The following is a 114642-nucleotide window of genomic DNA, read 5'->3' as shown; positions in this document are numbered from 1 at the left end:
CTTTCGCTGTTCTGACCTTGCCACTGTCCTCAGACAGCCTGGAGCGCGCCCGGATTGGAGCCCTGCTGGCGCAGGTTCAGCTTGTTGAGGGCGGAGACATAGGCCCGGGCGGAGGCCACGAGCGTATCTGTATCGGCGCCCTTGCCGGTGGAAATGCGGCCGCCAGCTTCCAGACGGACGGAGACTTCTGCCTGTGCGTCGGTGCCTTCGGTCACGGCGTGCACCTGATAGAGCGACAGCTTCGCGTCGTGGGGCACGATGGACTTGATGGCGTTGAAGGTGGCATCCACCGGGCCGTCGCCGGTGGCTTCCTTGGTGATGTGCTGGCCACCGACATCCATGGTCAGGATTGCCTTCTGCGGGCCGCCCGTACCGGCAATCACCGTCAGGGCGATGACGCGGGTCTGATCGCTGGCGATGGAGATTTCGTCTTCCACCAGCGCTTCGATGTCTTCGTCATAGACGTGCTTCTTGCGGTCGGCCAGATCCTTGAACCGGCGGAAGGCTTCCTGCAGGGCGTTGTCGCCCAGTTCGTAGCCCAATTCCTTCAGCTTGTCCTTGAACGCATGGCGGCCGGAATGCTTGCCCATAACCAGGGAGGTCGCGCGGACCCCAACGTCTTCCGGACGCATGATTTCGTAAGTTTCGGCGTTCTTCAGCATGCCATCCTGATGGATGCCGCTCTCGTGGGCAAAAGCGTTCTTGCCGACGATGGCCTTGTTGTACTGAACCGCGAAACCGGAAGCACCGGCGACCAGCTTGGACGCGCGGGTCATGAACTTCGGGTCGACACCACAGGCATAAGGCAGAACGTCGCCGCGGGTGCGGATCGCCATGACGATTTCTTCCAGCGCCGCGTTGCCTGCGCGCTCACCAAGACCGTTGATGGTGCATTCGATCTGGCGCGCGCCGCCGGCAACGCCTGCCAGCGAGTTGGCAACTGCCAGCCCCAGGTCATCATGGCAGTGAACGGAGAAGACCGCCTTGTCGGCATTCGGAACCCGGTTGCGGATGTCCATGAACATCTGCTTGTACTCGTCCGGGGTGGCGTAGCCGACGGTGTCCGGCAGGTTGATGGTTGTCGCGCCTGCCGCAATAGCGGCCTCTACCGTGCGGCAGAGATAGTCGATCGGCGTGCGGGTCGCGTCCATGGCCGACCATTCAATGTCGTCGATCAGGTTGCGGGCGCGGGTGACCGTGTCGGTGATGATGTCGAGCACCTGCTCTTCGGTCTTGTTCATCTGATACTTCAGATGGATCGGCGAGGTGGAGACGAAGGTGTGTATGCGGCCGCGGCCGGCATGCTTCACGGCTTCACCGCAACGGTCGATGTCGGCGTGGATCGCGCGGGCCAGACCTGCGATGACAGAGCGCTTGGCGTTCTTGGCGATTTCGGCCACGGCTTCAAAGTCACCGTTGGAGGCGATCGGGAAACCGGCTTCGATGATATCGACGCCCATGTCGTCGAGGATTTCCGCAATCTGCAGCTTTTCTTCGAGGGTCATGGAAGCGCCGGGCGACTGTTCGCCGTCGCGCAAGGTGGTGTCGAAGATGAAGACCTTGTCTTTTTCGCTGCCGTTCTGAGCTGCGGTCATGGGGTGTTTCCTTCCGGTGGATCGGCGGGCAGGGCGGTGTCTGTTGCAGGCCCGGGAAGCCTCTGTCCGATCAGTGTCTTGAACTGGTGGCTTTTCTTTATCTCCCCTAAGTGCCCGTCCGCAAGATACGGATCAGCCAGCGCTCAGGGGCAGCTAAGCAGAAGAAGGTCAGCAAGAAGAAGGCCGCCGCGCGAAAGCTGCGCGTCGTTGAAAGAACCGGAGGTGTCGCGCGGCGCGATCATCGGTGTTTCAGGGCCTTTTGCGGATGCTCATCAATGTGCCAAGGCTGGCAAAAAGACATGAGCGAAGAGTTACCGGGACTTCTTTTAGAGGACAGAAATTCGGGATGCAACCGTTTTGGCGGGTTCCAGATGACAATGGGTCCCTTGCGGTGAAGCCAGGGACCCTGTTTTTCCATTCTGTTCAGAAGAGGTTACTCGCCGATGGCGATTCCCTCGCGGCGCGGGTCGGCACCGCCTTCCAGACCATCCGGCCCAATCGCAATGGCCTGAAGTCCCGAAGTCATGGTGCTGGCCTTGACCTTGAAGCCCATCGCCTCCAGCGGAGCTGCAAGGTCTGTGGCAGCGGTGCCTTCCTCAATGTCGTAGGTGCCGAAGCGGTTGATCAGGTGCGGCTGGGAAACGGCCTCCTGCACATCAAGCCCCCAGTCCAGGTGGGCGATCAAGGCCTGCGCCACGTAACCGATGATCTGGCTGCCGCCGGGGCTGCCAACCACGAGAGCCGGCTTGCCGTCCTTCAGTACGATTGTCGGTGACATGGAGGAGCGGGGGCGCTTGCCCGGCTCGACCCGGTTGGCAATCGGAACGCCATCTTCCTGGGTCTTGAACGAGAAGTCCGTCAGCTCGTTGTTGAGCAGGAAACCGCGCACGAACAGGCGGGAGCCGAAGCCGTTCTCGATGGTGGTGGTCATCGAAAGAGCGTTGCCTTCGCCATCAACGATCGAGATGTGAGAGGTTGATGGCAGCTCAATGGCCATATCGTCTGCGTAGAGCTGCGCATGGTCCCAGGGCGGGTTGCCAGCGCTGACTTCCGGCAGAGAATCGTCGCCGCTCAGGAGATTGGCTCGGGACTTGAGATAGGCCGGATCGAGCAGGCCCTTGGTGGGCATGGGCACAAAGTCACTATCGGCCATGTAGCGGCCACGGTCTGCGAAGGCGAGACGGGACGCATCGCCAATCAGCCGCCAGCTGTCCGCGCTTGCCGGGCCGAGGCTGGCAAGGTCGTAAGGCTCCAGCATGCCGAGGATCTGGCCGACGGTGAGCGCGCCCGAGGAGGGTGGTCCCATGCCGCAGACTTCATAGCCACGGTATTCCGCACAGGCGGGCTTGCGTTCCTTCACCTGATAGAAATCGAAATCGGCCTGGGACAGAACGCCCGGGTTGCCCGCTGCCGACTGAACGGTCTTTACGATATCCTTGGCGATATCGCCCTGATAGAAGGCCTTGGCTCCGTCCTTGGCGAGAGCCTTGAGGGTTTCGGCGTAGTCCGGGTTCTTCAGAAGGGCTCCCGCCTGCAGGGGCGTGCCACCCGGATAGAAATAGGCTTTTGTGGCATCGAACCGGGCGAGGCGGTCTTCTGGCTCTCCCGCAACCAGCGACGCCAGGCGCGGTGAGACCTTGAAGCCGCCTTCGGCCAGCGAAATGGCCTCGGAGAACAGGCCCGGCCATTCCAGCTTGCCCCAGCGCTTGTGGGCTTCTTCCAGCAGCATAGGCGTTCCGGGCGTTCCGACCGAACGCCCACCGACCACTGCGTCGTAGAATTTGAGCGGCTCGCCTTCCTCTGTCTGGAAAAGCCTTGGCGTTGTGGCCATGGGAGCGGTTTCGCGGGCGTCCAGCGTGGTCAGTTTGCCGGAGGCTGCATCGTACCAGACCAGGAAGGCCCCGCCGCCAAGGCCGGAGGATTGGGGCTCGACAAGGCCAAGCACGGTCTGCACGGCGACCATGGCGTCGGCTGCACTGCCTCCGGCGCGCAGAATCTTCGCACCGGCTTCTGTTGCCAGCGGATTGGCAGCGGCGATCATCCAGTGCTTGGCGGAAACAGGTTTTCCCTGTTCCTTGAGAGCAAGCGCTGCCTTGGCCGCATCGCTAAGGCCTTCAAAGGCGCTCGTCTGGGAGGCTGTTTCCGGAGCGACCGTATCTGCTGCTTGCTGTGCGTAGGCCGGAAAGGCGGCCAGACTGGCCAGAAGGGCAAGCTTCAAGGAAAGAGTGCGGACAGACATTGCTTCGCGGTTCTCCATCTGAGGTGGTGATCGGGCGGTCATCCCGTCCCGAGCGTAGCGGCTCTCAGCGGCAAGGCAAAGACTGAATCTTGAAAAGAGGGCAGGAAGTTAGGGGAGCTCTTGCGGTCCGTGGTCACTAAATAGGGATGGGGACCTATTTGAAATTATCGGGTGACCACGGACCGCAAGCCGGACGGCGCGTGCGGGGCTGGGAGGGAGTGTCCGCAGCCCCGCAACCGGTTAGCCGTCCTTGTAGTAATAGGAGTAACCGTTCAGGGCCGGTGCGCCGCCGAGGTGCGCATAAAGGACCTTCGAGCCCTTCGGGAAGAAGCCCTTCTTCACCAGGTCGATCATGCCCTGCATGGACTTACCCTCATAGACCGGGTCGGTCATCATGGCTTCGGTGCGGGCAGCAAGTCGGATCGCGTCGTTGGTCTCGTCGCTCGGAACGCCATAAGCCGGGTAGGCGTAGTCCGGGTTGATGACGATTTCCTCGTCGCTCACCTTCCGGCCGAGCTTCACCAGTTCGGCGGTGTTGTCGACGATGCGGCGCACCTGGGCGCGGGTCTGTTCCGGGGTGCCGGAGGCATCGATGCCGATGACGCGGTCGGCGCGGCCGTCCTTGGCAAAGCCCACGATCATGCCGCCCTGGGTGGAGCCGGTCACGACGCAAACGACGATGTAGTCGAACTTGAAGCCGAGCTCGGCTTCCTGCTCACGGACTTCCTCGGCAAAGCCGACATAACCCAGACCGCCGTATTTGTGCTCGGAAGCGCCAGCCGGAATGCCATAGGGCTTGCCGCCCTTGTCGCGCACGGACTGAAGCGCGTCTTCCCAGCTCTTGCGGATGCCGATGTCGAAACCGTCTTCAACGAGGCGGCTGTCTGCGCCCATGAGACGGGTCAGGAGAATGTTGCCGACGCGGTCATAGACGGCATCGTAATGGGGCACCCACTTTTCCTGCACCACAACGCATTTCATGCCGATCTTGGCAGCGGTCGCTGCGACCATGCGGGTGTGGTTGGACTGAACACCGCCGATGGACACCAGCGTGTCGGCGCCGGACTTGATTGCGTCCGGAACAATGTATTCAAGCTTGCGCAGCTTGTTGCCGCCGAAGGCCAGACCGGAATTGCAGTCGTCACGCTTGGCGTAGATTTCAACTTCACCGCCGAGAGCTTCCGTCAGGCGCGGCAGATGCTCGATCGGCGTCGGGCCGTAGGTGAGGGGGTATTTCTCAAACTCTTCCAGCATGGGGATCTCCAGTTTCTAGCTAAAAACAGGCTAACAAGCACTTGGAGGAAGGTGCTTTCAAAATTCGGGTCTTGATTGATTAAAAATCCATCCGTTCTTCAATATGTTTTGCTATTCTTCCGTTTGAAGGATTAATTTCGGAAGAAATCATCATGGACGAACTTGACCGCGTTGACCGGCGGATTCTGAAGCTTCTGCAGGAAGATGGAAGACTGACCAATGCGGAGCTGGCATCGCGCGTCAATGTCAGTCCGGCGACATGTCACAGGCGGACCCAGCGTCTTTTTGATGAGGGATATATCAAGTCCGTCAGGGCGCAGATCGCTCCCGAGCGCGTCGGACTTGGGGCGCTTGTCATGGTCGGGGTCGTTCTGGACCGGTCAACCCCGGAAAGTTTCGGCACCTTTGAAGCCGCTGTATCGAAAATGCCTGTGGTTCTCGACTGCAATCTGGTCGCGGGTGACTTCGACTATCTGCTGAAAATCAGGGTCAAGGACATGCCGGATTTCAACCGGCTTCATGCAAGGGAGCTGATCACCCTGCCGGGCGTGCGCCAGACGCGCACCTTTTTCGTCATGAAGGAAGTGACGGACAACGCGCCTCTCGACTTTTGAGCGGCGCGCCGTCTTCCGTGATCACACGAACAGCTCGCCCCGGGCGACAAGAGCGGCCTGTCCGCCAATGCGGACGGCGTGCAGCTTGCGTGAGGCTATGTCGATCTCAAGATCGATCAGCGATGGGCGTCCCATCTGGAAGCCCTGTTCAATGCGGATGAAATGGGTGCCGTTCGGAAGCGCGTCATAGAATTGGACGACACCGGCAAAAGCAGCGGCTGCGGACCCCGTCGCCGGATCTTCCATGATCCCCATTTCGGGTGCGAAGAGGCGGGCCTGGAAGGCGCTGTCCTGGGAACGGGTTTCCCGGCAATAGACATAGGCATCATTGTGGTCGTCGTGACCGAATGCTTTCTGCCAGCGGGACATGTCCGGTTTCGCCCGCGCAAGGGCCTCAAGGTCGCGCACCGGAACATAGTTGAATGCGGGCCCAACCTTGAAACGGGACGGCGCATGATTCTCAAAGCCGATCTCGGAAGGATCGAGGCTCAGCGCTTCTGCGATCAGGTCCTTGCTGACCGTTGGGCCCGCCGGTTCCGGCAGGCGGGGCACATCGAATTCGGCAAAGGCGGCCGCATTTTCCTTGAGAACCACAGCACAGCGCACGGTTCCGATGCCTTGCTTCAGCACGACCATGGCGTCCTGTTCGCCGGAGATGTCGCCAAAGCGCTCCATGGCCATCAGAACGGCGGTGCCAACTGTCGGATGACCGGCGAAGGGAAGTTCCACCTTGGGGGTGAAAATGCGCATGGTTGCGGAATGGCCTGGGTTCTCAGGAGGCAGGACAAAGACTGTCTCGGAGAGATTAAACTCACCGGCAATTGCCTGCATCTGAGCATCTGAAAGCCCTTCCGCGTCCAGCACCACGGCCAGCGGATTGCCGGTCAATGGCTTGTTGGTGAAGACGTCCAGAATGGCATAACGACGGCCCATGAGTGCAGTCTCCCGATGCAGTTGTAGCAGCGCAGTTGTCTTAGCAGCCGGAGAGTGGCACGGAAAGAGGGGGCTTCGCCAGCCGATAAGTGTTTGACTTGGTTAAGCCCCTGTTACTGGTGCCGCTCGGGCAGCAGTTTCCGGGCAAGGGCGCGGGCGTAGGTCGTTGTTTTCGGCGATTGGCCGTCGCTGGAGGTCCGCAGGATCCTGACATCAGACAATTCCTGCTCTTCCGAGGCGAGGGAATGGGCCAGAATGCGGGTTCTTAGCTCTTCCGCCGGCTCGTCGATATTCATGACGCGGCCAATACAAAGACGAGGCCCGTCAAAGACGGCGAACAGCGGTCCTTCGATCACCTGGTCCGGTGTGAGGCCGGTTTCCTCGACAAGCTCCCTGTAGAGAGAGCCAAGCACGTTGACACGGCCATCCTCCCTGACGTCCGCCATATCGATGTTGCCACCGGGCGGATAGATCTGCCCCGGGTTCGCGGTCCACTCGGACATGACGCCATAAAGCAGGAAACCCTCCCGGCTGCGGATAAGGGCTGAGCCGAAGAGGTTCCGGGTGGTCCGGTCCGGTGCGCCCCAGTCGCGCCAGGCGAGAAAGGCGGCAAACGACGTCTCGTGGCAGATGCCGGTGAGAATGCCGTCATCGAAAACGTGGCTCGTCAGCTTCAGCACGCGGCCGTTCCACAGATGCGGATTCCGGTCGAGTGCCTTCGACCAATGGGCGTTGATGGCGTCGCGGTTGCTTTCCTCAAAGGGCCAGCAGCTTGTCCGGTCCAACCGGATGTCCAGGCTCTTCAGCTCCTGAACCATTGGAGACAGGTCTTTTTCCATGACAGGAATTTTACCTGACGGGGCCATCTGGCTGGACAGGGTGCTCACCCGTTTGAAGCCGCGCGCCAGGTAGAACGCCTCGGCATAGGCGTCGCTCTCCAGCCTAAGCCGCTGGGCGCTGAGCGTGGAGGCCAGATCACTGATCCGTTCCAGAAGAAGCCGCCCGATGCCTCGCCCGGCTGTTTCCGGCAGGACGAAAAGATAATCGATCAGGTAATGATCGGGTTGAAGGCAACCGGCCGCAAAGCCCACAGGCTTTCCATCCAGTTCTGCCACGATGACATCCATGTTTTCCAGGAGGGCGTCATCAATCCGGAATTGAGACCTGAAACCGTCCATCTGTTCCAGCGTATAGCCTCTCGACCCCTTGGCCTCGTACAGGATTGCGGTCAGGTCTTTGGTATCACTGGAGCAGGCGGAGCGGATCTTGAGGGTCATGGCGTCCTGGAGAAAAAGTCTGTGAGGACTGAGCCGTATCCTTGATAATTGTGACAGGCAAGAGGCGGAGAAAAGAAGAAGCCCCTGGACTTCATGTCAAAGAGCAGGGGCTTCGTTGTGGTTCAGCGGATAAAGGTGCCGGAGCGCAGCTCGTTGAAAGCCTGGTGCAGTTCGGCCCGTGTGTTCATGACGATTGGTCCGTGCCAGGCCACGGGTTCCTTGATCGGAGCGCCGGAGACCAGCAGGAAGCGGATGCCGTGATCCCCGGCCTGCACGACGATCTCATCGCCGCTGCCGAAGATGACCAGCGTACGGTCGCCGGACTGGTCCCGGATGTGCAGCTCCTCACCGCCGAATTCTTTTTCGGTCAGGACACCGAAGGGATCGGAGGCCCCTTCAAACCGCCCGGAGCCTTCGAAGATATAGGCGAAGGTCTGCTTGTAAGTGTCGACCTTCAACCGTTTCCGCTTGCCCGCGGGGACGAAGACATCGAGATACTGCGGTTCGGCGGCAATACCGTCGACTGGACCGGACTTGCCCCAGAAGTTGCCGCAGATGACACGCACGGAGGTGCCGTCGTCATCAGTGATTACCGGTATCTCGCCGGACTTCACATCCTGATAGCGCGGCTCGGTCATCTTCAGGGACGAGGGCAGGTTGGCCCAGAGCTGGAAGCCATGCATCCGGCCCTTCTGGTCTCCCTTTGGCATCTCCTGGTGCATGATGCCGCGTCCGGCGGTCATCCACTGCACGTCACCAGCGCCAAGCGAACCGGTGTTGCCGAGGCTGTCGCCATGCTCGACGGTACCGGCCAGAACATAGGTGATGGTCTCGATGCCCCGGTGCGGATGCCAGGGAAAGCCAGCCAGATAGTCCTGCGGGCGTTCATTGCGGAAATCGTCAAGCAGCAGGAACGGGTCCAGCATCTCCGGATCCTGAAATCCGAAGACGCGCTCCAGCTTAACGCCCGCCCCTTCAAGGGTGGGTTGTGTGGAGCCGATGTGAGTGACGGGACGGATGGACATATTGGTGTCTCCTTTATCGGAGTTGCGTTGCCCCTAATGTAATTCACCGTGAGAAGAGCGCGATAAGCGGAGTTTCGACAGAGTGTTCAACAAATGGAAACGGCCGTTAGAAAATCAGCGGCGCCGTCGTCACTTGCCGCCAACTGTCCGGAAAACGCCGGAGAGGTCTTTTCTTTGGTCCGGTCCTCTGGCAGTTTTCCGCCTCTGGCCCATATGACCTGGATCAAGTGCGGACTTTTCGGCGCTTTTCTTGTCAGATCTCTTCCATCACAGGCTTTTCATGTCCCCGATCATTTCCGTTCAGGCTCTGGACAAGACATATGAGGGCGGGTTTCAGGCTCTGAAATCCGTGTCGCTTGATATTCACGAGGGCGAGGTGTTTGCGCTTCTCGGTCCCAATGGCGCAGGCAAGACCACTCTCATCAGCACGATTTGCGGCCTGGTGATCCCGACCAGCGGCAGCATCTCCATCGGCGGTTTTGATACACAGAAGGATTACCGGGCCGCCCGCAGGCTTGTCGGTCTGGTGCCGCAGGAAATGCCGACGGCCCCGTTCGAGAAGGTGATCGACACGGTGTCCTTTACCCGTGGCTTGTTCGGCTTGAAGAAGAAGCCGGAGCTGATCGAGGAAATTCTCAAGGATCTCAGTCTCTGGGACAAGCGCAACAATCCGATCATGACCCTTTCAGGCGGCATGAAACGGCGTGTTCTGGTCGCCAAGGCGCTGGCTCATGAGCCGAAGGTGCTCTTTCTGGACGAGCCGACCGCAGGCGTGGATGTGGAGCTGCGCCGGGACATGTGGCGCCTGGTGGGAGAGTTGAAGCAGCGCGGCGTCACGATCATTCTGACCACCCATTACATCGAGGAGGCCGAGGAAATGGCCGACCGGGTCGGGGTGATCAACAAGGGCGAGATCATTCTGGTCGATGAAAAAACGGCTTTGATGCAGAAGCTGGGGCGCAAGGAACTGACCATCGAACTGGTCGAGCCTCTTGCAGCTTTGCCGGAGGGCCTGGATGGCCAGGCGATCACGCTTTCCGAGGACCGCCGCCTCATCACCTACAGCTACGATGCGCAGGCGGAGCGGACCGGAGTGACGAAGCTCGTTACGGTCCTGTCCCAGTCAGGTGTGCGGTTCCATGACCTCAACACCCGCCAGAGTTCCCTTGAAGACATTTTCGTTGATCTCGTGAAGGCCAAGTCATGAATTTCCAAGCCATCAAGGCCATCTATTTCTTCGAGATGGCGCGGACGATGCGCACGCTGATGCAGTCCATCGTTTCTCCCGTGATTTCAACATCGCTCTATTTTGTGGTCTTCGGCGCTGCTATCGGCTCTAGGATCTCCGAGGTGGACGGCGTGTCCTACGGCGCCTTCATCGTTCCGGGGCTGATCATGCTGTCCCTTATGACCCAGAGCCTCTCCAACGCCTCGTTCGGGATCTATTTCCCGCAGTTCACCGGCACAATTTTCGAAATTCTGTCGGCGCCTGTGTCTTTCCTGGAAATCACCGTTGCCTTTGTAGGCGCGGCTGCGACGAAATCGGCAATGGTCGGGGCGATTATCCTTCTGACTGCGGCGGCCTTCGTGGACCTCGAGATCCAGCATCCCTTCTGGATGCTGACGTTCTTCGTCCTCACATCCGTCACTTTTGCGCTTCTGGGCTTCATCATAGGTATCTGGGCAGACAGCTTCGAGAAGCTGCAGTTCGTTCCGTTGCTGATCGTGACACCGCTCGCATTCCTCGGGGGCAGCTTCTATTCGATCTCCATGCTGCCGCCGGTGTGGCAGACGGTGACCCTGTTCAATCCGGTCGTTTATCTCATCTCCGGCTTCCGATGGAGCTTCTATGGTCAGGCGGATGTGAGCCTGTGGGTGTCCCTGTTGATGACCGGCGTCTTCCTGGCAATCTGCCTGGCTGTCATTGGCTGGATCTTCAGGACAGGATACAAGCTCAAGGCCTGATAGCCGGGGCCGCCTTGCAGGCCTGGCCTTGAGCCAGGTATGCCGGGCACTGACGATCATCGATCAAGAGACTTCCAAATGCTTCACAGTTCTTCCCGCTGGCGGCCGGTCCGCGTTGCAATCTCTATTGGCCTAGTTGCTCTTCTGGCCGCCTGTCAGACTGCAACTCAAAAGCCGGGAAGCAGGCAGATCGCGGCTCAGGCAAGTCTCTCCACTCCGGTTCAGTCGGCCCCCTTGGTTGCGGATGTTCAGCCCGCTCCGGTGGAGCCAGTCGCCTATGCACCTCCCGCCGTTCAGGTTCGCGGGCATTCCGAGTTTGTGATGGATATGGCGAGTGGCGCGGAACTGTCATCGGAAAATGCGGATCAGCCGCGCTATCCGGCGTCCCTCACCAAGATGATGACGCTTTATCTGCTGTTTGAGGAGCTGGAGGCGGGCAGGATGAACCTGTCTTCACCGCTGAAGGTTTCCGCTCATGCAGCCTCAAAGCCGCCGGCGCGCCTCGGGCTGAAGGCCGGATCGACGATCACGGTTGATGACGCCGTTCATGCCCTTGCAGTGAAGTCCGCCAACGATGTGGCTGTCACTATCGCGGAGAACATCTCCGGCACGGAAACAGCTTTCGCCCGGAAGATGACCGCGAAGGCGCGGGCGCTGGGCCTGACGCGGACCCACTATGTCAACGCCAGCGGTCTTTATGATCCAGGCCAGGTGACGACTGCGCGGGACATGGCCAAGCTGGGCCGTGCCCTGAAGCTGCGGTTTCCGCAATATGCCCGCTTCTTCAAGCTGCAGAGCTTCACCTACAACGGGCGGACCTATCCTTCGACCAATAATCTGCTCGGCAAGGTGGCAGGGGTTGACGGTCTGAAGACCGGCTACATCAGCCAGTCCGGCTACAATCTTGTGGCAACCGCAAACCGGGGCGGCCGCCAGCGGCTGGTGGTGGTTATGGGCGGCAAGACCGAAGGCGCCCGTGACAAGGAAGTGACCCAGCTTCTGGAAAGCAGCTTTTAATCAGATCGTTTCTATTCAACGCTTTAGGTAAGTCAGAATGCTGCCACAGTAAATTGGCCGCGGGCCTGATGAAATTTTGGGCTAATGAAATCTAAAAGTGCTGGTCAGGAAAATCTGACAACGGCAAAGCCGGTCATGCAGCTTGAACGACCGACACCCGGTTCCGACCTGAGTTCTTTGAAGAATAAAGGCGCTCGTCCGCCTGACGGAGAACGTCTGTTGGCGTCAGACCATTGCCGGTGCCGTGATAAAGCCCTGCTGAAACGGTGAGACTGGTGCCCTCGGCGGTGAAGGGCAGGGGCATTTTCTCAATGGCAATTCTGATCCGCTCTGCAAGATTATATGCCTCTTCGTATGTCGCTTGGGGCATCAGAACAGCGAACTCCTCACCACCGATCCGGGCCAGACAGTGTCCGCTGCCCATGCTTTCCTGCATCGTGGCCGTGGTAAGCTGCAGCACCTGGTCGCCGGTGCTATGACCGAGTTTGTCGTTGATCTGCTTGAAATGGTCGAGATCGAGCAGGATGACCGCGAAAGACCCGGAAGCCTTGTTTCCCAACAAAGTGTGAAGACGGGCAAAGAACTCCCGCCGGTTATAAACGCCGGTAAGCGGGTCTCTGGAGGCTGCCGACTTGTGGTCCGCTGCTATGCGCTCATAAATCAGCGCAAGAGAGAACGCTCCGTTGGCCGATACAAAAATCAGAACCAGTCCGAGATGCAAGGACATCATCCATGTGTCGATTGCCGGCGGCACAAGACCGAACTCGCCTGCGAGATTCAAGGAGAGCCGGAGGGCGAAGGACAGGAACAAAAGGCTGAAACTGAAGATTAGCCCCCAACGGGAGCGCAAGCCATCGTTCCGTCCTTGAATGTAGAACAGCAGCGTTTCTCCCGATAAGGCCAGTGCGGCGATATTGAAGATGACGTAGCTCTGAGAGGGGGGGAGACCGATGTGGATCGACAGCGTTGCCAGAACCACCAGAGCAAGCCCCCAGTAGGATCTGACAGTGCTCGGGCTGATGTTGTGAAAGGCCGCCGCACCGTTTCTGAGAAGGCAAAGTCCCGCGATCAGTGTGGTATTGACCAGAAGGTAGAACAAGGGGAGGGTGATTATCCTTCCTAAGAGGATAAACCCTATCCCCACCGCGAGGATCATGTTCGCACCAGCCCAGCAGGCGCAGGAAGACAATTCCCTTTTGTTCCAGGCCATCAGCAGGAATGTGATCGAGAACACGGCCAGTATGATGAACTGAGCTGCGAGGATAGAAAAACTGTCCAAGGGTGCGTGTCCCGGTAAGTTGAATAGGATTTGAGTAAAATTTCAAGGAAGCTGTCTGGCTCAAGTTAGATCCCGGCAGCTTTCCGTGCTCTTGCCAAATCCTGTAAAATTTTAATGTTCCAAAATGCTGCCGCAAGGAGAGACGCAGCCGCCTTCCCGGGCTAAGTGACCGATAACAGTTGCGAATTTATGTACGCATTAATTCTGATGCGAGTTTCCCCAGGGGAGTGCCGTCTACAAAACCGGGCAAATGCCTGATCATTTTCGGGAATTAATTGCCATTTTCCACAGGTTGCCAAAATAAATAAAAGGCCCGCGCGAGGCGGGCCTCTCAGAAAAGTTGTTTGCCGTCAGGTCCTCCGGCCATCTGACCTAAGGGAATGGACTTAGGTCTTGGCCTTGTCGACCAGTGCGTTGGACTTGATCCCCCGCGACCGCCTTTGGCGGGCGCAGAGGTTTGATGCTTTGGATCAAGTCCTTTGGCAGAGCTTAGTTCTTGGCCTTGTCGACCAGTGCGTTGGACTTGATCCCCCGCGACCGCCTTTGGCGGGCGCAGAGATTTGATGCTTTGGATCAAGTCCTTTGGTAGAACTTAGTTCTTGGACTTGTCGACCAGTGCGTTGGACTTGATCCAGGGCATCATGCCGCGGAGCTTTTCGCCAACTTCTTCGATCTGGTGAGCGTCGTTCAGGCGGCGGGTTGCCTTGAACTTTGCTGCGCCAGCACGGTATTCCTGCATCCAATCGGAGGTGAACTTGCCGGTCTGGATGTCGGTCAGGACGCGCTTCATTTCAGCCTTGGTTTCGGCAGTCACGATGCGCGGGCCGGTGACGTACTCGCCCCACTCAGCGGTGTTGGAGATCGAGTAGTTCATGTTGGCGATGCCGCCTTCGTAGATCAGGTCCACGATCAGCTTCACTTCGTGCAGACACTCGAAATAGGCCATTTCCGGAGCGTAACCGGCTTCGACCAGGGTTTCGAAACCAGCGCGGATCAGTTCGACGAGACCGCCGCACAGAACGGCCTGTTCGCCGAAGAGGTCGGTTTCACACTCTTCCTTGAAGGTGGTTTCGATGATGCCCGAACGGCCGCCGCCAACGCCACAAGCGTAGGACAGGCCGAGGTCATGGGCGTTGCCCGAAGCGTCCTGGTGGACTGCGATGAGGCACGGCACGCCGCCGCCCTTGACGTATTCGCCGCGAACGGTGTGGCCCGGGCCCTTCGGCGCGACCATCAGAACGTCAACGGTGGACTTGGCTTCGATCAGGCCGAAGTGAACGTTCAGGCCGTGAGCAAAGGCAATCGCTGCGCCGTCACGGATGTTGGCTGCGATGTGGTCCTTATAGATGTCAGCCTGGAGCTCGTCCGGGGTTGCCATCATCATCAGGTCTGCCCAGGCAGCTGCTTCAGCGACGTTCATGACCTTGAAGCCATCGGCTTCAGCCTTGAGGGCGGTGGTGGACCCTTCACGCAGGGCAACGGCGATCTCGGTGCAGCCGGAGTCCTTCAGGTTCATTGCATGGGCGCGGCCCTGGGAACCGTAACCGATGATGGCGACCTTCTTGGACTTGATCAGGTTCAGATCGGCATCGCGATCGTAATAAACACGCATGGGTTTTCCTTTCTCCCGTTTGCCGGTGACCGGGTCTTGCTGCCGGTTCCGGATATTCCAGAATTTGAGTGTGCCCGGCGTCAGGCGCCGAACAGCTTGTAGAAGCGGTCGACTGCGGTTGCCGCCTGCCCCTTCAGATCCCGTTCTTCCGCTTTCGCCTGGTCGCCAAGCAAAAGCCGGATATGGACGTCACGTACGGCGAGGCCGTAGAGCACCTGATAGGCCTCCTCGGCATCGTCGAACTTCAGGTAACCGCGGTGCCGACCGGCTTCGAGAAGCGCACGGGCCTTGGCGGAAATCATCTGTTTTCCGCGCACGCGCAGCAGGCGGCCGAGCCGGTTGTCGTCCCGGTTGGACTGGCCGATGGAGAGCCGGTTGAGGGCGACGGAAGTCTCGCCGAACAGAACGGCGAGCAGCTCGGTGGCAAAAGCGGTCAGGTGGGTCCGGAAGGTCGCTGCGTCCGCTGTGGCGCCACTTTCCGGCGGGAAGTGAACCTTGCTGGCCTGATAGGCAACCACAGCGGCCAGAAGACCATCCCGGTCACCAAACCACTTATAGAGGCTTTCCTTGGAGCAATTTGCCGTGCGGGCCAGACCCGCCGTGGTCAGCGCTTTCTCGCCGCCCTCGACCAGCAGGCTCAGCGCATGCTCAAGCACGGCTTCCTGACGGGCGGTGAAGGCGGTGTCTTCGAAATCGGTGTCCGCTGGGGCGGAGGAGAGGGGCATGACAGACCTGTATTCCGGCTTTGTACCGTACGGTACGGTTCGGGGAGTGTTATCCGGTTTTGCCGGGCGAGCGTCAAGAGGGAATTGTCCGGGGCCTCGTTTTTCTGCAAGCCTCTTTTAAAGTCAGCCAGCAGTTCGTATTTATGAGTTTAAATATCAGGTATTGAAGGTGTCCCATGCAGCGTCCCGTCCGTCCAGCTCCCCGTATTCTGACCGTGAAATCGGCCCGTTATCTGACGCCCCACATGATCCGCGTCACTTTGACCGGGGACAGCCTCTCCGATTTTCCTCCGGGTCAGGAAGGGGCGCATTGCAAACTGGCCTTTCCGCGGGCAGGGGAGGACAAGGACGGTTTCGCCAGTCATTATGCCGAGGGGCGTCCCAAGGAACGGCTGCATCCGGTGCGCACCTATACGGTCCGCGCTTTCCGGCAGGCGGAGCCCGAGATGGACATCGATTTCGTGGCCCATGGAGATTCGGGTCCCGGAACTCTCTGGGCCCAGAATGCGGTGGAGGGTTCGTTTCTCGCCTTCATGGGCCCTGGCCCGGTCAAGATGACCCATTTCCAAGCCGACTGGTATCTGGTGGCAGCCGACATGTCGGCGCTGCCGGTGGCAGCTGCCTCTATTGAGGCAATGCCGCGCAATGCAAAAGGGCTGGCGATATTCGAGATACTTTCTGAAGAGGACAAACAGACAGATATCCGGATTCCTGAGGGGATCGAGGTTCACTGGCTGGTTCAGCCGGATCCGCATGTGGCCACCAGCGTTCAGATCGATTTCCTGCGTTCAATACCGTGGCCCGAAGGCCGCGTGCAAACCTGTATCGCAGGCGAAAGCTCGGCAATCCGGTCTATCCGGGAGTATGTGCTCAAGGAGAAGGGGGTTGGCAAGGCTGATGCGTATATCTCCGGCTACTGGAAGGTGGGCCTGGTCGAGGATCAGCATCAGGAAATGAAGCGGCTGGAAACGGCGTGAACCCTTGCTGCTGGGGTTCTGTTAGGGGCACAAAGGACGGCCCTTCCCGCATTCGTGGAGTTGCACAAGCCGATCGCGGCATCGATGGCTAAAATAATGCATAAATTAGCCAGATTTCTGCCATGTCGGTTTGTGCTGGACTTTGCTTAACTTTCTCCAGCGGTCTGCACATCCATGGGACACGCTCTTTTGTCGCCCGGAACGGTTTGCGCCTTACCCCCTAGCTAGTTGGCGCGCCCTTCCTTCTTGACCCCCGCCCTGCCAAGCCAGGGCGGTTTTTTTTGGCAAGTTTGCATTGAGTTGGCAGCGCCGGCGCTGTGGCCGTGCCCGTGCCCGTCATTACAGATTTGTCATGACAAGGATTTAACTGTTTCCCGTTCCCCGCCCGGCGTAATCGGGAGGTGCCCCCAGAAGACGCGGTGCGAGATGCTGCGCCGGGGAGACACGGAGATTTCATGAAATTCCGCCTCTTTGCCACAGCTGTTAGTGCCGTCGTGATGACCACTTCAGCGTTTGCCGCGAGCTCTCCGCATTGGAGCTACAAGGGAGAGGAAGGCCCCGCGCATTGGGGGGCGCTTGCAAAGAATTTCGCCGCCTGCGAGACCGGCCATGAGCAATCGCCTGTGGACCTTGCCCACGCGGTCAAGGCTGAGCCAGCCGCCATCGCCTTCCATTGGAATCCCAAAGCCAAGTGGACCGAAGTCAACAACGGCCACAGCATTCAGGACAACACGGAAGACGGCGGAACAATTGATCTGGACGGCAAGACCTACAAGCTGGTCCAGTTTCACTTCCATTCGCCTTCCGAACACGCGATTGACGGCAAGAAGGCGCCCATGGAGGCGCATTTTGTTCATGTTGCCGATGACGGGACGATTGCCGTTCTGGGGGCAATGATTGAACCCGGCGGCAAGAACCCGCTCTTTAAGACAATCATGGACGCTGCGCCGGAGAAGGTTGGTGCTGAAAAAACGATTGGCGAAGCGGATGCTGCAAAGCTTCTGCCTGCAACTCAACACTTCTACCGGTACGAAGGGTCTCTGACGACGCCTCCCTGTTCCGAAACCGTAGTCTGGACGGTGCTCAAGGAGCCAATCAAGGTCTCGGAAGAGAGCATCAAAGAGTTCCAGAAACTTTATGACGCCAATGCCCGTCCGCTGCAGAAGCTGGACCGGCGTTATATTCTGGAAAACTGAGTTTGAAGCAGATTTGACCGGAAGATTATGGCAGCGCCCGGCTCGATGAGCCGGGCGCTTTTGCATGCGCGGGTCAAGGCCTCAAAGGACGACCTGCGTCCCGATTTCCACCACACGCCCCGTGGGCAGACGGAAGAAGCTGGTGGGGTCCGCGGCAAAGCGGGTCAGGCGGATGAAGCTCCGCGTCATCAGGCTCTTGAGCAGTCCCGAAGAAGCCGGAACCAGCATGCGGCGTGACAGGAAGAACGAGGTCGACATGATGTCAAACTTGATTCCCTTCTTGCGCAGTTCCTTCAAGGCGCCAGGAATATTCGGGTCCTCCATGTAGCCATAAGAAACGGTCAGCTTTGTGAAGCTGTCGTCCACCGCGGTGATCGTTAGCCGGTCCTCGTCTTCGACAAAGGGAACCGGCAGGGTCTTGATCGTCATGATCAGGTTCTGCTCATGCAGCACCTTGTAGTGCTTCAGGCTGTGCATGAGCGAGGTGGGCGCACTGTCCTGATCCCCGGTCATGAAGATGGCTGTGCCAGGCACCTGGTGCGGCATGTTCTTCCTCAAGGACGTGATCAGCGTGGTCAGCGGGATCTCATGCTTGCGGGTCTTGTCGAAGAGCCGCTTGCTGCCCCTGGTCCACACCACCATGATGGTCAGCAGCGCCGAGGACATGAAGACCGAGACCCAGCCGCCCTCGAAGAACTTCATCATGTTGGCCGTCAGGAACATGGCGTCGATGGCGGCAAAGAGGATGGCAACCACGACGACCAGAGCCAGTGGCCAGCGCCAGACCCCGCGCATGACCAGGGCCAGAAGCAGGGTCGTGACCAGCATCTGGCCGGAGATCGAAATGCCATAGGCTGCAGCGATGGCGTCAGAGGATCCAAAGCCCAGAACCAGGCTGAGCACGCCCAGGAGCAGCAGCCAGTTGATCTGGGGCAGATAGATCTGCCCGGATTGGGTCTCTGAGGTGTGAATGATGGTCAGGCGCGGCAGAAGATGGAGCTGGGCGGCTTGCCGCGCCATGGAGAACGCGCCGGAAATCACGGCCTGGCTTGCAATCACGGTTGCTGCGGTCGCCAGAAGGATGATCGGGATGCGGCCCCAACCTGGCATCATCTCGAAAAGGGGCTGATCCACAAAGCCCGCGTTGCTGAGCAGAAAGGCCCCCTGGCCGAGGTAGTTGATCACCAGAGCCGGGAACACCAGCACGAACCAGGTGTGGATGATCGGGGTGCGGCCAAAGTGGCCAAGGTCGACGTAAAGCGCTTCTGCGCCTGTAACGGAGAGAAAGGCGGCACCGGCGACAGCAAGCGCCACGGTGCTGTGATCGAGCGCAAAGGCAATTGCCTCCAGCGGATCAAGCGCCCGGAACACGCTCGGGTCATCCAGAATGTGGCTGAGGCCGGAGATGGTCAGGCAGCCGAACCAGACCAGCATGACCGGGCCGAAGACTGCCGACACCTTGCTCGTGCCGAAGCGCTGGACCGCAAAGAGTGTGATCAGGATGCCCGCCGTGATCGGGATGACATAACCGGCGATATCCGGATCTGTCAGCACAAAGCCTTCAACGGCAGAGAGCACGGAAATGGCCGGCGTGATGAAAGCGTCGCCGAAGAAGAGCGCTGCACCGATCACGCCAAGAGCCGTCACGATGTATTGTGCACGGCCTGCGACCTTGCGGGCCAGGATTGCGAGCGACAGGGTGCCGCCTTCGCCTTGGTTGCCCGCCCTCAGGACGATCAGTGCGTATTTCAGTGTGACGATGATTGTAAGCGCCCAGACAATGATGGAAAGAGACCCGATGATTTCCGCCTTCGAGGCGACGCTGGCCCCATTCGTTGCTGCTCTGAGCGTCTCCCTGAGGGCGTAGATTGGACTGGTCCCGATGTCGCCATAGACGACGCCTGCTGCACCCAGCATGAGCATTGCATGGCTGGATTTCACACCATGGCTCTGCTCGGCAGAGGACTTCCGCGTTTCCGCATTCTCGAGGATTGTCATTTGAAAGTTTGCCCCAGTTCGCCTGTTCAAGGCGTTTGAGAACCTGGACCTGGTCAGAATGAGGCTGGCCACCAGCAGGTTCGTTTCACTGAACGTTCCATAAGCGAATTGGTTCCCTTGCGGGCTCGAGTTTGCCTCAGAGCTGACAAGGTCAGGCCAGGTTGCCCTGGCTCAGGAACGCGCCGTCCGGATCGCATCCGCGAAGGTTTGCAGACCGTCCTGGATCCGTGCGGCGGAGAGCTTGTCCTCCGAAATTGCCCGCTTGTCCAGTGCATTGCTGCGCGCGGGCAGCATGAGGCAGGCTTCCTCGACGACCTCTCCGGCCATGGTTTTCAAAACATCCCTCAACATTTCAGGGACATATTCATGCCGGGATGCCGCCTGGAACAGGGCAATTTTCTTGCCGGGAAAATCCGTGCAACCGACCAGCCAGTCGAGCATGTTCTTGAAGCTGCCGGGCAGGCAATGCATGTACTCGGGGCAGGCGATCAGCAATCCGTCGGCAGCTGCGACGGAACTTCTGAGCTGCGTGACTTCGTCCGGCAGCGTTTCCGCGCTTTCGAGATCCGGCGAGAAATGGGGGAGCCCTGCCAGGCCGTTATAAAGGCTGATGACCATCCCCTCCGGCGCCAGCTCCTGCGCGGCCTCCAACAGGGCCCGGTTGCTCGATGCCGCGCGGAGACTGCCGCAGATGGCGAGGAGGTGGATGGGCGTCATGACCGGTCTTACCGGCTCGCAGCGGCCAGCGCCGTGCCGAAGCCAACGAAGAGCGTGCCAAGCATACGGCGCACGAAGGTTAGCCGGTTTGGCGAGAGCAGGAACCGGCGCAGGGTATCCCCCGCATAGGCGATCGCGGCGTGATTGGCATAGCAGAGGGCCGCGTAGGTAAGCGACAGGATCGTCGCCAGACCGGGCGTGAAGCCGTCATGAGGCAGGAACTGCGGGAAAAGCGCCGTGATCACGAGCATTGCCTTGGGATTGGTGACGGAAACGAACAATCCTTGCGCAAAAAGCCGGCCTTGGCTGCGGGGAGCCGCCGGTCCCTTGTCATGAACCTGAAGGCTTGAGCGGTCCCGCCAGATCTTGATGCCCAGGTAGATCAGATAGGCCGCGCCAATCAGCTTCAGAACAGTGAAGGCGAGAGCGGACGCGGCCATGACCGCGCCAAAGCCGAAGGCGGCGGCATAGCCGATCAACACCAGCCCCAACGCGTTGCCCGCAGCCGATACAAGTGTCGCCGTGCGTCCAAAACGTAAGGTGTTGCTGATCGCCAGCATGACACCAGGCCCCGGGCTGAGAGCCGGAAGCAAGGACAGGGCAACGAAGAGGAGCCAGCTTTGGAATGTCATGGAAATAGCCTGTCATGTGTCGAAGGGGAGACAGATAAAAGCGGCGAGATCAGTGCGTGAGGTCTTTTAAGCAGTGTTGACAGATTTGAAAAGTGCGGTTGGGAGGCTGCGCTGGCTATCATCATCTTGTCGGGAATAAACCGGAAAAGCACTTGTCGTGTTTCCTGTCCTCCGTCTAGGATTGTGCTTGTTGATTTATGCAATTTAGGAATTGTTTTTTGATGATTGAGCTCGATTGTTCTGTCCCTAAAAAGAAGTATGGCGCTGCATTGACGAAAGTCGTTGAGGCTGTTGGTCTGGTTATCGTCAAGCGATATCTTCTTGCTCCCGTTAAACTTTATGAGGCCTTCAAAGCATATGAGCCAAAAGATCTGACTGTTGAGCAGAAGGCTTATAAGTTCTGGCACACGGTCTTTGCGACTGCTGTCACGGACGCCATGGTCCGAAATCGTTGGGCGCTGGGAACGGATAAAAACGCGATCGAGGAGGTTCTCACCGAATTGTTCAAGTCGGTGTTCGACAGGACGCGGCCCGGATCATTCCAGCCAGATAACCTTATCGATCCGACGTCATTGCCGCTTTATCAGGAAAAGCTTCGAGAGCTGTTTCCGCATTATCTAGCAAAGATTGAACCGGGACACTGCAAGAGCGATGATGCTATTCGGCTGGATCTGGACAAAAGCATCAGGAGCTCGATCTGGAAAGTCTGGCATATCGATACGGCGGCATTTAAGGAGTTCGAAACGGCGCTGGATGGGTTGGTCGCAGAAGGCTGGCAGAGAGTTCAGGCGTGGCGTCAACATTCCGGCTGGATTGACTATAAGCTGAGTGGCCAGCCGTTGTTCGGCCAGAAAGATGACAGTGGCATTACGGTGCAAGCGGTCTATACGCCGCTGCGCTGTGTAATTCATGAAGACCTCCGGGTGAAATCCGAAGGTGACGAGCCTGCAGATTTGCAGGGACCCCATGATTTGGACTCAAAAACCAAACGGATCGCCCATATCGGCTGGTTGCATGAGACTCTGGCTGACTGGCTTGATATCGAAGGCAAAGACGGCGCACGTGACCCGATCCGGGTGATTGGTGGAGGTCCGGGGAGTGGAAAATCAACCTTTTCGAGGGTCTTTGCATCGGATGTCGCCAGTCAGGCCGGTTGGAATGTTTGCTTTGTCGAAATGCAGCATTTCCGATTTAAAGGCGATCTGGAGCAGAATTTAAGCGAGCACTTCGCGTCCAAAAGGCTTGGCCGCTGTCTGGGGTTTGACCCGCTCACCGCGCAGAGCGCGGACCAGAGACCATTGCTATTCGTATTTGACGGGCTTGATGAGCTGGTGCGGAGTGACGACGCTGCGGAAGATGTCGCGAAGACCTTTGTCCGCAAAGCAATTGGATTTCTTCAGAAGCATAATGATGGCCAGATGCGTGCCAAGGCCATGATCCTTGGACGACCGGCTGCAGTCGCGCCCGCTTGCAAGGATGCGGAGCTCGATTTATCGGCGCTGGTTCACGTCATGCCGATGAACCCTTTGAGTGCGCATGCCTTGGAGATTGGCTACGGACGAGGCGGCGTTGAACTGGATCCGGATCTCATTCGCGATCCGTTCCAGCTGGCTTCCAATGATGACCGGGAGACCTATTGGGAAAACTGGTGCGCAGCAAGTGGTGAAACGGCCAAAGGCAAGCCAACAGCTCTGGAAGACCGTCGTCTTGATGAGTTTACCTGTGAACCGCTGCTGTTCTATCTGCTGATCTATTCCGGCTTTGCGATGAAAGGCGCCGACGAAGGCGAGGTAAACCGCAACAGCATCTACCGGGAAATCTTCCGGAGGGTGCACAAGCGGGACAAGAAGCTCAAAAAACATGAGGCGGCACGAGGGATAGAAAAAGAAGACTTCTTTCTCCTGATGGAATGCCTTGCCATGGCGATCTGGTATGGCGGCGGACGCACCGGTTCAGATGACGATTTCAATACGGTTTTCACGGCGCTTGCCGAGAAGACGGCGCGTCGCCGTCTCCATGGTGTTCAGGCTGCGACGCTCGAAAACGTCGCCATGCAATTCTACACCCGGCGTGATGTTGGCGATGATCCGGGTTTTGAATTCATTCACAAAAGCTTTGGCGAATACCTGATCGGTTGCGCCTTGTACCGCTACGCAAGCCGTTTGGTCACGGATGACCGGGGCGTGGATGCATTGGCGCTCGATTGGCTGAAAATGACCGGCCGGGGTGTCCTGTCGTTGGATATTATCCAGTTCCTGCGAGATGAAGTGCGGTTAAATCAACCGACTGATCCGGATGAGTTCCTTTCAGAGCTGCTTGAAACGCTAAACTTGGCAGTTGAAAAGGGGTTTCCGGCACATGAGCTGAAATCTGAAACCTGGCGGCAAGCAGAAACGCTGCAGCGCAATGCCGCGGGCTCGCTGTTGGCAGTGATAAATGCAGTTTACCTGACACGGAGGCAAGGGGCCGATGAAGTCGTTGCGCCGCTTGACATTTGTTGGCCCGAGGCGTCAGCGGCGAGGCAGTTTTTGGACATGTTGCACGTCACCAGTGCTTACGGCCATCCGCATGGGCAGTTGCTGTCTGGCTTCTGTTTTACGGGTGTGATTGGCAGGCAAGGGTCCAGATTTCAATGTGACTTGAGTAGCTTGCGTCTTGCTCGCGTGGACCTGCAAGGGGCGGACCTGCAACACGCGGACCTGCAACAGGCGTACCTGCTACGGGCGAAGCTGCTAGGGGCGAACCTGCAACGGGCGGACCTGCAAGGGGCGGACCTGCAACGGGCGAACCTGCAACAGGCGGACCTGCTACGGGCGAAGCTGCTAGGGGCGAACCTGCAAGGGGCGGACCTGCAACAGGCGTACCTGCAACAGGCGTACCTGCTAGGGGCGAAGCTGCAACAGGCGGACCTGCGAGGGGCGGACCTGCTACGGGCGAAGCTGCTAGGGGCGAACCTGCAAGGGGCGGACCTGCAAGGGGCGGACCTGCAACACGCGGACCTGCAAGGGGCGGACCTGCAAGGGGCGAAGCTGCAACAGGCGGACCTGCGAGGGGCGAACCTGCAACGGGCGGACCTGCAAGGGGCGGACCTGCAACGGGCGATGCTGCGAAACTCAGACGCCAGCGACGCGATTATCCTTTTGGCGTCGCTGGCGTCTGCCGATTTGAGCCTCACCCGAAACCTCACTCAAGAGCAAATCAACTCTACGTTTGGCGATGGTGGAACGAAATTGCCCGGTGGTCTGAACCGGCCGGACCATTGGCCGGAACAGGAGCTTGGCTTCGTAGAGGCAGATGAGCAGTGGCGTGCTTGGATCCGCGCGCAATTGGCCAAAGAGAACGCTGAGGACGACGCCGAGCCAGCGGGCACGGATTAAGCCTTCACACTTCCCCCATCGCATGTCTGAACCGCCTGACGCTTTCGGCAAAGCCATGGATCAGCGCGTCGGCGGTGAAGCCGTGGCCGATGGACATTTCACGGATGAAGGGAGCCCGGGCGATCAGTTCGGGAATGTTTGCGACCGTCAGATCGTGTCCGGCATTGACGCCGAGCCCGAGCGCATAGGCTCTTTCTGCGGTCTTGACCACCTTGTCGAGCTCTTCGGCTGCCGCCGTGAAGTCGTCATGACAGGCGCCATAAGGGCCTGTGTAGATTTCAATCCGCTCGGCCCCCAGTCCGGCAGCCTGTTCGGGGGCGTCCGGATCCGGGTCGCAGAACAGCGAAACGGTGACAGCCCAGTCCTTGGCGGCGGCAATGGCATCGGCCAGCCGGGACGTGTCCCGGTCAAATTGCCAGCCATGGTCTGAGGTGGTCTGATCCGGATCGTCTGGCACAAACAGCACCTGGTCCGGTCTTGCCTCTTCCACCAGCTTCAGGAAATCGTCCGAGGGATAACCTTCCAGGCAGAGTTCCTTATTGGCGTAACGGCTTTCGATCAGGTCCGCGAGGTCGAAAACGTCGGTCTTGCGGATGTGGCGCTCGTCCGGTCGCGGGTGAACGGTGATGCCCTTCGCGCCGGCCTCCATGGCGATGGCAGCAAGGCCGGTGACGCTGGGCCAGGGCAGATCGCGCCGGTTCCGCAGCATGGCGATGGCGTTGACATTGACGGAAAGGCGCGAGGTGGTCATCGGAAGCTCGTATCGGGCAGATGGTCGGAAGGATCAGTCCGCTTCCTTCCGGAGGCGGCACCAGGCGGACGTGCCGGAGGTCAGAAAATTCTACCAAACACCCAGCCTGTCAAACGGGTTTTTGTCCCTAGAGACAATATAGCAGGCGCAGGTTTGGGCTTGCCTGAGGTCTTCTCAGCGCCTTGGCTTCCCAAAAAGCGGAAAGCCCCGCGCGGAGGTCCGGCGGGGCTTTCGATGGTCAGCGCTGCGTTGCGATTACACCCGGTTGAGCAGCCGGGCGCGGATCGTGTTCGGCAGAGCCCGGATTTCTTCCAGGATTTCGACCGTGTTGCCGACCGGCGTGTCAACATCCACCACCACATAGCCGATGTCCTTGTAGGACTGCAGATACTGGGAGCAGATGTTGAGGTTGTGGCGGGCGAAGAGCTCGTTGAGCGTGCGCATGGCACCCGGCGCATTGTGGTGCACCTGAATGAAGCGCGTCGCCTCCGTGCCCTTGGGCAGCTGAACTTCGGCGAAGTTGACCGCGCCCAGCGTGGAGCCCACGTCGGAATATTCCACCAGGCGGCGGGAGACTTCCTCACCGATCCTGTCCTGGGCTTCTTCGGTCGATCCGCCCACATGGGGGGTCAGGATGACATTGTCGAGGCCGCGCAGCGGGCTGGTGAACTCGTCCTTGTTGGACTTTGGCTCGACCGGGAACACGTCCACGGCGGCACCGGCCAGATGGCCGCTCTTGAGCGCGTCTGCAAGCGCCTCGATCACCACCACCTTGCCGCGCGCGTTGTTGATGAGGAAGGCGCCCTTCTTCATCTTGGCGATCTCGGCAGCCGTGATCATGTTCCGGGTTTCTGCCGTGTCCGGCACATGCAGGGAGACCACATCCGACTGGGCCAGCAGCTCGTCCAGGCTGTCCACCGGCATCACGTTGCCATGCTGCAGCTTGTCGACCAGATCGTAAAAGATGACCCGCATGCCCATGGCTTCGCCCAGATTGGCGAGCTGGGTGCCGATGTTGCCATAGCCGACGATGCCCAGGGTCTTGCCGCGCACTTCATGGGAACCGGTGGCCGTCTTCAGCCAGCGGCCTTCATGGGCGGCAACCGACTTGGTGAAGACGCCGCGCATCAGCATGACGATTTCGGCAATGGTCAGTTCGGCGACAGAGCGGGTGTTGGAGAACGGCGCATTGAACACCGGTACGCCCAGCTTCACCGCGGCTTCCAGATCCACCTGGTTGGTGCCGACGGAGAAACAGCCAACGGCAACCAGCGTCTTGGCCGCTTCCAGAACCTCGGCGGTGATCTGGGTGCGCGAGCGGATGCCGACGATATGAACGCCCTGAAGCTTCTCGATCAAGGCATCCTTGTCCAGCGCGGTCGGCAGAAGCTCGTAATTGGTGTAGCCGGCTTTTTCCAGGATCGCGGTGGCGGTGGGGGAAATCCCCTCCAGCAGCAGCCAGCGAATCTGGTTCTTCGGCCGGGACAGACCGTGGATCATGGCTTGGTGACCTTTTCAAACATCGCAGCGGATTTCAGGTGCAGACGGCAGGCGCCCGCTTGCGCGTGTCCTATACGCCGGGAGGCCTGTGGCGGCAAGGGGAGGGGCGGGAAATGAGGGAGGGAGGGGGCAAACTATGTCCTAGCCGCGATAACGAATATTTATTGCAGGATCAGAAGTGATCGACAGCATTCGACTGCGTTGTGGTCATTCTTGTTAAACTTCTGGAGCCGAAAACCTGCCATCTGAAACGCGTTTGGAGTTGGACTTACCCTGGACTGCGCATTGAGGGGCTGCCAGGCAGATTTAAACGGGCAGAATTTCAAAACTTCGTGGGTTAGAGGATGCATATCACTCCTGATAGATAATCGATTCCGACGACGTGACCTTGTTTTGGGAATGACGAGCTCTCATATGGAATAGAGCACGATTGGATTACTTACGCTATCTTTTGGGAAGGGACGGCAAGATGGGTGGAGCTAATGAAGCAATGATGAGGCATGGCGAAGTTTTGGCCATGGCAGCATCTTACCTGGTGAGCATCGGAAGGTTGGAAAGCTGCGAAGGCCACGGTACTATTTATGGTGGAGCGGCATGGGACTTGGAAGATGACTTCTACAAGCAGGTGATGAACGACCGAAACCGCGGCGTTAATGGGCCAGTTCCTTGGGCTGCTGATATGACCGCGCGCGAGTATACCGACCTGCTTAAGGAGGCGTATGAAGACCATCCTGGCGAAGCATGTTTCGCTTGTAAAAAGAACTTAGCGGATTGAGCGTGTGACTATCCGGACGTGGCGCAGCAAAGATCCGGGATAGCTATTCTGATGCATCTTGAGGGTAGGTCCCGGTTCAAGGTCGAGACGGGATGGCGGGAAGCATAGAGGCTTAACATCAGCGTCATCCACGGCAGCCCTGCTCTGGAACTGAGTGGGTCCGCGGTCGAGCCGGGAATGACCGTGGGGAGGACTTTGCGAGAAAGCCGCCAAGCTGACCGTTGCAGCAGCTGCCACAAGCGAAAATCCTCTCCTTCTTCGTCCTGCCATGGCTTGACCATGGCACCCATGCCGTGACCTCTCACAGCGGAAAGACCGCGTTTGCCGGGCGGAGCGGTGAGGTCCCGGCGGGGTGGAGGACGGCGTGGGGTGGGCCGAAAATCTCTCCCTATCCGTGCCGGAAAGACATCTGCCCGGGAGGCTTTTAGGGGACATGAAATGACCCGCTGCAATCGCTCGCAGCGGGTCAGGTGCCGATGGGGTTTTGTTTTCTCCGTGCGGAGCCGGTTTGCCGCCGCTTTTCAGGCGGCTTGCGAGGACTCGAGAGGCAGACGGGCCCAGATGGCTTCGGCGGTTTCCAGCCCATAGGACAGAAGGAAACTGCCGGAGAGGGCGCGGTGGAGCGCGGTTGCATCCTCCAGTTCCTTGGTTGTCACTCCGAAGCTGTTTTCCTGGCGCAGGGTCCGGTTGAACAGGCTCACGCGTCCGCTGCCGGTTGTGCGGGCCATCATCAGGTTGGACGGGAACGGGGATTGCGGCGAGCGCGCGCAGTAGAAGTTGGACATCTCTATGTCCGACTGGACCGGCAGCATGTCATCGAAGCCGAACAGCGGGAACCAGCCCTCCGGGGTCTTGCGCTCCAGAACAATCTCGCCGGCGGCCATATCATCCCTGAACCGGAACGTTTCGCGCAGCAGTGTCTGTTCCGTGCCGGTTTCGATTTTGAGGGGCGCACGCGGACCGGGGCCGCCAAATCCGGCATCCACGAGCCAGCCGGTTCCTCTCAGACGCACGACAAAGGCCAGATGCGAGCGGGGACCGCCCGAGGGGCCTCCCATGCGCACCCGCGCCAGAATGGGGCGGTGCTCGAACCCGAAGGCCGTCAAGGCTGCGCCGAGGAGTGTATTCTGCTCCATGCAATAACCGCCTTGCCCCTCCAGGACCAGCTTCTGCCAAACAGCGCCGGGTGTAAGGTCTGGTACGGTGCCGAGCAGCGGCGCGATGTTCTCGAAGGCAATCGCCTGCATCTGGCGTGTCTGCAGCATGTGCAGGTCTTCCTCGGTCGTGGACAAGGCGCCGAGACCGAGGCGGGACAAGTAAATATCGACTTCAAAAGTCATGATCGTCTCTTCTTCAGGAACGCAGCCTCTTCTGGCTGCCTGCTCCCTGCGGCTGACCGGACCTTTGGTGAGGCGATCAGCCGGGAGCCCGGCAATCGGGCCCGCCGGGAGCAATGAAGATTTGACATGGGACGCGGGCAGGAACAGTGCCGTGCATCACATGTTTGCGCAAATCGGGACTGCCGCAAGAAAGCCTGCCGTGATGGTTTCGCAGCGGGCTTTGTTTGTTTTTTGGGTCATGGTGCCAGCTCAGGCGTCCTTATCGGTGACGAGCTGGCCTTCTGCGGCCTTGTAGAAATACTGGCTTGCAACAAGCCAGCCCTTGAGGGGCCGCAGCGGCGGAATGCAGGTCAAAAGGATCAGCGGAAGTGTTGTGAACAGATGCACCCAGTAAGGCGCCGTGTAATAGACCTCCAGCCACAAAGCGAAAATGACAGCCGGGATACAACCAAAACAGATGACAAAGAACGCTGGCCCGTCGGCCGGATCTGCGTAACTGAAGTCGAGGCCGCACATTTCACATTTGGGCTTGAGTTTCAGGAAGCCGTTGAAGATGTGCCCTTCTCCGCAGCGGGGGCAGCGGCACCGCAGCCCGGTTTGGATCGGAGAGAGGGGCGGCCAGTGTGCTTCTGTGGTCATGGTAGTTCTCATCTTGAATTGTATGCAGGCAATTTAAGAAAAGAATGCATTCAATTCAAAGCGCAAACTGACGCAGGCCCCTGGCATGAGGCGCTTGCGGGTGAAAACAGAGCTGAGGGCTGGCCGTCTCTAGAAGAAGGCAGATGCCATTTCCGGAGAATTCTCGATTGCGTGCGCCATGAATTCCAGGGTGCTCCGGAGTTTTTCCCGTTTGACCGGTCCTCCCAGACACACGCGGACCGCTTCTTGCGGCGGCCCCGCGACGGTGAATGCATCGCTCTCCACCACGCCGATGCCGGATGTCCGCATGTGGCTGGACAAGCCCGCTCTGGTCCAGCCATGGGGCAGCTTGAGCCACAGATTGAAGCTCAGGGCATCTGACCGGAAGCTGCCTTCCGGCAGGATTTGACGCGCGATTTCCTGTCTGGCTGCGGTTTCCTCGCGGACGAAATGCAGGATGGCGTCCGCCGTACCGTCTTCGATCCAGCGGGTGGCAAGGGCAATGGTCAGCGGCGATGCCATGACCGAGGAAGCGCGCATCGCCCCAACAAATGGCCAGGCGGCTTTTGTGTCCGGAGCGACGACGTAGGCAAGGCGCAGGCCCGCGCCTAAGCATTTGGCGACGCCGCCGATGTGCCATGTCAGGTTGGGAGCCAGTGCCGCGAAGGGCGCCGGCGTACGCACAGGCATGAAGCCATAGGCGTCATCTTCCAGGATTGGCAGGCCGTATTTCTGCGCAATGGCGCAAAGCTGCTGCCGGCGTTCGACTGGTACGGTTATGGTCGTTGGATTCTGCAAGGTCGGATTGAGATAGAGCGCTTTTGGCGTTCCAGCGCGGCATTTCTCCTCAAGAGCTTCCGGCAGAATGCCCATCTTGTCCATGGATATGCCCGTCAAGGTGAGGCGCAGCTGAGCGGCAATTGACCGGATCCCCGGATAGGTGACGGCCTCGCTCAGGATCTCGTCTCCAGGTGCCGCAAGCGTGCTCAAGATTGCGAGCAGGGCAGGGTGGGCGCCGGGCGTAATGAACATCCGCTCCAGGGAAGGAACAAGCCCCCGGCGGCTTAGCCAGGTCGTTGCGGCCTCCTTGTCGACGCCGGAGCCGCCGAATTCCTGATAGCGGAGCAAGGTGAGAATGTTGGAGGAAACGGTCGCGAGGCCCTCCTTCATGCGCTTGATTAGCTCCGGATCATCCGGGTCCGGCGGCATGTTCATGGAATAGTCTGCAAAGCCTTCACGCCGCGGGTCAGGCCGGTCCTTAACGGTGATTGACTGGATTTCGACGCGCTTGGTGACAAACGTGCCCCTGCCGACCTGGGAATCGATGATGCCGCGCTTGCGTGCTTCCGCGTAGCCGCGGGCAACGGTTGTAAAGTCGATGCCGATTCTGGCAGCCAGTTGGCGCTGGGGCGGCAAACGATCTCCTGCCTTGAGTTTGCCGGACTGAACGTCTGTTTCGATGCTGTCGGCTATCGCTTGATAGCGGGGAGCCATGCTTCCGGAGAAATCCGGCGTCCAAATACTCATGAGACCGTTGCACTCATTGTGGGGCAACCGTTTGTATCGTATTGCCTTCAATTTTGTCATCTGCGCTCAGTGCCAATAACCTGTCCTGCAGCCCAGACACCTGTCTGCCCGCTGCACCTGTTCAGTGCGACGGGCTCATCTGTGCGTCAGATCATACAATAAATGACTGCAAAAATGAATGCATTTGACTGCCCGTGACCGATCTTTGGATAGGCTTTGCCGATATGATGATCGCAATTCCGGGCAGGAAACCGCGACGGCACTCTTCGGCTTGCCCGCCGTGACAATCACAAGATATCCGCGCAAGACACTGTGAAGCCTGTGTACGAGCTCTGGCGTATGAGGAAAAGGATGTACCGACGTGAGGCGGAGCAAGGAGAGAATGCGCTTGTGGCCAAAAGAAGAAGCCCGCTGTGAAGGCTCACAGCGGGCTTCGCTTGTTTTCAGGCCTTTTGTGACGACCTTACAGCCCTTCAGCGCCCCTTTGCAGGGCGGCGACGCCGGTGCGGGAGACTTCGACAAGGCCGAGCGGTTTCATGATGTTGATGAACTGCTCGATCTTGGAGGTGCGGCCCGTGATCTCAAAGACGAAATGCTCCGTCGTGGCATCGATCACGGTGGCGCGGAAGGCATCTCCCAGGCGCAGGGCTTCCAGACGGTTCTCGCCATTGCCTGCTACCTTGACCAAAGCCAGTTCGCGCTCGAGCGGCTTGTCCTGATTGGCCAGCTGGGCTTCCACGGTCAGGTCCGTCACCCGGTGGACAGGCACCAGACGGTCCAGCTGGTGGCGGATCTGCTCGATCACCATCGGCGTTCCGGTTGTGACGATGGTGATGCGCGACAGGTGCCGCTCATGCTCGGTTTCCGACACGGTCAGGCTGTCGATGTTGTAGCCCCGGCCGGAGAAGAGGCCGATGACCCGGGCGAGAACACCCGGCTCGTTGTCGACGAGCACCGATAGGGTGTGAGTTTCGACCTTGTCGCTGACGTCGGCCATGAAATAGACGGACGGCGCGGTGGGGTTTAGCTTTGCGTTCATGGTCCTGTCGTCCTTACACCAGAGTGCGGCCAGCATCGTCGATGGCATTGGCCACGGCTTCATCGGTGGCCTCGTCCGGAAGCAGCATTTCATTGTGCGCCTTGCCCGAGGGGATCATCGGGAAGCAGTTGGCGAGGTTCGCCACGCGGCAGTCAAACAGCACCGGCTTGTCGACCGCGATCATTTCCTCAATGGCACCATCCAGATCGCCCGGCTTTTCCACCCGGAAGCCGACCCCGCCATAGGCATCGGCCAGCTTGACGAAGTCCGGCAGGCTGTCGGTGTAGGAATGGGACAGGCGGTTGCCATGCAGGAGCTGCTGCCACTGGCGCACCATGCCCATGTACTGGTTGTTCAGGATGAACACCTTGACCGGCAGGCCGAACTGAACGGCGGTCGACATTTCCTGAATGTTCATCAGGATCGAGGCATCGCCAGCAATGTCGATGCAGAGCGCGTCGCGGTGGGCAACCTGCGCGCCGATGGCAGCCGGCAGGCCATAGCCCATGGTGCCGAGGCCGCCGGAGGTCAGCCAATGGTTCGGAGCTTCGAAGCCATAGAACTGGGCCGCCCACATCTGGTGTTGACCAACTTCGGTCGAGATGAATGTCTTGCGGTTTTTGGTCAGCTCATAAAGGCGCTGGATCGCATATTGCGGCATGATGATGTCGCTGTTCGGCTTGTAGGCCAGCGAGTTGCGCGCGCGCCAGTGGTTGATCTGCTCCCACCAGGCCTTCATCGCAGCCGGATCCGCCTTCAGCGAAGAGGTTCGCCAAATGCGGACCATGTCTTCCAGAACATGGGCGACGTCACCGATGATCGGCAGGTCGACCTTGACGTTCTTGTTGATGGAAGAGGGGTCGATGTCGATGTGGATCTTGGTGGCGTGAGGTGCGAAGGCATCCAGACGGCCGGTGATGCGGTCATCGAAGCGGGCGCCAATGCAGACCATGACATCGCAGTCATGCATGGTCATGTTGGCTTCATAGGTGCCGTGCATGCCCAGCATGCCGAGCCAGTTGTCACCGCTGGCCGGATAGGCGCCGAGGCCCATTAGAGTGGACGTGATCGGGAACCCGGTCAGGCTGACCAGCTCGCGCAGAAGCTGGGTGGCCTGCGGGCCGGAGTTGATGACGCCGCCGCCGGTGTAGAACACGGGCTTCCTGGCGCTTGCCATCAGTTCGACAGCGGCACGGATTGCCTGGGCATCTCCCTTCAGCTGTGGCCGGTAGCTCTTGTGTGCTGCGGACGGGTTGGCCGTCGGGCCGTGATAGGTGCCGGTGGCGAACTGGACGTCCTTCGGAATGTCGACGACGACCGGGCCCGGACGGCCGGAGGTCGCGACATAGAAGGCTTCATGGAGAATGCGGGCGAGATCGTCGACGTTGCGGACCAGCCAATTGTGCTTGGTGCAGGGGCGCGTGATGCCGACGGTGTCGCATTCCTGGAAGGCGTCTGTGCCGATCAGGTGCGTTGCGGTCTGACCGGTGATGCAGACAAGCGGAATGCTGTCCATCATGGCATCGGCAAGCGCGGTGACCATGTTGGTCGCGCCGGGGCCCGAGGTGACGAGAACGACGCCTGGCTTGCCGGTCGAGCGGGCATAGCCTTCGGCGGCATGACCGGCACCCTGCTCGTGGCGCACAAGAATATGCTCAAGGCCGTCCTGCTGAATGATTTCGTCGTAGATGGGAAGCACTGCGCCGCCCGGGTAGCCGAATACCGTATCAACTCCCTGGTCTTTCAGCGCCTGGATCACCATCTCGGCGCCGGTCATCTCCCGTGTCATTCTCGAGGTTCCTTGCTTTTCGGTCTTGGGGGCATCCCAAGCTAGCTTTCTCACGTTGCCGGCTTTTCCGGCGGGGCTTTGGCCCGCGCCCTAAAGCTTCTCTCCGGAAGCCTTGGGGTGCGGGCCGGTTGTCGTGCCCGGCTTGCGCCGGTCTGGCAAAAGGGCAGGCTGGAGATACAAAAAAAGCCCCCGTCGGGAGCTTGTGTGCGCACCAGCCTGTTCCGAATGGGTCAACCCATTCCGGCGGTGCGCTTTCCTACTACTAGAATGAGAGCAGTGCGGGCCATGGCCGTTCTGTTTCCCTGATACCTGAAAATCCTTATCTGCCGGACAGCAGATAAGGAGTGAGTGACGGCGGTGTGTTTCCACCCACCTTGAATGCGTCGCAACCTAGTCAGGGGATTGGATGTGGTCAAGACCAAAATTGCAAAAGTTACAAATTTTGGCGGAGGGCTTTTTGAAAATTACCCTGACTGATTTCCTGCCGGTTATCCCCAAGGGGATAGGCATCTTCCAGATACTTGAAATTGCAGGGAACTCCAATGATTTTTCCGGAAGTTGGAGGCCAGGAAGAAATTAGCCCGGAAAAAAATCGGGAAAGGGATTGCGTTCCCGGAAAGGCGATTATATACACCGCCCATCGACGCGTTGCGGCGCGGCGGTCTCTCCGCCAAATGCGGATGTGGGTGTATAGCTCAGTTGGTAGAGCATCTGACTCTTAATCAGACGGTCCTGGGTTCGAATCCCCGTGCACCCACCACTTCCTCCTCTTTTTGAAAAATAATTACAAACTACCACTCGCGGTGGTCTGTTTCCTTTGCTGCTTTGCAGGACCGTGAGCAGGCTTATTCGGCGGCCTGAATCAGAAGGGGCAGCAGGGCAGCCGCGCCAATCCGGTTGACGTGGTCGTCGTCCTGATAGGCCATTCGTCCGTCCAGCACAGGGCTGCAGGTGGTGTCCCTGCAGAAGACCGGGTCAGGCTGGATCAGATGAACGGCACTATTTTCCGCGGCGAGGCTGGCGAAAAAGCGATTTGTCTCGTCCTGGCGTTTTTCTGCCTCCGCTTTTTCCATCCTGCAGGTTCCATGGGCCTCACGTCCCAGTAGCTCGGCCTGATAGCAGCGCACCGGGTCAAAGGTGAACTCCGGAACGGGCTGCAAGAGGATGATTTTCTTGCCTGCGGCCTGCAGCGCCTTTGCAAGTTCTTTGAGGGATGCTTCGAAAACCGCGCGATTTCCGGTCTTGCTGGCCAAGGTCCACTTGTCTTCCGTCAGATAGACCGGTCCGCCGCGATCCGGGCCATTGCGTGTGCCTGTGAAATACCAGACCCACCGCGCGCTCAAGATGACGGTGCCGATCTTGTCGTCCGCCAGAATGGCTTCAAGCACCGGAGTGCCGTTGCGCAGGCATTTGGATTTCGGCAGCGAGACCGGAGTGTTCCGCAAATAGGCACCGGGAAGCGGCGGGCAGCCATAGCCGATAAAGGCTCGGAAATGCGTCCCAGTCTCTTCTGCCCAGGACTTCATTGTTTCTTCCAGCGCCGCTGCATGGGAATCGCCCCACAAGGCGATGCCGCCGGCCGCGCCTTTCTCGCAGAGCAGGGAAGTTCCGGTGCCGCCGCAAACGGGGTCAGAGACTTCCGGGTTGCGCTCAGCCTTGGTCAGCGCAACCAGATCTCCGGTCTTCCAGCGCCCCGGCAAGCCGTTGCTGGAGGCAAGCAGAAGGCAGAGCGTGATGGCGCCTCCCCAGGCAGCAACTCCGCCAAGCTTCAAAGGAGGAAGGCCCGGAGCAGCGCCGAGCGTGCGCATGGGCCGCTCGATCAGGACATATAGAAGCGCGCTGAGGGGAATACAGGCCGCAAGCAGCGCCATGCGCAGAGTAAAGGATGGCTCTGGAAAGAACAGGGTGTTGGAGAACACCACCAGCGGCCAGTGAACGAGATAGAGGCTGTAGGACAGGGTTCCGATCACGCCGGCAAGCCGGTTTTCCAGTAGGGATTGAACCAGCCTGGTTTTGACGGGCCTGGAAATCAGCCACCCGGCAGCAAGGCAGGGCAGCAAGGCGGAGGGGGCGGGCCAGAGGGTTGCTGGACCAAAGAGAGCCGGTGTTGCCAGAAGGGTGAGCAGGGCAATCCAGTCTCCTGCCTGCTGCCACTTGCTGCCGGCCGCCAGCTCCGTTCTGGGTGGCATGACGTGCCAGGCGGCAAGAGCTCCGATCAGGAACTCCCAAAGGCGCGGGCCGGGATTGTAGAAGGCAACACTTGGGTCGGCAAAGGTCAGGATCTGGCAGGCGATGAAGCTGAGCGCGAGCAGCAGCAATACGGCATAGCTCTGGCGTCTGCCAGGCAGTAGGCGAATTGCGGTCAGGACGAGGGGCCAGAGCAGATAGAACTGCATCTCTACCCCAAGCGACCACGTATGCAGCAGCGGACGGTAGGCAGAGGCGGTGGCGAAATAGTCTGCTTCCGCGTTGAAATAGAGGTTTGGCCAGAAGGTGATGGCGGCAAAGGCTTCTTTCCCGAGTGAGATGAAATCCTCCGGCGTCAGGATGAACCAGCCCGCGGCGCAGGTCGCCATGGCAACGGCCGTCATCGCAGGGGCAATGCGCCAGAGGCGTTTGGCCAGAAACCGCAGGATGAAGGCTGCCTGGTCGCTCCAGGACAGATACGGTTCCGTCCGGCGGGTCAGGATCGACGTGATCAGAAAACCTGACAGAACGAAAAAGAGATCGACACCCGCGTAGCCTCCCTCCGTGCCGGGAACGCCGAAGTGGAACAGCAGGACACCGAGGACGGCAAAAGCCCGCAAGCCCTGAAGGTCTTGCCGGAAGGCGGGGGAGGACGGCGCGCTCATGTGCGTGCTGGGCACCTTGAGAGAGGGAAAGATTGCCGGTCCTCACCATGAATCAGCTGGCCGGTTTGGCGGTGTCGGGTCGTCACGTCTTTCCACTTCGGGGCGGCAGGCCCCCTCTCTTTCACGCGTGACAATAGAATGGTGGCAAAGCGGTGTCCACGCCTGTGCGCCAGACCAGTACAGCCGGATCTCCAGCCTTGATCTGCATTGCAACCAGTTGGGGTGATTTTTGGTCAAACTTAACACTTTTTAATTGTATTAGATCGTATGTGCAATTAGCCTGAGAATGGTTGTGTTTCAGGTTGTACCTGGCGGCGGGTGGTTTGATGCAATGGGTTTTTCTCTGTTGCACCGGTCGTGTTGTTCCGCCGCTTGAGATGATGAGGGTCGCTCCGATGCTGCTGAAATCCGGTCCAAGAATTTATTCACATCGCGATGAGGTCAGCGTCTTCTCCGGTAAAGGAAACAGGATGACCTTGCGGGACCGGGAGGACTTCGTGACCGACAGAGATGGACCGGAAAATGGCGGGATACCGTCAGCGGCTGGCATCTGGATGAGCTGGATCGAGGATGCGGCCGTGCTCAGACGGCGCGCCCTCCGTCTGACCCGCGGCAACCGGGAGGATGCGGAGGATCTCTTGTCCTCCACGCTGGTAAAGGCCGTCGCTCACGTGGAGAGGAACGACACGGAGATTCGTGAGCCGCGCGCCTTCCTGCTGTTTGCGATGAAGAATGAGCATATCTCCCGCATGCGCAGGGTGCAGTCGGAACGGCAGGTTCGGGATTTCGGGGCCGATGTCTACATCGATCACGAGAGTTCCCTGTCCAACAATCAGCCGGATCAGGAGAACCTCTTGCGTCATCAGGATACGCTGCGGGCAGTGGTCCATGTAGTGAATGCCCTGCCTCCAGAGTTACGAAAGGTCTTCCGCCTCAGGTTTTGTGAGGAGCAAAGCTACCGGGATATTGCAGAGCGGCTTGCCATTTCGGAGCCGCTAGCGCGCAAACGGGTGCAACATCTCAGGGAGCGGTTGCGGCAGGCGCTGGGGGAGGGGGAAACCTGCAATGTCCCTGAAGGATGTTTGCGGGAAAAAAGTCTGAAACGTCTTTCACGCGCGGCGGGGTGACGCGTCTCTGAGTGGCGGACAGGTGCATGAGTGCGTGAGTGCCCTGTCTTTGCCGTTGCCCCACGCCGGATGTGCGCCCGGCTGCGAAAAGGACAGGACGAGACCATGGCCGATAATGTCAATTCCCAGATTACGGACGCCGTCACCCAGACCAACGTTAAAGTGGTTGCCGAAGCACCGGCACAAGCGATTGCGGCCCTGTACCAGGTCGCAAGCCATGCCTCGGGACTTTCGATTCAAAATGCCGTCCACAGTCAGCAGGCGATGAACCAGATCACGACAGCGGTCGTGTCCAAAGCCTGTCAGTTGATCATGGATATCGGCGAATAACAGTTCGGGCAGGAAGACGGGCTGGGCCTGTTGTCTGCCATCATCAGGATGATTGCGTCCTGCGAGTATCACAAGGAGACGGACCATGGGATTGAGTGGCTGGTTTGGCGCGCGTTCCGCGCCCGGTGCCGGGGATGGCGGCAATTCCTCGCCTGGTGAGACGGCTCCCAAGACTTCTCCGGCTGGTGCTGGGCAGGCAGCAGGCCAGGTTGCTGGACAGGCAGGAGCGCAGGCCGGGGCACAAGCTGGAAACGCCGCCCGCAATGGCGACCAGAAGCAGACTGCGGCAGCCATGTCCCAGAAGACCGCCCAGATACCAGGAAGCCCACGCGCTGCACTGGCAGCCAAGGCTCCGACGCCGAATGTTTCGGCTCTCAACCAGCAGGTGGTTCAGGCGGTGCAGTTTTCTAACACGGAGACGAGCAACTATGCAGACAACGTTGCGTTCACGCCGCCGGAAATTATGGTCAGTCAAACCGCGGGGATGGCCGTGCAGGATGCAAAGAACTACATGAACGCAATCATGCAGATTGCTGTTGCGGCCCAGGCCGTGGCCATCAAGAAGGCGGCGGAGGGCCCGCAGCCTGCCTCCACGATCAAGGAAATCCCGTTCATGGAGGATATCCAGAACATGGTGAACCAGGCCGTGACCGTTTTCGGAAACGTCAGTACAACAGCTGGAACATCCGCCAAGACCGTGATCTCGGATCTAAAGTCAAGCTAATGGCCGTGTGTCAGCCCCATCAGGGCCGGGTCTTGAACCGGTAGGTTGGAAGGCCCTTGGTCTGATGCCCCTCGATGAGAAAGAGGCTTCCGGAGAGGCTGCCTTCCGGCTCTCCCCCCGGCTGCAGGCTGGTCAAAACGAGCTGGTCCAGCTCCGGACCGCAAAAGCAGGGCATCGTCGGCTTTGGGGCCGGGACGGGGATGGCATGAAGCAGGCTGCCATCTGGGGCAAAGCAGTTTAGAAGTCCCGCCGACACACCTGCGCTCCAGTAGTTGCCATCTGCGTCCACTGTCGCCCCATCCGGGCGGCCAGTTTCGTTGGTCTGTTGCGCAAACAGCATCTTTGCACCGAGCGCGCCGGTTGCAGGTTCAAAGCTATAGGCTTCGATCCAGCCGGGGCTGGAGTCTGAATGGTACATGATGGTGCCGTCGGGCGACCAGGCCAGGCCATTGGAGACCTGCAGTCCGTCGCGGATGCTGTCGACCCGTCCTGTCCCGTCAATCCGGTAAAGGCTTGCAATCGGTTCGCGTGGGCTGGACGTGTCCATGGTGCCGACCCAGTAGGCGCCGTCCGGGCCAATCTTACCGTCATTCAGGCGAGTCACGGGCAAGTCCGGCTCCACTTCCGCCAAGACCTCCTGCGCCCCGGTTCCGGGATCGAACAGAATAACATTGTCCCAGACAGAAACGATCAGCCGGCTGTCATCTGTCAGGCCAAAGGAACCGACTTCATTTTCGAAACGGTAGGTTCTGATTTCACGGCTTTTCCAATCCATCGCCTGGATTGTGCATCCCTGAATGTCGGTCCAGTACAGGGTTCCGGTGGTTTCATCCCAGGTCGGGCATTCGGCAAGCTTATAGGTCGGCTCGATGAGGCGCGAGATCTGGAAAGGCACCCTTGAGGTCTCCGGTCGTGGTGGTCGCAATAGTTGTGAGGGACTATACCGTGCCGGGTCTGAGGCGTCGACACGCTTGTGCAGCCAGTGGATAGTCCGGTTCAGTCCTTGGGATCCCGCATCGGAAACGCGGTTTTGCGGACAATCGGGCGGATTGCGAAGGACGATTTCATTCGCAGAACACCGGGCAATCTTGCCAGGTGTTCTCTGTGGATACGCTCAAAATCATTCGGATCGGCGGCGGTGACGCGCAGCATATAATCCGCGTCGCCTGCCATGAGGTAGCACTCCATGATTTCCGCGGAGCGGGTGACCGCCCGTTCGAAGTCCTCAAGAACCTCATTGGATTGGCCCACCAGAGAAATCTCGACGAAAACGTCCATGCGCCGGCCGAGCTTGCGCTGATCGAGAAGCGCCACATATCTGTCTATGATGCCGCTCTCTTCCAGGGCGCGCATCCGGCGCAGGCAGGCCGAGGCGGAGAGACCGACCTTCTCAGCAAGATCTGCATTCGCAATCCGCCCGTCCTGTTGCAGAACATCCAAGATCTTACGGTCAATGCGGTCGAGCTTCATTTGTGCTCCTGGTGGAAAATTCAGTTAAAATGGCATCTAGCACAATTATCTTGCAAAGAATGAGTTTCCGGCGCTTAGAAGGCAATAAAATTCGACAGCTATCCGGATAATATTCTCCCGTCATTTCAAGAAGGCTATAAGGCCGCCAGACAGGGGAATTCCTATGCGCATCGGTGTACCGAAGGAAATCAAGAATCACGAATATCGCGTCGGGATGACACCTGATAGCGTAAGGGAATTGGTGGCGCATGGTCATCAGGTCTGCGTTGAAACGAATGCAGGCGCCGGAATTGGTGCTGGCGATGCCTCCTATGAAGCCGCCGGCGCAAAGGTTCTCGGGACCGCAAAGGAGGTTTTCGACACCGCCGAGATGATCGTGAAGGTGAAGGAGCCGCAGGCGGTTGAGCGTGCGATGCTTCGTCCGGATCATATTCTCTTCACCTACCTGCACCTGGCACCGGATGCCGAGCAGACCGCAGACCTGGTCAAGTCCGGGGCAACTTGTGTTGCTTACGAAACGGTTCTTGGAGCAAACGGCGGCCTGCCGCTTCTGGCTCCCATGTCTCAGGTGGCAGGACGTCTGTCAGTGATCGCAGGCGCCAAGGCGCTGGAGAAGGAAGCTGGCGGATCGGGCGTGCTGATCGGTGGCGTCCCAGGAGTTGCACCAGGCAAGGTGACTGTGATCGGCGGCGGCGTCGTTGGCGCGCATGCCATCACCATGGCGCTGGGCCTTGGGGCGGAAGTCACGGTTCTGGACCGGAATGTCAATGTTCTGGCGGCGCTGTCGAGCACCTTTGGCCCCGCACTCCGGACGGTTTATTCCACCAAGGCTTCGCTGGAAAAATATGTTCTGGAATCCGACATCGTCATTGGTGCAGTGCTTGTTGCCGGCGCGGCTGCTCCCAAGCTGGTGACCCGCGATATGATTGCCCGCATGCAGCCGGGTTCGGTGCTGGTGGACGTTGCAATTGACCAGGGCGGCTGCTTCGAGACCTCGAAGGCCACCACCCATTCCGACCCGACTTACGTGGTTGATGGTGTTGTCCATTACTGCGTGGCCAACATGCCGGGCGCTGTCCCGCGCACGTCCACCTATGCTCTCAACAATGCCACGCTGCCTTTTGCACTTGCACTCGCGAACAAGGGAGCGGTGCGGGCGCTTCTGGAAGACCCGCTGTTCCTGCCGGGGCTGAACGTCCACAAGGGTCATGTCACGTGCGAGGCAGTCGCGACCGCTTTGGGGTATGACTATGTTGCCCCGGAAGTTGCCCTCAAAAACTGACAGGCCTTCAAGTCGCTAAATCAACTAAGGGCGGGTCCAGCTGGATCCGCCCTTACGCTTTTGAAGCGGGGTTTTTAGAACCTGTAGGATGAAAAGTCTTTACGGGCAGTGCACCTGATAAGGCGTCCCGTCCTTGTCATGGGCAATACAGTTGCGTGGCGTCGTCACAATGCCAATCAGGCCACCGCCTACCGCCCCGATTGCAGCACCCGCGAGGGCGGCTCCCGCGGTCGACCCCGCTGCGGCCCCGACGACAGCGCCTGTCGCTGCGCCCAGTCCGCCGCCAATCAGCATGCGGTCACGCTGGCTGTCCGTGTTACTTGCACAGCCGCTGAGCGCCAAAGACATAAAAACGGCGGCCGCCGCACAGAACCTTACCCGGCTCATCCGATTCTCCTGTCGAATCTGATCGAATCACTGGGCAATTCTAGCGCGGAAACCGCCGTTTGAAGACCTGTTGTCCTTGACAGGTCCGGGATGATCCGGACCTGCCTGGTCAGGTGTGCCCTCTTATGGGCAGGGAACCGCATAGGGGCGGCCATACTGATCATAGGCCGTGCAGTTTTTCGGTGTGGTTGCGGACCCGACGATCGCGCCGCCTGCTCCACCGATGGCCGCGCCCACGAGAGCTCCGCCAACGCCGTTGCCGGTTGCCGCGCCAATGGCCGCACCGGTTGCGGCGCCAAGGCCGCCGCCGACGAGCGCGCGGTCACGCTGGCTGTCAGACTGGCAGCCCGCCAGGAAAAGGGCGGCGGCGCCGATCATCAAAAGCTTCTTCATGCTGTTTCCTCACTGGAATAAACTAAAAAGGGCAAAGCGCCGGTCTTACGGGCACGCAACCCGGTACGGACGGCCATAACGGTCATAGGCCACGCAGTTCTTCGGGGTGGTCGCGGAGCCGACGATTGCGCCGCCTGCTCCACCGATGGCCGCGCCCACGAGAGCACCGCCAACGCCATTGCCGGTTGCCGCGCCGATGGCGGCGCCGGTTGCGGCGCCAAGGCCGCCACCGACAAGGGCGCGATCACGCTGGCTGTCAGACTGGCAGGCCGTCAAAAGCAGGGCGCTCGCGGCCACAACGATGAGTTTCTTCATAATTACACTCTCCTAAAGCCCAGGAATCGTTGTCTCAATTTACCCAAACCCTGCCGGCAGCAACATCTTTGTTTCGCCCAATGCCGGAAACCTCCCAAGCGTAATGTTGTTTTCAGGTCTTCGCAATCTCCCAAGGGAAGGAGCTCATTCCGCAGGATGTTCTATGATGAGTTATATGGGCGAAAAGACGGCGGTCAATGGCTGCAGCGCATTAGAAACAACAGGATTTTTCGACTTCAGGTGCAAAAGAAGCACTGAAGCAGACATGGTGGACGCAACGCTGGACAAGGGGAAAGGTGAGAGGTCCGAGCTTCCAGCTCCTGAAACCACACATGATCTGAACCGGGGCAATTGAGCTTTTCGAGGCTGAATGTATCTGTGGTTTTCTGGTTTGAGGCGAATAAAAGTAAGATATTCAAACCCTTGTGCGGCTTTCTTGCTTCCGGGCGCTAAGCGTCCTAGCGGGGCTGGGCAGGAGTGGATCGCGTGTTGATTGTCCGCCGGACTTCTTCTTGAACGATATCGAGGATCATCGACTTGAGGTCGTTTACGCCCTTTGCAATGCGCGGATCTGCGCCAGCAATCTGGGCGGCGCGGGCAAGCGGAACAGAACCGGAGATCCGGCTCGCGGGGGGCAGCTGTTTGCTGCCGGTCTTGAGGACGTCCACCAGAAGTGTCTCATCCTGAAGGATCTGGTCGAGAACCGTTTCCTGGGTCTGGAGAGCCTTGGAAAGGTCTGCGGCACGGTCTTTGGCTTCGCTGAGCACCCGCGTGGCGGTTTTGACGGCTTCGTTCAGCGCTTTCTCGCCAGCTTCTTTCTGTTCCAGAATGCCCCCGGCGATGCTGAAAAGCTGTGGCATTGAGCCGAAAAGGGTTTGCACTTCTCCCTGCAGCTTTGTGCTTTGAACGAAACTCTCAAGCAGGTTCTGCAAAAGCTCTGAGGGATTGGCAGAAGGATGGGGTGCGCCTTCCTGTGCCGGAGCGCCAGCATTTGCCCGGGGGCCGGTAGAGGAGGAGTTGGCAAGCGGCATGATCCGTAGTTCCTTCTGCTGCGGCTGCGTGCATCAGGGCTGGCCCTGTGTGCGTCCGTGATACAATTATTGCCGTCCTGGCAGCGGCGGGCTGCTGCTCAAGAGCGGCCAAGTATCTGATTCAAGACAGTCAGCAGCTCTTCCTGGTCCTTCCGGTCAAGGTTCCGGACAATTTCGAGGATCGGCTTCTCGCCCCCATTGACCGGTTCCTGCGTCCCGTCTTGCTGGGAAGAAGGAGAAGGGGGAACATTGTCCGCCTGATTGTCCTTGGAAGCCGCCAGCCGGACCTGCGGCGGCACCGGCCACCTGCTTGGTCTGAGAGCGGAACTGAAACTGTCACATGTCGGATGCTGGGGCACATCCGCCTCCTGCTGTCTAATTTACCAAGCTGGACGCAGGCAGACGGCGCTTGTGACGCCTCTGCGAATAAAAGTTCAATATATGTTGTCCGGAGCTTCTGGGATCGTGCGGCCTGGCCCTCTCAGGACCGGCAGCCTTTGTGGCCGACCGGGCGCCAGACTGCCTGTGCCTCGCGAACCTTTACCTGCCGGGTCACTGTCTTGTAGACGGCAGGTTGCTCCACACGCTCACGCCAGCCAGGCTGGACCTGCACGCGCTCACGAACCGTACCATAAACCGGGGGGATGATAACCTTCACCCTGCTTGCAGGCCGGACCATTATCTGCTGGCTCTGGTTCTGGTAAACCGGCGGGTGCTTGACCTCGCAAAGAATACGCTTGCCGTGCCTGATCTGATATTCCCAGCTGACTGTTGCGGGCTGCAGCATCACTTTGCGTGTCTGCCATCTGTAGGCCGGAGCGATGGACTGATAGGCAACGGAGGCGGGCTTCACAACCACTTGCCGCTCCTGAACCGCGTAAACAGCCGGGTGGTCGATCACATGAGCCCGGGGAGGGCGCACAAGGATCTGCTCCTGAACGGTCTGATAGGCCGCAGGAATGACCGTTTCCTCATAGCAGGAGCGGCTTTGTCCGGCGGATGCGGGCATGGACAGTGCCGCGGCAAACAGCAGACCAACCGCCTGCGTTGAGACTGCTTTCAAACTGGACGGCATTGTCATTGACTTTCCCCCTGCCGGTACTGGCCCAAGTGTGGCCAGGACCGAGTGTAAGAAAAGTTAATGAAAGGTTAAAGCCCGAGTTTGCGTCCGGCGGACCGGTCAGTCGTAATCCGTGTCTTCATTGATAACGTGACGGGCTTCTTCCGGCACCCATTTGCCCCAGCAGGGCTGAAGCTTGTGGTCGACGGAAACCCGGTCGTCAAAAACGAAGCATTCGCCTTTCCAGAGGCTTTTCTCCTCGGGCACCTTTTCCAGATAATTCAGGATACCACCCTGAAGGTGATAAACTTCTTCGAAGCCTTCCCGCAGCATCAGGCTGGTCGCCTTTTCGCAGCGGATGCCCCCGGTGCAGAACATCGCAACCTTTGGCTTGTTCTCCAGCTCGATGGCTTCCTGGACCCATTCGGGAAACTCCCGGAAGGACTGGGTCTTCGGATTGAGCGCACGCTCAAACGTGCCGAAAGCAAATTCATAGTCGTTGCGGGTGTCGATCACCACAACGTCCGGATCGCTGATCAGGTCGTTCCAGTCCTCGGGAGCCACATAGGTGCCGACAGTTTCGTTGGGATCGATACCATCCACGGCCAGGCGCACAATCTCCTGCTTGAGGCGGACCTTCATGCGCTTGAAGACCGGGCGGTCCGCCCAGGCTTCCTTATGCTCCAGACCTTTCAGGCGGGGATCGGCGTTCAGATGCGCAAGCACCTCGCGCACGCCTTGTTCCGGGCCGCAAATGGTGCCGTTGATCCCTTCGGAGGCGAGCAGAAGACTGCCGCGAACATCGCGCTCCTCGCAGAAGGCCTTCAAGGGATCACGCAGGCCGGCGAAGTCCTGAAGCGGAGCGAATTTGTAAAGTGCGGCAATCAGTGTCTTGGACATATCTTCAGTCTGCTGGATGGAACAGGTGCTGCCAGGAAACACCAGCGGCAATTGCCCGCTTATAACGCCAGCATATGGCGGATGAGAAGTCCGCAATTCATCTGATCCCGGCCGCGGCATGCGTGCCACCGCCCATGCCCTAACTTTTCAGCGCGTTCAGCAGGGATTTCAGCTCCTCAACCGTGTTGACCCCCGGCAGGGTCGCAGCCCTGGCACCGGCAGACAGCTGCTGCAGTTTCAAGATATTGTTCAAGACCGACAGCTCGGATTGCAGCAGCTCGATTTTCCGTTTGGCAGAGGCTTCGATCTGACTGGCCTCTGCGAGAGCATTCTGGTGTTCCGTCACGCACGGCTCCTTTCATTGGACCGCGAAGACACTGGTCCATTTTCCGGCATCAGGCAGGTCCAAATGACCTCAGAAGTCCTTCATTTTGTCGATGTGCGCATGAGACACCGATACCGGTATGATAACCACAGGTTGTTAATAATTGACTTACATGAAAAGCCCCGCTCTGCTCCTGCAGAACGGGGCCTGTCGCGCAGGTCTACCGGTGCGGTTACCGGCTGCTGAACGCATTCAGAACGGTCAGCAGGCTCGTCAGGTTGTCCGACACGCCGGTCTGGGCGACCTTTTCGCTGGCACCGGCGGCTGCGGTCGTGTCCAGGCTGTAGATCTGCATCACACCCTGGTTGACGGAGGCCTGGGCCAGAATGTTCTGCTGCTGCTGGGCGGCGACGGCGTTTTCGAACAGAACGCCCGTCGAATGGGCCATCGCCTGATACATCGTGCTGAGGGCCATGGCGGGGGACTCGCCGACCACCTTGACGTTCGACTGGGTCACGGCATCCGTGATCATCGGGTTCACCAATTCAGCCATTTCCATACTCCTTCATGATGAGCCAGCGGCACTGCTGGCTACGGACACTTGCAGAGACGCATCGCTGCGGCAGCTTGTGACGGTCTGCCTGTGCTTTCTGAGAAAGAGGCGGGCGGAACGGCCCGGATGGCATCCGTAACCGCTCAAGCTTGATGCTGACAGATGTGCTGGCCGAAGGCAAAAAAGTGGAAACTGGGCGGTTGGTGCCAGCGTAACGAAAAACGGAGCGGTTTGAGCCGCCCCGTTGTCTGTTTCGATATGACTTCCGGATCAGCCCCGGATGCTGGTCAGAAGACCGAGCGTGGAGCTGTCCTTGCCATCGGGCGATGCTTTACCCTGAACCATGGGCAGCAGGGCAGTGGCCAGTTCCTTGCCCAGCTCAACGCCCCACTGGTCGAACGAGTTGATGCCCCAGATCACGCCTTCAACGAACACCCGGTGTTCATAAAGCGCAATCAGCCGCCCGAGCGCGTAGGGGGTGAGCTGATCATGGACAATGGTTAGGGACGGGCGATTGCCCGGGAAAACCTTGTGCGGGGCGAGACGTTCCACTTCTTCTGCGCCCAGTCCCGATTTCTCCAGAAGAGCCTTCGCCTCGTCCAGGGTACGGCCAAGCATCAAGGCTTCTGATTGGGCCAGACAGTTGGCAACCAGCATCTCGTGATGAAGCGCCAGATCTTCCTCGTGGCCTTTGCGGGCAACGATGAACTCGCACGGGATCACAGTCGTTCCCTGGTGCAGCAACTGATAGAAGGCGTGCTGGCCGTTGGTGCCGGGCTCGCCCCAGACGAGCGGGCCGGTTTCCCGCTCGACGGGCGTGCCGTCCAGCTTCACCCGCTTACCGTTGGATTCCATGTCGAGCTGTTGCAGATAGGCGGGAAGCCGCGACAGGCGCTGATCATATGGCAGAACCGCGCGTGCAGCATGGCCCAGGCAATCCCGGTTCCAGATGCCGATGAGGCCAAGCAGAACCGGCAGGTTCTCGCGCAGCGGAGCTTCGGCAAAATGCCGGTCCATGGCGTGTGCGCCTTCGAGGAACTCTGCGAAGGCGTCCGGGCCGATGGCAATCATCAGCGGGAGGCCGATGGCAGACCAGATCGAGTAGCGCCCGCCGACCCAATCCCAGAAGCCGAACACCCGGGCCTCGTCAATTCCGAAGGCCGAAACCTTGTCGAGCGCCGTTGAAACGGCGGCAAAGTGATCGCCCACAGCTTCCTCGCCCAAGGTTTCCGCGATCCAGCGCCGGGCCGTCTGGGCGTTGGTCATGGTCTCGATGGTGGTGAAGGTCTTCGACGCGACGATGATCAGTGTGGTGGCCGGGTCGAGCTTTGCCAGTGTGTCGGCGATATGAGCGCCATCCACGTTGGAGACGTAGTGCACATCTGGGCCATCGTGATAGGGCGCAAGCGCCAGAGTGGTCATGGCCGGACCAAGGTCGGAACCGCCAATGCCGATGTTGACCACATCGGTAAAGGGATCGCCGCTGGAGGAGACGATTTCTCCCGAGCGGATCCCATCTGCGAAGTCGGACATGGCGCCAAGGACTTCGAAGACTTCCGGCATGACGTCCTGACCATCGGCCAGAACCGGATCGCCGGACTGGTTGCGCAGGGCTGTGTGGAGAACGGCCCGGCCTTCGGTGCTGTTGATCTTTTCGCCTGTGAACATTGCTGCGCGGCGTTGCTCTACACCTGCGGCTTCAGCAAGGCCGATCAGCAGGTCGAGCGCGGTGCTATCGATGAGGTTCTTGGAGAAGTCGATCAGCAGGTCTCCGCTGCTGACGGAAAGCTTTGAAAAACGGTCTGCGTCACCTGCAAAAAGATCGCGCAGCGTCGTTTCCTGCATGGCCTTCGCATGGGCAGAGAGTTTCTCGAAGGTATCGGACACGGCCATATTCGCTTCCCTTTAAATCGATTAGGTCGAGGCTCTGGAACAGAATGCGAGCTTTGATCAAGGGGATAGCACAGGTGACAGGGAGGGGGCAGGGGGGCAGACAGAAAAACAGGCGGAGCTGGAAAACTCCGCCTGTACGGTGTGTCAATGAGGCGTCAACGTTCAGTTGATAGGCGCCAGAAGTTCCGGTGCAGTCACGAGCTGGCGCACGCCATGAGAGTGATCTTCCTCAAAAACCTTGTCGGCTTTCGACCAGGCGTTCAGGGAGTTGATATCCAGCTTGGCACACTGCGGGCGGACGCTCCAGGTCACCTGCAGCGGTGAGCAGGTTGCTTGCGTGTAGCTTGGGCCGGTGGTTGATCCGGCGAAGACGACCGGGGTCCCTGTGCCCGCGGGCAGAGACTTTGGCTGCTGAAAACCGTTCGCGGAATTGCCCATATAGGCAAAATCCATAAAGTTTAGTGCGTTGGAGTCGTTCACGACGAGGAAGACCTGTGCCTCGACCCGCAGCTGCGGGTTTGCACAGCTCTCGGACAGGCACGCGCCAAGGCCCTTGCCCGGTTGCACGTCGCAGGAGGAATACACCCAGTGCACCTCAATGGTGTCACCGGGCTTTACCCCATGGAAGCTTTCGCCCCCCTCTGGCTCGGCCAGTTCAGCGGCGGTAAGACTGTCCGTTTCATTGCACTTGAAGCCGCCATGTTCACCAGAGCCGGCGAAGATGGTGAAGCCTGGACCCTTGTGCTCGGCATTCGTATGCGTGTGTATGTTGCAAAGGTTCAGCCCGGCCGCCTCCGGAGCCTCGTTGAACAGGCGCTTGTTCGTGCCGGCCTTTGAGGAAATATCGCGAGGGGTTTGAGGGCCATAACCCTTGCAAAGGTCTTCAGCGAAACTGCTGCCAAAGGGGACGAATAACCCAATTGCTGCCGCTAAAATGGTCTGTTTCATATACTGCATTTGCCCGTCTCCCAGAAATGGATTTGGGGACTTTGATGTTCAATGTTTAAAAGCCGGTTTCTTACGCATTTAAAATAGCTTCTTTATTGAATATTGTTTTGAAAATATGCCCTATTTAAAATGAATTTTATTCTCCCAAACGTATTCTCCGTATATTGCAGGACCTTTCCAAGGCCGTTAGCTTCCCAGCCATGCTGTCTTTTCTCGCCGCCGTCTTTTTCCTCCTCATCACACCAGGTCCAGGGGTTCTTTCGACCGCGGGGGTTGGTTCCGGTTTTGGCGCACGTGCTGGTCTGCGGTATGTGTCCGGTCTCTGGCTGGGCAACAATCTGGTCGGCCTGGCCGTTGTCAGCGGCCTTGCTGCCATCGTGTTTTCGGTTCCTTTGCTCAGAGAGGTTCTGGCAGGGCTATCTTTTCTCTACCTGCTTTATCTGGCAGGAAAGATTGCGTTGTCGGGCTCGAAGATTGCTTTCATTCACGCAGAAAGGCCCCCTGGGTTCTTTGGCGGGCTAGCCCTTCAAGCGATCAACCCCAAGGCCTATGTCGTCAATGCGGCGCTCTATGGCGGTTTCGGGTTTTGGCCTGATTCCCTCGGGGCGGAAATCCTGGTCAAATTTCTCTTGTTGAATGCGGTCTGGATCCCCGTTCATCTTCTATGGCTTGGCGCAGGCGTCGGCCTTCACCGGCTGAACCTCAGTCAGCGCAGCCACATGGTCATCAACGCCGCCATGGCCTTGTCCATGCTGGCCGTCGTGGTTCTGGCCGCGCTGAACAGCTTTTGATTGGTCTGGAGTAGAAAAGGGGAGCGTACCTGAAAAAACGGGCGCTCAATGCAAAACGGCCCGGCTTCGGGAGCCGGGCCATTTGCTTTTACCTATGGGGATCAGCCCTTGAGGGAGGCAGCAGCGCGGGCGCGCTCTTCGATGCCTGCCCAGTCCTCGCTGGCAATCGCCTTGGCATCCGCAATCCAGGAGCCGCCGACGCACAGGACGTTCGGCAGAGCCAGATAGGACGGGGCCTTTTCCAGGCTCACGCCGCCGGTGGGGCAGAACTTGGCAGCAGCCAGGGGAGAGGACAGGGACTTCAGGTAGGCCGCGCCGCCAGCCTGTTCGGCCGGGAAGAACTTAAGCCGCTCATAGCCGCGCTCCAGAAGAGCCATGACTTCGGAAGAGGTCGCAGCACCTGGCAGAAGCGGCACGTCGAACTGTTCGGCAGCGTCCAGAAGCTTCGGAGTTGCGCCCGGAGAGACGATGAACTTGGATCCGGCTTCGACAGCAGCTTCATATTGCGCCAGGTTCAGAACGGTACCAGCGCCTGGAATTGCGCCTTCCACATTGTCAGCAACCAGCTTGATCGCTTCCAGGGCGCAGCCGGTGCGCAGGGTGATCTCGATCGCCGGAAGGCCGCCGCGGACAAGAGCTTCCGCCATCGGAACAGCTTTCTTGGCGTCCTCGATGATCAGGACCGGGATCACGGGTGCGGCCAGCATGACTTGTTCAACGCGGGCAATGTTCTGCGGCATCTAGACTTCTCCAGCTTTCGGGCAGGCTTCCAATACGCACCTAAACCGTTTTAAGGCGCGGGTAAGCGAATGGGGCATTTGGCGCTGTTTTTCAAGCGCCAAACACATGTGCTCCCGTATCGGCGGCGCCCACATTGGCGCGAAACGCCGCAAAAAGATCGCGGCCGACGCCGGCCTCGTGTGCCGACATGTCCTGAACAGCAACCGGGCGGGCGTTGAATTCCGCCTGATCGACCAGAACGGTCAACTCGCCGGTGACTGCATCGAGCCGGATCATGTCGCCATCCAGAATCTTGGCGATGGCGCCGCCATTGGCTGCTTCCGGCGTGACATGGATGGCGGCTGGCACCTTGCCGGATGCGCCGGACATGCGGCCATCGGTGATCAGCGCAACCTTATGCCCCCGATCCTGAAGAATGCCGAGGGACGGGGTCAGCTTGTGCAGTTCCGGCATGCCGCAAGCCTTGGGGCCCTGGAAGCGGACGACGGCTGCAACATCGCTGGTGAATTCACCGGCCTTGAAGGCTGCCAGGAAATCTTCCTGGGAATGGAACACCCGGGCTGGGGCTTCGATGATGTGACGCTCCTTGGCAACGGCGGAAATCTTGATGACCGACTTGCCGATGTTGCCGGACAGGACCTTGAGACCGCCATTGGCGGAAAAGGCCTTGGAGAAGGGGGCCAGCACGGCTTCGTCTCCGGAGACTTCCGGGGCCAGATCGCGGCGCACGGTGCCATCGTCATTGAGCTTGGCTTCAACGGTATAGGCATCAAGGCCATTGCCGAAGACGGTCTTCACGTCCCGGTGCAGGTAGCCTTCGCCGAGCAGTTCCCGGATCAGGAAGCCGAGGCCACCTGCCGCCTGGAAGTGGTTCACGTCCGCCTTGCCATTCGGATAGACACGGGCAAGCAGCGGCACCACGTCGGAGAGGTCGGAAATATCGTCCCAGGTCAGCTTGATGCCGGCCGCATTGGCCATGGCGACCAGATGCATGGTGTGATTGGTCGAGCCGCCGGTGGCATGAAGACCGATCACGCCATTGACGATGGCCTTCTCATTGATGATTTCGCCAGCAGGCGTGTACTCGTTGCCAAGCGCGGTAATGGCCAGCGCTCGCTGGGCAGCTTCCCGGGTCAGGGCGTCGCGCAGGGGCGTGCCCGGATTGACGAAGGACGCGCCCGGCATGTGCAGGCCCATGATTTCCATCAGCATCTGGTTGGAATTGGCCGTGCCGTAGAAGGTGCAGGTGCCGGGGCCATGATAGGACTTGGACTCGGATTCAAGCAATTCTGCCCGCCCGACCTTGCCTTCCGCATAGAGCTGGCGGGTCTTGGCCTTCTCGTCATTGGAGATGCCGGTGGTCATCGGACCTGCCGGAATGAAGATCGCAGGCAGATGGCCGAAGGAAAGCGCGGCAATGGTGAGGCCGGGGACGATCTTGTCGCAGATCCCTAGGAAGACTGCTGCGTCGAACATCTGATGGGAGAGGCCGATGGCGGCGGACATGGCGATGATGTCACGCGAGAACAGCGACAGCTCCATGCCCTCCTGGCCCTGGGTGACACCATCGCACATTGCAGGCACGCCGCCTGCCACCTGCGCAACTGCTCCAACGTCATGCGCCGCCTTGCGGATGAGGTCCGGATAGGTCTCATAGGGCTGGTGGGCCGAGAGCATGTCGTTATAGGCTGTGATGATGCCGAGGTTCGGCACCACGTCGCCGGAAAGGGCTGCCTTGTCTCCGGGCGCGCAGGCGGCAAAGCCATGGGCCAGATTTCCGCAAGCCAGTCTGGAGCGTTGCGGGCCTTTTTCCGCCGCAGAGCGAATGCGGTCGAGATAGATTGAGCGGCTGTCATGACTGCGCCTTGCGATGCGTTCGGTCACTTCGCCGATGCGGGCCTGGATCGTCATGGAACTGTCCTTCTCTCCTCAATTCTGGCTACCGCAAGGCGCGTCCGCTCATGCGGGTGCGCCGGGCAGCCGGAAGGCGGCACCAGATGCCAGGCCTTCCCTTGAACCGGCCGTCCTTTTACCGGTTCAGGCGCGGGCAATTTGCCCGCGCTGCCGATTGGTCTGCGGCTCAGAGGCCGTCTTCGGCCCAGGTGCGGCCGTCACGTTCCACCAGGGCGATGGAGGCCGAGGGGCCCCATGTCCCGGCGGTGTAGCTGCGCGGGGTGTCCTTCGAAGCCTTCCAGGCATCCAGGATCGGGTCGATCCAGGCCCAGGCGGCGTCCACTTCGTCGCGGCGCATGAACAGGGTCTGGTTGCCGCGGATCACATCCATGATCAACCGCTCGTAAGCATCCGGGTTCCGGATCTTGAAGGCTTCGGCAAAGCTCATGTCGAGCGGCACTTCGCGCAGGCGCATGCCTCCGGGGCCCGGGTCCTTGATCATGACCTTCATCTGCACGCCTTCATCCGGCTGAAGGCGGATGACAAGGCGGTTCGCCGAAATGTGGCCCGCTTCCGCATCGAAGATCGAATGCGGGATCGGGCGGAACTGAACGGCGATTTCGGATACGCGCTGAGCGAGGCGCTTGCCGGTGCGCAGGTAAAAGGGCACGCCCGCCCAACGCCAGTTGGCGATTTCCGCCTTCAGAGCCACGAAGGTTTCCGTGGTGCTGTCATCCCGGCCGAGTTCTTCCAGATAACCCGGAACCGCTCCGCCAGCAGACGCTCCGGCGCGGTACTGGCCGCGCACAGTCAGCTTGTCCGCGTTGGCTTCTGTGATCGGCGAGAGGGCCTTAAGCACCTTCAGCTTTTCATCGCGCACGCTGTCGGCGTTCATGGACTCCGGCGGCTCCATTGCCACAAGGCAGAGGAGCTGGAGGATATGGTTCTGCACCATGTCGCGCAGGGCGCCCGCCGTGTCGTAGTAGCCAGCGCGTCCGCCAACGCCGAGAGATTCGGCGACAGTGATCTGGACATGGTCGATATGCGCCGCGTTCCAGAGCGGCTCGAACAGGGCATTGGCGAAGCGCAGCGCCATCAGGTTCTGAACCGTTTCCTTGCCGAGGTAATGGTCAATACGGAAGATCTGCTCTTCCTTGAATACTGCTCCAACAGTGTCGTTGAGTGCCTTGGCGGAGGCGCCGTCCTTGCCAATCGGCTTTTCGATCACAACACGGGTCTTGTCGGTGACGAGGCCTGCGTTGCCGATGCCCTGGCAGATGGTGCCGAAGAGATCCGGCCCGACCGCCAGATAGAAGGCACGGACCACGTCGGGGCGCTCATCAAGAATGGTCTTCAGATCGCTCCAGCCGTCGGTACCGCCAACGTCGATCTTCACGTAGTGCAGGCGGGAGAGAAAATGCTCGAGACTTTCGTCCTCGAGATCGCTCACATGCTCTTGCAGGGCTTCGCGGGCCCACTGGCGGTAATCGTCGTCGGAATAGTCCCTGCGGGCGCTGCAGATGATGCGTGCGCCTTCCGGCACCTGACCATCAGCGCAGCGGTGATACAGCGCCGGAATCAGCTTGCGGTGGGCGAGGTCGCCGGAGGCCCCGAACACTACCAGGTCGAACTCTGCGACTTCAATCACGCGTACCGCCATTAGGCTGTCCTCACTTCGTAGATCTTTCCTGCAGCTTTTAAATCGGTTTAATTGTCCTGTCAGCTGCCGATTTAGCGAAACTTGCTTCTGGAAACCAATTTTTTCGGTATCCGAATAAAATATAGCACATTCCACTCCCGGTGAAAGTCCGGCTTCTGTTCCAGAAGGTCAACCCCTTGCAGAAATAAGCACTTGGACACCGCTACCTTGAATTTAGGCCGCACTGCGCTTCGGGTGCGGGCCGGAAGCGCAGTGCGGCTCTTCGCCAGACCGGCCTGCAAGATCGGAAGAAGCAGGCCGGAGGAGGATTTCAGCCGGATCAGGCCGCCATGCTGGCAGGCGGCTCCATTGCACCCGTCATGATGGCAACCGCATCCGACATGGAGAAGTCGTTCGGGCGGATGACCGCGGCGCGCTTGCCGAGGCGGTGGATATGGATCCGGTCCGCGACTTCAAACACATGCGGCATGTTGTGGCTGATCAGGATGATCGGAATGCCCCGCGAGCGGACATCGAGAATCAGCTCCAGCACCCGGCGCGATTCCTTGACCCCCAGGGCAGCCGTCGGTTCATCCAAAATGATCACGCGGGAGCCAAAAGCGGCAGCTCTTGCAACCGCCACCCCCTGACGCTGGCCGCCTGAGAGGGTTTCAACCGCCTGGTTGATGTTCTGGATGGTCATCAGGCCAAGTTCCGCCAGCTTTTCGCGAGCGAAATCTTCCATGGCCTTCTTGTCGAGGGTCCGGAACAGCTTGCCCATGAGACCGGATTTGCGGATCTCCCGGCCCATGAACATGTTGTCGGTGATCGACAGGGCCGGGGACATGGCGAGGGTCTGATAGACGGTCTCGATGCCATTGGCGCGGGCGTCATTGGGGGAGGCGAAGGCGACTTCCTCGCCGTCGAGCCATATCTTGCCGCTGTCCGGCTGAACCGCGCCGGACAGGGCCTTGATCAGGGTGGACTTGCCGGCGCCGTTGTCGCCAATCACCGCCAAAATTTCTCCTGGCATCAGGTCGAAGTCGCAATTGTCGATCGCGGTGACTTTGCCGTAGCGCTTGTTGAGGCCGCGGGCCTTGAGAATTGCTTCGCTCATGCCGTTACCTTTCTGATCCACTGGTCAACCGTGACAGCTGCGATGATTAGAACGCCGATAAGGAGGAAGGTCCACTGCGGGTCGGCTCCGGCCATGCGCAGGCCAAGCTCGAATACGCCGACGATGAGGGCGCCGAAGAACGATCCGAGGATCGAACCGCGTCCGCCGAAGAGGGAGATGCCGCCGATCACCACGGCGGTGATCGCCTGAATGTTGCCGATGACGCCAGTGGTGGCGGAGGGGGAGACCGAACCGAAACGGCCGATCATAACCCAGGCGGCGAGGCCGCAGATGAAGCCGACCAGCATATAAACGGACATCAGCGTCTTATGGACGTTCACGCCTGCGAGTTTTGCGGCTTCCGGATCGTCCCCCACCGCATAAACATGGCGGCCCCAGGCAGTTGACCGGAGCGCATACGCAAGTACGAGAACCAGAAGAACCATAAGAATGACGCCAAATGTGAGGTTCGCTCCACCCAGCTTTACGGTCGTACCCATGGCCTGAAGAAAAGGCGCGTCTGCCTCAATGTCCTGGGAGCGGATGGTTTCGTTGGCGGAGTAAAGATAGTTGGCCGCCAGAACGATCTGCCACATGCCGAGCGTGACGATGAAGGGAGGCAGCTTGACCTTGGAGACCAGCCAGCCGTTGACGGCGCCGATGGCGGTGCCAAAGGCCAGCCCGATTGCCACGGCGAAGACCGGAGGAATTCCATAGCGGAATGTGACCTGTCCCATAATGACAGAGCAGAGCACAGCAACGGCACCGACGCTCAGGTCGATGCCGGCGGTCAGAATGATCAGGCTCTGCGCGGCAGCCAGAACGCCAACGATCTGAACCTGCTGCAGGATCAGTGTGAGGGCGAAGGGGGAAAAGAACTTTTCGCCGAGAATAATGCCGAACACCATGATGGCAGCGAGAAGCACGATCAGCGGCACAAGCGCGGTGTTGGTGTGCAGGGCATGATGGAACTTCTGCAGAACGCCCTTCTCGGATGTGTCGAACTCCGCGAATTTTTCTTCACGGCGTGTCTTCACGACCTCTTCGAAGCTGTCGCTGTTGCTCACGGCACGGTCCTCCAGACAGGAAAACGGAAATGGCGGCTGTCTCCGCCTTTTTTTACGAATGAAGTTGGGTCAGAGCTCTGTCAGGCGGAAAAATTCCGCCTGACAGACCTTTCAGGAATTAGCCCCAGCAGAGCTTCTTGCCTTCTTCGACGGAGATGGACTTCACGCCATCAACCGGCTTGTCGGTGACCAGGGCAACGCCCGTGTCAAAGAAGCTCTTGCCGTCGGTTGCCTGCGGCTTGGTGCCGTCCTTGGCCCAGGCGGCAATGGCTTCGATGCCCTTGGAGGCCATCAGCAGCGGATACTGCTGGGAGGTTGCACCGATCACACCGGCTTCCACGTTGGCAACGCCCGGGCAGCCGCCGTCGACGGAGACGATCAGCGCATCGCCTTCACGGCCGATGGACTTGAGGGCTTCATAGGCGCCAGCTGCTGCCGGCTCGTTGATCGTATAGACGACGTTGATGGACGGATCCTTGGCCAGAAGGTTTTCCATGGCCTTGCGGCCGCCTTCTTCGTTGCCCTGGGTCACGTCATGGCCAACGATGCGCGGGTCGGTTTCGTCACCCCACTTGTTCGGGTCGCCGAGGTCGATGCCGAAGCCCTTGAGGAAGCCCTGGTCACGCAGGACGCCAACGGTCGGCTGGGAGACGTCCAGGTCCAGCATTGCGATCTTGGCATCTGCCGCTTCGCCGCCGAGGGTGCCCTTGGCCCACTGGCCAATAAGTTCACCGGCCAGGAAGTTGTCCGTGGCGAAGGTCATGTCGGCAGCATCGATCGGGTTCAGCGGGGTGTCGAGTGCAATGACGAGAAGTCCGGCATCACGGGCCTTCTGAACCGAAGGAACGATAGAAGAGGTGTCGGAAGCGGTCAGCAGAATGCCCTTGGCCCCGTTGGCAATGCAGGTCTCGATAGCGGCAACCTGAGTGTCGTTGTCACCGTCTACCTTGCCGGCATAGGCGTTCAGCTCGATGCCGAGTTCCTTGGCCTTTGCCTGCGCGCCTTCGCGCATCTTCACGAAGAACGGGTTGGTGTCTGTCTTGGTGATCAGGCAGGCAGACACGTCTGCGGCCGCAGCTGGCACGGCGGCCATGGCTGCCAGAATGGAAGCGGTCGTCAAAAGCTTACGGATCATGTGATTTCCTCCCTGGCCAGTAGGTTTGTATCCGAGCGGGAGTGGCCAGATCTCTCCCATCGTAACTTTTACGCAAAGACTGCATGCGCTCCTACGCAGCTGCCCCCGCAAAGCTTTTGGTCTTGCCGCCGGTCAGAATTTCGGCCCGCGGCGAGAAATTGAAGAACATGGGCAGGCTGGCTGCACCTATTGCGCCAGCGTCCTGTCCAAAACTGCCGAAGCGGACGGATGGCGCGCTTCGGGCTTCAGGTGCTGCGGCAATCAGGGACGCCGTCAGTGCTGCGGTCATGCGTTCGGCAAACACACCATCAAGATCGCTGTCGATAATGACCTGCGGGATATCCAACAGGGCGAAGGCTGCGCCAAGAGCGGGCGTCAAAGCCCCCACACAGTCGTCCAGCCATTCATCGAAACGCGGATCCTTGCGCTCCATGGCCGCCTGCAGATCAAGCCGGCTGAGATCTGCGAAGTGATCTGGATCCAGATGCCGGGCCAGCGACACCAGAGAGGCGCGTGTCAGAAGAATGTCGAGGCCCTTTTTGGGGCGGGGCGCCGTTTCAAGGGTGCTTGGCGGAACCGGGATCATGGCCACATCCCCCGCATTGCCCGTTACGCCGCGCACGACATCACCGCCTATGCATAGACCGCCGCCGATGGCCGGGCCGATGAACAGGTAAAGGAAATCGTCCAGACTGCGCCCATGACCATAAAAGAGCTCGGCAACGGTTGCCGCCGTGCCGTCGTTCTCCCGGAAAACCGGAAGTCCGCTTTCTTCTTCCAGAACGTCAGTTATGTCGAAATTGTCCCAGAGCTTGAAGTTGCCTTCCGGGAGGGCCAGCTCATGAAGCCAGGCGCCAAGGTTGAACGGCTGGGCAAGCCCGATGCCTGTCAGGCGGCTGTGTTCTTCCGGCGTCAGCAAGGCGCCGAGGCTCTCAAGGTCACGCTTGATGATCTCGAGCGCCTTGAGGGGAGCTGGAAGGATCATGTCATGGGCGCGGCGGCCAATGACCTTGCCTTCGAAGTCAACCAGCACCGTTTCGAGATTGGTACGGTCTACACGGACGCCGAAGCCGAATGCGCCCCTTGGCGCGAGCTTCAGCTGGGTGGCGGGCTGTCCGCGTCCGCCACCGTGCAGTTTGCCGTCTTCCTCGATCAGGCCGTCTTCGATCAGGGACTGGATGATGGCGCCGATCGCGGCATTCGTCAGCTTGGCGGCCCGTGCAAGATCCGCCTTGGAGGCGCGCTGCACACGCCGCAGGATCTGCAGGATGATCCGCTCGTTGTAACGGCGGAGTTGCACGGAATTGGAGCCGCGCGCCGACTTGCGTGACGTATTCAAGTGACCCGGCCTCCCTACCATGGTCTGCTCTCCTGTTTGTTTTTTCTGGAGAGCGGTGAGTTCGTTCGATGGGGCGACGAATTCTCAATTAATTATTCTTGATTTAATTAATCCACCGTCCCTGCTTTCTGTCAATTGCAAAACGTTGATGCGGCGCGAAATGCCTCCTCTGCGATGCAACAAGTAATTGAGATATTTTGATAATTAATTATGAAAAATCTTTCACTCCAGACAGTGTGCCTCAGTCTGCTGTTTCGCGAAACTGGAAGAAATGACAGGGCTGCGATTTGTTTCACAGGGCAATAGTTGTTCAGGAGACTGATGTCCTCATTGCGAATCTTTGCCTAGCAGGAGACCTGCAGGCTAAACTGGCCGACTAACGTCCGCAGCCGGACGAAACGAGATCTGGAGCGTTGCATGGAAAATTCCAAGAACCCTGCCACTCAGGCCATGGAGCATTTCCTGGCGCGTGCCATCGCGGCAGGGGCAGGCGACGAGCCAGCAGACCTTGTGATCCGCAACGCGCGTATCTTTTCGGTGCTCGATGGTTCGCTCACAGAGACGGATATCGCCATCGTGGGTGACCGTATCGTCGGCATTCACGGGCAGTATGAGGCGGCGCAGGAGATTGATGCGGGTGGACGCGTGGCGGTGCCAGGCTTCATCGACACCCATCTTCATGTCGAATCCTCGCTTGTTACACCCTTCGAGTTTGACCGCTGCGTCCTGCCTCACGGTGTGACCACAGCGATCTGTGATCCCCATGAAATCGCGAATGTTCTCGGTGCGGAGGGGATCCAGTATTTCCTCGACAGCTCTCTGGAGACGGTGATGGACCTCCGGGTCAACCTGTCCTCGTGCGTTCCTGCCACCCGTTTCGAGACTTCCGGTGCCTGTCTGGAGATCGAGGACCTGTTGCCGCTGCGAGATCATCCGAAGGTCATCGGACTTGCGGAGTTCATGAATTTTCCGGGTGTGCTGGCGCGGGATCCCAAGGTTCTGGCCAAGCTCGCCGCGTTTCAGGGCGGTCATATAGACGGTCACGCGCCGCTTCTGTCCGGCATGGCTTTGAACGGATATCTGGCAGCAGGTATCCGTACCGACCACGAGGCGACAACGGCGGAAGAGGCGCTGGAAAAACTTTCCAAGGGGATGACGATCCTGATCCGGGAAGGCTCGGTCTCCAAGGATCTGGATGCTCTTGCGCCGATCCTTCAGCCGGATGTTTCCAGCTTCGTCGCGCTATGTACCGATGACCGCAACCCGCTCGACATTGCGGAAGAAGGTCATCTGGACAGCATGATCCGGCGTCTTATCGCCAAGGGTATCCGGCCGCTTGATGCCTATCGCGCGGCGAGCTGGTCCGCGGCCAACGCCTTCGGTCTCAAGGACCGCGGGATGATTGCGCCGGGCTGGCGTGCGGACATCGTGCTGTTGGACGATTTCGAGGATTGCCGTGTGGCCAGCGTGATCTGCGGTGGGCGTCAGGCCGGAGAGGCCGAGTTTGCAGCCCGTAAAATCGTGGCACCTGTTGGTCTGACCAGCGTGAAGGCTGCTCCGGTGACAGCTGCTGCCTTCAAGGTCGCGGCGAGAGGGGGCGAGACGGATGTGATCGGCGTGGTTCCGGGGCGCATCATCACCGAGCATTTGAAGAGGACCCTTTCAGCCCACGATGGCGAAGTGGAAATTGATCTGGTGCAGGATGCCTTGAAGGTGGCTGTCGTCGAGCGGCATAAGCAGACAGGAAATGTTGGCTGCGGCTTTGTCTCGGGCTTCGGCATGAAGCGCGGAGCCATCGCCTCATCCGTAGGGCATGACAGCCACAACATTTGTGTGGTCGGCGCATCGGAGACCGCGATGGCAGTTGCCGTGAACCGGGTGATTGCCATGAACGGCGGCTTTGCCGTAGCCGATGGAGACGAGGTGAGGGCCGAACTGGCGCTGCCGCTTGCCGGTTTGATGAGCCTGGAGTCCTTTGAAACCGTCCGGGAGAAGCTGGAACACCTGCGGGCCGCTGCAAGAGAGCTTGGCTGCATTCTGCCGGAGCCCTTCTTGCAGGTTGCCTTCTTGCCTCTGCCTGTCATTCCTCACCTGAAGATCACCGACTTCGGCCTCTTTGATGTGAACCGCTTCGAGCTGATCTGAGAGAAAGCCGTGCTTTCCACGCCGAAGTGTCCAGGTGCCGTTACGTCGTGAGTTGACGTAAACGGAAGGTTGTGGCCAAGTTGGGGTCCTTGCCCATTGCGGGCAAACGGCCAGATGACCACCTGAGGAGGGCGAGACAGGCTCCGGACAAAAGTCCACGGCCTGTCTCACGGGGCATTCGGGGCCGCGGAATATAAAAGAGCGAGTTGGAGTTCGCCATGACAGCAGCGGAGGAGTGGTGCGCGGCATTCGAGCCACGCACTGTGCACTATTATCTCGACAAGACGATTGCGGACTTCGGCGACCGCCCCGCAGCGGATTTTCTGGGAAAGGTCTGGACCTATCGGGAATATGGCGAACTAGTCGACCGGCTGGCTGCCGGCCTACAGGCCCGTGGCGTGAAGCCGGGTGTTCATGTCGGCCTCTGCCTTCCGAACACCCCCTATTACACGCTGTTCTACTTCGCGATCCTCAAGGCCGGCGGAACGGTGGTGAATTTCAATCCGCTCTATGTCGAGCGTGAACTTGCCTTCCAGAGCCGGGATGCGGATGTGCGCATCATGGTGACAATGGACCTGAAGATGATCTTCGACAAGGTCGAGGCCGTGCGCCAGGAAAACGTCCTCGATACGATCATCGTTTGCCCCATGGCACCGATCCTGCCATTCCCGAAGAACATCCTGTTCAAGCTGTTCAAGCGCAAGGAACTGGCCTCCGTTCCCGACAGCCCGGCCCATGTTCATTATGACACGCTGATGTCGGTTGGGGCAAAGCCTGCGCCGGTTGCCATTGATCCGCAGACCGCTGTGGCTGTGCTTCAGTATACCGGCGGCACGACCGGTGTGCCGAAGGGGGCGATGCTCACTCACGCCAATCTGTCGGCCAACATCGAGCAGATGCGCTGCGTCTTCGGCAAGGCAAAGCCTGGAGAAGAGAAGCTTCTGTGCGTTCTGCCCTTTTTCCACGTCTTTGCCATGACGGTTGCCCAGAACCTGGCGGTGGTGCTTGGTGCGGAAATGGTGCTCCAGCCCCGCTTTGAGTTGAAGGCCCTCCTGGACGTCATCAAGCGCAAGCGGGTCACGCTGTTTCCGGGCGTGCCGACGATCTACACCGCCATTAACAATTCGCCGCTGACACAGAACTATGATCTTTCTTCGATCAATATCTGTCTGTCCGGTGGTGCGCCTCTTCCCGTCGAGGTGAAGGAGAGTTTTGAAAAACTGACAGGCTGCGTGCTTGTGGAAGGCTATGGCCTGACGGAGGCGTCCCCGGTTTGCGCTGTCAATCCTCTGGACCGGCCATCAAAGCCGGGATCTATCGGGACGCCAGTCCCCGGGACGACGCCCGAGTTCCGGGATTTGACGGATCTTTCCAAGCCGGTTGCGCCTGGCGAAAAGGGCGAGTTGTGCCTTAAGGGGCCACAGGTCATGGCCGGCTACTGGAAGCGGCCCGACGCAACCGCGGAATCGATTGAACCAAGCGGTTTTCTGCACACTGGTGATGTCGGTTATCAGGACGAGGACGGCTATATCTATCTGGTCGACCGGATCAAGGACCTTATTCTCTGCTCCGGCTACAATGTCTATCCCCGCGTGATCGAAGAGGCGATCTATCAGAACGAAGCTGTCGAGGAATGCATCGTGATTGCCATTCCGGACACCTACCGCGGCCAGTCGCCCAAGGCTTTCGTCAAGCTGAAGGAAGGCCATGAGCTGACGGCGGACGAACTGAAGACCTTCCTCAAGGGGCACCTATCTGCCATTGAACTGCCGCGTGAAATCGAGTTCCGCACCCAGCTTCCCAAGACCATGGTCGGAAAGCTGTCCAAGAAGGAACTGGTGGAAGAGGAAGCTGCCAAGCGCGCGGCGGCTCAGTAGGCCTTATCCAGGTCTTCAGGACCAGATCTCAACCGGGCTGCGGACTAACTTCCGCAGCCCGTTTTCTTTATCTCCGGTACCGGGCGGCTTGCGCCGGTCAATCCCGTATACCATTGGAAAATTTCAGTTGTTGTACCCGCGGCTGTCTGCAGAGCGGGCGAGGGCGCGGCCAAGGGCGGCCTCGCGGCGGATCACATAGAGGGAGCCGCCGATGATGAAGGCTGCGCCGACGTAGGTCTCAATGCCCGGCCAGTTTCCGAACACCAGCACACCGATGATGGTGGCATAGATGAGACGGGTGTAGTCGAGCGAGGCGATTGCCGTCGGTTCTCCGGCCCGGAAGGCGCGGATGTTGGACATTTGTCCCGCCCAGGAGACGATGCCGATGAGGATCATCAGCACCCATTGTTCCAGTGTGGGATCCTTCCAGGCGTAAATTGCCGGAAGGATCATGATCAGACCGACGCCCACCGCCTGATAGGTCAGGATCGTGGAGGGCAGGTCTGTTCTGGTCAGGATGCGCAGGATGATGGTCACAAGCCCTGCGGCTGCCGCCGCGGCAATGGCGAGAGCCGCATAGGGGTCGAACAGGCCGCCGCTGCCCGGCCGCAGCATGATGATCACGCCGATGAAGCCGACCAGCGTCGCTGTCCAGCGGTGGCGGCCCACCTTTTCGCTCAGAAAGATAATCGCGAAGATCGTGACGAAGAAGGTCTTCGAGAAGCCGAGCGCCGTCGCTTCTGCAAGCGGCAGGTAGATGACAGCGGAAAACCCGCAAAGCATCGCCGTGCAGGCGAGGGCGATACGGGCGACCTGAAGATCCGGCCGGCGGGTGTAGAGCGACCCGGGTAGTCCTCGGAGGATTTTCGGCGCAACGATCACGGCCATGGTTGCCTGCCGGATCAGCAGGATCTGAAAGATACTGATGTCCTGGCCGATCAGCTTGATGAGCATGCTCATGAGCGTGAACAGGATCGCCGCCTGAAGGATCCAGAGAGCGCCGATGGAATTACCCGGCAGGTTCATGAGGTGGTTTCGGATACGTCCGGCGAATGTTGCCTGCCTGTCGGTCGGCTGATCCATATGGGTCTTGGTCCCGGTATGCCGGTCTGAGAGGCCGGTAGAATGCAGGGGCAGAAGCCAGGCAGCTTTCAAGAAAGCTCACCGGAAACGGTCTGTCCCGGAAAGAAGAAGAGACTCGTAACAATAGAGTGTTCTTCGGTGATTGAAAGGGCGGGCATGGGAAAACATGAGCGAAGAGAGCAGGTTTCCAAGCGAGAGCTGTAACTGAGCCTGCCCCGGCTGGACACACTGTTCACTGACTTGCCCGGACCCGTGGTCTTGCCGCAGAGCGTATGCTGCGTTAGCCCTTTTCTTAAGGAAAGTCAGAGGGAGAGAGACATGCGCAAGATCCAGACCCAGGGTGTTCACCACATCACACTTGTTGGCGCGGACCGGCAGACGTCCATCGATTTCTGGGAAGGGGTTCTGGGCATGCCCTTTGTCTTCGAACAGCCGAACCTCGACAATCCGAACGAGAGCCACCTTTATTTCGATCCGGGTGATGGCCGTCTGATCACCGTCTTCACCAATGAGGAGCGCAAGCCGGATCCGGTGAAAGTGCCGCAGGACATTGGCGCGGTTCACCATCTGGCGCTCAGCGTGTCACAGGCCACCTTTAGCCAGATCGTGGACCGTCTTGACGAGCGCCGTGTCGCCCATAGCGGCCCGAAGGACCGCGGCTTCATGGACAGTATCTATTTCCGCGATCCGCTCGGTTTTCTGATCGAGCTTGCGTCCTACCGGTTCGAGCCTCCCGCAGGTGTCTCACATGGTGAGGTGATGCTGGAAGCGCATAAGATCCGGGTGAGCCGCGGGGACTACAATATCCAGGAAATCCATCTGGCGGATGCGATCGAAGCTCTGACCGCCCGGGGCCGGGGCAGTCTCAGCGGCGACCGGAGCCCGAAGAACCCCTGGCGGCGCTAAACCGCCAGCTTCGGGCGGCCATTTTGAAGGCCGGGTCCGCTAAGCAAACGGCCTGCTCTGTCAAGCTGTCTGTGTGCAGCCTGCAAATCCCTCTGTGCGGATCTGTGGATCCTGTCATGATGCCGTAAATTTGGTTGGACAAACTCAGTAACCGGCTATAGCCGGGCTGTCCTTAAATCCTGATGGCGCCGGATCCCCTGACGCCCCGATTGCCGGCATGACCTGATGCGTAAAGTGCTCTCTACGAAGATGCCGGCAGACCGGCCCCCCTCGTCTGAGGGCAAGGCCAAGGTGCGTCTGGGCCTGACCATCGGCTGGCGAGAACATGTAGCGCTTCCCGAGCTCGGCATCGCGGACATGCGGGCAAAGATAGACACAGGCGCCCGGACCTCGGCCATCAACGCCAAGGACATGGAGCTGTTTCAGCGTGAGGGCGTGGACTGGGTCCGCTTCCGGATCCCGGCTTCTCGTCATCACAAGCGCTTCAGGATCGAGGCGCCCGTTCTGGACCAGCGGGACATCAAGAACACCAGCGGCGTTCCCGAACGCCGCATCGTCATCAGGGTGCTGCTCGTTCTGGGCAGCCACCGCTGGTATGTGGACCTTTCTCTGGCCGACCGGGAGAAGATGGGCTTTGACATGATCCTGGGCCGGACCGCCATCCGGAACAGGGGCATTCTGGTCAGTCCCGGCCGGTCCTTTGTTGCCGGACCTCCGGTGCTTGAGCCGGATGGCCTGACGCTGAGTGACAGCCCTGTCCGCGTCAGCGAAATCTAAGACAACGCGGCACAGCCGCAGCCCCCTTCAGGGACGGAACCCATGAAAATTGCAATGCTGGCCCGCAATCCGGACCTCTATTCTCACAAGCGCCTGAAAGAGGCAGCGGAAGAGCGCGGCCATCAGCTCGACATCATCAACACGTTGCGCTGCTACATGAACATCGCCTCCCGCCGTCCGGAGATCTTCTATAACGGCAGCAAGCTGGAAGGTTATGACGCGGTGATCCCCCGGATCGGCGCGTCGATCACCTTCTACGGGCTGGCGGTGTTGCGCCAGTTCGAGATGATGGGCGTCTATCCGCTGAACGAATCCGTTGCCATCGGCCGCTCCCGCGACAAACTTCGATCCATGCAGTTGCTCGCCCGTGACGGGATCGGCCTGCCGGTGACCACTTTCGCCCATGATCCGAAGATGACCGAAGAGGTCCTGAAGACGGCGGGCGGCGCACCCGTCGTGATCAAGCTTCTGGAAGGCACGCAAGGGATTGGGGTCGTTCTGGCCGACACTGAACGCTCTGCCAAGTCGGTGATCGAGGCCTTTCGCGGCGCCAATGTGAACATTCTGGTTCAGGAGTTCATCAAGGAGGCTGGCGGCACCGACATCCGCGCCTTTGTCGTGGGCGGCAAGGTGATTGCCAGCATGAAGCGGGTGGGGGCTCCGGGTGAGTTCCGCTCGAACCTTCACCGGGGCGGCTCTGCGGAAACGATCCGCATCTCCCCCGAGGAACGTTCGACTGCGATCCGGGCTGCGAAATCCATGGGGCTGAATGTTTGCGGTGTCGATATGCTTCGCTCCAATCATGGCCCGGTGGTCATGGAGGTGAATTCCTCTCCGGGCCTGCAGGGCATGGAACTTGCCACCGGCATCGATGTCGCCGGAAAAATCATTGATTTCCTGATGAAGAACGCTCAAGCCGGAAAGACGAAGACCAAGGGCAAGGGCTGATCTTGCGGAAGGCGGGGCGATGACAGGTGAGATTGCCGGAGGGGCCGCTGGACGGGGCAAGGTGTCCCGTCCGCCGTTTGAGATCGGAACGGAGTTTGTCGCAGCGGGAACGCGCCGCACAGTGGCCCTTCCGGTCAGCGTCCTGTCAGATCATACCCCGGTTGCCATGTCAGCCCATGTCATTCACGGGCGCAGGCCGGGGCCGGTGGTGTTCGTCAGCGCGGCGGTGCATGGGGATGAGGTCATCGGTGTTGAGATCGCCCGGCGCCTGCTGCGTGCCGACAATCTGGACACGCTGAAGGGAACGCTGCTTGTGGTTCCGATCGTGAATTCCTTCGGCTTTATGACCAACTCCCGCTATCTGCCCGACCGCCGCGATCTCAACCGGTCGTTTCCGGGCAGCCAGAAAGGGTCCCTGGCGGCCCGTCTTGCGCATTTGTTCATGAGCGAGATCGTTAGCCGCTGCGAACTTGGCATCGATCTGCATTCGGCTGCGATCCACCGGACAAACCTGCCTCAGATCCGGATCTCCCCGTCCAAAGAGGATACTCTGGCGCTGGCCCGTGCCTTCGGGGCACCGGTGATCGTGAAGTCGAAGCTGCGCGACGGTTCTCTCCGTCAGGCTGCGCAAATGCAGGGCAAGGACATCCTGCTCTATGAGGCCGGCGAGGGGCTGCGTTTCGATGAAATGGCAATCCGTGCCGGCGTGTCCGGCATCCTCCGCGTGCTCCGCCATCTTGGCATGATTTCAGCGAAAGGCGTTGCCAGGCCGAAGGCGGCCTCCATCCTGACCTCCCACACCAGCTGGGTGCGGTCTCCCGCCGGGGGCTTGCTGCGGTCCTTCAAGACGACCGGCGGCACGGTCGTGCAGGGAGAGCTCCTGGGTATCGTCTCGGATCCCTTCGGAGAAGTGGAAAAGGAAGTGCTGGCCACAGCGAACGGGCTCGTCATTGGCCGCACGAACCTGCCAGTGGTCAACGAAGGCGATGGCCTGTTCCATGTGGCGGAAATCAAGGCTCAAGGCGCGGCGGAAGCAACGGTCGAAAGCCTGATCATGCAGCTCGAAGCCGATCCGATGTTCGACGAGGACGAAATCATCTGATTATGGGGCCACACCCTATGCCATGATCTTCAAAGCCGCGTAGGGCACGATGTTGAAGACGATGATCAGAACCTTGTAGAGCGCCAGGTACCGGAAATAAGTGATCGGAAGTTCCGATGTTTCCAGTTTGAAGAGCGCAGCGTGAAGTTTCTTGATCCGGCCTGCGAAAATCAGCAGAAGCAGAGTGGAAAGTATCAGAAGCCCGGCGTTAATAGCGCTGCACCAGCCAAGAAACCCGGTAAAGTCTTGAAGCGTCATGGAACCCTCCCATGAAAGCGGCGTGCGCCGCATGCGAGTGGTAATCGTTCCCAGCCGGTTGCACATTAGGCTGAACAGCCTCTATCAGCATCCGTAGAAGGTCTAATTGTCAAAAAATACTGGCGGCACTGGTTGTCGGGGCAACCATGAACTATGTTTCTATGAAGATTGCGGTGGCCCGGTGCGGCGGCCCTGCAATGCTCCCACCAGAAACAAGCCTGAATCCAGCTCAAGACAGGATATTTCCGTATGAACCAGATGGTCCCAGCCAAGTTCGGTGTTGGTGCGCCTGTGCGCCGGAAGGAAGATGCGAAGCTGATCACGGGGCAGGGCATCTACACGGATGACTATACACCCGAAGGTTGCCTTCATTCCTTTGTGCTTCGCTCCGCCATGGCCCATGCCCGCATTTCTCTGGGCGGTCTTGAGGAGGCCCGCGCCTTTCCGGGGGTTCAGCTCATCCTGACGGCGGCCGACATCCAGGACCTCGGCAACATGCCGACCAAGGCCGTGATGAAGCAGATCGACGGCACGCAGCATGCGTGCCCGCCGCAGCCGGTTCTGTGCTCCGATGAAGTGCGCTATGTGGGCGATGCCATCGCCTTCATCGTTGCGGACAGTCAGAATGCGGCAAAGTCGGCGGCAGAACTGATCGAAGTGGATTACGAGCCGCTGGATGTGACAATCGGCATCGAAGCCTCTCTGGAAGACGGGGCACCTCTTGTCTGGCCGGAGTTTGGGTCGAACCGGGCATTTGTTCAGGGGCATGGCAACGAACAAGCCTGCGAGGCCGCCTTCGCCAAGGCCGCGCAGGCCGTTTCCATCAAGGTGATCAACAACCGGCTTATCGCCAACTATATGGAGCCGCGGGCCTGCGTCGCTGAATATGATGCGGTAGCAGACAGCTACACGTTGACTGCCGGCACCCAGGGCGGTCACGGTATGCGCGACCTCATCTGCGGCGACATTTTGAAGATTCCGTCCGAGAAGCTGCGGATCGTGACGCCGGAAGTGGGGGGCGGTTTTGGCACCAAGATGTTCACCTACCGTGAATATCCTCTCTGTCTGGTCGCGGCGAAGCGGCTTGGCCGCCCGGTCAAGTGGACCGGCGATCGCATGGATCATTTCGTCACCGATGCGCATGGCCGTGACAATGTGACAACGGCAGAGCTGGCGTTGGACAAGGACAGCAAGATCCTTGGCCTGCGCATCAGCGTCCTTGCCTCCATGGGGGCGTATCTGCACCAGTACGGGCCGTTCATTCCCTTCGTGGGAACGTCCATGTCCACCGGGCTCTATGACATTCCAGCGCTCTATGTGACGGCGACGGGTGTCTATGAGAACACGGTTCCGACCGATGCCTATCGTGGCGCGGGACGCCCGGAGGCTGCCTATTTGATCGAGCGGTTGATTGAAAAAGCAGGGTTTGAGACGGGTCTCGGGTCTGCCGAAATCCGCCGTCGCAACTTTGTTGCCAAGGAAAACCTGCCTTACACGACCCAGACGGGCCGTCTTTACGACACAGGTGACTTCGCTGGCCACATGGAAAAAGCCATGGAAGAGGCCGATTGGGCCGGGTTCGAAGCCCGCCAGAAGCAAAGTGCTGCTGCCGGCAAGTACCGTGGCATCGGCATGTGCAGCTACATCGAGGCTTGCGCCTTCCCGGGCGGTGAAGAGGCAACCATCGAATTGAACGGCGATGGCTCTTTGACCCTCCTGATTGGCACCCAGACCAATGGCCAGGGGCATGCCACATCTTACAGCCAGCTGATTGCCGAGCATTTCGGCGTGGATCTCGACAAGATCGAAGTGATCCAGGGGGACACGAGCCGCGTGCGGCAAGGCGGCGGCACGGGCGGCTCCCGGTCAATCCCGCTTGGCCTTCCGTCGGTCAACATGGCGTCCAAGTCGCTGGTCAAGCAGATCAAGGAACTGGCGGCTGAGCAGCTTGAAACCGGACCGGATGATCTGGAACTCGTCGATGGGCTGGTGCGCGTTGTCGGTACCGACCGTCAGGTGACACTGGCGGACATCGCATCGGCAGCACCGGCCAAGCTCTTCGGGCGTGAAGAAGTCAAGCAGGCCGAAGCGACCTATCCGAACGGCACTCACATTGCTGAAGTGGAAGTCGATCCGGAGACCGGTGATGTCTCCATCGAAAACTATGTGATTGTCGATGACTTCGGCGTCACGGTGAACCCGCTTCTGCTTGAAGGGCAAGTACATGGTGGCACGGCACAAGCCATCAGCCAGGCCTTGTTCGAGCGCACGGTCTATGATGAGGAGGGCCAGCTTTTGACGGCTTCTCTTCTGGACTACCAGCTTGCCCGCGCTGGTGATCTTCCCTCGTTTAATTTCCAGACCCGGAACATCCTTTCCACCACAAATGCCATGGGCATCAAGGGGGCCGGGGAGGCCGGCACGATCGGCGGTTGCGCTTCGATCATGAACGCGCTGCAGATGGCTCTGCGGGACGGGGCGGGTGTTGCGCACATCGATATGCCGGCAACTCCCCATCGTGTCTGGGAGGCCATCCAGTCCGCCAAGGGATAACATCCTGAAGTCCTGCACAGATTTAAGAGGGCCGGTGAGTGAGTGTGTCCGGCCCTCTGCGCAGAGCCTGATCTGCTCTGTCCCGGATCCGCTTATAAGGCTTTCCATAGGAAGCCATAAATTAGTTTGATTGCCTGACGATTTTGGGTTCAAACCCCAGGGTGGCGGTTGCGCCGTTTGGCCGCACTAACTAGTGTTCTGTTTGTCCTGCGGCAGCGACGCAGGAGATCCTGTTCAGCTTTCACCGCGCCCTCGACCCGCACTGAAGTGAGCGCAGGACCTTCCAGAATCGTCCGCTTTCGGATGATCGATCCCGCTTTTGAGACGAGGTGGCTTTCCGGGTCCGACACCCTGCCTCGCCGGTCCTTTTCTGTCGGCCCTGGATTGGTTCTATGGCGCGCAACAGCGCAGACACCCCCTCCGGCCCTGCGGGTTCAACCGCGGGAATGACGTCTCATGCGCCGCTTCTCGGTATTTCTCTGAAACTGGCTTCGACACTTGCCTTCTCGATCATGGTCGTCGCGCTGAAGATTGCCTCGCAAACGGTACCAGTTGGCGAGATCGTCTTTGCCCGCAACTTTTTTGGCCTTTGGCCCGTCCTGATCATGGTGGCGGTGCGCGGCGAATTGAAGATTGCCTTCCGCACTCAGCGCCCGCTTGGCCATCTCGGCCGCTCGGGTGTCGGCATCATGGCAATGATCTTCTCGTTTACGTCCTTCTCGCTCCTGCCGCTGCCGGACGCGACGGCCATCGGCTTTGCGACGCCGCTGTTCGTCATCGTGCTGGCATTTCTGGTGCTGAAGGAAACGGTCCGGATCTACCGGTGGAGCGCCGTTGGAATTGGGTTCCTTGGTATTCTCATCATCCTCTCCCCGCACTTGGGCAAAAGCGAACTGGGCAGCGGTCAGGCGCTGGGCGCGCTCTGCGGCGCGATAGCAGCCTTGTTTTCAGCTTTCGCAATGATGTTCGTGCGGAAGCTCTGCGAGTCGGAAAGAACCTCGACCATTGTGACCTGGTTCTCCGGAATGGCCACCCTGCTGGCCCTGCTCACCATTCCTGTCGGCTGGTTCTGGGAGGAGCAGGCCTGGATCCTGCCGGATGCGAAAACCGCGGGAATTCTCGTGCTGATGGGGCTGTGCGGAGGGGTCGGACAGATCCTGATGACCCAGAGCTACCGCTTTGCCGACGCCTCGACCATCGCCCCGTTCGACTACACGAACATGATCTGGGCCATCCTGTTTGGTTGGCTGATGTTCAACGAGATCCCGATGATTCAGGTGCTTGCAGGTGCTGCCATTGTGATCGCGGCGGGCATCTTCGTGATCTACCGCGAACACCGGCTGGGTCTGGACCGGACGAAGGTCAGGCGGGCGTCTTCACCGTCCAAGTCCTGAAGATCTTGCAGAGAGCGATATCCGCTGAGGGGAGATGCTTCAGCGGGAATTCCCGTCAGAACGCCTTGAAGGTAATGATGGTTTTCGTGTCTTGGATGCCGTCGACCGGATGGACCTTCTGATTGACGAAGTGCCCGATGTCGGCACCATCCTCGACATAGAATTTCACCAGAAGATCATAGTCGCCGCTGGTCGAGTAGATTTCGGATGCAATCTCCGCATCCGCCAGGGCGCTGGCAACCTTGTAGGTCTCGCCAAGCTTGCATTTGATCATCACGAAGAAAGGGGTCATGTGGTGCTCCGGGGTGCGGTCTGCTCTCTTGGACATGGCCTATCCGGTTGCCGCAGTCAATCATTCCCGGTTGCCGCTTTTGCCTGACGTGCTTGCAATCAGCCGCTGGCCTTGATAGCTGTCTCATCATCTCATGGGGGTGCCCGCCGCAACGGACCGGGCTGAGAGGCAAGTGGTCAACTCCTTGAACCTGATCCGGCTTGTACCGGCGGAGGGATTTGAGATGTGTACATATCCGGTTCGCGCCGCACTCCTATTTCTGCCCCCAATTTTACCCGCTGCTACGGGCGTATATAGCTGTGGAGCCAGTCATGGCTGAGCGCATCTTCGATGCAGCCAGCGCGGCAGATGTTCTTGCGCGTTTGCGCGGGCAGGTGCCGCGTGTTCATTGCCTCACCAACCCTGTGGCTCAGGCCTTTACAGCGAACGTGCTTCTGGCGCTCGGAGCGGTGCCGTCGATGACGGTCTCCGTTGAGGAGGTTGCCAGCTTTGCAGCCAGCGCAGACGGCCTTCTCGTAAATCTGGGCATGCTGGAACCTGAGCGCAGGGCTGCCATTCCGCTGGCGATTGCCGGCGCGAAAGGGGCAGGAAAACCGGTCGTTCTGGATCCTGTCTTTGTCCAGCGTTCGCCAGCCCGCTGCGCCATGGCGCGGGACCTTCTTGCAGGCGGTGTCTCTTTGCTGAAATCCAACAAGGAGGAAATGGCGGCTCTGTTTCCGGAAGGGGGCGGCCGGCAGATCCTGGACGAGCAGCAAACCGTTCTGGTGACAACCGGAGCGGAGGATGAGGTCTCGCTGGCCGGGCGCGGGGTGCGTCTTGGCAACGGCGATCCGCTGATGGCGCGCGTGACGGCCACGGGCTGCGCACTTGGTGCGGTGCTGGCGGCCTGCCTTGCCGTTGAACCGGATCACATGGTGGCAGCAGCGGCTGGCGTCAGCCTCTTTAACATCGCAGCGGAACTGGCAGTGCAGGAGTGCCGGGGACCAGGAAGCCTTGTCCCCGCGCTTCTGGATGCGCTTTACCGGCTGCGCAGCGAAGACATTCACACGCATCTGATCGCGTCCGCTTCAGGACAAGAGACGGACAGGAGGACTTTATGACTGCGATTGCCGTGACCATCGCAGGGTCGGACTCTGGGGGCGGCGCTGGCATTCAGGCCGATCTCAAGACCTTCTCGGCAAACGGTGTCTATGGGGCAAGCGTTCTGGCTGCCTTGACTGCCCAGAACACGCTTGGCGTGACGGCAATCCACGATGTGCCGGCCGCTTTCGTGAAGGCCCAGATTGACGCGGTCTATTCCGATCTCAAGGTAACGGCGACCAAGATCGGTATGCTGAGCCGCCCGGAAATCATCCGCTGCGTGGCTGGGGGACTGGATGCCCATGAGACGGGACCGGTCATTCTTGATCCGGTCATGGTGGCGGCCTCCGGGGATCCTCTGCTGGTGGATGATGCCGTCGAGGTTTTAATCGCCGAACTTCTGCCACGCTCTGCGCTGATTACTCCGAACTTGCATGAAGCCGCCCGTATGCTGCACGGCGGCGTAGCAGAAACGCGTGAAGAGATGAGGGAGCAGGCGAAGGCACTTCAGGAACTAGGTGCCCGTGCTGTCCTGATGAAGGGCGGCCATGGCTCGGGTCCGGAGAGTACGGATCTGCTGCTTTGCCAGGATGGCAAGGAGCATTGGTTTAACGCCCCCCGTTTTGAAACCCGTAACACCCATGGCACCGGCTGTACTTTGTCCTCGGCGATTGCTGCTGGCATTGCGCGGGGGCTGCCGCTGGAGGACGCCGTTTCCCGGGGCAAAAGCTACATCACCAAGGCCATTGCGGCTGCGGACCAACTGGTCATCGGAGCCGGACATGGTCCCGTGCATCACTTTCACGAATTCTGGAGCGCATAAGATGACTGGGCAATCCAACACATCGCGTCTATCTCGCCGCGCGGCGCTGGGACTTGGAGCTGGACTGGTTGCCGCACCGCTTGCTGCTCCTGCGGTCGGAAGCGAAAAAGGTGCGGTGCTGGAATGGAAGATGGTCACATCCTGGCCCAAGAACTTGCCCGGACCAGGCGTTACAGCTCAAAGGCTTTGCGACCGCATTGGTGAGATGTCCGCTGGACGCCTCAATATCCGCCTGTTCGCGGCTGGAGAGCTGGTTCCTGCGCTTGGTGTTCTGGACGCAGTCGGCTCCGGGACCGCTCAGATCGGACACTCGGCCTCCTTCTTCTGGCAGGGCAAGATGCCGGCGTCCGTGTTCTTCACCGCAATTCCGTTCGGCCTGCTGCCGCAGGAACATATTACCTGGATCGAGCAGGGGGGCGGACAGGACCTTTGGGACGAGCTTTATGAGCCGTTCAACATCAAGCCGGTGATGGCTGGGAACACCGGCGTCCAGATGGGGGGCTGGTTCAAGCGGGACATTAATTCGCTTGAGGACCTGAAAGGGCTGACCATCCGTATGCCTGGCCTTGGCGGAGAGGTTATGCGCCGCCTGGGGGCAACGCCGGTCAATCTTGCTCCCGGAGACATCTTCCAGTCGCTTCAAAGCGGAGTGATCGATGCGACCGAGTTTCTCGGCCCCTGGAGCGACCGTGCGATGGGTTTCCAGAAAATCGTCAAGTCCTACTACGCGCCGGGTTTTCATGAGCCGAATGGCACCGGTGAGGCCCTTTTGAACAAGACCGCGTTTGACGGTCTGCCGGATGATCTCCGGGCGATTGTCCTGGACGCATGTCAGGCCGAAAATGCAAGGTCGCTTGCGGAGAGTGACTGGGAAAATGCAGGCAGCCTTGATGCTCTCCGGGAACAAGATGGCGTGACGGTCAAATTTTATCCGGATGATGTCCTTTCCGCTCTGAGAACAACCTCAGCGCAGGTTCTGGAGGAATTTGCGGCTAAGGACGAGCTGTCCGGCCGCATTTATGAGAGCTATGCGGGTGCTCTGAAACGCCTTGCGCCCTGGAGCAATGTCTCGCTCCGTCGGTTTCTTGCCGCCCGGGAGGGAGAGGCATAGGAGACGCGTTTATCTGAAGATCCGGATTTTTATCGATGATTCGGCAGGGGGCAAGCTCCCTGCCGGACCCTGACTCCGGAAAATGCACGCTGTTCAAAAAGTTATTTATATTTTTCAGTATCTTGTGACCGAAGTCTTAAACGCTTTAGGGAGTGGAAGTGTTGACTTCCTGGGCTGCGCGAATTTGCTCGCGGGTTTGGGCATATCCTTGATCAAGATGCTTGGGTCGAGCCTCGCTTTGGAAAAAAGCGGGATCCCGAGGTAAGCATATGTGTCTTTCCTGCAACTTGATTCAAAAAAGAAAAGCTGACGGTGGAAGGTATGGTCATGCCTAATTTATGTGCAGTTTCATGTAACTGTGTCCGGAATCGCTGAATTCGTCAAAAACTTGACCTTTACGTGACATTCTGACGAAAGCTTTCAATGTGTGTGGCGTTCTGTTGCCCCGAAACCGGATCTGATCGCGTCAGACGCTTCCAGCAACACCTTGTTTTATCTATTGCCGTCAGTTTCCGACCTGCGCAGAAATAAGCACAGGAATTCTTTGCCTTCCATGGGAGGGAAGGCGATTGGGAGATGAAAATGATGGTGTGGGCCAGCAAAAAGTCCGTTCTCTTCACGTCAACTGCAGTGATCGCATCGCTGATTGCCGGTGCTGCATGCGCAGGCGGCTTCGCTCTGCGTGAACAGAGTGCGTATTACCAGGGCATGTCTTTTGCGGGGAACGGCACGACGGGGCCGTCCATTTCGTCGGTTTTCTGGAACCCGGCAACCATCACTGGCGCGAAGGATGGTCTGACGATTGAAGCACACAATAGCTTCATTTTGCCAAAGGCGGATATCAAGGGCACGAACACCGTTCTTGGAACGCCGTTCGCCGTTGATACGGGGGACATTGCTTCTGATGCCTGGGTCGGATCGACCTATGTTTCTTACAAGCTGAGTGACGAATGGTATCTCGGTTTGGCCGTAAACGCTCCGTTTGGTCTGTCCACCAAGCCCTCCAATGGAAATTGGGCGGGCGCCGGCTACAACCGGTCCTCGAAGGTTTTCTCGATCAACGCCAATCCGATGGTCGGCTACAAGATCAACGACATGTTCTCTGTCGCAGTCGGCGTGCAGGTTCAGTACTTCGACGTGCGCCTGAAGAACTCTATTGCTGCGCCCGCTCTTGCGAGCGCCGGTACAGCGCTCGAAGGAGACGGGACAGGTGTTGGCGTAACGGCAGGTCTGACCTTCCGGCCATTTGAAGGAACGGAAATTGGCCTTGGTTACCGCTCTGGTATCTCCACCGAACTTGGCGGTACCGTAGCTCTTCCCGTTCCGGCGGGCGGTCTGCCAGCAGGCACCTATGCCATCACCACCAAACTTATCACGCCGGAAACGGTCACCCTTTCCGCCAAGCAGCGCGTAATGGACAACTTCCGGGTGCTTGGAACGTTCGAGTGGACCAACTGGAGCCGTCTGAAATCTCCGAAGGTGACGCTTGACAGCTTCGGCGGTGCGACGCTGACCTCTTTGCCGTTCAACTACAAAGACGGTTATTTCGCCTCGCTGGGTATGGAGTACGACTTCAACAAGCAGCTGACCCTGCGCGCTGGTGCTGCTTATGAGTGGTCTCCGATCAGCACAGACATCCGCTCCGCGCGCCTTCCCGACAATGACCGTATCTGGGTCAGCGGCGGTGCAAGCTATGCCTTCAATGACAGCCTGTCCTTCGACTTCGGTTACACGCATATCTTCGGTACCGATACGGATCTGCGGATTGTCCCGGGACACCAGGACTACTCTGTGACCAAAGGCTCGCTTGTAGGGACGGTCGATTCTTCTGTCGACATTCTGTCTGCCTCCCTTCGCTACACCTTCTGATCTCCGGATCTGAATGGACAAATCAAGAGGCCCGGCAGGGAAACCTGCCAGGCCTTTTCGTTTCCGGACGTCCTGCTTAGAAGGCGGACGGAAACAGTCCGCCATCAAGCAGGATGTTCTGGCCCGTCAGATAGCCAGCGTGTGCTGAACACAGGAAGGCACAGGTCTTTCCGAACTCGTCCGCCGTGCCGAAGCGGCCTGCTGGAATTTCGGCAGCTTGAGCGGCCCGGATGGCTTCGATGCTCTGCCCGCTCTGACTTGCAGCACGTTCAAAACCGCCCTTGAGACGGTCGGTATCCATCTTCCCGGGCAGCAGATTGTTGATCGTTACGCCCTGTCCGGCGATCTGGCGGCTGACGCCTGCAAGGAAGGCCGTCAGCCCGGCACGCGCGCCCGATGAAAGGTCAAGGCCTTCAATCGGCATGCGGACCGAGAGGGAGGTGATATTGACGATCCGGCCAAAACCCTGCGCACACATGTGCCCCGTAACAGCCTGGATCAGCTCGATAGGGGTGATCATGTTCTGGATGACGCCTTCGATCATGGCTTCCCGGTTGAGTTCCGTGTAGTCCTTGCGCGGCGGCCCGCCATTGTTGTTGACGAGAATGTCGGGTGTTGGACATGCGGCAAGCAGAGCGCGCTGCCCTTCGCTGGTGGAAACATCGGCAAGGACTTCCGTGACATGCACGCCAGTGGCTCTGATTTCCTCTCCCGTTGCCCGGAGTGCCTTTTCGTCTCTGCCGTTGATCACCACATCGCATCCGGCTTCAGCCAGAGCTATGGCGCAGTTGCGGCCAAGACCGCGGCTGGAAGCACAGATGATTGCCTTTCGGCCCGAAATTCCAAGATCCATGTGCGGACTTTCTCACTGGTTGGAGCTTATTGAGCAGACGCAAAGCGGTTCGCCATAAGCGAAAGGCTCCTGCTGCGGCCTTGTCTATTGTTACGAGGGCGGGGCGGGGAACATCAACCCCCTGGGTGCTTAGGGCCGCATTTCTGCCCTTCCGGCGTCTTCTGCGGGTGTTCCTGTCACATTAGTGCAACCTGAATCGGGTCTATAGCCGTCAAGATATTGATCGGAGTGAGGCTCATGGCAAAGCCATCCGCAGCGCAGCACTACAGGACCCTGTTCATCTCGGATGTGCATCTGGGAACAAGAGGATGTCAGGCAGACCTGCTGCTCGACTTCCTCAAGGACAATGATGCCGAGACCGTGTATCTGGTCGGTGATATTGTCGATGGCTGGCGCTTGAAGCGTTCCTGGTATTGGCCGCAGGCTCACAATGATGTGGTGCAGAAGATCTTGCGCAAGGGCCGCAAGGGGGCCCGCATCGTTTATGTGCCGGGCAATCACGATGAGTTTCTGCGCGACTTTCTTGGAACCCACTTCGGCGGCGTTGAAGTGACGGACAGCATCATTCATGAGGGCGCGGACGGCCGGAAATATCTGGTCATCCATGGTGACCAGTTCGATGTGGTGATCCGGCATGCCCGCTGGCTCGCCTTCTTCGGGGACAAGGCCTATGTTTTTGCGCTCGGCGTCAATACCTGGATGAACGTCGTCCGCCGCCGCCTGGGGCTTCAATATTGGTCCCTGTCAGCCTGGGCCAAGCTCAAGGTCAAAAATGCGGTCAGTTTCATCGGACGCTTCGAAGAGGCTCTTTCTGAAGAGGCGCGGCGCCGTGGTGTTGATGGGGTCATTTGCGGCCATATCCACCATGCAGCGGACCGGGACATGAACGGCATTCGCTACATCAACACGGGTGACTGGGTGGAAAGCTGCACCGCGGTCGCTGAGCATCATGACGGAACAATCGAGGTGATCCGATGGATCCGGCCGGCGGCAGCAGGGGAACAGGTATCGACAAAGGGGCAAGCGGTCGCCGCATGACATCGCTCCTTATCGTGACGGATGCCTGGCATCCGCAAATAAACGGTGTCGTGCGCTCACTGGAGCGTACGGCGTCGGAACTTGAGGCCATAGGCATTCGGGTGGAGTTCCTGACGCCGCAGGCCTTCCGCACGCTTCCGTGCCCGACCTATCCTGAAATCCGTCTGTCCCTGGCCCACAAAGGCATGGTGAGACGGAGAATCCAGGACTTTGGCTGCGATCACCTGCACATTGCCACCGAAGGTCCTCTCGGGCTCATGGCAGCTTCCGTTGCCCGCAGCATGGGGATGCCCTTCACCACGAGCTATCACACACGGTTTCCCGAGTATGTATCGGCCCGCCTGCCCGTGCCCTTGAAGTGGTCCTACTCCTGGCTGCGCCGGTTTCACAACTCCGGGAACGGTTGCATGGTGGCGACACAGACCCTTGAGACGGATCTGAGAGACCGTGGCTTCACCAATCTTATGCGCTGGTCGCGCGGGGTCGATGAGAGGATTTTCAAGCCCTATGAGGGGTCTGTCCTTCCCGCTGACCTGCCGCGTCCGGTGTTCATGAATGTGGGCCGCGTGGCGGTGGAGAAGAACATCGAGGCGTTTCTGGAGCTCGATCTGCCAGGGAGCAAGGTGGTTGTCGGCGATGGTCCTCAGCTTGAAAACCTCAAGCGCAGCTATCCGGATGTTTTGTTCACCGGTGCCAAGGTCGGTGAAGAGCTGGCCCGCTATTATGCCTCTGCCGATGTCTTTGTGTTCCCGTCCTTGACCGACACTTTCGGGAATGTGCTGCTCGAGGCACTCGCTTGCGGGGTCCCGGTTGCCGCCTATCCGGTCATGGGCCCGCTGGACGTAATCGGCGAAACGGGTGCGGGGGTTTTGCATGAGGATCTGCGGGAGGCGGCTCTTGCCGCGCTCGATATTCCGCGGGAGCATTGCCGCAGGGTTGCGTTGAACTACACCTGGGCCGCAAGTGCCCGCCAGTTTCTGGAGAACGCAGAGGAAGCCCGCGGCAGAGCCGCCGCGGATGCTGCCTGAGGAATAGCGTGGCGGCCGGAGATCTGGCCGCCGTAAAAATGTCATGGGGACAGGAAGGCGGCTTGTTCCGCATCTGCGGTTTTGTAGACTGACGGCTCAGCGACCGTTCAGTCCGTCCGGTTGCCCTGCCTCCAGGAACTTCCGGCCATGACATTGCCTATAACCTACCAGGACATTGAGCACGCGCGCGCCCGTCTGCATGGAGTAGCGGTGGTGACGCCTCTTTTGCGTTTTCCCGTCCTTGATGCGCTGACCGGCGGCACCGTGCTGATCAAGCCGGAGAACCTGCAACGGACCGGGTCTTTCAAGTTCCGTGGCGCCTACAACAGGCTGAGTCAGATTCCTGATGCGGACCGCCCCAACGGCGTCGTGGCCTGCTCGTCGGGCAATCACGCTCAGGGCGTCGCCGAGGCCGCGAGATTGCTGGGCATGTCTGCGACCATCGTGATGCCGGCGGATGCGCCGCAGATGAAGCTGCGCCGGACGCGTGAATATGGTGCGCAGGTCATCACTTACGACCGGGACACCCAGGACCGGGAGGCGATTGCAGCGGATCTCTGTGCGGAATCGGGGGCGACCTTTGTCCATCCCTACAACGACAGGGGGATTATCGCGGGGCAAGGCACGATCGGGGCAGAGATCGCGGAACAGGCCAAGGCCATGGAGCTTCTGCCGGATGCCGTTCTGGCAGGAGCAAGCGGCGGCGGGCTGACAAGCGGTATTGCTGTGGCTCTGGCATCTGATCTGCCGGGAGCCCTTATGCACACGGTTGAACCGGAAGGGTTTGACGATCTTGCCCGGTCGCTTCGGAGCGGATCGATTGAGCAGAACACCAGAACCTCGGGTTCCGTTTGCGATGCGCTTCTGGCAAAGGCGCCGGGAGACCTGACCTTCCCAATCCTTAAAAATCTTGGAGGGGAGGGGCTTCAAGTTTCTGACCGTGAAGCGCTTGCGGCTGTCGCCTTTGCACTGAATGAATTGAAGTTGGTTACGGAACCAGGCGGGGTTGTTGGACTGGCAGCTGTGCTTTCCGGAAAAATAAGTTGCGAGGGAAGGGTCATCTGCGTTGTTTTGACCGGAGGAAACGCAGATCTTGAAACTCTTCTTCGGTATTCCTGAACGTGAAGCCGGTTTAAATCTCTCAAATCCGCGGATCTGAATCTGCTGGAGCATCCGTTATTTTTACAACTAATATAGGGATACTGCTTATTTCAATCAGTTTCTCTATGTGGATTTTTTATTTATTTCTTATATTAAATAATAATTGACCACGTTCATTGTAGTTCTCGTTATTCCGGCGGAGCGGATTGCCGGATTCAGGGAGTATTCTCGATGACGAGCGAGATCGAAGCAAGAAAGCACTTTTTTGGTGTTTCACAGGAAGATTTGGCAACTGCCAAGAGTGGCTGGCAGGCCGTCAAGGAGCAGCTTCCGGGAATTCTCAAGGATTTTTACGCCCATGTTCGCACCGTTCCCCACCTTGCAGCGCTGATCGGCAATCAGGAGGAGCGTCTGATCGCCGCCCAGTCGCGTCACTGGGACGGGTTGTTCACCTCAGGTCTGGGTCAAGAGTATCTTGAAAGCGCGAAACGGATTGGACTTGCTCACGTCAGGATCGATCTCGATCCGACCTGGTATATTGGCGGCTATTCGTTCGTTCAGACCCGGCTTGCGAGCTACTTCCTGAAGAAATACCGGTTTTCTCCTGCAAAGGCTGAAAATGTTCTCAGGTCGATGAACAAGCTCATCATGATCGATATGGATCTGGCGATTTCCACCTATCACGACAAGATGATCCTGGATGCTGAAAACCGGGAAGCCGGTATCAAGGCCGCGATTGAGACATTCGACGGTGTCATGAAGTCGGCTCTGGAGACGGTGGGAGAAGCGTCGAACGCTCTTGAAACGACGTCCGGAAATCTTGGCAATGCCGCTGCTGCCATCAGCGGCAGGATGCAGAACATGGATACGCAATGCCAGGACACGGCGGCAAGCGTGTCTTCGAGCGCGGCGGCGACGGAAGAAATGACCAGCTCGATTGAAGAGATCGGGCGTCAGGCATCGGAATCCAGCGTTATTGCCCGGCAGGCTGTTGATGGAGCTGCGAAGACAAATCAAAGCGTCCAGCAGCTCGCTGCCGCTGCCGAGATGGTCGGCTCGGTGATCAGTCTGATCTCGGATATCGCAGCCCAGACGAACTTGCTGGCGCTGAATGCAACGATCGAAGCAGCCCGTGCCGGTGAGATGGGCAAGGGGTTTGCCGTCGTTGCTGCGGAAGTGAAAGAGCTTGCGAGCCAGACGACCAGAGCGACTGAGGAAATTACCGATCAGATCGCAAGCATTCAGCAGGCGACAAATCAGGCAGCAGCAGACATCAGCTTTATCACGCAGACCATCGGCAAGGTCTCCGAGATCGCCACCAGCATCGCCAGCGCGGTCGAAGAGCAGACGGCCGCCACGACGGAAATTTCGCACAATGTGCAGACAGCGGCCAACAATACGGAAGGGTTTGTCTCAGAGATTGTCCTCGTTCGTGAGTCTGTGAGTGAGACCGAACGGTCTGCAGGGCAAATCGCTTCCATGTCTGGAAATCTCAAGGAGCAGGCTCACCGTCTGGATAGGGAAGCGCGGGAGTTCTTCTCTAAGGTTCTCTCCGTCTGATAGCTGTAGCCTTCAGCGGGCGTCTCAAGTCAACAAAGCCTCCCGATACCATTCGTGAGGCCAGACTGCTGACAAACCCCGCCACCGCGCTTTCCCGGACGCAGCGAAGCGGAGATCCGGGATCTCTCGTCCATTTATTCAATCGAAAGAAATGGATTCTTTTGACAGGTCCCGGCTCAAGGCCGGGACGGCGCGGAGATAAAATCCGGAAGCTTTAGGTTTGTCAGCAATCTCGCCTCCCGATACCCTTCGGGAGGTTTTTGGATTCCGGTTCCGGTGCAAATAGGTCCCAACAACGCAGAAAGCGCCCGGAGGCGCTTTCCCGAATTTCACAGTGTGGGAACCAATACGGAAAAAGTCAGTTGAAGAGAGCCTGACGCTCAGCTGGGGTGAGCTGCTCAAGGGGATCTTCCATGTTGTCAGGATCCTCAGTGCTTTCCCAGGCCTCGTCCGCAGCGGTCTCGAAAGCTTCGGATTCAAAGAGCCGGTCAATGGCGGCCTCATCCAGAACTTCTGAATCCTCGTCTCCCGGCAGTTCCGCATCAAAGTCCTCGTCCTCAGATACGACTGGCGTCGCGGGAGAGGAGAACATGTCATCGATGGCGGCTGCGTCCAGTGTTTCGCTTGCGTCTTGCGCAAGTTCCTCGTCACTCGCGGTGCCGGCCATAATGGCATCGATGTCATCGGCGCTTGCTTCATGCGTGTTCTGTGCAGGAGGCTCGTCTGCCTCAACTGTTTCAGAAGCGCTGAAGGTGGAGTTCAGCAGTTCGTCAACATTCTCCTGATTGACGCCTTTGCCTTCTCTCTGAGGACCGTTCAGAAGGTGCGCGTCAGGGCGCGTGTCAAGCGGACCGGCGCTTTCGTCGGCTTCCTTGTCCTCAATGCCCCAGATGTTGATCATCATGTTGATCCGGCTTTCCAGATACCGCAGCACCTGAACAACCTTGTTCGTGCGCTGACCGGTCAGATCCTGGAAGGAGCAGGCCATGAAGATCTCGGTCGCCTTGGCGTCGATCTCGTCGCAGACGGCTTCGTCCGCGCCCTTTTCCCGCAGGGTCCAGGCCTGTTCCTGAATCTGCTCGGCAGCCTCCAGAATGGTCTGGGTTGCGCCTTCGGTCTGGGTGATGATCGCGTCCAGCTCGTGAGAAGCATCGGTAAAGCGGTTGGTGTCTCCGCCTTCAGCCTTGATGTTCGCGATTTCGTTCTTGGTGCGCTCGATCGCCTCGTGCATGTCGGCAATGTCGAGCCGGATGCGGTCAAGGTCCGGGACCTTGCGCTGACGCGTCATGGTCTTTTCGAGCCGCTGGATGGCGTCAAGAATCTGAACAGTCTCAGGCGTCTTGTTGCGTTTCAGGAACTCGCTCAGAAAACGCCGGCCGCGATCCGACTCCATAAGCGTCTGCTCGAGCGTGACATACTCCGCATCGGCCAGTGGTGCCAGTTCATCATGTGCATCAGTGGGTTGCATCGAAATGGTTATCTCTGCTTGCCTTGTTCTTATGAATTGCCGTAACTCGTACGACACTCCAATGCAGCCTAAGGGCAAAAGAGTTAACATCCCTTTAGGCCTACGTCCGGAACAGTAAAATGATGACCTCTGGAAAAGGGCTCAGCCTCAGGGTTGGCTGCCTGTTCGCCAGCTATTTCCTTGGGTTTGGCATCTTTCTGCCGTTTTTTCCCCTGGTGTTAAAAGATCGGGGCATTCCCGTAGAGGAAATCGGTTTTATTCTTGGGGCCGGGACAATAGCCCGTATTATTGCCAATCCTCTTATGACTGGATTGTCAGATCATACGGGCCGGCGCCGGCTGTCCATCCTGCTTTATTCCCTCGCCAGCATTGCTTTTCTTGTTTTCTTTCTGATGACAGGCGGTGTTTGGAACGCGCTGATTGCTGTCGTCGGCCTTCTGGTGTTCTGGTCGCCAGTCGTTCCCTTGAGTGATGCCTATGCTCTGGATGTCGTCCGCAACTATGGAGCCGATTATGGCCGGATGCGGCTTTGGGGATCTGCCGCCTTTGTCGTGTCGAACATGATCGGTGGCTGGTTGATCCTTCTGGACAGCAGCACTCCGGCTGTGGTTGCGGTCATGATCGGGATCCTGTCCACCGGTCTGGTGGCGATTTCTCTGCCGCCGCAGGTCAGTTCCGTGCGGGCGGAAGGGGGAACTGCGGACGAGAGGCCCCGCCTGTTCCTGCGCCCGGCCTTCTGGCTCATTCTTGCGGTGGTTGGTCTTTTGCAAGGCAGCCACGCCGCATTCTACGGCTTCTCGACGCTTTTCTGGAAAGCCCATGATGTTTCCGAATTTCTCATCGGCGTCTTATGGTCGACAGGCGTGGCGGCAGAAATCGGCCTGTTCCTGTTTGCCGGACGGCTCGGGCTGACTGCCTATCCGTTGACGCTGCTTCTGATGGGCGCTGGGGCGGGTATTCTGCGCTGGGGTCTCTTTCCGTTTGCCCAAGACTTCTGGTCCATGGCGTTGCTGCAGCTGTTGCATACGATGACGTTCGGCATGGCGCATCTTGGCAGCGTCGGTTACCTGTCCCGGATTGTTCCGCCAAAATGGGCGGCGACGGGGCAGGGCTTTCTGGCCGCGTCCAATGGCATCCTGATGGCCGTGGGATATGCCGTATGCGGTCCGCTGTACCAGTGGAACCCGGGCTATCCGTTCTGGCTGATGTCGGGTTTGTCCTGTGTCGCTCTTGCCGGACTGATTGCTCTGCGCCCCTTGATGCAGCGGACCATTGCTGAGGCGGCGGCAGATTAAAGATCTGTCAGGTTTCCTGTTTTTTCTTGGTCATGGCTCATGCCGCTCCTACCTGTCTTTTTACAGACAGATGCATGTTTTCAGGCTTGGCCTGCCAAGAGAAAAGGGGAGGAGCATATGGTCAAGGCTCCGTCACCGGCCCGCAGAACCCCCGGCTACGATCCGGAAAAGCGGGCAGACGATCTAAAGAGACGCTTTGCCCGTGTCTCAAACCGGTCGCTCGGCCGAAGGTCTGGTGTCCGGCTGTTCAACTCCACATCAGGCGGGTCATCCGCTCCTGTGAGGGCACCTTCGTTTTGGATGACGGCTCTTGTTGTGGCCGTCATTGGCCTTGTCGCGGCGCAGATGATTCTGACCTGAGCAGAGCTTGGAACAAGCCGCTCCGGAAACCTGAAAGGTGCTGAAGCGGCTTGCCTGGAAATCGGGATATCAGCCCCAGAGAGCGGGCTCCGGCGGGAACAGGCTGCTGCCTTCGAATGTGAGTCCTGGCTGCCTGTCACGCGCCAGCAGCAGCGGGCCGTCGAGGTCAACAAAGTCCGCCATCTGGGCAATCAGCACGGCAGGGGCCATCGCGAGAGATGTGCCCAGCATGCAGCCGATCATCACCTTGAACTCCAGATCTCTTGCTGCCCGGGCCATCAGCAAGGCTTCGGTCAGGCCGCCAGCCTTGTCGAGCTTGATGTTGACTGCATCGTAACGGTCACGAAGGCTTTTTAGGTCGGCACTGGTGTGAAGGCTTTCATCGGCGCAGACCGTGACGGGCCGGTCCATGTCCGCCAGAAGCCCATCCTTGCCAGCAGGAAGAGGCTGTTCGATCAGGGCAACGCCTGCTTTCAGGCAAGCAGCCATGTTGGTTTCGAAGCAGGCCTCGTCCCAGGCCTCGTTGGCATCCACGATCAGGGTTGAGGAGGGCGCATGCTCGCGAACCGCAGCAATGCGCTCGTCATCACCCGCACCGGTCAGCTTCACCTTCAGAAGCGGACGCGCGGCAGCCTTTGCCGCTGCTTCCGCCATCTTTCCGGGCGTATCCACGCTCAATGTGTAGGCCGTCGTGACGGGCTTGAGAGCTGGAAGCCCCGCCAGCTCCGAGGCGCTCTTGCCCAGCATTTTGGCCTCCAGATCCCACAGCGCGCAGTCGACTGCGTTCCGTGCGGCTCCGGCGGGAATCAGGGTCTGGATGTCAGCGCGGCTTGCGCCTTTTTCCAGGTCTGCTGCGACGGCCCGGATCTGCGCTTCCACGCTTTCCAGGCTTTCACCATAGCGGGCATAGGGCACACACTCGCCGCGGCCCGCGAAGGAGCCGTCGGTCAGGGTGACGAGCAGAACATGCGCGTGGGTTCTCCGGCCACGGGAGATGGCAAAGCCACCTCCCGCGATCTCGAACGCTTCCGTTTCGATCGCAAGTGTCCGGGTCATGGAGCACCGAACTCGCTTGCGACCCGGTCGACGATGTTTTCCATGCCGAAACGGACCGGGTCGGTTGCCGGCAGGCCATTATGGGCCTTGGACACTTCGGCCAGATAGGCCTTTGCTTCGTCTTCTCCGAGTGCCGAGGTATTGATTGCAATGCCGATGCAGCGGATGTCCGGGTTGGTCAGCTGACCGCACTGGATGGTCAGGTCAATGACCTGCTGGATCGTCGGCAGCGGGGTCTTTACACCGCGCATGGTCTTGCGGGTCGGCTCATGGCAGACGATGAAACCGTCCGGCTGGGAGCCGTGCAGCAGGCCGAGGGTGACGCCCGCGAAGGACGGGTGGAACAGGGACCCCTGACCTTCGATGATCTGCCAGTGATTGTCTTCGGTCTCTGGCGAAATCCACTCGGCGGCACCGGAAATGAAGTCGGCGACCACCGCATCCAGCGCAGCGCCCCGGCCGGAAATGAAGACACCGGTCTGGCCAGTGGCGCAGAAGGAGCTGGTGTAGCCGCGCTCGTTCATTGCCTTGTCCATGGCAAGCGCTGTGTATTTTTTGCCGACGGAGCAATCCGTGCCGACGGCCAGAATGCGCTTGCCGGACCGCTTGGTGCCTTTGCCTGTGTCGAAGGTCTGAGTGCTGTGGCGCACGTCGAACAGCTTGCGGCCATTGCGCTGCGCGGCTTCCTTGATTGCCGGGATGCTTTCCAGGCGCACATGCAGGCCGGTTGCAACATCAAGCCCCGCATCCAGGGCTTCGACAACGGATGCGATCCAGTGCTCGGGCAGGCGGCCGCCTGCGTTCACCGCGCCAACCACCATGGTCTTCACGCCTGCCGCGGCGGCTTCGGAAATGCTCATGTCAGGCAGTCCCGTGTCCGCGGCGCATCCGGGCAGACGCAGCTGGCCTTTGCACCAGTCCTTGCGCCAGTCCACAATGCCGGTCGCTGTTTTTGCGGCCAGGGCGTCATGCACATCGCCGAGGAACAGAAGATAGGGATGCTCGATAATCATAAATGGGACTCCGGTTGGGCCTGACGGGGAGGCGTCTGGACGATCAACTCCTTGTCAAGGTATACGAGGGTCAGCGAACGAGCGGCAAGGGGGTCTACAGTCCGGAATGGCGTTCTTGGAGAAAAATACCCCTCCGGCCTGCGCGAGTGAGTCCGACCGTGATGTTCTACGGCTCAAGTTGTCCGGCGACTGGGTCATCAGCACGGCTGCCGAAGCCGAGGCTTTGCTTGACGGGTTCAGGAAGGGGCCCCATCAGGGCGTTGTGCTCGATGTGTCGGCCATCGGTGTTCTAGACACGAGCGGTGCCTGGATTATCCACCGCTTGCAAGGGGCACTCGAGTTTGGCGGTACCCGGGTCAAGCTGTGCGGTCTTGATGAAAAGCGGACTGTGTTGTTCTCCGAGCTGGAGAAACACCACCCTCCCGCATTCAAGCCAGAGAAATCCCGCTTCTCGATAGTCGGGATGTTGGAGGCCACCGGACGCCAGGTTGTGGCGATCTGGCATGACTTGCTGGCCATGCTTCATATATTCGGCTCGCTGGGCATGGTGCTTTTCACTGTGCTGGTGCAGCCCAAACGGCTGCGCGGTATTTCCGTCGCGGTTCAGTTCGATAGGTCTTGTATCGGCGCGGTTCCCATCGTCGCCCTGATGAGCTTTCTGATCGGCGCGATCATCTCCCAGCAGGGCGGCTTTTATCTGAGGCAATTCGGCGCAGACCTTTATGTCGTCGATCTGGCGGGAATCCTGGTGCTGCGCGAGATCGGCGTGATCCTGACGGCCATTATGGTCGCTGGTCGGTCAGGCTCTGCATTCACGGCTGAAATCGGCGCAATGCGGATGCGGGAAGAAGTCGACGCGCTGCATGTCATCGGCTTGAGCGTGACCGAGGTCCTGGTCCTTCCGCGCATTCTGGCGCTGATGCTCGCGCTGCCGATCCTGACATTCATCTCGGATATGGCATCTCTCGTCGGGTCCGGGCTTGTGGCATGGATCTATCTGGATATTCCGCCGGCTGCCTTCCTGATCCGTCTCAGAGAAGCAATCACGATGGAGACGCTGATGGTCGGGCTGGTCAAGGCCCCGTTCATGGCACTGATCGTCGGGTTGATTGCCTGCGTCGAAGGGTTGAAGGTTGAAGGCTCCGCAGATTCGCTTGGGCGTCAGACTACCATGTCGGTCGTCAAAGCCATTTTTCTCGTGATCGTGGTGGATGGCCTCTTCGCCATTTTCTTTGCGGCCATTGGCGTTTGAGGCAGGGATGAGACAGGGCATGGACGCGGAAGACACCGGAGGCCGTGAGACGGCGGGAGACGGGGCCGGTGTCATCCTGTCGGTCAAGGGCGTGACTGTCGCATTCGGCTCGAAGGTGATCCTCGACAATCTTGATCTGGATGTGCGGCGCGGGGAGGTTCTGGGCTTCGTGGGCGGATCGGGCACGGGGAAGTCAGTGCTTATGCGTGCAATCCTCGGCCTGACACCAAGGCGGTCCGGAAAGATCGAGGTTTTCGGTCACGATCTGGACCGGTCCACCGCCGCAGAGCGCAAGATGGTGGAACGCCGGTGGGGGGTCTTGTTCCAGCAAGGTGCACTTTTCTCATCGCTTACGGTGAAGCAGAACATCCAGGTTCCCATGCGCGAGCATCTTAACCTGTCTCCCAAGCTCATGGATGAGCTGGCGATGCTGAAGCTCGAGCTGGTGGGACTGCCCCAGGACGCCGCCGGCAAGTTTCCCTCGGAGTTGTCTGGTGGGATGATCAAGCGGGCGAGTTTGGCCCGTGCGCTTGCCTTGGACCCTGATTTGGTGTTTCTGGACGAGCCGACCTCCGGTCTGGACCCGATCGGAGCGGCTGCATTTGATCAATTGATTGCGAACCTGAGAGAGACGCTCGGCCTGACAGTTTACATGGTCACCCATGATCTCGACAGCCTCCATTCAATCTGCGACCGTATCGCGGTTCTGGGGGAAAAGCGTGTTCTCGTGATCGGAACGATCGACGACATGATGAAGAACGATCACCCCTGGGTGGTGTCCTACTTCCGCGGTGAGCGGGCCTTACGCAGGATCTGAAGGATCGAGGAATGGAAACCCGTGCGAATTACATAATCATCGGCGCCTTCATGCTGGCGACGCTGATCGGCGCGTTCGGGTTCGTGTACTGGCTGGCAGCAACTGCGGAATCCCGGGAGAATCTCTTCCTCAAGATTGTCTTTCCTGCGCCCGTAACAGGTCTGCCCGTGGGTGGGCAGGTGCTGTTCAACGGCATCAAGGTCGGGGACGTGCGCTCGCTTGATTTCGATCCGTCCAATCCCAAGGTGGTGGTGGCGACCGTGCGGGTGAAGCCGAGCACTCCCTTGCGCACGGACACGACTGCCTCGCTCAACTTCACCGGATTGACCGGTGTTGCCTATGTGGATCTGAACGGCGGCAGCCAGAGCGCGCCGCTGCTGCTGGATCCTGAATCCGATACGATCCCGGTCATCAAGGCCGAAAGGTCGCTCTATGACGACATCACCGGAGGGGTGCGCGATGCGCTCAAGAAGGCTGATTCGACCATGGATACGATTGACGAGTTCCTGAAGACGAACAGTCCCACGGTGACCCGGACGCTGGAAAATGTGGAAACTTTTTCAGATGCGCTGGCCTCCAATTCTGATGGCGTCAAGGACTTCATGGGCAGCATCGGCAAGGCCAGTGACGCCTTCACCAGCCTCGCCGGGCGGATGGAGACTCTGGTTCAGGAAGGCGAGCGGATCCTTGCCGCAGTGCCTTCCGATAAGGTTTCCCAAATCGTCGATGATATGGAGAAGTTCAGTAAGAGCCTCGGGAACGCGGGAGAAGGTATCGATCAGGTCGTTGCCGACGCGCAAAGCGCCGCAAAGGAGCTGGACTCCTTCTCGAAGCAGTTGAATTCGAGTGTCGGACAGGTTCAGCAGATTATCGCGCAGATCGATCCACAGGACGTCAACAAGGTGGTCAAGGGGGCGTCTGCCCTCGGAGAGGTTCTGGAAAAGCGCACGCCTGAAATCGACAGGATAATCGCCTCCTCGTCGCAGACGATGGACAATCTTGCTTCTGTCTCCCAGACGGTCCGTGACAGCAATGAGGACATCACGGCGATCCTCAAGGACGGCAAGGAAGTCTTTGCCAAGGTGAATGGTCTGGTTGCGGCTGTCGATTCAGCCAAGGTGGCCGGGATCATTGACCATGTGGAGACAGTGACCGGAAGCTTGTCCACCCAGACCCAGACCATCAGTGACACGATTGCCTCGGCCCGTTCGGCTGCGGCGAATATTGAGAACATGAGTGCGGATCTGCGCCAGCGCACGCCGGATGTGGATCAGATCATAACGGATGCAAAGCAGGTCGCCTCCAATCTGAATGCGACTTCGATGCGGATCCAGGGGATCGTCGACAAGGTCGGAACCATGGTCGAAGGCGATGGCGAAGGCTTTATCGCTGAAGCGACCAAAGCTGCTGCCTCGATCCGCAAGGTGGCAGATGCCTTCTCTTCACGCGCTGACTCGATCGCCAGCGGCTTGCAGAAATTCACCAATCAGGGATCTTCCGACTTTGCAGCCGCGATGGCGCAGGTCAACCGGACACTGGTCTCGATCCAGAGGGCTGTCGAAACCTTCAATAGAAATCCGAACAGGATCATCTTTGGCGGTGAGGAAGTTCCCACCTATAATGGCGGCCGGCGCCGGTGACGGAAGGATGATGGGTTTGCAGAGGGAACGGGGCGGTAACGCACGCAAGAGCTCCAGTGAGCAGTCTGCAGAGGCCGGGCTTGGTGCTGCATGCAATCGCAGACAGTTGCTGGCTTTTGGCGCGGCTGCGGGCGGGTTGCTGCTCGCAGGATGCGCGAGCTCGGCTCCTTCCGCTCTCTATGCTCTCAGTGCTCCGGAAATAGGGGCGGAGCAAGCGGGATTGCGCCGTGGCGGCAAGCAGATACTCGTGCCACGCCCGCGTGCCCTCAACGCTCTCGACAGCAATTACGTTGCTGTTGTGGACCGGGGTGAGGCCTATAGCTACTTTCCTGGAATCGCCTGGGCGGATGCGCTTCCAGATGTTCTGCAGGCGCGTATTGTCCAGACGCTGGAGAATACCGGCCGTCTTGGCGGTGTCGGCTTTCCGGGAGATGGGCTGCTGATCGATTATCAGCTTCAGACCGAGCTGCGTGCCTTCGAGATCCGGGTGGACGGCCCAAAGCGCGGTTTGGTCGAACTCTCGGCGAAGCTGGTCAATGACCGCAATGGCCGGGCCATCAGCACACAGGTTTTCCGGGCAGAGACAGCTGTTTCAGGTGCAGGGGTGGACCAAGCCGTTGCGGCGCTTGATGCCTCCGCCATCAAGGTCATGGCTGAACTGGCTGCCTGGGTCCTCAGCCGTACCTGAGAGGCCTCAGGGAGCGTTTCTGTGCTTTCCAGATGCCGGTGTGCGCCGGAGATGGTATGCCCGCCTCTGTATCAACCGGGCCTGCCTTAGCGGCGCAGCAAGCCGCCAATCCCGAATTTCGGGAACGACATGCGCAGCACGGGACGCTGAGCGGATACATCTGCCAGGGACTCGCGCCAGACGATGAAGATCCCCGAGGCGATGATGATCGACGAGCCAATGCCGACATAGATATCCGGGGTCTCGTTGAAGAAGAAGAAGCCGAAAACCGTCGCCCAGATGATCTGGCTGTATTGCATTGGCGCAATGACCGCAGCAGGGGCTGACCTGTACCCCAGGATCACGCAGAACTGAGCGGTGACCGACAGGAAGCCGAGCAGGGCCATGAAGCCGAGGTCCGGCAGATGAACCGGAACATAGATATTCGGCAGCAGCGCCCCCATGACCACGAGCGAGAGAAGCATCGGGTAGAGAATCAGGACCGCGGACCGCTCTTGAGAGCCGATCTTGCGGATCACGATGTTTCCCATTGCGCTGGCACAGGAGGAGGTCATCGCGGCAATGTGGCCGAGGGTCAGCTCTGATGTGCCGGGGCGCAGAACGATCAGGACGCCGATCAGTCCGACGATGACCGCCATCCAGCGCTGGAGACGGACAACTTCCCCCAGCAGCGGAATGGAAAAGATCGTGATCAGCAAAGGCGTCGCAAACAGCAGCGAATAGACCTCCGCCAGCGGCAGGTGGGTGAAGGCGTAGAAGGCACAGGAGAGCGCCAGAAGCGAGAGCGCAGAGCGCAGAAGAACCAGCCAGGGATAGCGCGGCCGGAAATTGTCGACCGCCTTGTCGCTCAGGATCATCAGGGAAGTCGGCACGAAGGCGAAGAGCATCGCGAAGAAGATGATCTGGAAGACCGAGTAGTCGCCTCCAAGGTGCTTTGTGATGGCATCGTGGGTAGCATAAAGCGCGAAACCCAGGAACGCGGTGCCAAAACCAAGGGCGGGGGAGGGACTGGAGACGGACATGGCGCAATCAGCTGGAGTTTAAAACGATTCAACTCCTTTAGCGTTGAAGGCGTCTGCCGTGCTGGTCAAGGGCTAAATCCCCCGATGCGGCGGAGAGGGGGAGCCATGAACAGAACAATGAAATGCCTCCGGCGTTAACAGAGGTTCTTGTTCTTGGCGGATACATAGCATCCTATCTGGCTTAAGATCGGATAGCGCATCGTCGCCTATCAGGATATTGGAACTATTATCTGGTTCAGCGGAGCTTCAAAGCGTGTTGAAACTTGACCATCTTACAGTGATAGCTCCCACGATTGCCGAAGGTGTGGCTCATGTCGTTGAGTGCCTTGGCTTGGAGGTGCCCTCCGGAAGCCGTCACGACTACATGGGAACGCACAATCATAGGCTCCAGCTTGGAAACTCAGTTTATCTCGAGATCGTTGCGCTCGATCCGGCGGGGAAGGAGCCGGACAGGCCCCGATGGTTCGGACTTGGCGATCAGGTCAATGTCCGGTCGGACTGGGACAAAGGCCGGCGGCTGAGAGGATGGGTCGCAAATACGCCTTCTCTAGATACCGTTCTTGCCATCCAAAGCGCCTATTTTGGCCAAATGGTTGCTCTTCCTACCGGAGATCCGGATTTTGCCTTCAGTATCCCTAAGGATGGCTCCCTACCGCTTGATGGCGCGCTTCCGTCCCTCATCGACCATTGGGGCGATGCGGGCTACATCGCCACGATCCCCGATCTGGGCGCCCGGTTTTCGTCGCTGGTACTTGAACACCCAGATCCGGCCGGCATCGGGGAGCTTTATCAGGCTCTTGCAATTGATTGCCCGCTTTCGATCGTTCAAGGGCCAGAAGTGCGCTATCGGGCGAGTATCGAAACACCGGACGGATTGCGGGAGCTGACTTGAAGCTACCTTACGGCAGTTGGGTTGCCTGGCATTCGTTGTTGTGTTCGGCGTAAGAAAAAAGGCGGGTCTGTGAGGCCCGCCTTTTTCTGTTTCGCTTAGGTGCTGCCTCTTAGTCGAGGCGGCCGCTGGCGTGGGCCAGCATGGTGTAGACCTTGCCCGTGTCCGAGCTCAAATAGGTCTGGCTCAGCATGTTGTCACGGTCGTTGCGGGAGACCTGGGCGAGCAACTGCTCGAAGTCTGCCACGTAACGCTCCACGGCGGTACGGAACTCGGGATCGCGGGCATACTTCTGACGGATCTCGTCAAAGGTCTGCTGTCCCTGCAGGGTGTAGAGACGGCGGGTGAAGACGTGGCTTTCGCCGCGCTTGTACCGGTCCCACAGATCCACGAAGGTCTCGTGATCGATCGCCCGGGCAATGTCCACGGAGAGCGAGTTCAGGCTTTCCACCGTGTGGAGCGGGGAGCGTCCCTGAGCCTGGCCCTGGTCCTCATCGCGGGAGGCTCGGCGCAGGAGATCAGAGACCCAGCCCTTGGAGCCAGCCTCAGCGGCTGGAGCCGCAGGGGCTGCCGGACGGCGTGCCGGTTCTGCAGCGCGGGCTGCCGGGGCAGGGCGCGGCTCCTGACGGACTTCCTTGCGCGGCTCGGGAGCTGGCTGGCTGACCGTCTGGGCACGTGCCGGTGCCGCATAGGCGGCAGGAGCGGCGGCTGCCTGGCGGTCACCCGGGCGGGAGATATCCAGAGCGTTGGACTGCTTGGAGACGATATCCGACAGCTCGGTCAGGGCGCGGATCTGCTCCTTGACCACCTTGCGCAGCGCAGCTGTTGACTCTTCGGCTTCTTCCGGCAGGTTCAGAACGCCCTGCTTCAGCTCGTTGCGGGTGGCCTCCAGCTCGCGGTTGACGTCGCGGGCAACGTCGCGCATGCGGGTCGCCGCATCGCTGAAGCGCTCTGTCGCATCTGCCACGGTCCGGGTCATTTCCGAGATGATGTCATCCTGCGCGGAGCGGATGGCGTCACGGGCCTTCTGGCCTTCCATGCCAGCGGTCATGCGCATGGACTCGAACTGTTCGGACACCTGCTTGGTTGCAGCCTCTGCGGCGGCTCCCAGCATGTGGGCGGCTTCACGTGCCTTGTCGTCGGCTGTTTCCAGCGTCTCGGAAAGGGTGCTGGTGAAGCTGCGCATCAAGTTGTCGACAGCCTCGGTCTTGGCCAGCAGGGTGTCTGCGACCTGTTCGATGGCCGTGCGGCGCTCGGAGATGCGCTTGTCCACGGAGCGGTTGGTATCGTCCAGATGACGTGCTGCTGTGTTCAGCTCGCCAGCATGATCGGCAAAGCGCGACGCCAGCGTCTGGATGTCTGCAAGGGTCGTCTCGGTAACGGTGCGCAGAGCATCGACCTGTTCACCGATGACGCCGGTGGACGAGTTGGTTTCAGCAACGGCCCGTTCAACGGCGTTGCGGAACTCGTTTGCGCGGCGGCCGAGGTTGATCTCGACGTCCGAAAGATTGGTTTCGGCAGAACTGACGACACCCTGCAGGACCGCGTTGGACTGATCCAGCTTTGCCAGGATAGCCGAGATATCGGCTTCCAGGCGGTGCTTGGTGTCGCCCAGCAGATTTGCAGCCTGTTCCGCACGTGCGGTGAGGGCGGTGACGATGCGGTCGCCGGCGCTTTCCAGGGAGCGGGCGGCATCCAGGCCGTTCTGAGCCACCGAGCCGCTGACTTCCTGTCCCTTGGCTGAGACAGCGTCGAGGATGACGGTGATATCGTCCACGAGGCGGTGCTTGGTCTCGCCGATCAGGCTTGCGGCCTGTTCGGTGCGCTCGGTCAGGGTGGCCGCGATGCGGTCGCCTGCGGTTTCGAGGGACCGGGTTGCCTGCATGCCGTTCTGGGTGAACCGCTCGCTGACTTCCTGGCCCTTCGCACTGACCGTATCGAGGATCGCGGAGATGTCCGTTTCCAGACGGTTCCGCGTATCGGTCATCAGGGCCGCAGCCTGCTCGGTGCGTTCGTTCAGGGTCAGGGCGATACGGTCACCTGCATCGACCAGGGAGCGGGTTGCTTCCAGGCCGTTCTGGGCAAAGGTATCGCTGACTTCCTGGCCCTTGATGGTGATCGCATCCAGGATCGCGCGGTGAATTGCGGACACGCGGCCTGTAAGGTCGCTGGCCCGCAGTTCGATGGCTTCGATGAGCTCGTTGCCATCCGTGCCGACGAGCTTGGCCAGCTCTCCCGAGCGGGCGCCGAAGGCTTCGTTGAGTGTGGTTGCCTTTTCCAGCAGTTCGGCTGCAACGGCATTGCCGCGGCGCGCCAGCAGGTCTGCTGCTTCGTTGATCGCTGCATTGACCCTTGCACGAACCATGTCGGCTTCGCCGGTCATCTGGCCGCGGATCTCTTCCAGCGTCTTGTGCAGGGTCAGCCGGGCCTGTTCACTTTCTGCAGACAGGTTGCCCGAGATCTCGGCAATGGTCCGTGCCATGTCGGTGCGGACCTTCTCGCTCTCCCCGGTGAGGGAGCCGGAGAATTCGGCCAAGGTCCCGGCGTAGAGCGTCCGGGCCTTTTCGCTTTCTGCGGCCAGGCTGCGGGCGGCTTCTCCAACAGCAGAGAGCACCAGTTCGCGGATCCGCTCGCCTTCACCCTGCAGAGAGCCTGTCGCGGAGGACATGGCGCCTGTGATGGCCTCGGCCGCACGCTGTGCTTCGCCGACCAGAACGCCGCGGGCTTCACCCACGGAGCCCAGAACGATCTGGCGCATGCGGTCGCCTTCACCAGACAGCTTGCTGGTCGCAGCATTGACGCTTTCGGTGACGAGGTCGACTGTGCGGGTGCGCTCTTCGGACAGGGAGTCGACGGCCTGAGTCACCGCTTCCTTGACCATGTCGCGCATGCGGGCGCTTTCGCCCGAAAGGGTCTGGCTGGCCTCGGAGATGACACCGGTCAGGATGTCGCGGGCCTTCTCGCTTTCGCCGGTCAGGGTGCCGGAGATCTGCTCCAGACGCTCGGTCAGGACGGTTTCCAGCTGGCCTGCGCGGGTGTCGAGGGTTTCGGCAACTTCAAAGACCTTGGCGCCAAGGGCGACGTTGATCTCTGCGATCCGCTCGGACAGGGCATCCGTCAGCTGCTCGCTCTGGCGGGACAGGACAGAGCCTGCTTCCACCAGACGGTTGTCGAGCGCGCTGGTCATTTCTTCCTGGCCATCGACGAAGGCCTTGGCGATCTCGCGGGTCCGGGAGATCAGTGTTTCGCTGATCTGACGGGCGCGGTTGTCGAGGGTTTCGTCAATGCGTTCCGTTCCGGCGGACATGGTTGCTGCCAGATGATCCGCCTTTTCCGCCATGGAGGTCGCGGCGTAATCTACGCGTTCCGACAGCGACTTGGTGATCTCTTCGGCGCGGTCGGCAAGGGTGGTGCCTGCAGCTTCCACGCGCTGGCCGAGCTGGATGGTGATGGCATCCGAACGGTCGGCCAGAATGTCGGAGATGTTCCGGGTCTTTTCTTCCAGAGCCTCAGAAATGCCGGAGGTCCGCTGTTCGATGGCTTCGGAGAGCAGGTTGGTCCGGGTTTCGAGCGCTGCCTCGAAGGTTGCAGTCCGCTGATCGAGGATAAGGTCGAGCGTGTTGATCCGGCTTCCCAGAGACGCGTCCATGCTGTCGATGCGGGCCGAGAAGGTCGTGTCCAGCGTCGCAAGACGGCTGTCGAGAGATTCCGACAGCAGCAGGGACTTGGTGTCGAAAGCCTGAACCAGGGCGCCGCCCTTCTCGGTGACGATCTTGTCCAGTTCGCCAAGATGCGTGGCGAGGCCGTCGGTCAGAATCTGCCCTCGGGTTTCCAGGGTTTCGCTGATCAGATCGCCAGCAGCATTGATGCTCTGGGCAACCCGTTCACCCCGGCTGCCGATGAGTTCGGCAAGAGAGGTGCCGGTGTCGGCCAGGCGCTGGGTGATTTCGTGCGTCTGGTAGCCAAGGGTCGCGGAAATATCCGAGGACACGCTTTCCAGGGACTCGCGGAAGCCGAGGCTCTGCTGTTCCATGATCGTGGCCATCTCGTTGGAACGGGCGGCCAGCCGCTCGTCCAGCTCGGTGCCATTGATGGAGATCGCTGTGTAGATGCGTTCGGAGATCGTATCGAGCTTTTCGGCCAGTTCGCCGCCGCGGACCGTGATGGTCTCGGTAAGCGTGCCGGCAGTCTCGTCCAGTTTGGAGGCGATTTCGCCGCCGCGCAGGGACAGGTCAACCACGATGGATTCGCCTGTTCCACGGAGGATTTCGGCCACTTCAGAGCTGCGCTCGGACAGGGTATCGACGATTTCCGCGCCGCGGAGGGAGATGGTGTTGGTAACTTCCTGGCCGCGTTCGGAAATGCTTTCGACCACCCGGTTGCCGGTTTCGGCAAGGGAGTTGTCCAGATTGGTGACGCGGGTATCGACCGTGGAGATAAGCTCTTCGGTGCGGGCGGAAACCGTATCGATCAGGCGGCTGCTGGTGATCGACAGGTTGGCGTTGATCTCTTCGCCGCGCTGGCTGATCGTGTCGCCGACCGAGTTGCCGGTTGCTTCCAGGGCGGTGCGGAACTCCTCTGTCTTCGTGCTGATCGTCTCGATGACGCGGGAGCTGGAAGAATTGAGGGTTTCGTTGATTTCCTGGCTGCGCTGGCTGATGGTGTCGCCAACGGTCGCGCCGGTGCTTTCCAGAGCGTTGCGGAATTCCTCCGCTTTCTGGGTGAGGGTTTCCACCACACGGGAGCTGGAGGAGTTGAGCGTTTCGTTGATCTCGGTGCCGCGGATGGAAAGGGCTTCCACGAAGCTGTTTGCCGTGATCTCGAAACGGTCATTAACCTCGGTACCGCGCAGGGAAAGGTTTTCCCAGATCTCGTTACCAGTCTTGGACAGGTTGTCGACCAGCTCGTTGCCGGTCAAGGACAGGCGGGCGACGTAGTCATCTGCACGCACGGTCAGTGCTTCGACCAGTTCATTGCCGGAAGCGTTGAGGCTTTCGCTCAGGGCATTGATACGGGTGTCCACCGCGCCGGTCATGTGCTCGATGCGGGAGCTGACGGATTCAACAAGACGCTCGGTTGCCTTGTCGACGGAAGAACCGATTTCCTCAGAGGCGCTGGAAAGCTGTGCGGCAAAGCTCTCGTGTGCGCCGGAGATCGTCTCACGGACACGGTCAGCATTCAGAGAAATGGACTCGCGCTGGGAAACCAGTTCCTCAATAAGGGACCGGATCTTCAGCTCATTGTCATTATAAGAGCGTTCCAGCGAGGAGACTTCGTTGTGAACGAGCACTTCCAGTTCGCTGGCACGTGCAATCGCCCGTTCGATACCGTCTCCCATTGCGGAGACTTCGCGGCGGATGGCCTGGCCGACAGACAGGATGGACTCTTTCGCCATGTCTTCCGGCTCTGCCAGACGCAGGGCGACTTCCGTCATGCCACGCGCGACGATGCGCATTTCCTGCGCACGCCAGATCATCATCGCCATGACCCAGAAGAAGACGATCGGTACCACGATGGCAACCGCGGAGAGGATCAGCTCGGGAGACTGGCTGAGGTTGCCGAGACCTGAAGCGTTCGACAGCTTATCGCCGAAGGCGGACATGGTCAGGCTGAAGCCAACGGTTGCCCAGACGATCGACAGGGCGAGGGCTCCCCAGAACGGAACCGAAGACGGACGGCGCTGAAGCGAATAGATCAGGTTGCCGATGCTGCGCCGGTCGTCATTGGCTGCGGGCGGGCGTCCGCCACGGCCGCGACGGCGGCGGCTGCCACCTTCTTCGCGCTCTTCCGCCTTGCTGGAGGTCTTTCTCTGGGAATCCGGCTCGCTTGCCATAGGGCTGGCTGACGCTGTTGCGTTGCCGCCGGTGTCCGGGCCGCCAAAGTCAAGCTTCAGAGCTTCTTCGACAGCGGACAGTGCCGCTTCCGCAGGATCTTTCACCTTCGGGGGATTTGCCATTGTTGGATCGCCTCACGTCCGTACTCAATACTAATCCGCAGCCGGAGACTTGGACCGGACAGCGGACACGCTGGCCATGAAAAGCGCAAACCGTACGTGTTCGATGCTTTTCGTGGCCTGGCTTGGTAGGGGGCCGCCGCTGACCGGCTGGCAACAGGAAGTTGCGCAGCCTTGTCCCCACCTTGCCGCATCGCTCTACCTAATGGCACACTCTTGCCTAAGGAACAACAAACAGCAATCGTTTTAAGGGGCTAGAGGTGCCTGATCATGGTGGATGAGAAGTGGGAAATGCCTCTGGAGGACGAGTCATGACGGAGAAAATCGGACGTCAGCGTCCGGCTGTACCCTCGGATGCGCAACAGCGATGGTTGAAAATGGGCCTGTCTCAGGCCGGTGGCAAACTGCCGCTGTTTGACCGGAACGGACGCGAAATTCCGGCACGCACGATTCAATCCTGCCTTGAACATGGATGGGCAGAGCCTTGGTTTTCCAACCCAATCAAGCCTGACTGGCTTGTCTGCAAGCTGACGGACAAGGGCCGGGCTGCTCTCGGTGTGAAGCCCTGAACAGGACCGGCGCCCCGGTTTGTTCCGGCCTCCGGCAAAACAGTGGCCAACTCGTCCGCGAAGGGGCTATCCGGAGGGCGGAAACCATTCGTTAAAGTGTCTCAACAGACGTTAACCAAAGATTCACTTTATTGGGGACATCCGCGAGTCACCTGACGTTAGGGAGGGGTCTTAACGGACCGTTTGGTTTAGAGGCGCAAGATCGTGCTTATGGCAGCTGCGCGTGGGGAGAAGCGGTGCTGCCCCAACAAGCCAAGCGGGGTAACGCAAGATGGCTATGACATCGACAGCACGGGTTGAAACCCGCCATGAGCAGCCGGCTCCCATTGATCTTGTATCTTTGGCCGCCAATACGCTCGGAAACCGGGATCTGGAGCGCGAGGTCCTTCGCATGTTCCGGGCCCAGACCAGCAGCATGATGTCCCGTATCGATCAGGAAGCCTCCGATCTGGTGCGCAAGGATCTGATCCACACCCTCAAGGGGTCCGCAAGGGCAATTGGAGCAGACCACGTGGCAAAGGCTTGCGAAGAGCTGGAAGCTGTTCTGGCAGCGGGCGGTGCTCCGGATTTCCGGCCTCTGGTCTCCGCGGTCGCTGAGGTCAATGACTATATTGGTTCCCTTCTTTAGGTTTGACCTGAAGTCAGGGGTCGGAATTGGTTGGGCAACACTAGCAAGGGTGGCGGCCGGGACTTGCCGCCTCCTGGGGCGGCGGCGTTCTCACGGAGCTGCAAATCGCCTTGCTCGGCATGTGTCTGTTCTTGACCTTTGAGCCTAAACCTTTATGTCGGGAAGGAACCATTCCTTCTCATCTGATCAGACGCGGATCATGCCCAAAATCACATATGTCACAGCAGACGGTGCCCGTACCGAAGTCGAGGCTCCGGTCGGTTCCACCGTTATGGAAAACGCCATCAAGAACATGGTGCAGGGAATTGAAGCCGAGTGCGGCGGTGCCTGCGCTTGTGCAACCTGCCATGTCTATGTGGACGAGGCCTGGACCGGCAAGACCGGATCCCCTGAACCCATGGAAGAGGACATGCTCGACTTCGCCTATGATGTGAAGCCGAACTCGCGTCTGTCCTGCCAGATCAAGGTGACAGATGAGCTGGACGGCCTCATCGTCCATGTGCCTGAGCGCCAGGCCTGACCCGGCTCTGAACGTCTTTGAGGGAGACCGGCATTTCATGCAGATGCCGTAGACATATAAAACCCGCCGGATCGCTCCGGCGGGTTTTTTGTGAAGCGCGGCCCCTTTGGTTTTACTCGGCCGGCTGTGTCATGGGCCGGGGCAGGAACCAGAAGTCGACCTCGTTGCCTGCATCCGGATCCGACGGGATGAAGGAGGCGAGCAGCAGGCTGATGAGCGCCATGCCTGCTCCTGTCAGGAACACCGCAGCCGGAGAGGCGAGCCAGATCAATCCGAAGGTTACCGGAATGACGACGGCGGCAATGTGGTTGATGGTGAAGGCCACACCGGCCGTTGGCGCAATGTCCGGCGCATCGGCGATCTTCTGGAAATAGGTCTTGATCGCGATCGCAATGGCAAAGAAGGCGTGGTCGACCACATAGAGACCTGCGGCGATCCGCTCGTCGGTGACATAGGCATAGGACACGAAGACCAGGATCAGTCCGACATATTCCACCATCAGGGCCTTGCGCTCGCCAAAGCGGACGATCAGCTGGCCGATCTTGGGGGCCAGCAGCATGGAGAACAGGCCGTTCAAGAGGAACAGGGCAGCGACTTCATGAACGTGGTAGCCGAAACGTTCGACCATCAAGAAACCCGCAAAGACCGTGAAGATCTGCCGCCGGGCGCCTGCCATGAAGGTGAGCGCGTAATAGAGCCAATAGCGCTTGCGCAGGAACAGTTTCTTCCGCTGGGGGACACCTTCTTTAAAGCTGGGAAAGGCGAAGACGACAAAGGCCAGAACCGCCAGCGTCATGCAGCCCGCGATCAGGAACACGGTGGTGAAGGACAGGTCGAAGGTCTTCCAGCCGACGAAGATCAGTCCATAGGCGACCAGTTGGGCGAAGGCTCCGACCGAGACGATCTTGCCCATGGAGGCCGCCGCCGTCGCCTTGGGCAGCCACTGCAGGGACAGGGACTGGTTCATCGTCTCGTAATAGTGGAAGCCGACGGACATCACGAAGGTGGTGATGTAGAACCCGGTCGCAGTCGGGAAATAGCCGGTTGCCGCCACGCCTATGCCGAGAAAGGCGAGCGAGACATAGGCCAGGGTCTGCTCCCGCATGACCAGCAGGAAGTAGATCGCCGCAAAACTGAGGAAGCCTGGAATCTCGCGGATCGACTGCTGAATGCCGATTTCCTTGCCGGTGAAAGCGAGCTCCTGAACCGCGAAATTGTTCATGAGGTTCCACCAGGCCGCAAAGGACAGCTGCATGGCACCCGCCATGATCATCAGGAGAACGGCGGGAGAGCGCCAGCCGGTGGCGGTCTGGGTCTCAACGGAACGGGTAAAGTAACTCATGGTCAATCTGCTTTGCTGATGGGAATTTCAGCGTTTTATCTGGATTGTCCTGTTGCGTGTTAGCGCTATTTCGTCAAGATATGTCTCTGATCCGCCAGAATGACGAAAATCGGGTCCGGTGTTGCCACTGCCGCCGGACGCCCGGACGCAAGGGGGAGGGGGCATCATGAGCATTCATGCCGAACTTTACGATTTGCCGGACGAGCTGCCAGATGTCCCGCTGCTCGGTTATGCCAGCACGGGAAAACGGGGGCGTCTGAATGACTGGCACTCTCATCCCACGTGCCAGCTCTATCACGTGATCAGCGGATCGGCGGCGCTGGAGACAGGGACGGGAACCTTTTTCGTGCCGCCGGAGCGGGCAGTATGGATCCCGGCGGGCGTCAGTCACCGGGGACGGTATCTCGCAGATACGGACGTGCGGTTTCTCTATGTGGCGGAAGACGCGGCGCCCGGCCTGCCGCGTTCGACGGTTGTCGTGCAGGTTACCCGGCTGTTGCGCGAACTGATCCTGGAGTTCATGACTTTTTCCCGCTCCGAGACCCTCGAGGGGCCGGCGGCGCGGATCGGGGCGGTGATCCTTGACCAGCTGCGGGTTCTGCCGGAGGCACCGTTGCAGCTGCCCATGCCACGGGAGGGCAAGCTGAGGGATCTGTGCGAAAGCATCGTCCGCTGTCCGGGCGAGGTGCCCGGCCTCAGCGAGGCGGCAGAGCGCTGCGCGACCTCGGTGCGCTCCTTTGAGCGGCGCATCGCGCAGGAGACGGGATTGAGCTATCGCAGCTGGTGCCGCCAGGCCAAGCTGTTCCGCGCGCTGGAGCTGCTGGCCACCGGCATGAGCGTGTCGGATGTGTCGCACAAACTCGGCTATGAGGGGCCAAGCGCCTTCGTCTCCGTCTTCCGCAAGGCCTTTGGCGTGACGCCAGGGCGTTATTTCGATAATCCCCCGCCAGATTGACGTAGCTCAAGGACGGTTTTTGGAGCAGGTTTAAGTATCCAGCTAAATGAAATCTGGAGAACGACATGTTCAAGAAGATCCTGGTGCCGGTTGATCCGGCCGAGCCTGCCTTCGCCGAAGAAGCCCTCAAGAAGGCCGCCCAATTCTCCCGTGAGCATGGCAGCAAGGTGCATCTTCTGGGCGTCTGTCCGGAAGTGCAGAGCTTTGTCGCCAGCCAGCTGCCGGACGGTTTTCAGCAGAAGGAAGAGCGTGAGACCCGCAGGATGCTGGACGAGCTGGCCAAGGGCATGGATCTGGTGCCGGAAGCCGTCGATACGGAAGTGCGTACGGGCTCCGTCTATCACGAGGTGATCGACAGCGCCCAGGAGACGGGTTGCGATCTGGTGCTCATGACCAGCCACAAGCCGGGCCTTGCGACCTATTTCATTGGCTCCAACGCCGCCCATATCGTCCGCCACGCCCCGTGCTCCGTCATGGTGCTGCGCGGCTGAGGCGAGATCCCTCAGGGCAAGAGGATTTCATCCCGGCGGGTAAGATGCGGACCGGGAAGGGGAGGCGTCCTATCCTCGCTTTGAGGCACCGGGACCGGCAGGCGGAAAGCCTTCCGGTCCCGGTTTTGGTTTGGAGAGGAGGCTTGAGATGTCACAGACAGTCGAACTGGTCGACAATGCTCGTTGTCATTCTTTCCATCCTTTTACAACAGGTTCATCGAGCACATTCGGCCCGGCCGAAAGACTCGTAAAAACAATGAATTCATCCAATTCAGCGACATAGACGGGATTATCTGCTGGCCTGAAATCAGCCCAAAGTCGGTTTGCTTCGAGCTTCATCGGATAAGACGCAGTCGGCTTCGTGCTTCGGTCGACATTGATTTGCCACCTGTTGGGATACATCGGTTCATAAATGCAGCCGAAAGATCCACTTTCATTGAGATCCACATAAGAGCCTTCGTCGGTCGAAAAGACCGGATGGATCGTGTCGTAAGTCGCGAAACGACCGACTTTTTCACCCTCTCCTTTCGGCATATAGCCAACCGGAACGAGAGAAGGGTCACTACGCCAGCCTTCGTGTTGAAACGTCTGTGTGAAATTCGGCCACAGCTCATCAGATATCAGATAAGCGCGCCCATTTTTAGGTAATGTTGCGACCCATTCCTCAAGCCCTGGCACCTTGGACCATTCAGACTTGGGAAACCGCCAGGCCCCGTAACAGACCGATACAATACGGATTCCCGGTCGCATTCCGCGCTCCTTGTAGAGCGTCGTGCCGTAGGCGTAGTCGTTGTCCCTAGGAAAGATAAACGGCGTCAGATCCGGGCTTTCGGTCCCTGCCCGCTTCTCCGATGCCCTGAACGCTCTTCTATCGACCTTGACCGGCGGATAGACCTTGATGAACTCCACATGGCCTTGCTTGCCGGAAAGTCCCGTCTCGCTGACGTAATATTCCATGCGGTCGAAGGTCTCGGCATCGTTCACCCACAGGACCGGCATCTTCGAATCCGGTTTCAACTTCGAGTGTTCTTCTGTGAAAGGTTGCGCCAGAAACCGGTGGACCTTTTTTTTGTCTTCCTCGATCTCGCTTGGGCTAGCCGATGCCCAACGGCAAGCGTGTATCACTGGCGTGTAGACCGCCGACTTGGTGCCGGGAACCTTGGCACCGATCACCGGCGGATTGGCATAGTCGCCTCCGGTCGTGGTTCCCGGAGAGACCATCCAGTCGGTGACCAGGGTTCCCGTGCATTTGATCACCCGCTCGATGGTGACCGGAACGCCATCGACTTTCACGTCGACGCGGTAGCTATAAAAGACCGGATAACGCGGGTCATTCCGCTCGCAGGCGGCAAGCAAAAGGGCGCAGGCGAGGATTGAGATCGGGCGGAAAATTGCTTGCATGAAGGACCACTCTCAGAACGTGTCTGGAGGGTAAAGTGCATCTCTTCATGGCAGGTTAAGCGAGTTCCAAAACCTTCCGCATACCCTACCGCGCCAGTTCCTTCATGGCCTCTGTCAGGCCTTCCACGGTCAGCGGGTACATGCGGTCTTCCATCAGCTCGCGGATCATGCGGATGGAGTGGGTGTAGTTCCAGTGGGCCTCGCGCAGCGGGTTGAGCCAGACCGCGCTCTTGTAGAGCTGGGTCACCCGCTGGATCCAGGCGCTGCCCGGTTCCGGGTTCCAGTGCTCCACCGAACCACCCGGATAGGCGATCTCGTAGGGGCTCATGGACGCATCGCCGACGAAGACAACCTTGTAGTCCGAGGGGTATTTGTGCAAGAGGTCCAGAGTGGCGATCCGCTCGGAGTGGCGGCGGCTGTTCTGCTTCCAGACGAACTCGTAAAGGCAGTTGTGGAAGTAGAAATGCTCCATGACCTTGAACTCTGTCCGCGCCGCAGAAAACAGCTCCTCGCAAATGCGGATATGGTCGTCCATCGAGCCGCCGATATCGAAGAACAGCAGCACCTTCACGGCATTGCGCCGTTCCGGGCGCAGCTTCACGTCCAGAAGGCCCTTGTGGGCGGTGGAGCGGATGGTGCCGTCGAGGTCCAGCTCTTCGGCAGCGCCCGTGCGGGCAAAGTGGCGCAGGCGCTTGAGCGCCACCTGGATGTTGCGCGTGCCGAGGGCCTGGCTGTCGTCCAGGTCCTTGAACTCGCGCTTGTCCCAGACCTTCACAGCCCGGCGGTGGCGGCTCTTGTCCTGGCCGATGCGCACGCCTTCCGGATTGTAGCCATAGGCGCCGAAGGGGGAGGTGCCGGCTGTGCCGATCCACTTGTTGCCGCCCTGATGGCGCGCCTGCTGCTCCTTCAGGCGCTCGCGCAGGGTCTCCATCAGCTTTTCAAAGCCGCCAAGGGCCTCTATCTGGGCCTTTTCTTCCTCTGACAGATGCTTTTCAGCCAGCTTACGCAGCCATTCTTCCGGGATCTCGCCGGAGGGCGCGTCGCTCAAAAGGTCCAGCCCCTTGAACACCTGACCGAACACCCGGTCGAACTTGTCCAGGTTGCTCTCGTCCTTCACCAGAACGGCCCGGGCGAGATAATAAAAATCCTCCACCCGCCGCTCCGCCAGATCCTTCTCCAGCGCCTCCATGAGGGTCAGATATTCCCGCAAGGAAACGGGAACCCCGGCAGATTTCAGCTCAGTGAAGAAATTGACGAACATGGGAGAAAGGTAGCGGGAAAGGCTTGGACGGGGAAGGGGCATTCGACCCTCACCCGGCGCTTTGCGCCGACCTCTCCCGGTCCCGGGAGAGGTGATGGGGGCATGCGGGAGGCTGAGGGATTGGGAGGGCGGAGCGGCAGGTTCGGCCTCACCTCTCCCAAGCCTGGGAGAGGTCGCCGCGCAGCGGCGGGTGAGGGTTACCCCTGCTTGTCTTGCCTTTCGGCGCGGGTCACCAGCTCGCCCATGAAGTCGGAGAGCTTTGGCCCTTTGCCCGCGATGAAGGGGGCGGGGCGGCAGACCGAGATGGCGGCGATGCCGATGCGGGCGGTCAGTAGCCCGTTGATCACCCCTTCACCGAGGCGCGCGGAGAGGCGGGCAGCTAAACCATGGCCAAGCACCTGAGAGGCAAGACTGTCGCCAGCTGCCATGCCGCCGGTGAGCGCCAGATGGGTGGCGACATGGCGGGCAAGGCGCAGGAAGCCCAGGGTGCCGGGCCGTCCGCCGTAAAGCTCGGACAGCTGGCGGATGGTGCGCATGTTGACGTAAAGCACGGCGAGAAGGTCCACCAACGCGCGCGGGCTGACGGCGGTGACGAGAGAGACCCGCTTGGCGCTGGACATGACCAGCGCCCGCGCTTGCGCGTCGAGCGGCGCGAGCAAGTCACGCTCGGCCAGAATGATCAGGTCGCGTCCGTCGATCACCTCGCGCATGTGGCCTGCCAGAACCTGCCGCCCGTGGGCGGTCTCGGGCCGGGCAGAGTAAAGGGCTGTTAGATCGCCAAGGCTCTTCTGGGCGGCTTTCGTGTCGTTCCGGCTTGCTGCGTCACTCAAGGCGTCGCGCAGGTGGTCGATCTTCGCCACACGGCGCAGGGAGAGAAGTTCGGAGGCGATCAGGCCAAGAAGACCGCAGGCGGCGAGCGCGGCCAGGGCAACGCCGGTCCAGCCGAGCCAGTCGGTGCGGGAAAAGAGGTCCCGGATCAGGGCGTCCACCGCCAGGCCAACCGAGAGGCTGACGAGGCCTCCAAGGCCTATGGCGAGCCACTTGCCGAAGCCTGCCTTCTTCCGTGTGGCCGGAAGAGCGGCGGTGCGCGCCTCCGCTTCCAGATCCTCTTCGGTCAGATCGGGCAGGATGACAGCCTCGCCTTTCAAAGGGCGGCCGAGATCGTCGGGACCGAAGCGGACCTTGTCCTCATCGAGAACGAAGGCGGCAGGCTTGCGGCGGCCAGAACCAGAACTGGAGAATTGATCGCTCATGATAGCCGGTCTCCGATCAGGAATTCAAGCGCCCGGTCGAGGCGGATATGGGGCAGGGACAGGGGCATGCCTTCGGCGGTGCGGTCCAGACGGGGCGGGCGGAAGCGCAGGAACCTGAGGTCGGCCCCTGTTTCTTCATGTGCTGCGTCAGCACCCGTGTGAAGGGCCTCAGGATCTGAGTCAGGTGCCTCGAAAAGTGAGTCCGGATCTTCCGGTAAGTCTCCGGGAAACATTGCGATTTCCCGCTCGCCGTCGAAAGATCTACCGTCGATCATTTCCCCCGGCAGAGGCGTTCCCAAAATGGCAGGCAGCTCCTGCCCGTCCTGCTTTACGGTGGCCTCCCGCGTCGCGCGTACGGCGGCCATGGCCAGAACCTCCACTTCGGCGCCGCTGAATTCTGCGCGCTCGATGCCCCTGGCAACGAGGCGTTTCAGGATCTTCTGCAGCCGGTCGTGATCGTCCCGGTGCAGATGGTCCGCCTTGGTCGCGGCAAACAGAATGCGGTCTATGCGGCGGGTCAGGATCGAGCCGAGCCAGGACCTGCGGCCAGGCCGGAAGGCGGTCAGCACCTCGCCAAGAGCGGATTGCAGGTCCGACAGGGCAGTGGGGCCTGCGTTCAACGCATGAAGGGCGTCTACCAGCACGATCTGCCGGTCGAGCCGGGCGAAATGGTCGCGGAAAAAGGGACGGATGACATGGGTCTTATAGGCCTCGAAGCGCCGCTCCATCATGGCCAGCAGGGTTCCCGGGCGGCCGGCTGCGGCATCAAAAGGGATGTCGAGCGGCGCAAAGGTAAGGGCAGGCGAGCCATCCAGATCACCGGGCATCAGGAACCGCCCGGGCGGCAGCATGGACAAGGCGTGGGTATCGGCGCGGCAGGCGGAGAGATAAGACTTGAAGGCTGCGGAAAGACGCTGGGCATCCATCTCGCTTTCCGGCCCCTGCGGGTCCAGCCCGCCAGCGATCGTGAGCCATTCATCGGACAGGCCGGTGCGGTTTGCTCCACGGGCAAGGCGCACGGCCTCGGCGGCAAATTCGGCGTAGGATTTTTTCAGGAGCGGCAGGTCGAGCAGCCATTCTCCCGGATAGTCGATGATGTCGAGATGCAGCTTGCCTGAACCTAGCTTACGGCTGAGATAGGAGGTGCTTTCGAATTCGATGGTCAGGCGCAGCTCGGAGACCTGCCGTGTGGAATGAGGCCAGACCCGGTCACCGGTCAGGGCTGCCACATGGGCTTCATAATCGAAGCGGGGAACGGCATCGTCCGGCTGCGGCTGGAGATAGGCGCGGGCAATCCGTCCGCCAGAGGCGGCGGAAAACAGCGGCAGGCGCCCGCCATGGATCAGATTGTGTACCAGGGCCGTGATGAACACAGTCTTGCCGGAGCGGGCAAGGCCGGTCACGCCGATGCGCAGGGTGGGGACTGCAAGGCTGGTGGCTGCATCACCGAGATTGGCCAGTGCCAGACGGGCTTCGTCTGCGAGAGTTTGAAAGGGTGTCAAACGGGAACCTCCAGACTTGCATGTAGGGAGCAAGCGCCTTGCCTGCAATCGCTCAGTCGGGCCTCAGCGTCAACTGGACATCAGGTTCCGGGGTTTTACGAAATGGATCAGCTGTCCCGTCTCCGGGATCAGCTTGCTCCAGTCCTCCAGATCAAAGTCGAGAACGCAGAGGCCGCCGGAGGGATACTTGGCCTCCATATCGGCTTTCAGGTCTGCCGGGCCAGAGCCGAAAAGCTCATGAGCGGTTTCCTCTGTGGCAGGGTTGTGGCCAATCACCAGAAGGGTGTGGGCCGTGCCACCCTGCTTGCGTATTTGAGGGATATAACTGTCCTCGCTCTGGTCATAGAGCGCGCGCAGCAGACGCACTTCGCCCTCACGCGGCAGAAAGGGCATGATGCCCGCGAGAGTCTCGCGGGTTCTCTGCGCCGTGGAGCAGAGGATGAGATCCGGGAACAGGCGGTTGTCCGCCATAAATCTGCCAATCGCAGGGACTGACTTCTGCCCTCTTGCGTTGAGGGGTCTGTCGACATCTTTCAGTGAACTGTCGGACCAGTCTGACTTTGCGTGGCGCAGCAATATGAGGCGGGCCAAAAGTTCCTCCTATGTGGGGCAGGGCATCCGGCATGTAGGGCGCGGGGACAAGTTACGCCAGCCCCATGTTCGAGGTTAGTTCTGACGGGCAAGGAGATCTTCAAACGCCTTGAGGGCAGGGACGATATCCGCTTCCTGCGAGGGCAGGGAATAGGACATCCAGAGACTGTAGTCCGCCTTCTTGCCGTTGAAATACCAAAGCGTCTCGCAAAGGATGCCCGGAGCCCAGTCGCGTGTCTGGAAGGAGATGCCGCGGCTGGCGGGGCCTGTCAGGGAAACCTCATGGAAGCCTGCGGCCCTGTAGCTCTCGAGAAAGGTCTCGGCAGCTCTCGCGCCCGTTCCGCTCAAATGCGAGCGAAGCACAAGCTGCATCCCCGCATCGCCTGCATAAACGCAGCCTGCCATGCGGTCCGCATCGGCAGACAGCAGCTTTGTCCGGAACACGAAACCGACCACGTCAGGGCAGCGCAGTCCGGAGAAGTGCCGCACGCCATAGACGTCCGGCGTCCACTCGGATTCCTCGTTCCCCGCAGTCTGCGCCATTGCTGCGCCTGCCAGCGAAACCGCGAGGATCACAACAATGAGCAGCCTGCCGGGCATGTTACTGCCGCTCCCGCCGGCTCATGAAGGCAAGCCGTTCGAACAGATGCACATCCTGCTCATTCTTGAGCAGGGCGCCATGAAGGGGCGGGATCAAGCTTGCGGTATCCGAGCGGCGCAGAACCTCCGGGTCGATATCCTCATTGACCAGAAGCTTGATCCAATCGATCAGCTCGGAGGTCGACGGCTTCTTCTTGAGGCCTGACACATCACGGATGTCGTAGAAAAGTGTCAGGGCTTCGTTCAAAAGGCGCTGTTTCAGGCCGGGGAAGTGGACTTCGACGATTTCGGCCATGGTTTCCTTGTCAGGAAACTTGATGAAATGGAAGAAACAGCGGCGCAGGAAGGCGTCCGGCAAATCCTTCTCATTGTTGGATGTGATGATCACCACGGGGCGGCGGACGGCCTTGATGGTTTCCCCAGTCTCGTAGACGTGGAACTGCATCCGGTCCAGTTCGAGCAGCAGGTCGTTCGGAAACTCGATATCCGCCTTGTCGATTTCATCGATCAGGAGTACGGGCCGCTCAGGGGCTGTAAAGGCCTCCCACAGCTTGCCCTTGCGGATGTAGTTGCGGATGTCGCGCACCCGCTCGTCGCCCAACTGGCTGTCTCTGAGGCGTGAGACGGCATCGTATTCATAAAGCCCCTGCTGGGCACGCGTCGTGGACTTCACGTGCCACTCGATCAGTGGGGCCTTGAGGGCCGCTGCCACCTGTTCGGCAAGGATGGTTTTACCGGTGCCCGGTTCCCCCTTCACCAGAAGCGGCCGCTCCAGGGCAACGGCGGCGTTGACGGCGATCCGCAGATCCTCCGTGGCAATATAGCTGTCAGTGCCTTCAAAGCGCATTTTCGGGTTCCGCTCCTTCTGTTGTGCCGAGAGTAGAGGGAGGGCCGGGGCAGGGCAAGGTGGCCGGGACTGGGCAAGAGTTGCTATGCAATCTTTGTTGCAGCCTACAGAAATTGCCGGACATGCAGGGAAACTTTTGCCGCTAGGTCATTCCTTCCTTGGCAATATAAAGAAAAATACTTTTCAAAATTCGTCTAAGGTATTGAATTTAAAGAAATTAAAAAATCGCCTGGCGGTTGGCACGGGCTTTGCGATCTCATCCTCAGTTTTCAGGCTGGGCCTGTGTCACTTAAGAGGATGTGAAATGGGTATCTACGGGGCAATCAATGCTGCGGTGTCCGGGCTTTCGGCGCAATCCAAGGCGCTGGAGAACCTGTCCGGTAACGTCGCCAACTCGCAAACCACAGGTTACAAGCGGCTGGACACGACCTTCTCGGATCTGGTGTCGGGTGGTGGTGCCCGTCAGGCAGATCAGGTGGCGGGTACGACCTATGCAACTTCCCGCGCCACGAACGGTCTGCAGGGCGATATCTCTTCGGTGGATGTCGATACCTATATGGCGATCAATGGCGATGGCTATTTCATCGTGACGTCCGCCAATGATGTGATTGATGGTCAGACGACTTTTGCTGACACCGATTACTACACCCGTGCCGGCGACTTCGAGATCGATGACGACGGCTATCTGGTGAATACCTCGGGGTACTATCTGCAGGGCTTCCCGCTGGACGTGGATACGGGCAACCAGGTTGGCGATAATCCCGGTGTCATTCAGATCAGCAAGGAGCCGATGGCGGCAAAGGCGACAACGACGATCGATTATCAGGCAAGCCTGCCTCTGGTGCCAAAAACGACGGATTACGATGGTGTCAGCAAGGCGACGGCTCTTCTGGATACCGCTACAGTTGGTGCGGGGGATATTTCCGCAGCGAATGAAGATACATTTATCGATCAGTCGATCTCTGGCGGATCAATCACTGTTTACAACAGCAATGGTACTCCGCTGGCTGTCGAGGTGCGCTGGGCGAAGACAGTTAACGCGGATGCCTCCGTCCCGGTCGATGATACGTGGAGCATGTTCGTCAGCAGCGGCGGGCTCGATCCGGCATGGCTTGAAGTCGGTAATGTGGCCTTTGACGATACAGGCGCTATGGGCACGCTGACGTCAGGTACGACCGGTGCGGTTAATGGGTCCGGCGATGGGTTTGATATCGCGAGCCTGACGATCGGCGATGTGACGGCAACGGGTATTGAAATCTCGTTCGGAGCGACCGCTCTGACCCAGTACTCGAACTCTTCGGGTGTCGCGACCTCCGTGGATCTGGAGCAGAACGGCTACGCAGCCGGGGATCTTGTTGGAATTTCCATCGATGAATCGGGCCGTATCAATGCGACCTATTCCAACAGCCAGACGCTGGGTCTCTACGATATCCCGCTTGCAACCTTTGATGCTGACCAGAATTTGGAGCGTGTCAATGGGGCTGCCTTCAAGGCTACTCCGACATCAGGTGTGCCGAACCTAAGCGGTGGAGGGGCAATCAAGTCCAACGCTCTGGAATTGTCGAATGCCGACATCGCTTCCGAATTTGCAAAGCTGATCGTGACTCAGCAGGCCTATTCGGCGAACTCGAAAGTGGTGACCTCGTCCAATGACATGTTGGACTCCGCCCTCAACATGGTTCGCTAACCGCTCCTGACCCCCGGCGGGAGAAGCCCGCCGGGTCCGTCCCTGAGGTGAAGGAGACACCGACATGGGTTTGACTTCCGCCCTGAATACCGCGTTGTTCGGCATCCAGTACAGCCAGCGTCAGATCGACGTTGCGGCTGGGAACATCGCGAATGCAGATACCGCCGGATATTCTACTAAGTCCGTTCAGGCGAACGTCTTCTTCGATTCCGCGGGTAACGTTACAGGTGTCGTCACTTCCGATGTTATCCGTCAGGTCGATGAGCGGATTCAGACTGCTTATTTCTCCTCCCTTGCGGATAACAAATACGCCGACCAAATCGCGAACTTCACTGACCGGCTGGACAACCTGATTGGAACTCTGGACGACGGTTCCGGTCTAGCCAATTTGGCGACGGATTTCGCGAACAGCCTGTCCGCCCTGGTCAATACGCCGGGCTCCAACTCCGCGCAGGCCGAAGTCGTTGCGGCTGCAGACGCCCTTGCCCGGCAGTTGAACCGCACATATGCCTCAATCAACGACCTGCGCCAGGATGCGGACGACTCCCTGCGTGTACAGACTGAAGACGTCAACAGTCTGCTGAACAACATCAAGGAAACCGACGATCAGATTCTTCAGTCGAAGGCATTGGGGATCAGT

At 59.5% G+C, this 114642-nt stretch carries 101 protein-coding genes, 1 tRNA gene and 1 riboswitch (1 of these 103 only partly in view); of the genes, 45 read left to right on the top strand and 57 right to left on the bottom strand.

Translation table 11 applies throughout. The features are described from left to right. Positions 1–29 precede the first annotated feature (29 nt). From IG616_RS03150 to IG616_RS03140, 3 genes are all read right to left on the bottom strand, one after another. On the bottom strand, positions 30–1595 hold the full coding sequence (locus tag IG616_RS03150; RefSeq protein WP_192146281.1) for a 2-isopropylmalate synthase: 1566 nt from the start codon (positions 1593–1595) through the stop codon (positions 30–32). A 433-nt stretch (positions 1596–2028) separates the two neighbouring features. Continuing rightward, complete coding sequence (gene ggt / locus IG616_RS03145) at positions 2029–3834, bottom strand: gamma-glutamyltransferase (RefSeq protein ID WP_192146278.1); 1806 nt, start codon at positions 3832–3834, stop codon at positions 2029–2031. Between the two features lie 240 nt (positions 3835–4074). After that, a complete protein-coding gene (locus IG616_RS03140) occupies positions 4075–5094 on the bottom strand; it encodes a 1-aminocyclopropane-1-carboxylate deaminase (RefSeq protein WP_192146708.1) in 1020 nt (339 codons plus the stop codon). Positions 5095–5240: 146 nt separating this feature from the next. On the opposite strand from IG616_RS03140, the gene IG616_RS03135 reads away from it, so the two are divergent. Further along, a complete protein-coding gene (locus tag IG616_RS03135) occupies positions 5241–5702 on the top strand; it encodes an Lrp/AsnC family transcriptional regulator (protein ID WP_192146276.1) in 462 nt (153 codons plus the stop codon). 21 nt (positions 5703–5723) lie between these two features. Here IG616_RS03135 and IG616_RS03130 read toward each other — a convergent pair whose 3' ends face one another. From IG616_RS03130 to IG616_RS03120, 3 genes are all read right to left on the bottom strand, one after another. Further along, positions 5724–6635 carry a PhzF family phenazine biosynthesis protein gene (locus IG616_RS03130; protein WP_192146274.1) on the bottom strand — a complete coding sequence of 304 codons (912 nt, stop codon included), beginning with the start codon at positions 6633–6635 and terminating at the stop codon, positions 5724–5726. 113 nt (positions 6636–6748) lie between these two features. Next, positions 6749–7912 (bottom strand): GNAT family N-acetyltransferase, encoded by a 1164-nt coding sequence (locus IG616_RS03125; RefSeq protein ID WP_192146271.1) that lies wholly within the window; start codon positions 7910–7912, stop codon positions 6749–6751. Positions 7913–8034: 122 nt separating this feature from the next. Further along, the gene (locus IG616_RS03120; protein WP_192146269.1) at positions 8035–8937 is read right to left on the bottom strand and encodes a pirin family protein; all 903 of its coding nucleotides are present in this window, start codon (positions 8935–8937) and stop codon (positions 8035–8037) included. Between the two features lie 280 nt (positions 8938–9217). Between IG616_RS03120 and IG616_RS03115 the strand changes: the two genes are divergently transcribed. From IG616_RS03115 to IG616_RS03105, 3 genes are all read left to right on the top strand, one after another. Further along, entirely contained in the window at positions 9218–10144 is a 927-nt protein-coding gene (locus IG616_RS03115; RefSeq protein WP_192146267.1) for an ABC transporter ATP-binding protein, read from the top strand. Then, positions 10141–10902, top strand: coding sequence for an ABC transporter permease (locus IG616_RS03110; RefSeq protein ID WP_192146265.1), 762 nt, complete (start codon positions 10141–10143; stop codon positions 10900–10902). The genes IG616_RS03115 and IG616_RS03110 overlap by 4 nt, the downstream gene beginning before the upstream one ends. A 78-nt stretch (positions 10903–10980) precedes the next feature. Then, complete coding sequence (locus IG616_RS03105; protein WP_192146263.1) at positions 10981–11919, top strand: D-alanyl-D-alanine carboxypeptidase family protein; 939 nt, start codon at positions 10981–10983, stop codon at positions 11917–11919. Positions 11920–12052: 133 nt separating this feature from the next. On the opposite strand, the gene IG616_RS03100 is transcribed toward IG616_RS03105, so the two are convergent. The 3 genes from IG616_RS03100 to IG616_RS03090 form a co-directional block, all read right to left on the bottom strand. Continuing rightward, positions 12053–13198 carry a GGDEF domain-containing protein gene (locus IG616_RS03100; RefSeq protein ID WP_192146261.1) on the bottom strand — a complete coding sequence of 382 codons (1146 nt, stop codon included), beginning with the start codon at positions 13196–13198 and terminating at the stop codon, positions 12053–12055. A 592-nt stretch (positions 13199–13790) separates the two neighbouring features. Then, a complete protein-coding gene (ilvC, locus tag IG616_RS03095; protein WP_192146259.1) occupies positions 13791–14810 on the bottom strand; it encodes a ketol-acid reductoisomerase in 1020 nt (339 codons plus the stop codon). A gap of 80 nt (positions 14811–14890) precedes the next feature. After that, positions 14891–15535 carry a TetR/AcrR family transcriptional regulator gene (locus tag IG616_RS03090; protein WP_192146257.1) on the bottom strand — a complete coding sequence of 215 codons (645 nt, stop codon included), beginning with the start codon at positions 15533–15535 and terminating at the stop codon, positions 14891–14893. 176 nt (positions 15536–15711) lie between these two features. Between IG616_RS03090 and IG616_RS03085 the strand changes: the two genes are divergently transcribed. Both IG616_RS03085 and IG616_RS03080 read left to right on the top strand, forming a co-directional pair. Beyond that, positions 15712–16512, top strand: coding sequence for a siderophore-interacting protein (locus IG616_RS03085; protein ID WP_192146255.1), 801 nt, complete (start codon positions 15712–15714; stop codon positions 16510–16512). A gap of 455 nt (positions 16513–16967) precedes the next feature. Further along, positions 16968–17708 (top strand): carbonic anhydrase, encoded by a 741-nt coding sequence (locus IG616_RS03080; RefSeq protein WP_192146253.1) that lies wholly within the window; start codon positions 16968–16970, stop codon positions 17706–17708. Between the two features lie 81 nt (positions 17709–17789). On the opposite strand, the gene IG616_RS03075 is transcribed toward IG616_RS03080, so the two are convergent. The 3 genes from IG616_RS03075 to IG616_RS03065 form a co-directional block, all read right to left on the bottom strand. Next, positions 17790–19706 carry a potassium transporter Kup gene (locus IG616_RS03075; protein ID WP_209007241.1) on the bottom strand — a complete coding sequence of 639 codons (1917 nt, stop codon included), beginning with the start codon at positions 19704–19706 and terminating at the stop codon, positions 17790–17792. A 171-nt stretch (positions 19707–19877) separates the two neighbouring features. Next, positions 19878–20423, bottom strand: a complete 546-nt coding sequence (locus IG616_RS03070; protein WP_192146251.1) for an NADPH-dependent FMN reductase — start codon at positions 20421–20423, stop codon at positions 19878–19880. An 8-nt stretch (positions 20424–20431) separates the two neighbouring features. Next, positions 20432–21055, bottom strand: a complete 624-nt coding sequence (locus tag IG616_RS03065) for a LysE family translocator (RefSeq protein ID WP_192146249.1) — start codon at positions 21053–21055, stop codon at positions 20432–20434. A 221-nt stretch (positions 21056–21276) separates the two neighbouring features. On the opposite strand from IG616_RS03065, the gene IG616_RS03060 reads away from it, so the two are divergent. Continuing rightward, on the top strand, positions 21277–24432 hold the full coding sequence (locus IG616_RS03060) for a pentapeptide repeat-containing protein (protein WP_192146247.1): 3156 nt from the start codon (positions 21277–21279) through the stop codon (positions 24430–24432). A gap of 4 nt (positions 24433–24436) precedes the next feature. Here IG616_RS03060 and IG616_RS03055 read toward each other — a convergent pair whose 3' ends face one another. Both IG616_RS03055 and serA read right to left on the bottom strand, forming a co-directional pair. Further along, on the bottom strand, positions 24437–25183 hold the full coding sequence (locus IG616_RS03055; protein ID WP_192146245.1) for a pyridoxine 5'-phosphate synthase: 747 nt from the start codon (positions 25181–25183) through the stop codon (positions 24437–24439). A gap of 255 nt (positions 25184–25438) precedes the next feature. Beyond that, entirely contained in the window at positions 25439–26683 is a 1245-nt protein-coding gene (gene serA / locus IG616_RS03050) for a phosphoglycerate dehydrogenase (protein WP_192146243.1), read from the bottom strand. 430 nt (positions 26684–27113) lie between these two features. Here serA and IG616_RS03045 point away from each other — a divergent pair, with 430 nt between their 5' ends. After that, positions 27114–27458 (top strand): hypothetical protein, encoded by a 345-nt coding sequence (locus tag IG616_RS03045; RefSeq protein WP_192146241.1) that lies wholly within the window; start codon positions 27114–27116, stop codon positions 27456–27458. A gap of 521 nt (positions 27459–27979) precedes the next feature. Here the strand turns inward: IG616_RS03045 and IG616_RS03040 are convergent. The 5 genes from IG616_RS03040 to IG616_RS03020 all read right to left on the bottom strand — a co-directional run bounded on the left by IG616_RS03040 (position 27980) and on the right by IG616_RS03020 (position 33792). After that, positions 27980–28798, bottom strand: coding sequence for an arylamine N-acetyltransferase family protein (locus tag IG616_RS03040; protein WP_192146239.1), 819 nt, complete (start codon positions 28796–28798; stop codon positions 27980–27982). Between the two features lie 249 nt (positions 28799–29047). Then, positions 29048–29437, bottom strand: a complete 390-nt coding sequence (locus IG616_RS03035; protein WP_192146237.1) for a DUF983 domain-containing protein — start codon at positions 29435–29437, stop codon at positions 29048–29050. Between the two features lie 129 nt (positions 29438–29566). After that, positions 29567–30964: an aminotransferase-like domain-containing protein gene (locus IG616_RS03030; protein ID WP_192146235.1), complete on the bottom strand. Its 1398-nt coding sequence runs from the start codon at positions 30962–30964 to the stop codon at positions 29567–29569. A gap of 463 nt (positions 30965–31427) precedes the next feature. After that, the gene (ilvN, locus tag IG616_RS03025) at positions 31428–32003 is read right to left on the bottom strand and encodes an acetolactate synthase small subunit (protein WP_192146233.1); all 576 of its coding nucleotides are present in this window, start codon (positions 32001–32003) and stop codon (positions 31428–31430) included. A gap of 13 nt (positions 32004–32016) precedes the next feature. Beyond that, positions 32017–33792 (bottom strand): acetolactate synthase 3 large subunit, encoded by a 1776-nt coding sequence (locus IG616_RS03020; RefSeq protein ID WP_192146226.1) that lies wholly within the window; start codon positions 33790–33792, stop codon positions 32017–32019. Between the two features lie 684 nt (positions 33793–34476). On the opposite strand from IG616_RS03020, the gene IG616_RS03015 reads away from it, so the two are divergent. After that, positions 34477–34552: transfer RNA gene (locus IG616_RS03015), tRNA-Lys, on the top strand. A gap of 85 nt (positions 34553–34637) precedes the next feature. Here IG616_RS03015 and IG616_RS03010 read toward each other — a convergent pair. Beyond that, positions 34638–36644, bottom strand: a complete 2007-nt coding sequence (locus IG616_RS03010; RefSeq protein ID WP_192146224.1) for an acyltransferase family protein — start codon at positions 36642–36644, stop codon at positions 34638–34640. Between the two features lie 470 nt (positions 36645–37114). On the opposite strand from IG616_RS03010, the gene IG616_RS03005 reads away from it, so the two are divergent. The 3 genes from IG616_RS03005 to IG616_RS02995 all read left to right on the top strand — a co-directional run bounded on the left by IG616_RS03005 (position 37115) and on the right by IG616_RS02995 (position 38825). Then, positions 37115–37771: an RNA polymerase sigma factor gene (locus IG616_RS03005; RefSeq protein WP_209007240.1), complete on the top strand. Its 657-nt coding sequence runs from the start codon at positions 37115–37117 to the stop codon at positions 37769–37771. A 105-nt stretch (positions 37772–37876) separates the two neighbouring features. Then, positions 37877–38101, top strand: coding sequence for a RebB family R body protein (locus IG616_RS03000; protein WP_073012494.1), 225 nt, complete (start codon positions 37877–37879; stop codon positions 38099–38101). Between the two features lie 85 nt (positions 38102–38186). Continuing rightward, positions 38187–38825: a hypothetical protein gene (locus IG616_RS02995; protein WP_192146222.1), complete on the top strand. Its 639-nt coding sequence runs from the start codon at positions 38187–38189 to the stop codon at positions 38823–38825. A 19-nt stretch (positions 38826–38844) separates the two neighbouring features. On the opposite strand, the gene IG616_RS02990 is transcribed toward IG616_RS02995, so the two are convergent. Further along, the gene (locus IG616_RS02990) at positions 38845–39720 is read right to left on the bottom strand and encodes an SMP-30/gluconolactonase/LRE family protein (protein WP_192146220.1); all 876 of its coding nucleotides are present in this window, start codon (positions 39718–39720) and stop codon (positions 38845–38847) included. A gap of 101 nt (positions 39721–39821) precedes the next feature. After that, on the bottom strand, positions 39822–40295 hold the full coding sequence (locus tag IG616_RS02985) for an Lrp/AsnC family transcriptional regulator (RefSeq protein WP_192146218.1): 474 nt from the start codon (positions 40293–40295) through the stop codon (positions 39822–39824). 163 nt (positions 40296–40458) lie between these two features. Between IG616_RS02985 and ald the strand changes: the two genes are divergently transcribed. After that, positions 40459–41577, top strand: a complete 1119-nt coding sequence (ald, locus tag IG616_RS02980; protein WP_192146216.1) for an alanine dehydrogenase — start codon at positions 40459–40461, stop codon at positions 41575–41577. Between the two features lie 99 nt (positions 41578–41676). On the opposite strand, the gene IG616_RS02975 is transcribed toward ald, so the two are convergent. The 3 genes from IG616_RS02975 to IG616_RS02965 form a co-directional block, all read right to left on the bottom strand. Beyond that, positions 41677–41964, bottom strand: coding sequence for a hypothetical protein (locus IG616_RS02975; protein WP_192146214.1), 288 nt, complete (start codon positions 41962–41964; stop codon positions 41677–41679). A 123-nt stretch (positions 41965–42087) separates the two neighbouring features. Then, a complete protein-coding gene (locus IG616_RS02970; protein WP_192146212.1) occupies positions 42088–42357 on the bottom strand; it encodes a glycine zipper domain-containing protein in 270 nt (89 codons plus the stop codon). 45 nt (positions 42358–42402) lie between these two features. Next, complete coding sequence (locus tag IG616_RS02965; protein WP_073012479.1) at positions 42403–42672, bottom strand: glycine zipper domain-containing protein; 270 nt, start codon at positions 42670–42672, stop codon at positions 42403–42405. A gap of 163 nt (positions 42673–42835) precedes the next feature. Here IG616_RS02965 and IG616_RS02960 point away from each other — a divergent pair, with 163 nt between their 5' ends. Further along, complete coding sequence (locus IG616_RS02960; protein WP_192146210.1) at positions 42836–43027, top strand: hypothetical protein; 192 nt, start codon at positions 42836–42838, stop codon at positions 43025–43027. A 103-nt stretch (positions 43028–43130) separates the two neighbouring features. Here the strand turns inward: IG616_RS02960 and IG616_RS02955 are convergent, their stop codons facing one another. The 8 genes from IG616_RS02955 to IG616_RS02920 form a co-directional block, all read right to left on the bottom strand. After that, positions 43131–43703: a hypothetical protein gene (locus IG616_RS02955; RefSeq protein ID WP_192146208.1), complete on the bottom strand. Its 573-nt coding sequence runs from the start codon at positions 43701–43703 to the stop codon at positions 43131–43133. A 98-nt stretch (positions 43704–43801) separates the two neighbouring features. Continuing rightward, positions 43802–44002: a hypothetical protein gene (locus IG616_RS02950; protein WP_192146206.1), complete on the bottom strand. Its 201-nt coding sequence runs from the start codon at positions 44000–44002 to the stop codon at positions 43802–43804. A 182-nt stretch (positions 44003–44184) separates the two neighbouring features. Continuing rightward, positions 44185–44784: a hypothetical protein gene (locus tag IG616_RS02945; RefSeq protein ID WP_192146204.1), complete on the bottom strand. Its 600-nt coding sequence runs from the start codon at positions 44782–44784 to the stop codon at positions 44185–44187. A 99-nt stretch (positions 44785–44883) separates the two neighbouring features. Then, positions 44884–45663 carry an oxygen-dependent tRNA uridine(34) hydroxylase TrhO gene (trhO, locus tag IG616_RS02940; RefSeq protein WP_192146202.1) on the bottom strand — a complete coding sequence of 260 codons (780 nt, stop codon included), beginning with the start codon at positions 45661–45663 and terminating at the stop codon, positions 44884–44886. A gap of 139 nt (positions 45664–45802) precedes the next feature. After that, entirely contained in the window at positions 45803–46009 is a 207-nt protein-coding gene (locus IG616_RS02935) for a hypothetical protein (RefSeq protein ID WP_192146200.1), read from the bottom strand. A 211-nt stretch (positions 46010–46220) separates the two neighbouring features. Next, entirely contained in the window at positions 46221–46541 is a 321-nt protein-coding gene (locus IG616_RS02930) for a RebB family R body protein (protein ID WP_209007239.1), read from the bottom strand. A 270-nt stretch (positions 46542–46811) separates the two neighbouring features. After that, the gene (gene pgi / locus IG616_RS02925) at positions 46812–48428 is read right to left on the bottom strand and encodes a glucose-6-phosphate isomerase (protein WP_425504145.1); all 1617 of its coding nucleotides are present in this window, start codon (positions 48426–48428) and stop codon (positions 46812–46814) included. 168 nt (positions 48429–48596) lie between these two features. Further along, positions 48597–49391: a delta-class carbonic anhydrase gene (locus IG616_RS02920; RefSeq protein ID WP_209007238.1), complete on the bottom strand. Its 795-nt coding sequence runs from the start codon at positions 49389–49391 to the stop codon at positions 48597–48599. A gap of 191 nt (positions 49392–49582) precedes the next feature. On the opposite strand from IG616_RS02920, the gene IG616_RS02915 reads away from it, so the two are divergent. Next, a complete protein-coding gene (locus tag IG616_RS02915; protein ID WP_192146196.1) occupies positions 49583–50173 on the top strand; it encodes a LysE family translocator in 591 nt (196 codons plus the stop codon). A gap of 101 nt (positions 50174–50274) precedes the next feature. On the opposite strand, the gene eda is transcribed toward IG616_RS02915, so the two are convergent. From eda to IG616_RS02880, 7 genes are all read right to left on the bottom strand, one after another. Further along, the gene (gene eda / locus IG616_RS02910) at positions 50275–50913 is read right to left on the bottom strand and encodes a bifunctional 4-hydroxy-2-oxoglutarate aldolase/2-dehydro-3-deoxy-phosphogluconate aldolase (RefSeq protein ID WP_192146194.1); all 639 of its coding nucleotides are present in this window, start codon (positions 50911–50913) and stop codon (positions 50275–50277) included. A 91-nt stretch (positions 50914–51004) separates the two neighbouring features. After that, complete coding sequence (gene edd, locus IG616_RS02905) at positions 51005–52825, bottom strand: phosphogluconate dehydratase (RefSeq protein WP_192146192.1); 1821 nt, start codon at positions 52823–52825, stop codon at positions 51005–51007. Positions 52826–52994: 169 nt separating this feature from the next. Next, the gene (gene zwf, locus IG616_RS02900; RefSeq protein ID WP_192146190.1) at positions 52995–54467 is read right to left on the bottom strand and encodes a glucose-6-phosphate dehydrogenase; all 1473 of its coding nucleotides are present in this window, start codon (positions 54465–54467) and stop codon (positions 52995–52997) included. Between the two features lie 319 nt (positions 54468–54786). Next, positions 54787–55563 (bottom strand): ATP-binding cassette domain-containing protein, encoded by a 777-nt coding sequence (locus tag IG616_RS02895; protein WP_192146188.1) that lies wholly within the window; start codon positions 55561–55563, stop codon positions 54787–54789. Further along, positions 55560–56630: an ABC transporter permease subunit gene (locus IG616_RS02890; protein ID WP_192146186.1), complete on the bottom strand. Its 1071-nt coding sequence runs from the start codon at positions 56628–56630 to the stop codon at positions 55560–55562. The genes IG616_RS02895 and IG616_RS02890 overlap by 4 nt, the downstream gene beginning before the upstream one ends. Positions 56631–56748: 118 nt before the next feature. Next, the gene (locus tag IG616_RS02885; RefSeq protein WP_192146184.1) at positions 56749–57765 is read right to left on the bottom strand and encodes a sugar ABC transporter substrate-binding protein; all 1017 of its coding nucleotides are present in this window, start codon (positions 57763–57765) and stop codon (positions 56749–56751) included. A gap of 91 nt (positions 57766–57856) precedes the next feature. Continuing rightward, on the bottom strand, positions 57857–59104 hold the full coding sequence (locus IG616_RS02880) for an ROK family transcriptional regulator (RefSeq protein ID WP_246476073.1): 1248 nt from the start codon (positions 59102–59104) through the stop codon (positions 57857–57859). A 450-nt stretch (positions 59105–59554) separates the two neighbouring features. Here IG616_RS02880 and ade point away from each other — a divergent pair, with 450 nt between their 5' ends. Together ade and IG616_RS02870 are read left to right on the top strand one after the other, a co-directional pair. Further along, a complete protein-coding gene (gene ade, locus IG616_RS02875) occupies positions 59555–61249 on the top strand; it encodes an adenine deaminase (protein ID WP_192146699.1) in 1695 nt (564 codons plus the stop codon). A gap of 218 nt (positions 61250–61467) precedes the next feature. Then, positions 61468–63126 carry a long-chain-fatty-acid--CoA ligase gene (locus IG616_RS02870; RefSeq protein WP_192146180.1) on the top strand — a complete coding sequence of 553 codons (1659 nt, stop codon included), beginning with the start codon at positions 61468–61470 and terminating at the stop codon, positions 63124–63126. Positions 63127–63249: 123 nt separating this feature from the next. Here the strand turns inward: IG616_RS02870 and IG616_RS02865 are convergent, their stop codons facing one another. Beyond that, positions 63250–64209, bottom strand: coding sequence for a DMT family transporter (locus IG616_RS02865; protein ID WP_192146178.1), 960 nt, complete (start codon positions 64207–64209; stop codon positions 63250–63252). A 318-nt stretch (positions 64210–64527) separates the two neighbouring features. Between IG616_RS02865 and IG616_RS02860 the strand changes: the two genes are divergently transcribed. The 4 genes from IG616_RS02860 to IG616_RS02845 all read left to right on the top strand — a co-directional run bounded on the left by IG616_RS02860 (position 64528) and on the right by IG616_RS02845 (position 67942). Beyond that, positions 64528–65115 (top strand): VOC family protein, encoded by a 588-nt coding sequence (locus IG616_RS02860; protein WP_192146176.1) that lies wholly within the window; start codon positions 64528–64530, stop codon positions 65113–65115. Positions 65116–65340: 225 nt separating this feature from the next. Next, a complete protein-coding gene (locus IG616_RS02855; protein ID WP_209007237.1) occupies positions 65341–65892 on the top strand; it encodes an ATP-dependent zinc protease family protein in 552 nt (183 codons plus the stop codon). A 42-nt stretch (positions 65893–65934) separates the two neighbouring features. Next, positions 65935–66840: a 30S ribosomal protein S6--L-glutamate ligase gene (rimK, locus tag IG616_RS02850; RefSeq protein ID WP_192146174.1), complete on the top strand. Its 906-nt coding sequence runs from the start codon at positions 65935–65937 to the stop codon at positions 66838–66840. 19 nt (positions 66841–66859) lie between these two features. Next, a complete protein-coding gene (locus IG616_RS02845) occupies positions 66860–67942 on the top strand; it encodes a succinylglutamate desuccinylase/aspartoacylase family protein (protein WP_192146172.1) in 1083 nt (360 codons plus the stop codon). A 15-nt stretch (positions 67943–67957) separates the two neighbouring features. On the opposite strand, the gene IG616_RS02840 is transcribed toward IG616_RS02845, so the two are convergent. Continuing rightward, positions 67958–68200, bottom strand: coding sequence for a DUF6868 family protein (locus tag IG616_RS02840; protein WP_192146170.1), 243 nt, complete (start codon positions 68198–68200; stop codon positions 67958–67960). A 249-nt stretch (positions 68201–68449) separates the two neighbouring features. Between IG616_RS02840 and IG616_RS02835 the strand changes: the two genes are divergently transcribed. Together IG616_RS02835 and IG616_RS02830 are read left to right on the top strand one after the other, a co-directional pair. After that, positions 68450–70753 carry a xanthine dehydrogenase family protein molybdopterin-binding subunit gene (locus IG616_RS02835; RefSeq protein ID WP_192146168.1) on the top strand — a complete coding sequence of 768 codons (2304 nt, stop codon included), beginning with the start codon at positions 68450–68452 and terminating at the stop codon, positions 70751–70753. Positions 70754–71145: 392 nt separating this feature from the next. After that, on the top strand, positions 71146–72147 hold the full coding sequence (locus IG616_RS02830) for a DMT family transporter (protein WP_246476072.1): 1002 nt from the start codon (positions 71146–71148) through the stop codon (positions 72145–72147). 55 nt (positions 72148–72202) lie between these two features. Here the strand turns inward: IG616_RS02830 and IG616_RS02825 are convergent, their stop codons facing one another. Then, entirely contained in the window at positions 72203–72439 is a 237-nt protein-coding gene (locus IG616_RS02825) for an Lrp/AsnC ligand binding domain-containing protein (RefSeq protein WP_192146693.1), read from the bottom strand. Positions 72440–72564: 125 nt separating this feature from the next. Further along, positions 72565–72674, top strand: a riboswitch (TPP riboswitch). Between the two features lie 76 nt (positions 72675–72750). On the opposite strand from IG616_RS02825, the gene IG616_RS02820 reads away from it, so the two are divergent. The 4 genes from IG616_RS02820 to IG616_RS02805 all read left to right on the top strand — a co-directional run bounded on the left by IG616_RS02820 (position 72751) and on the right by IG616_RS02805 (position 77322). Next, positions 72751–73539: a hydroxyethylthiazole kinase gene (locus IG616_RS02820; RefSeq protein ID WP_192146166.1), complete on the top strand. Its 789-nt coding sequence runs from the start codon at positions 72751–72753 to the stop codon at positions 73537–73539. After that, a complete protein-coding gene (gene thiD, locus IG616_RS02815; protein ID WP_192146164.1) occupies positions 73536–74342 on the top strand; it encodes a bifunctional hydroxymethylpyrimidine kinase/phosphomethylpyrimidine kinase in 807 nt (268 codons plus the stop codon). Before IG616_RS02820 ends, thiD begins: the two co-directional genes overlap by 4 nt. Before the next feature lies 1 nt (position 74343). Then, positions 74344–75453: a TRAP transporter substrate-binding protein gene (locus IG616_RS02810; protein ID WP_192146162.1), complete on the top strand. Its 1110-nt coding sequence runs from the start codon at positions 74344–74346 to the stop codon at positions 75451–75453. Between the two features lie 582 nt (positions 75454–76035). Then, positions 76036–77322: an OmpP1/FadL family transporter gene (locus IG616_RS02805; RefSeq protein ID WP_246476071.1), complete on the top strand. Its 1287-nt coding sequence runs from the start codon at positions 76036–76038 to the stop codon at positions 77320–77322. Between the two features lie 76 nt (positions 77323–77398). On the opposite strand, the gene IG616_RS02800 is transcribed toward IG616_RS02805, so the two are convergent. Beyond that, positions 77399–78175, bottom strand: coding sequence for an SDR family oxidoreductase (locus IG616_RS02800; protein WP_192146160.1), 777 nt, complete (start codon positions 78173–78175; stop codon positions 77399–77401). Between the two features lie 237 nt (positions 78176–78412). Between IG616_RS02800 and IG616_RS02795 the strand changes: the two genes are divergently transcribed. The 4 genes from IG616_RS02795 to IG616_RS02780 all read left to right on the top strand — a co-directional run bounded on the left by IG616_RS02795 (position 78413) and on the right by IG616_RS02780 (position 82902). Continuing rightward, positions 78413–79213, top strand: coding sequence for a UDP-2,3-diacylglucosamine diphosphatase (locus IG616_RS02795; protein ID WP_192146158.1), 801 nt, complete (start codon positions 78413–78415; stop codon positions 79211–79213). Next, a complete protein-coding gene (locus tag IG616_RS02790) occupies positions 79210–80241 on the top strand; it encodes a glycosyltransferase family 4 protein (protein ID WP_192146156.1) in 1032 nt (343 codons plus the stop codon). The genes IG616_RS02795 and IG616_RS02790 overlap by 4 nt, the downstream gene beginning before the upstream one ends. Positions 80242–80388: 147 nt before the next feature. Continuing rightward, positions 80389–81360: a threonine ammonia-lyase gene (locus tag IG616_RS02785; RefSeq protein WP_192146154.1), complete on the top strand. Its 972-nt coding sequence runs from the start codon at positions 80389–80391 to the stop codon at positions 81358–81360. Between the two features lie 213 nt (positions 81361–81573). Next, positions 81574–82902 (top strand): globin-coupled sensor protein, encoded by a 1329-nt coding sequence (locus IG616_RS02780; RefSeq protein ID WP_192146152.1) that lies wholly within the window; start codon positions 81574–81576, stop codon positions 82900–82902. Positions 82903–83260: 358 nt separating this feature from the next. On the opposite strand, the gene IG616_RS02775 is transcribed toward IG616_RS02780, so the two are convergent. After that, on the bottom strand, positions 83261–84370 hold the full coding sequence (locus IG616_RS02775; RefSeq protein ID WP_192146150.1) for a protein phosphatase CheZ: 1110 nt from the start codon (positions 84368–84370) through the stop codon (positions 83261–83263). Between the two features lie 119 nt (positions 84371–84489). Here IG616_RS02775 and IG616_RS02770 point away from each other — a divergent pair, with 119 nt between their 5' ends. After that, positions 84490–85665 carry an MFS transporter gene (locus tag IG616_RS02770; RefSeq protein WP_192146148.1) on the top strand — a complete coding sequence of 392 codons (1176 nt, stop codon included), beginning with the start codon at positions 84490–84492 and terminating at the stop codon, positions 85663–85665. Positions 85666–85782: 117 nt separating this feature from the next. After that, a complete protein-coding gene (locus IG616_RS02765) occupies positions 85783–86025 on the top strand; it encodes a hypothetical protein (protein WP_192146146.1) in 243 nt (80 codons plus the stop codon). A gap of 69 nt (positions 86026–86094) precedes the next feature. On the opposite strand, the gene dgcA is transcribed toward IG616_RS02765, so the two are convergent. Both dgcA and dgcN read right to left on the bottom strand, forming a co-directional pair. Beyond that, the gene (gene dgcA / locus IG616_RS02760; protein ID WP_192146145.1) at positions 86095–87081 is read right to left on the bottom strand and encodes an N-acetyl-D-Glu racemase DgcA; all 987 of its coding nucleotides are present in this window, start codon (positions 87079–87081) and stop codon (positions 86095–86097) included. Continuing rightward, positions 87078–88094 carry an N-acetyltransferase DgcN gene (gene dgcN / locus IG616_RS02755; RefSeq protein WP_192146143.1) on the bottom strand — a complete coding sequence of 339 codons (1017 nt, stop codon included), beginning with the start codon at positions 88092–88094 and terminating at the stop codon, positions 87078–87080. Before dgcN ends, dgcA begins: the two co-directional genes overlap by 4 nt. Positions 88095–88200: 106 nt before the next feature. On the opposite strand from dgcN, the gene IG616_RS02750 reads away from it, so the two are divergent. From IG616_RS02750 to IG616_RS02735, 4 genes are read left to right on the top strand one after another with little or no spacing between them, the layout of a single operon-like run. Beyond that, complete coding sequence (locus IG616_RS02750) at positions 88201–89346, top strand: ABC transporter permease (protein WP_192146141.1); 1146 nt, start codon at positions 88201–88203, stop codon at positions 89344–89346. 19 nt (positions 89347–89365) lie between these two features. After that, positions 89366–90163, top strand: coding sequence for an ABC transporter ATP-binding protein (locus tag IG616_RS02745; RefSeq protein ID WP_192146139.1), 798 nt, complete (start codon positions 89366–89368; stop codon positions 90161–90163). A gap of 11 nt (positions 90164–90174) precedes the next feature. Beyond that, positions 90175–91803, top strand: coding sequence for an MlaD family protein (locus tag IG616_RS02740; RefSeq protein ID WP_192146137.1), 1629 nt, complete (start codon positions 90175–90177; stop codon positions 91801–91803). Then, positions 91784–92491: an ABC-type transport auxiliary lipoprotein family protein gene (locus tag IG616_RS02735; protein ID WP_343072331.1), complete on the top strand. Its 708-nt coding sequence runs from the start codon at positions 91784–91786 to the stop codon at positions 92489–92491. Before IG616_RS02740 ends, IG616_RS02735 begins: the two co-directional genes overlap by 20 nt. A gap of 86 nt (positions 92492–92577) precedes the next feature. On the opposite strand, the gene IG616_RS02730 is transcribed toward IG616_RS02735, so the two are convergent. After that, positions 92578–93513 (bottom strand): DMT family transporter, encoded by a 936-nt coding sequence (locus IG616_RS02730; RefSeq protein WP_192146133.1) that lies wholly within the window; start codon positions 93511–93513, stop codon positions 92578–92580. Positions 93514–93766: 253 nt separating this feature from the next. Here IG616_RS02730 and IG616_RS02725 point away from each other — a divergent pair, with 253 nt between their 5' ends. Next, the gene (locus IG616_RS02725; protein ID WP_192146131.1) at positions 93767–94405 is read left to right on the top strand and encodes a VOC family protein; all 639 of its coding nucleotides are present in this window, start codon (positions 93767–93769) and stop codon (positions 94403–94405) included. Between the two features lie 109 nt (positions 94406–94514). Here IG616_RS02725 and IG616_RS02720 read toward each other — a convergent pair whose 3' ends face one another. Then, entirely contained in the window at positions 94515–100358 is a 5844-nt protein-coding gene (locus tag IG616_RS02720) for an apolipoprotein A-IV repeat region-like domain-containing protein (RefSeq protein ID WP_192146129.1), read from the bottom strand. A gap of 308 nt (positions 100359–100666) precedes the next feature. Between IG616_RS02720 and IG616_RS02715 the strand changes: the two genes are divergently transcribed. From IG616_RS02715 to IG616_RS02705, 3 genes are all read left to right on the top strand, one after another. Continuing rightward, complete coding sequence (locus IG616_RS02715) at positions 100667–100924, top strand: hypothetical protein (protein ID WP_192146127.1); 258 nt, start codon at positions 100667–100669, stop codon at positions 100922–100924. A gap of 277 nt (positions 100925–101201) precedes the next feature. Then, on the top strand, positions 101202–101552 hold the full coding sequence (locus IG616_RS02710; protein WP_192146125.1) for an Hpt domain-containing protein: 351 nt from the start codon (positions 101202–101204) through the stop codon (positions 101550–101552). Positions 101553–101751: 199 nt separating this feature from the next. Beyond that, the gene (locus tag IG616_RS02705) at positions 101752–102072 is read left to right on the top strand and encodes a 2Fe-2S iron-sulfur cluster-binding protein (protein WP_192146123.1); all 321 of its coding nucleotides are present in this window, start codon (positions 101752–101754) and stop codon (positions 102070–102072) included. A gap of 112 nt (positions 102073–102184) precedes the next feature. Here the strand turns inward: IG616_RS02705 and IG616_RS02700 are convergent, their stop codons facing one another. Further along, positions 102185–103414 carry an MFS transporter gene (locus IG616_RS02700; RefSeq protein WP_192146121.1) on the bottom strand — a complete coding sequence of 410 codons (1230 nt, stop codon included), beginning with the start codon at positions 103412–103414 and terminating at the stop codon, positions 102185–102187. Between the two features lie 166 nt (positions 103415–103580). Between IG616_RS02700 and IG616_RS02695 the strand changes: the two genes are divergently transcribed. Further along, a complete protein-coding gene (locus IG616_RS02695) occupies positions 103581–104369 on the top strand; it encodes an AraC family transcriptional regulator (RefSeq protein WP_192146119.1) in 789 nt (262 codons plus the stop codon). Between the two features lie 65 nt (positions 104370–104434). Next, positions 104435–104860 (top strand): universal stress protein, encoded by a 426-nt coding sequence (locus IG616_RS02690; protein WP_192146117.1) that lies wholly within the window; start codon positions 104435–104437, stop codon positions 104858–104860. A 186-nt stretch (positions 104861–105046) separates the two neighbouring features. Here the strand turns inward: IG616_RS02690 and IG616_RS02685 are convergent, their stop codons facing one another. The 7 genes from IG616_RS02685 to IG616_RS02655 all read right to left on the bottom strand — a co-directional run bounded on the left by IG616_RS02685 (position 105047) and on the right by IG616_RS02655 (position 112315). Then, positions 105047–106261, bottom strand: a complete 1215-nt coding sequence (locus tag IG616_RS02685) for a hypothetical protein (RefSeq protein ID WP_192146115.1) — start codon at positions 106259–106261, stop codon at positions 105047–105049. An 85-nt stretch (positions 106262–106346) separates the two neighbouring features. Then, positions 106347–107522, bottom strand: a complete 1176-nt coding sequence (locus IG616_RS02680; protein WP_192146689.1) for a vWA domain-containing protein — start codon at positions 107520–107522, stop codon at positions 106347–106349. A 197-nt stretch (positions 107523–107719) separates the two neighbouring features. Next, on the bottom strand, positions 107720–108775 hold the full coding sequence (locus IG616_RS02675; RefSeq protein WP_192146112.1) for a YcjF family protein: 1056 nt from the start codon (positions 108773–108775) through the stop codon (positions 107720–107722). Further along, positions 108772–110277 (bottom strand): YcjX family GTP-binding protein, encoded by a 1506-nt coding sequence (locus IG616_RS02670; protein ID WP_192146110.1) that lies wholly within the window; start codon positions 110275–110277, stop codon positions 108772–108774. The genes IG616_RS02675 and IG616_RS02670 overlap by 4 nt, the downstream gene beginning before the upstream one ends. A 69-nt stretch (positions 110278–110346) precedes the next feature. Then, on the bottom strand, positions 110347–110853 hold the full coding sequence (locus IG616_RS02665) for a SixA phosphatase family protein (protein WP_246476097.1): 507 nt from the start codon (positions 110851–110853) through the stop codon (positions 110347–110349). Between the two features lie 90 nt (positions 110854–110943). Then, positions 110944–111468: a hypothetical protein gene (locus IG616_RS02660; RefSeq protein WP_209007235.1), complete on the bottom strand. Its 525-nt coding sequence runs from the start codon at positions 111466–111468 to the stop codon at positions 110944–110946. Between the two features lies 1 nt (position 111469). After that, positions 111470–112315 (bottom strand): AAA family ATPase, encoded by an 846-nt coding sequence (locus IG616_RS02655; protein ID WP_192146105.1) that lies wholly within the window; start codon positions 112313–112315, stop codon positions 111470–111472. 304 nt (positions 112316–112619) lie between these two features. On the opposite strand from IG616_RS02655, the gene IG616_RS02650 reads away from it, so the two are divergent. Both IG616_RS02650 and flgK read left to right on the top strand, forming a co-directional pair. Next, positions 112620–114002: a flagellar hook protein FlgE gene (locus IG616_RS02650; protein ID WP_192146103.1), complete on the top strand. Its 1383-nt coding sequence runs from the start codon at positions 112620–112622 to the stop codon at positions 114000–114002. Between the two features lie 64 nt (positions 114003–114066). Further along, a protein-coding gene (flgK, locus tag IG616_RS02645; RefSeq protein WP_192146101.1) for a flagellar hook-associated protein FlgK crosses the window boundary here: on the top strand, positions 114067–114642 show its beginning. The gene runs 1278 nt beyond the window's last position; the window shows 576 of its 1854 coding nt (coding positions 1–576); the start codon lies at positions 114067–114069; its stop codon lies beyond the right edge, outside the window.

Origin of the sequence: Roseibium litorale, assembly GCF_014842915.1 — a bacterium.
Lineage (GTDB): Bacteria > Pseudomonadota > Alphaproteobacteria > Rhizobiales > Stappiaceae > Roseibium > Roseibium litorale.
This window is presented reverse-complemented; position numbering and strand designations above follow the sequence as displayed.

Coding starts and splice junctions, on each gene's coding strand:
- IG616_RS03150 (WP_192146281.1), bottom strand. CDS start 1,595: ATGACCGCAGCTCAGAACGGCAGCGAAAAAGACAAGGTCTTCATCTTC.
- ggt (WP_192146278.1), bottom strand. CDS start 3,834: ATGTCTGTCCGCACTCTTTCCTTGAAGCTTGCCCTTCTGGCCAGTCTG.
- IG616_RS03135 (WP_192146276.1), top strand. CDS start 5,241: ATGGACGAACTTGACCGCGTTGACCGGCGGATTCTGAAGCTTCTGCAG.
- IG616_RS03130 (WP_192146274.1), bottom strand. CDS start 6,635: ATGGGCCGTCGTTATGCCATTCTGGACGTCTTCACCAACAAGCCATTG.
- IG616_RS03125 (WP_192146271.1), bottom strand. CDS start 7,912: ATGACCCTCAAGATCCGCTCCGCCTGCTCCAGTGATACCAAAGACCTG.
- IG616_RS03120 (WP_192146269.1), bottom strand. CDS start 8,937: ATGTCCATCCGTCCCGTCACTCACATCGGCTCCACACAACCCACCCTT.
- IG616_RS03115 (WP_192146267.1), top strand. CDS start 9,218: ATGTCCCCGATCATTTCCGTTCAGGCTCTGGACAAGACATATGAGGGC.
- IG616_RS03110 (WP_192146265.1), top strand. CDS start 10,141: ATGAATTTCCAAGCCATCAAGGCCATCTATTTCTTCGAGATGGCGCGG.
- IG616_RS03105 (WP_192146263.1), top strand. CDS start 10,981: ATGCTTCACAGTTCTTCCCGCTGGCGGCCGGTCCGCGTTGCAATCTCT.
- ilvC (WP_192146259.1), bottom strand. CDS start 14,810: ATGCGTGTTTATTACGATCGCGATGCCGATCTGAACCTGATCAAGTCC.
- IG616_RS03090 (WP_192146257.1), bottom strand. CDS start 15,535: ATGCCCCTCTCCTCCGCCCCAGCGGACACCGATTTCGAAGACACCGCC.
- IG616_RS03085 (WP_192146255.1), top strand. CDS start 15,712: ATGCAGCGTCCCGTCCGTCCAGCTCCCCGTATTCTGACCGTGAAATCG.
- IG616_RS03080 (WP_192146253.1), top strand. CDS start 16,968: ATGAAATTCCGCCTCTTTGCCACAGCTGTTAGTGCCGTCGTGATGACC.
- IG616_RS03075 (WP_209007241.1), bottom strand. CDS start 19,706: ATGACAATCCTCGAGAATGCGGAAACGCGGAAGTCCTCTGCCGAGCAG.
- IG616_RS03070 (WP_192146251.1), bottom strand. CDS start 20,423: ATGACGCCCATCCACCTCCTCGCCATCTGCGGCAGTCTCCGCGCGGCA.
- IG616_RS03065 (WP_192146249.1), bottom strand. CDS start 21,055: ATGACATTCCAAAGCTGGCTCCTCTTCGTTGCCCTGTCCTTGCTTCCG.
- IG616_RS03060 (WP_192146247.1), top strand. CDS start 21,277: ATGATTGAGCTCGATTGTTCTGTCCCTAAAAAGAAGTATGGCGCTGCA.
- IG616_RS03055 (WP_192146245.1), bottom strand. CDS start 25,183: ATGACCACCTCGCGCCTTTCCGTCAATGTCAACGCCATCGCCATGCTG.
- serA (WP_192146243.1), bottom strand. CDS start 26,683: ATGATCCACGGTCTGTCCCGGCCGAAGAACCAGATTCGCTGGCTGCTG.
- IG616_RS03040 (WP_192146239.1), bottom strand. CDS start 28,798: ATGACTTTTGAAGTCGATATTTACTTGTCCCGCCTCGGTCTCGGCGCC.
- IG616_RS03035 (WP_192146237.1), bottom strand. CDS start 29,437: ATGACCACAGAAGCACACTGGCCGCCCCTCTCTCCGATCCAAACCGGG.
- IG616_RS03030 (WP_192146235.1), bottom strand. CDS start 30,964: ATGAGTATTTGGACGCCGGATTTCTCCGGAAGCATGGCTCCCCGCTAT.
- ilvN (WP_192146233.1), bottom strand. CDS start 32,003: ATGAACGCAAAGCTAAACCCCACCGCGCCGTCCGTCTATTTCATGGCC.
- IG616_RS03020 (WP_192146226.1), bottom strand. CDS start 33,792: ATGACACGGGAGATGACCGGCGCCGAGATGGTGATCCAGGCGCTGAAA.
- IG616_RS03010 (WP_192146224.1), bottom strand. CDS start 36,644: ATGAGCGCGCCGTCCTCCCCCGCCTTCCGGCAAGACCTTCAGGGCTTG.
- IG616_RS03005 (WP_209007240.1), top strand. CDS start 37,115: ATGACCTTGCGGGACCGGGAGGACTTCGTGACCGACAGAGATGGACCG.
- IG616_RS03000 (WP_073012494.1), top strand. CDS start 37,877: ATGGCCGATAATGTCAATTCCCAGATTACGGACGCCGTCACCCAGACC.
- IG616_RS02995 (WP_192146222.1), top strand. CDS start 38,187: ATGGGATTGAGTGGCTGGTTTGGCGCGCGTTCCGCGCCCGGTGCCGGG.
- IG616_RS02985 (WP_192146218.1), bottom strand. CDS start 40,295: ATGAAGCTCGACCGCATTGACCGTAAGATCTTGGATGTTCTGCAACAG.
- ald (WP_192146216.1), top strand. CDS start 40,459: ATGCGCATCGGTGTACCGAAGGAAATCAAGAATCACGAATATCGCGTC.
- IG616_RS02975 (WP_192146214.1), bottom strand. CDS start 41,964: ATGAGCCGGGTAAGGTTCTGTGCGGCGGCCGCCGTTTTTATGTCTTTG.
- IG616_RS02970 (WP_192146212.1), bottom strand. CDS start 42,357: ATGAAGAAGCTTTTGATGATCGGCGCCGCCGCCCTTTTCCTGGCGGGC.
- IG616_RS02965 (WP_073012479.1), bottom strand. CDS start 42,672: ATGAAGAAACTCATCGTTGTGGCCGCGAGCGCCCTGCTTTTGACGGCC.
- IG616_RS02960 (WP_192146210.1), top strand. CDS start 42,836: ATGATGAGTTATATGGGCGAAAAGACGGCGGTCAATGGCTGCAGCGCA.
- IG616_RS02955 (WP_192146208.1), bottom strand. CDS start 43,703: ATGCCGCTTGCCAACTCCTCCTCTACCGGCCCCCGGGCAAATGCTGGC.
- IG616_RS02945 (WP_192146204.1), bottom strand. CDS start 44,784: ATGACAATGCCGTCCAGTTTGAAAGCAGTCTCAACGCAGGCGGTTGGT.
- trhO (WP_192146202.1), bottom strand. CDS start 45,663: ATGTCCAAGACACTGATTGCCGCACTTTACAAATTCGCTCCGCTTCAG.
- IG616_RS02930 (WP_209007239.1), bottom strand. CDS start 46,541: ATGGCTGAATTGGTGAACCCGATGATCACGGATGCCGTGACCCAGTCG.
- IG616_RS02920 (WP_209007238.1), bottom strand. CDS start 49,391: ATGCAGTATATGAAACAGACCATTTTAGCGGCAGCAATTGGGTTATTC.
- IG616_RS02915 (WP_192146196.1), top strand. CDS start 49,583: ATGCTGTCTTTTCTCGCCGCCGTCTTTTTCCTCCTCATCACACCAGGT.
- eda (WP_192146194.1), bottom strand. CDS start 50,913: ATGCCGCAGAACATTGCCCGCGTTGAACAAGTCATGCTGGCCGCACCC.
- edd (WP_192146192.1), bottom strand. CDS start 52,825: ATGACGATCCAGGCCCGCATCGGCGAAGTGACCGAACGCATCGCAAGG.
- zwf (WP_192146190.1), bottom strand. CDS start 54,467: ATGGCGGTACGCGTGATTGAAGTCGCAGAGTTCGACCTGGTAGTGTTC.
- IG616_RS02895 (WP_192146188.1), bottom strand. CDS start 55,563: ATGAGCGAAGCAATTCTCAAGGCCCGCGGCCTCAACAAGCGCTACGGC.
- IG616_RS02885 (WP_192146184.1), bottom strand. CDS start 57,765: ATGATCCGTAAGCTTTTGACGACCGCTTCCATTCTGGCAGCCATGGCC.
- ade (WP_192146699.1), top strand. CDS start 59,555: ATGGAGCATTTCCTGGCGCGTGCCATCGCGGCAGGGGCAGGCGACGAG.
- IG616_RS02870 (WP_192146180.1), top strand. CDS start 61,468: ATGACAGCAGCGGAGGAGTGGTGCGCGGCATTCGAGCCACGCACTGTG.
- IG616_RS02865 (WP_192146178.1), bottom strand. CDS start 64,209: ATGGATCAGCCGACCGACAGGCAGGCAACATTCGCCGGACGTATCCGA.
- IG616_RS02860 (WP_192146176.1), top strand. CDS start 64,528: ATGCGCAAGATCCAGACCCAGGGTGTTCACCACATCACACTTGTTGGC.
- IG616_RS02855 (WP_209007237.1), top strand. CDS start 65,341: ATGCGTAAAGTGCTCTCTACGAAGATGCCGGCAGACCGGCCCCCCTCG.
- rimK (WP_192146174.1), top strand. CDS start 65,935: ATGAAAATTGCAATGCTGGCCCGCAATCCGGACCTCTATTCTCACAAG.
- IG616_RS02845 (WP_192146172.1), top strand. CDS start 66,860: ATGACAGGTGAGATTGCCGGAGGGGCCGCTGGACGGGGCAAGGTGTCC.
- IG616_RS02840 (WP_192146170.1), bottom strand. CDS start 68,200: ATGACGCTTCAAGACTTTACCGGGTTTCTTGGCTGGTGCAGCGCTATT.
- IG616_RS02835 (WP_192146168.1), top strand. CDS start 68,450: ATGAACCAGATGGTCCCAGCCAAGTTCGGTGTTGGTGCGCCTGTGCGC.
- IG616_RS02830 (WP_246476072.1), top strand. CDS start 71,146: ATGGCGCGCAACAGCGCAGACACCCCCTCCGGCCCTGCGGGTTCAACC.
- IG616_RS02825 (WP_192146693.1), bottom strand. CDS start 72,439: ATGACCCCTTTCTTCGTGATGATCAAATGCAAGCTTGGCGAGACCTAC.
- IG616_RS02820 (WP_192146166.1), top strand. CDS start 72,751: ATGGCTGAGCGCATCTTCGATGCAGCCAGCGCGGCAGATGTTCTTGCG.
- thiD (WP_192146164.1), top strand. CDS start 73,536: ATGACTGCGATTGCCGTGACCATCGCAGGGTCGGACTCTGGGGGCGGC.
- IG616_RS02810 (WP_192146162.1), top strand. CDS start 74,344: ATGACTGGGCAATCCAACACATCGCGTCTATCTCGCCGCGCGGCGCTG.
- IG616_RS02805 (WP_246476071.1), top strand. CDS start 76,036: ATGATGGTGTGGGCCAGCAAAAAGTCCGTTCTCTTCACGTCAACTGCA.
- IG616_RS02800 (WP_192146160.1), bottom strand. CDS start 78,175: ATGGATCTTGGAATTTCGGGCCGAAAGGCAATCATCTGTGCTTCCAGC.
- IG616_RS02795 (WP_192146158.1), top strand. CDS start 78,413: ATGGCAAAGCCATCCGCAGCGCAGCACTACAGGACCCTGTTCATCTCG.
- IG616_RS02790 (WP_192146156.1), top strand. CDS start 79,210: ATGACATCGCTCCTTATCGTGACGGATGCCTGGCATCCGCAAATAAAC.
- IG616_RS02785 (WP_192146154.1), top strand. CDS start 80,389: ATGACATTGCCTATAACCTACCAGGACATTGAGCACGCGCGCGCCCGT.
- IG616_RS02780 (WP_192146152.1), top strand. CDS start 81,574: ATGACGAGCGAGATCGAAGCAAGAAAGCACTTTTTTGGTGTTTCACAG.
- IG616_RS02775 (WP_192146150.1), bottom strand. CDS start 84,370: ATGCAACCCACTGATGCACATGATGAACTGGCACCACTGGCCGATGCG.
- IG616_RS02770 (WP_192146148.1), top strand. CDS start 84,490: ATGATGACCTCTGGAAAAGGGCTCAGCCTCAGGGTTGGCTGCCTGTTC.
- IG616_RS02765 (WP_192146146.1), top strand. CDS start 85,783: ATGGTCAAGGCTCCGTCACCGGCCCGCAGAACCCCCGGCTACGATCCG.
- dgcA (WP_192146145.1), bottom strand. CDS start 87,081: ATGACCCGGACACTTGCGATCGAAACGGAAGCGTTCGAGATCGCGGGA.
- dgcN (WP_192146143.1), bottom strand. CDS start 88,094: ATGATTATCGAGCATCCCTATCTTCTGTTCCTCGGCGATGTGCATGAC.
- IG616_RS02750 (WP_192146141.1), top strand. CDS start 88,201: ATGGCGTTCTTGGAGAAAAATACCCCTCCGGCCTGCGCGAGTGAGTCC.
- IG616_RS02745 (WP_192146139.1), top strand. CDS start 89,366: ATGGACGCGGAAGACACCGGAGGCCGTGAGACGGCGGGAGACGGGGCC.
- IG616_RS02740 (WP_192146137.1), top strand. CDS start 90,175: ATGGAAACCCGTGCGAATTACATAATCATCGGCGCCTTCATGCTGGCG.
- IG616_RS02735 (WP_343072331.1), top strand. CDS start 91,784: ATGGCGGCCGGCGCCGGTGACGGAAGGATGATGGGTTTGCAGAGGGAA.
- IG616_RS02730 (WP_192146133.1), bottom strand. CDS start 93,513: ATGTCCGTCTCCAGTCCCTCCCCCGCCCTTGGTTTTGGCACCGCGTTC.
- IG616_RS02720 (WP_192146129.1), bottom strand. CDS start 100,358: ATGGCAAATCCCCCGAAGGTGAAAGATCCTGCGGAAGCGGCACTGTCC.
- IG616_RS02715 (WP_192146127.1), top strand. CDS start 100,667: ATGACGGAGAAAATCGGACGTCAGCGTCCGGCTGTACCCTCGGATGCG.
- IG616_RS02710 (WP_192146125.1), top strand. CDS start 101,202: ATGACATCGACAGCACGGGTTGAAACCCGCCATGAGCAGCCGGCTCCC.
- IG616_RS02705 (WP_192146123.1), top strand. CDS start 101,752: ATGCCCAAAATCACATATGTCACAGCAGACGGTGCCCGTACCGAAGTC.
- IG616_RS02700 (WP_192146121.1), bottom strand. CDS start 103,414: ATGAGTTACTTTACCCGTTCCGTTGAGACCCAGACCGCCACCGGCTGG.
- IG616_RS02695 (WP_192146119.1), top strand. CDS start 103,581: ATGAGCATTCATGCCGAACTTTACGATTTGCCGGACGAGCTGCCAGAT.
- IG616_RS02690 (WP_192146117.1), top strand. CDS start 104,435: ATGTTCAAGAAGATCCTGGTGCCGGTTGATCCGGCCGAGCCTGCCTTC.
- IG616_RS02685 (WP_192146115.1), bottom strand. CDS start 106,261: ATGCAAGCAATTTTCCGCCCGATCTCAATCCTCGCCTGCGCCCTTTTG.
- IG616_RS02680 (WP_192146689.1), bottom strand. CDS start 107,522: ATGTTCGTCAATTTCTTCACTGAGCTGAAATCTGCCGGGGTTCCCGTT.
- IG616_RS02675 (WP_192146112.1), bottom strand. CDS start 108,775: ATGAGCGATCAATTCTCCAGTTCTGGTTCTGGCCGCCGCAAGCCTGCC.
- IG616_RS02660 (WP_209007235.1), bottom strand. CDS start 111,468: ATGCCCGGCAGGCTGCTCATTGTTGTGATCCTCGCGGTTTCGCTGGCA.
- IG616_RS02655 (WP_192146105.1), bottom strand. CDS start 112,315: ATGCGCTTTGAAGGCACTGACAGCTATATTGCCACGGAGGATCTGCGG.
- IG616_RS02650 (WP_192146103.1), top strand. CDS start 112,620: ATGGGTATCTACGGGGCAATCAATGCTGCGGTGTCCGGGCTTTCGGCG.